The 115343-nt window shown below is 58.3% G+C and carries 104 protein-coding genes (1 of these 104 only partly in view); 51 read left to right on the top strand and 53 right to left on the bottom strand.

What is annotated here, in order from left to right; all coding sequences use genetic code 11:
* Window positions 1–21: 21 nt before the first annotated feature.
* Both J3362_RS16975 and J3362_RS16970 read right to left on the bottom strand, forming a co-directional pair.
* Window positions 22–549: a hypothetical protein gene (locus J3362_RS16975; protein WP_349521344.1), complete on the bottom strand. Its 528-nt coding sequence runs from the start codon at window positions 547–549 to the stop codon at window positions 22–24.
* Between the two features lie 8 nt (window positions 550–557).
* On the bottom strand, window positions 558–1187 hold the full coding sequence (locus J3362_RS16970; protein ID WP_349521342.1) for a hypothetical protein: 630 nt from the start codon (window positions 1185–1187) through the stop codon (window positions 558–560).
* Between the two features lie 253 nt (window positions 1188–1440).
* Here J3362_RS16970 and J3362_RS16965 point away from each other — a divergent pair, with 253 nt between their 5' ends.
* Together J3362_RS16965 and J3362_RS16960 are read left to right on the top strand one after the other, a co-directional pair.
* Window positions 1441–2631, top strand: coding sequence for an efflux RND transporter periplasmic adaptor subunit (locus J3362_RS16965; protein WP_349521340.1), 1191 nt, complete (start codon window positions 1441–1443; stop codon window positions 2629–2631).
* On the top strand, window positions 2628–5732 hold the full coding sequence (locus J3362_RS16960) for an efflux RND transporter permease subunit (RefSeq protein ID WP_349521339.1): 3105 nt from the start codon (window positions 2628–2630) through the stop codon (window positions 5730–5732). The genes J3362_RS16965 and J3362_RS16960 overlap by 4 nt, the downstream gene beginning before the upstream one ends.
* Window positions 5733–5744: 12 nt before the next feature.
* Here J3362_RS16960 and J3362_RS16955 read toward each other — a convergent pair whose 3' ends face one another.
* Window positions 5745–6518, bottom strand: a complete 774-nt coding sequence (locus J3362_RS16955; protein WP_349521337.1) for a DODA-type extradiol aromatic ring-opening family dioxygenase — start codon at window positions 6516–6518, stop codon at window positions 5745–5747.
* A gap of 26 nt (window positions 6519–6544) precedes the next feature.
* Window positions 6545–6985: a DoxX family protein gene (locus J3362_RS16950; protein ID WP_349521335.1), complete on the bottom strand. Its 441-nt coding sequence runs from the start codon at window positions 6983–6985 to the stop codon at window positions 6545–6547.
* Window positions 6986–7090: 105 nt separating this feature from the next.
* Here J3362_RS16950 and J3362_RS16945 point away from each other — a divergent pair, with 105 nt between their 5' ends.
* Window positions 7091–7981 (top strand): LysR family transcriptional regulator, encoded by an 891-nt coding sequence (locus J3362_RS16945; protein WP_349521334.1) that lies wholly within the window; start codon window positions 7091–7093, stop codon window positions 7979–7981.
* Between the two features lie 24 nt (window positions 7982–8005).
* On the opposite strand, the gene J3362_RS16940 is transcribed toward J3362_RS16945, so the two are convergent.
* The 5 genes from J3362_RS16940 to J3362_RS16920 form a co-directional block, all read right to left on the bottom strand.
* The gene (locus J3362_RS16940) at window positions 8006–8833 is read right to left on the bottom strand and encodes an ABC transporter permease subunit (RefSeq protein WP_062785375.1); all 828 of its coding nucleotides are present in this window, start codon (window positions 8831–8833) and stop codon (window positions 8006–8008) included.
* Entirely contained in the window at window positions 8826–9755 is a 930-nt protein-coding gene (locus J3362_RS16935) for an ABC transporter permease subunit (RefSeq protein ID WP_349521333.1), read from the bottom strand. Before J3362_RS16935 ends, J3362_RS16940 begins: the two co-directional genes overlap by 8 nt.
* Before the next feature lie 4 nt (window positions 9756–9759).
* A complete protein-coding gene (gene potA, locus J3362_RS16930) occupies window positions 9760–10878 on the bottom strand; it encodes a polyamine ABC transporter ATP-binding protein (protein ID WP_349521332.1) in 1119 nt (372 codons plus the stop codon).
* Between the two features lie 3 nt (window positions 10879–10881).
* A complete protein-coding gene (locus tag J3362_RS16925; RefSeq protein ID WP_349521331.1) occupies window positions 10882–11988 on the bottom strand; it encodes a polyamine ABC transporter substrate-binding protein in 1107 nt (368 codons plus the stop codon).
* 286 nt (window positions 11989–12274) lie between these two features.
* Window positions 12275–12601 (bottom strand): hypothetical protein, encoded by a 327-nt coding sequence (locus J3362_RS16920; protein WP_349521329.1) that lies wholly within the window; start codon window positions 12599–12601, stop codon window positions 12275–12277.
* A 242-nt stretch (window positions 12602–12843) separates the two neighbouring features.
* Here J3362_RS16920 and J3362_RS16915 point away from each other — a divergent pair, with 242 nt between their 5' ends.
* From J3362_RS16915 to J3362_RS16905, 3 genes are all read left to right on the top strand, one after another.
* Window positions 12844–14220, top strand: coding sequence for a glutamine synthetase family protein (locus J3362_RS16915; protein ID WP_502882445.1), 1377 nt, complete (start codon window positions 12844–12846; stop codon window positions 14218–14220).
* Window positions 14221–14440: 220 nt separating this feature from the next.
* Window positions 14441–15583 (top strand): HlyD family secretion protein, encoded by a 1143-nt coding sequence (locus tag J3362_RS16910; protein ID WP_349521326.1) that lies wholly within the window; start codon window positions 14441–14443, stop codon window positions 15581–15583.
* A gap of 56 nt (window positions 15584–15639) precedes the next feature.
* Window positions 15640–17064 carry a DHA2 family efflux MFS transporter permease subunit gene (locus tag J3362_RS16905; RefSeq protein WP_502882449.1) on the top strand — a complete coding sequence of 475 codons (1425 nt, stop codon included), beginning with the start codon at window positions 15640–15642 and terminating at the stop codon, window positions 17062–17064.
* A gap of 96 nt (window positions 17065–17160) precedes the next feature.
* On the opposite strand, the gene J3362_RS16900 is transcribed toward J3362_RS16905, so the two are convergent.
* Complete coding sequence (locus J3362_RS16900; RefSeq protein WP_349521324.1) at window positions 17161–18678, bottom strand: aldehyde dehydrogenase; 1518 nt, start codon at window positions 18676–18678, stop codon at window positions 17161–17163.
* 181 nt (window positions 18679–18859) lie between these two features.
* On the opposite strand from J3362_RS16900, the gene J3362_RS16895 reads away from it, so the two are divergent.
* The 4 genes from J3362_RS16895 (at window position 18860) to J3362_RS16880 (ending at window position 23501) form a co-directional block, all read left to right on the top strand.
* Entirely contained in the window at window positions 18860–20143 is a 1284-nt protein-coding gene (locus J3362_RS16895) for an NAD(P)/FAD-dependent oxidoreductase (protein ID WP_349521322.1), read from the top strand.
* A 345-nt stretch (window positions 20144–20488) separates the two neighbouring features.
* The gene (locus J3362_RS16890) at window positions 20489–21940 is read left to right on the top strand and encodes a hypothetical protein (RefSeq protein ID WP_349521321.1); all 1452 of its coding nucleotides are present in this window, start codon (window positions 20489–20491) and stop codon (window positions 21938–21940) included.
* Between the two features lie 89 nt (window positions 21941–22029).
* A complete protein-coding gene (locus tag J3362_RS16885; protein ID WP_349521320.1) occupies window positions 22030–22266 on the top strand; it encodes a hypothetical protein in 237 nt (78 codons plus the stop codon).
* Window positions 22263–23501, top strand: a complete 1239-nt coding sequence (locus tag J3362_RS16880; RefSeq protein WP_349521318.1) for a sensor domain-containing protein — start codon at window positions 22263–22265, stop codon at window positions 23499–23501. Before J3362_RS16885 ends, J3362_RS16880 begins: the two co-directional genes overlap by 4 nt.
* A gap of 52 nt (window positions 23502–23553) precedes the next feature.
* On the opposite strand, the gene J3362_RS16875 is transcribed toward J3362_RS16880, so the two are convergent.
* The 9 genes from J3362_RS16875 to J3362_RS16835 all read right to left on the bottom strand — a co-directional run bounded on the left by J3362_RS16875 (window position 23554) and on the right by J3362_RS16835 (window position 31222).
* The gene (locus J3362_RS16875) at window positions 23554–23982 is read right to left on the bottom strand and encodes a DUF7282 domain-containing protein (RefSeq protein ID WP_349521316.1); all 429 of its coding nucleotides are present in this window, start codon (window positions 23980–23982) and stop codon (window positions 23554–23556) included.
* 117 nt (window positions 23983–24099) lie between these two features.
* Entirely contained in the window at window positions 24100–24831 is a 732-nt protein-coding gene (locus J3362_RS16870; protein WP_349521314.1) for an anti-sigma factor, read from the bottom strand.
* Window positions 24828–25436 carry a sigma-70 family RNA polymerase sigma factor gene (locus tag J3362_RS16865; protein WP_349521313.1) on the bottom strand — a complete coding sequence of 203 codons (609 nt, stop codon included), beginning with the start codon at window positions 25434–25436 and terminating at the stop codon, window positions 24828–24830. Before J3362_RS16865 ends, J3362_RS16870 begins: the two co-directional genes overlap by 4 nt.
* 231 nt (window positions 25437–25667) lie before the next feature.
* Complete coding sequence (locus tag J3362_RS16860) at window positions 25668–26528, bottom strand: LysR family transcriptional regulator (protein WP_349521312.1); 861 nt, start codon at window positions 26526–26528, stop codon at window positions 25668–25670.
* On the bottom strand, window positions 26522–27532 hold the full coding sequence (locus J3362_RS16855) for a phosphonate dehydrogenase (RefSeq protein ID WP_349521310.1): 1011 nt from the start codon (window positions 27530–27532) through the stop codon (window positions 26522–26524). Before J3362_RS16855 ends, J3362_RS16860 begins: the two co-directional genes overlap by 7 nt.
* A 9-nt stretch (window positions 27533–27541) precedes the next feature.
* Window positions 27542–28372 carry a phosphonate ABC transporter, permease protein PhnE gene (phnE, locus tag J3362_RS16850; protein WP_349521308.1) on the bottom strand — a complete coding sequence of 277 codons (831 nt, stop codon included), beginning with the start codon at window positions 28370–28372 and terminating at the stop codon, window positions 27542–27544.
* An 8-nt stretch (window positions 28373–28380) separates the two neighbouring features.
* Window positions 28381–29244 carry a phosphate/phosphite/phosphonate ABC transporter substrate-binding protein gene (gene phnD, locus J3362_RS16845; RefSeq protein WP_064227272.1) on the bottom strand — a complete coding sequence of 288 codons (864 nt, stop codon included), beginning with the start codon at window positions 29242–29244 and terminating at the stop codon, window positions 28381–28383.
* Complete coding sequence (gene phnC, locus J3362_RS16840) at window positions 29241–30080, bottom strand: phosphonate ABC transporter ATP-binding protein (protein WP_349521306.1); 840 nt, start codon at window positions 30078–30080, stop codon at window positions 29241–29243. The genes phnD and phnC overlap by 4 nt, the downstream gene beginning before the upstream one ends.
* Window positions 30081–30208: 128 nt before the next feature.
* Window positions 30209–31222 (bottom strand): AraC family transcriptional regulator, encoded by a 1014-nt coding sequence (locus J3362_RS16835; protein ID WP_349521304.1) that lies wholly within the window; start codon window positions 31220–31222, stop codon window positions 30209–30211.
* Window positions 31223–31310: 88 nt separating this feature from the next.
* Here J3362_RS16835 and J3362_RS16830 point away from each other — a divergent pair, with 88 nt between their 5' ends.
* Both J3362_RS16830 and J3362_RS16825 read left to right on the top strand, forming a co-directional pair.
* The gene (locus tag J3362_RS16830; RefSeq protein ID WP_349521302.1) at window positions 31311–32924 is read left to right on the top strand and encodes an FAD-dependent oxidoreductase; all 1614 of its coding nucleotides are present in this window, start codon (window positions 31311–31313) and stop codon (window positions 32922–32924) included.
* 58 nt (window positions 32925–32982) lie between these two features.
* Window positions 32983–34641 (top strand): acetolactate synthase large subunit, encoded by a 1659-nt coding sequence (locus J3362_RS16825; RefSeq protein ID WP_349521301.1) that lies wholly within the window; start codon window positions 32983–32985, stop codon window positions 34639–34641.
* A gap of 112 nt (window positions 34642–34753) precedes the next feature.
* Here the strand turns inward: J3362_RS16825 and J3362_RS16820 are convergent, their stop codons facing one another.
* The 5 genes from J3362_RS16820 to J3362_RS16800 all read right to left on the bottom strand — a co-directional run bounded on the left by J3362_RS16820 (window position 34754) and on the right by J3362_RS16800 (window position 38374).
* Entirely contained in the window at window positions 34754–34999 is a 246-nt protein-coding gene (locus J3362_RS16820) for a hypothetical protein (protein WP_349521300.1), read from the bottom strand.
* Between the two features lie 161 nt (window positions 35000–35160).
* On the bottom strand, window positions 35161–35943 hold the full coding sequence (locus tag J3362_RS16815; protein WP_349521298.1) for a DUF5602 domain-containing protein: 783 nt from the start codon (window positions 35941–35943) through the stop codon (window positions 35161–35163).
* 207 nt (window positions 35944–36150) lie between these two features.
* On the bottom strand, window positions 36151–36894 hold the full coding sequence (locus J3362_RS16810; RefSeq protein WP_349521296.1) for an SGNH/GDSL hydrolase family protein: 744 nt from the start codon (window positions 36892–36894) through the stop codon (window positions 36151–36153).
* Window positions 36895–36918: 24 nt separating this feature from the next.
* Window positions 36919–37251 (bottom strand): SMR family transporter, encoded by a 333-nt coding sequence (locus J3362_RS16805; protein WP_014576437.1) that lies wholly within the window; start codon window positions 37249–37251, stop codon window positions 36919–36921.
* A 97-nt stretch (window positions 37252–37348) separates the two neighbouring features.
* Window positions 37349–38374, bottom strand: a complete 1026-nt coding sequence (locus J3362_RS16800) for a T6SS phospholipase effector Tle1-like catalytic domain-containing protein (RefSeq protein ID WP_349521295.1) — start codon at window positions 38372–38374, stop codon at window positions 37349–37351.
* Between the two features lie 490 nt (window positions 38375–38864).
* Here J3362_RS16800 and J3362_RS16795 point away from each other — a divergent pair, with 490 nt between their 5' ends.
* From J3362_RS16795 to J3362_RS16745, 11 genes are all read left to right on the top strand, one after another.
* Window positions 38865–39344, top strand: a complete 480-nt coding sequence (locus tag J3362_RS16795) for a cupin domain-containing protein (protein WP_349521293.1) — start codon at window positions 38865–38867, stop codon at window positions 39342–39344.
* Window positions 39345–39486: 142 nt separating this feature from the next.
* Window positions 39487–40155, top strand: coding sequence for a hypothetical protein (locus tag J3362_RS16790; protein ID WP_349521292.1), 669 nt, complete (start codon window positions 39487–39489; stop codon window positions 40153–40155).
* 473 nt (window positions 40156–40628) lie between these two features.
* Complete coding sequence (ltrA, locus tag J3362_RS16785; protein ID WP_349521291.1) at window positions 40629–41954, top strand: group II intron reverse transcriptase/maturase; 1326 nt, start codon at window positions 40629–40631, stop codon at window positions 41952–41954.
* Between the two features lie 106 nt (window positions 41955–42060).
* Window positions 42061–42363, top strand: a complete 303-nt coding sequence (locus J3362_RS16780; RefSeq protein WP_349521289.1) for a DUF2004 domain-containing protein — start codon at window positions 42061–42063, stop codon at window positions 42361–42363.
* A 30-nt stretch (window positions 42364–42393) separates the two neighbouring features.
* Window positions 42394–42738, top strand: coding sequence for a hypothetical protein (locus J3362_RS16775; protein ID WP_349521288.1), 345 nt, complete (start codon window positions 42394–42396; stop codon window positions 42736–42738).
* A 79-nt stretch (window positions 42739–42817) separates the two neighbouring features.
* Window positions 42818–43132 (top strand): hypothetical protein, encoded by a 315-nt coding sequence (locus J3362_RS16770; protein WP_349521285.1) that lies wholly within the window; start codon window positions 42818–42820, stop codon window positions 43130–43132.
* A 90-nt stretch (window positions 43133–43222) separates the two neighbouring features.
* The gene (locus tag J3362_RS16765) at window positions 43223–43789 is read left to right on the top strand and encodes a hypothetical protein (RefSeq protein WP_349521283.1); all 567 of its coding nucleotides are present in this window, start codon (window positions 43223–43225) and stop codon (window positions 43787–43789) included.
* 127 nt (window positions 43790–43916) lie between these two features.
* Window positions 43917–44606 carry a VIT1/CCC1 transporter family protein gene (locus tag J3362_RS16760; RefSeq protein ID WP_349521282.1) on the top strand — a complete coding sequence of 230 codons (690 nt, stop codon included), beginning with the start codon at window positions 43917–43919 and terminating at the stop codon, window positions 44604–44606.
* Between the two features lie 116 nt (window positions 44607–44722).
* Entirely contained in the window at window positions 44723–45028 is a 306-nt protein-coding gene (locus J3362_RS16755; RefSeq protein ID WP_349521280.1) for an NIPSNAP family protein, read from the top strand.
* Window positions 45029–45244: 216 nt separating this feature from the next.
* Window positions 45245–45616, top strand: coding sequence for a hypothetical protein (locus tag J3362_RS16750; protein ID WP_349521279.1), 372 nt, complete (start codon window positions 45245–45247; stop codon window positions 45614–45616).
* 76 nt (window positions 45617–45692) lie between these two features.
* A complete protein-coding gene (locus tag J3362_RS16745; RefSeq protein WP_349521277.1) occupies window positions 45693–45941 on the top strand; it encodes a DUF1272 domain-containing protein in 249 nt (82 codons plus the stop codon).
* 36 nt (window positions 45942–45977) lie between these two features.
* On the opposite strand, the gene J3362_RS16740 is transcribed toward J3362_RS16745, so the two are convergent.
* Together J3362_RS16740 and J3362_RS16735 are read right to left on the bottom strand one after the other, a co-directional pair.
* Window positions 45978–47174, bottom strand: coding sequence for an MFS transporter (locus J3362_RS16740; RefSeq protein WP_349521276.1), 1197 nt, complete (start codon window positions 47172–47174; stop codon window positions 45978–45980).
* A gap of 121 nt (window positions 47175–47295) precedes the next feature.
* Window positions 47296–48144, bottom strand: coding sequence for an MOSC domain-containing protein (locus J3362_RS16735; RefSeq protein ID WP_349521274.1), 849 nt, complete (start codon window positions 48142–48144; stop codon window positions 47296–47298).
* Window positions 48145–48409: 265 nt separating this feature from the next.
* Here J3362_RS16735 and J3362_RS16730 point away from each other — a divergent pair, with 265 nt between their 5' ends.
* The gene (locus tag J3362_RS16730; protein WP_349521272.1) at window positions 48410–48877 is read left to right on the top strand and encodes a hypothetical protein; all 468 of its coding nucleotides are present in this window, start codon (window positions 48410–48412) and stop codon (window positions 48875–48877) included.
* Between the two features lie 139 nt (window positions 48878–49016).
* Entirely contained in the window at window positions 49017–51992 is a 2976-nt protein-coding gene (locus tag J3362_RS16725; protein ID WP_349521270.1) for a DUF3857 domain-containing transglutaminase family protein, read from the top strand.
* A 191-nt stretch (window positions 51993–52183) separates the two neighbouring features.
* On the opposite strand, the gene J3362_RS16720 is transcribed toward J3362_RS16725, so the two are convergent.
* Window positions 52184–52687, bottom strand: a complete 504-nt coding sequence (locus J3362_RS16720; RefSeq protein ID WP_349521268.1) for a lactoylglutathione lyase family protein — start codon at window positions 52685–52687, stop codon at window positions 52184–52186.
* Window positions 52688–52781: 94 nt separating this feature from the next.
* Here J3362_RS16720 and J3362_RS16715 point away from each other — a divergent pair, with 94 nt between their 5' ends.
* The 4 genes from J3362_RS16715 (at window position 52782) to J3362_RS16700 (ending at window position 56249) form a co-directional block, all read left to right on the top strand.
* Window positions 52782–53651, top strand: coding sequence for a LysR family transcriptional regulator (locus J3362_RS16715; protein ID WP_349521266.1), 870 nt, complete (start codon window positions 52782–52784; stop codon window positions 53649–53651).
* 77 nt (window positions 53652–53728) lie between these two features.
* Window positions 53729–54115 carry a GFA family protein gene (locus J3362_RS16710; protein WP_041645078.1) on the top strand — a complete coding sequence of 129 codons (387 nt, stop codon included), beginning with the start codon at window positions 53729–53731 and terminating at the stop codon, window positions 54113–54115.
* Entirely contained in the window at window positions 54112–55326 is a 1215-nt protein-coding gene (locus J3362_RS16705) for a serine hydrolase domain-containing protein (protein WP_349521264.1), read from the top strand. The genes J3362_RS16710 and J3362_RS16705 overlap by 4 nt, the downstream gene beginning before the upstream one ends.
* Complete coding sequence (locus J3362_RS16700; protein WP_349521263.1) at window positions 55323–56249, top strand: M14 family metallopeptidase; 927 nt, start codon at window positions 55323–55325, stop codon at window positions 56247–56249. The genes J3362_RS16705 and J3362_RS16700 overlap by 4 nt, the downstream gene beginning before the upstream one ends.
* Before the next feature lie 25 nt (window positions 56250–56274).
* Here the strand turns inward: J3362_RS16700 and J3362_RS16695 are convergent, their stop codons facing one another.
* The gene (locus J3362_RS16695; RefSeq protein WP_349521262.1) at window positions 56275–57084 is read right to left on the bottom strand and encodes a substrate-binding periplasmic protein; all 810 of its coding nucleotides are present in this window, start codon (window positions 57082–57084) and stop codon (window positions 56275–56277) included.
* Between the two features lie 167 nt (window positions 57085–57251).
* Here J3362_RS16695 and J3362_RS16690 point away from each other — a divergent pair, with 167 nt between their 5' ends.
* Window positions 57252–57560, top strand: coding sequence for a hypothetical protein (locus J3362_RS16690; RefSeq protein WP_008170638.1), 309 nt, complete (start codon window positions 57252–57254; stop codon window positions 57558–57560).
* 27 nt (window positions 57561–57587) lie between these two features.
* Here the strand turns inward: J3362_RS16690 and J3362_RS16685 are convergent, their stop codons facing one another.
* Window positions 57588–58679 (bottom strand): TauD/TfdA dioxygenase family protein, encoded by a 1092-nt coding sequence (locus J3362_RS16685; RefSeq protein ID WP_349521261.1) that lies wholly within the window; start codon window positions 58677–58679, stop codon window positions 57588–57590.
* Between the two features lie 231 nt (window positions 58680–58910).
* On the opposite strand from J3362_RS16685, the gene osmF reads away from it, so the two are divergent.
* The 5 genes from osmF (at window position 58911) to J3362_RS16660 (ending at window position 64037) form a co-directional block, all read left to right on the top strand.
* Complete coding sequence (gene osmF / locus J3362_RS16680; RefSeq protein ID WP_502882448.1) at window positions 58911–59777, top strand: glycine betaine ABC transporter substrate-binding protein OsmF; 867 nt, start codon at window positions 58911–58913, stop codon at window positions 59775–59777.
* A gap of 36 nt (window positions 59778–59813) precedes the next feature.
* Window positions 59814–60968 carry an ABC transporter permease gene (locus J3362_RS16675; RefSeq protein ID WP_349521733.1) on the top strand — a complete coding sequence of 385 codons (1155 nt, stop codon included), beginning with the start codon at window positions 59814–59816 and terminating at the stop codon, window positions 60966–60968.
* Window positions 60969–60988: 20 nt separating this feature from the next.
* On the top strand, window positions 60989–61936 hold the full coding sequence (locus J3362_RS16670) for an ABC transporter ATP-binding protein (protein ID WP_349521258.1): 948 nt from the start codon (window positions 60989–60991) through the stop codon (window positions 61934–61936).
* Window positions 61936–62679, top strand: coding sequence for an ABC transporter permease (locus J3362_RS16665; RefSeq protein ID WP_349521256.1), 744 nt, complete (start codon window positions 61936–61938; stop codon window positions 62677–62679). The genes J3362_RS16670 and J3362_RS16665 overlap by 1 nt, the downstream gene beginning before the upstream one ends.
* A gap of 86 nt (window positions 62680–62765) precedes the next feature.
* Complete coding sequence (locus tag J3362_RS16660; RefSeq protein ID WP_349521254.1) at window positions 62766–64037, top strand: MFS transporter; 1272 nt, start codon at window positions 62766–62768, stop codon at window positions 64035–64037.
* A gap of 18 nt (window positions 64038–64055) precedes the next feature.
* Here J3362_RS16660 and J3362_RS16655 read toward each other — a convergent pair whose 3' ends face one another.
* The 10 genes from J3362_RS16655 to J3362_RS16610 all read right to left on the bottom strand — a co-directional run bounded on the left by J3362_RS16655 (window position 64056) and on the right by J3362_RS16610 (window position 76406).
* Window positions 64056–66041, bottom strand: a complete 1986-nt coding sequence (locus J3362_RS16655; RefSeq protein WP_349521252.1) for a hypothetical protein — start codon at window positions 66039–66041, stop codon at window positions 64056–64058.
* 21 nt (window positions 66042–66062) lie between these two features.
* Complete coding sequence (locus tag J3362_RS16650; protein ID WP_349521250.1) at window positions 66063–66749, bottom strand: DUF2959 domain-containing protein; 687 nt, start codon at window positions 66747–66749, stop codon at window positions 66063–66065.
* Window positions 66750–66901: 152 nt separating this feature from the next.
* Window positions 66902–68590 carry an AMP-binding protein gene (locus tag J3362_RS16645; RefSeq protein ID WP_349521248.1) on the bottom strand — a complete coding sequence of 563 codons (1689 nt, stop codon included), beginning with the start codon at window positions 68588–68590 and terminating at the stop codon, window positions 66902–66904.
* A gap of 52 nt (window positions 68591–68642) precedes the next feature.
* Complete coding sequence (locus J3362_RS16640; RefSeq protein WP_014576479.1) at window positions 68643–69218, bottom strand: peroxidase-related enzyme; 576 nt, start codon at window positions 69216–69218, stop codon at window positions 68643–68645.
* Between the two features lie 14 nt (window positions 69219–69232).
* Window positions 69233–70138, bottom strand: coding sequence for a hydroxymethylglutaryl-CoA lyase (locus tag J3362_RS16635; protein ID WP_349521245.1), 906 nt, complete (start codon window positions 70136–70138; stop codon window positions 69233–69235).
* Window positions 70138–72147 carry an acetyl/propionyl/methylcrotonyl-CoA carboxylase subunit alpha gene (locus tag J3362_RS16630; RefSeq protein ID WP_349521243.1) on the bottom strand — a complete coding sequence of 670 codons (2010 nt, stop codon included), beginning with the start codon at window positions 72145–72147 and terminating at the stop codon, window positions 70138–70140. The genes J3362_RS16635 and J3362_RS16630 overlap by 1 nt, the downstream gene beginning before the upstream one ends.
* 2 nt (window positions 72148–72149) lie before the next feature.
* Window positions 72150–72956 (bottom strand): enoyl-CoA hydratase-related protein, encoded by an 807-nt coding sequence (locus J3362_RS16625; RefSeq protein ID WP_349521241.1) that lies wholly within the window; start codon window positions 72954–72956, stop codon window positions 72150–72152.
* Between the two features lie 14 nt (window positions 72957–72970).
* A complete protein-coding gene (locus J3362_RS16620) occupies window positions 72971–74578 on the bottom strand; it encodes a carboxyl transferase domain-containing protein (RefSeq protein ID WP_008170608.1) in 1608 nt (535 codons plus the stop codon).
* A gap of 188 nt (window positions 74579–74766) precedes the next feature.
* Entirely contained in the window at window positions 74767–75936 is a 1170-nt protein-coding gene (locus tag J3362_RS16615) for an isovaleryl-CoA dehydrogenase (RefSeq protein ID WP_349521238.1), read from the bottom strand.
* Window positions 75937–75959: 23 nt separating this feature from the next.
* Window positions 75960–76406 carry a MerR family transcriptional regulator gene (locus J3362_RS16610; protein ID WP_349521236.1) on the bottom strand — a complete coding sequence of 149 codons (447 nt, stop codon included), beginning with the start codon at window positions 76404–76406 and terminating at the stop codon, window positions 75960–75962.
* 104 nt (window positions 76407–76510) lie between these two features.
* On the opposite strand from J3362_RS16610, the gene J3362_RS16605 reads away from it, so the two are divergent.
* The 4 genes from J3362_RS16605 (at window position 76511) to J3362_RS16590 (ending at window position 81241) form a co-directional block, all read left to right on the top strand.
* The gene (locus J3362_RS16605) at window positions 76511–77272 is read left to right on the top strand and encodes a 3-hydroxyacyl-CoA dehydrogenase (RefSeq protein WP_349521234.1); all 762 of its coding nucleotides are present in this window, start codon (window positions 76511–76513) and stop codon (window positions 77270–77272) included.
* A 24-nt stretch (window positions 77273–77296) separates the two neighbouring features.
* Window positions 77297–78448, top strand: a complete 1152-nt coding sequence (locus J3362_RS16600) for an acyl-CoA dehydrogenase family protein (RefSeq protein WP_349521232.1) — start codon at window positions 77297–77299, stop codon at window positions 78446–78448.
* 16 nt (window positions 78449–78464) lie between these two features.
* Window positions 78465–79646: a thiolase family protein gene (locus J3362_RS16595; RefSeq protein ID WP_349521230.1), complete on the top strand. Its 1182-nt coding sequence runs from the start codon at window positions 78465–78467 to the stop codon at window positions 79644–79646.
* Between the two features lie 257 nt (window positions 79647–79903).
* Window positions 79904–81241, top strand: coding sequence for a sodium-dependent transporter (locus tag J3362_RS16590; RefSeq protein ID WP_349521227.1), 1338 nt, complete (start codon window positions 79904–79906; stop codon window positions 81239–81241).
* Here the strand turns inward: J3362_RS16590 and J3362_RS16585 are convergent.
* A complete protein-coding gene (locus J3362_RS16585) occupies window positions 81228–83144 on the bottom strand; it encodes a sigma 54-interacting transcriptional regulator (RefSeq protein ID WP_349521225.1) in 1917 nt (638 codons plus the stop codon). The two genes, J3362_RS16590 and J3362_RS16585, sit on opposite strands and share 14 nt — an antisense overlap.
* A gap of 313 nt (window positions 83145–83457) precedes the next feature.
* Between J3362_RS16585 and J3362_RS16580 the strand changes: the two genes are divergently transcribed.
* From J3362_RS16580 to cynS, 4 genes are read left to right on the top strand one after another with little or no spacing between them, the layout of a single operon-like run.
* On the top strand, window positions 83458–84879 hold the full coding sequence (locus tag J3362_RS16580; protein ID WP_349521223.1) for an ABC transporter substrate-binding protein: 1422 nt from the start codon (window positions 83458–83460) through the stop codon (window positions 84877–84879).
* A 2-nt stretch (window positions 84880–84881) separates the two neighbouring features.
* A complete protein-coding gene (gene ntrB, locus J3362_RS16575) occupies window positions 84882–85709 on the top strand; it encodes a nitrate ABC transporter permease (RefSeq protein ID WP_349521221.1) in 828 nt (275 codons plus the stop codon).
* A 55-nt stretch (window positions 85710–85764) separates the two neighbouring features.
* The gene (locus tag J3362_RS16570; RefSeq protein WP_349521219.1) at window positions 85765–86661 is read left to right on the top strand and encodes an ABC transporter ATP-binding protein; all 897 of its coding nucleotides are present in this window, start codon (window positions 85765–85767) and stop codon (window positions 86659–86661) included.
* Window positions 86662–86688: 27 nt separating this feature from the next.
* Window positions 86689–87132 carry a cyanase gene (cynS, locus tag J3362_RS16565; protein ID WP_148607877.1) on the top strand — a complete coding sequence of 148 codons (444 nt, stop codon included), beginning with the start codon at window positions 86689–86691 and terminating at the stop codon, window positions 87130–87132.
* 458 nt (window positions 87133–87590) lie between these two features.
* Here the strand turns inward: cynS and J3362_RS16560 are convergent, their stop codons facing one another.
* Window positions 87591–87869, bottom strand: a complete 279-nt coding sequence (locus tag J3362_RS16560; protein ID WP_062785269.1) for an ACT domain-containing protein — start codon at window positions 87867–87869, stop codon at window positions 87591–87593.
* On the bottom strand, window positions 87866–89566 hold the full coding sequence (gene ilvG / locus J3362_RS16555; RefSeq protein WP_349521216.1) for an acetolactate synthase 2 catalytic subunit: 1701 nt from the start codon (window positions 89564–89566) through the stop codon (window positions 87866–87868). The genes J3362_RS16560 and ilvG overlap by 4 nt, the downstream gene beginning before the upstream one ends.
* Window positions 89567–89878: 312 nt before the next feature.
* On the opposite strand from ilvG, the gene J3362_RS16550 reads away from it, so the two are divergent.
* Together J3362_RS16550 and J3362_RS16545 are read left to right on the top strand one after the other, a co-directional pair.
* Window positions 89879–90961: an efflux RND transporter periplasmic adaptor subunit gene (locus tag J3362_RS16550; RefSeq protein WP_349521214.1), complete on the top strand. Its 1083-nt coding sequence runs from the start codon at window positions 89879–89881 to the stop codon at window positions 90959–90961.
* A 5-nt stretch (window positions 90962–90966) separates the two neighbouring features.
* Window positions 90967–94050: an efflux RND transporter permease subunit gene (locus J3362_RS16545; protein ID WP_349521212.1), complete on the top strand. Its 3084-nt coding sequence runs from the start codon at window positions 90967–90969 to the stop codon at window positions 94048–94050.
* Here J3362_RS16545 and J3362_RS16540 read toward each other — a convergent pair.
* Window positions 94047–95672, bottom strand: a complete 1626-nt coding sequence (locus J3362_RS16540; RefSeq protein ID WP_349521210.1) for a methyl-accepting chemotaxis protein — start codon at window positions 95670–95672, stop codon at window positions 94047–94049. The two genes, J3362_RS16545 and J3362_RS16540, sit on opposite strands and share 4 nt — an antisense overlap.
* A gap of 154 nt (window positions 95673–95826) precedes the next feature.
* On the opposite strand from J3362_RS16540, the gene J3362_RS16535 reads away from it, so the two are divergent.
* Entirely contained in the window at window positions 95827–96570 is a 744-nt protein-coding gene (locus J3362_RS16535) for a pseudouridine synthase (RefSeq protein ID WP_349521208.1), read from the top strand.
* On the opposite strand, the gene J3362_RS16530 is transcribed toward J3362_RS16535, so the two are convergent.
* Window positions 96555–98411 (bottom strand): putative bifunctional diguanylate cyclase/phosphodiesterase, encoded by a 1857-nt coding sequence (locus J3362_RS16530; protein ID WP_349521206.1) that lies wholly within the window; start codon window positions 98409–98411, stop codon window positions 96555–96557. The two genes, J3362_RS16535 and J3362_RS16530, sit on opposite strands and share 16 nt — an antisense overlap.
* A gap of 127 nt (window positions 98412–98538) precedes the next feature.
* Window positions 98539–100044, bottom strand: coding sequence for an amidase (locus J3362_RS16525; protein WP_349521204.1), 1506 nt, complete (start codon window positions 100042–100044; stop codon window positions 98539–98541).
* Window positions 100045–100207: 163 nt separating this feature from the next.
* Between J3362_RS16525 and J3362_RS16520 the strand changes: the two genes are divergently transcribed.
* The gene (locus J3362_RS16520) at window positions 100208–100816 is read left to right on the top strand and encodes a methyltransferase family protein (RefSeq protein WP_349521203.1); all 609 of its coding nucleotides are present in this window, start codon (window positions 100208–100210) and stop codon (window positions 100814–100816) included.
* Between the two features lie 20 nt (window positions 100817–100836).
* Here the strand turns inward: J3362_RS16520 and djlA are convergent, their stop codons facing one another.
* Together djlA and J3362_RS16510 are read right to left on the bottom strand one after the other, a co-directional pair.
* Window positions 100837–101616: a co-chaperone DjlA gene (djlA, locus tag J3362_RS16515; protein WP_349521201.1), complete on the bottom strand. Its 780-nt coding sequence runs from the start codon at window positions 101614–101616 to the stop codon at window positions 100837–100839.
* Window positions 101617–101665: 49 nt separating this feature from the next.
* Window positions 101666–104491, bottom strand: coding sequence for an HD domain-containing phosphohydrolase (locus J3362_RS16510; protein WP_349521199.1), 2826 nt, complete (start codon window positions 104489–104491; stop codon window positions 101666–101668).
* 112 nt (window positions 104492–104603) lie between these two features.
* On the opposite strand from J3362_RS16510, the gene alkB reads away from it, so the two are divergent.
* Window positions 104604–105254, top strand: a complete 651-nt coding sequence (gene alkB / locus J3362_RS16505) for a DNA oxidative demethylase AlkB (protein WP_349521197.1) — start codon at window positions 104604–104606, stop codon at window positions 105252–105254.
* Between the two features lie 4 nt (window positions 105255–105258).
* Here alkB and J3362_RS16500 read toward each other — a convergent pair whose 3' ends face one another.
* Window positions 105259–106539, bottom strand: coding sequence for an MgtC/SapB family protein (locus tag J3362_RS16500; protein ID WP_349521195.1), 1281 nt, complete (start codon window positions 106537–106539; stop codon window positions 105259–105261).
* A gap of 332 nt (window positions 106540–106871) precedes the next feature.
* Between J3362_RS16500 and J3362_RS16495 the strand changes: the two genes are divergently transcribed.
* Together J3362_RS16495 and J3362_RS16490 are read left to right on the top strand one after the other, a co-directional pair.
* The gene (locus tag J3362_RS16495) at window positions 106872–108359 is read left to right on the top strand and encodes a SulP family inorganic anion transporter (RefSeq protein ID WP_349521193.1); all 1488 of its coding nucleotides are present in this window, start codon (window positions 106872–106874) and stop codon (window positions 108357–108359) included.
* Between the two features lies 1 nt (window position 108360).
* Window positions 108361–109287 (top strand): universal stress protein, encoded by a 927-nt coding sequence (locus J3362_RS16490; protein ID WP_502882444.1) that lies wholly within the window; start codon window positions 108361–108363, stop codon window positions 109285–109287.
* Here J3362_RS16490 and J3362_RS16485 read toward each other — a convergent pair.
* From J3362_RS16485 to J3362_RS16475, 3 genes are all read right to left on the bottom strand, one after another.
* Window positions 109284–110465 carry a BaiN/RdsA family NAD(P)/FAD-dependent oxidoreductase gene (locus J3362_RS16485; protein ID WP_349521191.1) on the bottom strand — a complete coding sequence of 394 codons (1182 nt, stop codon included), beginning with the start codon at window positions 110463–110465 and terminating at the stop codon, window positions 109284–109286. The two genes, J3362_RS16490 and J3362_RS16485, sit on opposite strands and share 4 nt — an antisense overlap.
* Window positions 110466–110615: 150 nt before the next feature.
* Window positions 110616–111671, bottom strand: a complete 1056-nt coding sequence (locus J3362_RS16480) for an NAD(P)-dependent alcohol dehydrogenase (protein ID WP_349521189.1) — start codon at window positions 111669–111671, stop codon at window positions 110616–110618.
* A 105-nt stretch (window positions 111672–111776) separates the two neighbouring features.
* Window positions 111777–112580: a PhzF family phenazine biosynthesis protein gene (locus J3362_RS16475; protein ID WP_349521187.1), complete on the bottom strand. Its 804-nt coding sequence runs from the start codon at window positions 112578–112580 to the stop codon at window positions 111777–111779.
* Window positions 112581–112820: 240 nt separating this feature from the next.
* Here J3362_RS16475 and J3362_RS16470 point away from each other — a divergent pair, with 240 nt between their 5' ends.
* Window positions 112821–114236: an aminotransferase-like domain-containing protein gene (locus J3362_RS16470; RefSeq protein ID WP_349521185.1), complete on the top strand. Its 1416-nt coding sequence runs from the start codon at window positions 112821–112823 to the stop codon at window positions 114234–114236.
* Window positions 114237–114242: 6 nt separating this feature from the next.
* Here the strand turns inward: J3362_RS16470 and J3362_RS16465 are convergent, their stop codons facing one another.
* Window positions 114243–114899, bottom strand: coding sequence for a response regulator transcription factor (locus J3362_RS16465; RefSeq protein WP_349521183.1), 657 nt, complete (start codon window positions 114897–114899; stop codon window positions 114243–114245).
* Window positions 114892–115343, bottom strand: partial view of a PAS domain-containing sensor histidine kinase gene (locus J3362_RS16460; RefSeq protein ID WP_349521181.1) — the final stretch only. Its footprint extends 1063 nt past the window's final position; only the last 452 of its 1515 coding nucleotides appear in the window; its start codon lies off the right edge, out of view — the gene reads right to left on this strand; it ends in the stop codon at window positions 114892–114894. Before J3362_RS16460 ends, J3362_RS16465 begins: the two co-directional genes overlap by 8 nt.

Here is a 115343-nt window from a genome sequence, read left to right as displayed (position 1 = left end):
CAACTGGCAGGGTTTTTCTGGTTAGAACTCCGCTAAACGACTGGGTGTACCCACATACACATAAACCGCTGAATCGCCGCGGAAGGCCACCTTGTGAACTGATACATTCGGTTTTCCAGCCTCAGTCGAGCTAAACCGGGATACCATTCCTGCATTCATCCCATCCCGCGTTCTTTCCCCTTCCGTGCTTGACCAGCTATCACCCAGGCACTGTCCCATCCAGTTTACGGCCGTGTTGTACCTGGTGGTCGCCACCTCGTCGTTGGGAGTATTGCCGGAGCAGACGTAGGCGCTGTCGTTATTGGCCCAGCTCCAGACTTCGCAGTGTCCGCGGATTATCTGTTCTTTGGCATTGTAGACAGTCACCGATCTGAAACCGTTTGAGCTGCCCCGGTATTGCTCGAACCCGGAAGGATAGTCGGCAACGATTCCTTTCAGTGAGGCGCAGGGATCATCAACGCCCAGCGACAGCGTGTTCTGGAAAGAACACCCGGTCAGGGACAATCCCAACATTACGGCAGTAAGATTCGCGGTCTTGCGGATGGTCATGTGTTGGCTCATTCAGTAAAAGATTTTTGAAGCTCTCGCACGGCTACGCGGGCAAACTCCCGGGCCGCCTGTTCGAGTGATTTGGGATCAATGGTGCTGGAAAACATTTGCCAGATCGCCTTGCCAGAGTCCGTATCGAACAGTGTTGTTCTCAGGATGTATTCCGTCGATTCCTCGTAACGGTCCGGGATTGTCATGGTTTCCATGTAGGTCACCGAAGCAAGAGCGCCGATATTTGTTGTTACCGGGTTAAAGACAACCTGATTGGGCACATACTCAATCTGGCGGTTTTTCCTGACCAGAGAGACAGTTAAAACACCATCGGCAGTTTGTGTCTGCAAGCGCTCGTTTACTTTCTCCCTCAGGGCGTCTGAATCTTCCCAGGGCAAGGATGGCGCCGGGCCGTATGGTTCAGCCTGGAATCCTTCGGTGCGCAGCCTGGAAACAAGCGCGGATTCCATCTGCGTCCTGTTGTTTTCTTTCGCACTGATTGCCAGCACCAGCAGATTTCTGGGTGCATCCGAAACATCCGGAGCCTTGCTGATACTTTTTACCTCGGGCCCTGAGGCGCAACCGGCAAGAAACAGAACAGCGAAGACAGTCGTCAGCAAGGAGCGGAGGTAAATCGGCAGTGTCATCGGCGGGTCCATTGGTAGGGCGTCCATAGATGGAACGGTTTTATCCTGTTCCGGTGTTATCCAGACCAAATATAGCAAAGTTTTGAGGTCATCTAGTGGTTAGTGATCGACTGAAAGCGTATAAAAATACACCGGCTTTTACCCGATTTGAGAAAAACAGATCCTTCTATGGCCTGCCTTGGAAGCTTTGTCTAATCTTATTGCGGGCGTTTGCTATTCCAACCGGAGAGTATCCATTCAAGGAGATGAAATAATGCCGTTCTTTGCAATATGGAAAGCAGGTTTGAAAAAAGAGGCAGCTCTCCTGTTTATGGGATGGGGCGCAATCATCCTGACAGGCTGTTCTGAGCCTCAGGAGCCAAAGCAGACCAATCCCGTTGCCGTTTCTGTGGTGGCGCTTGAGGCCAGTGAAATCCGGCCTTCCCGGGAGTTTGTTGCCAGAACGGCCGCTTCCGCCAAAGCGGATATCACGCCGCGCATAGAAGCGGAAATCCGGGAAATTCTTTTTACCGAGGGCGCGAAAGTCAGCCAGGGCGAGCTCCTGATCCGGCTTGAGGACACTCGCGCAAGCGCTGATCTCCAGCAGGCCGATGCTGAACTTGCTGCAGCCCGCGCCGAAGTGGATTCTGCGAGCCGAAATCTCAAACGAGGAGAAGAGGTGTCGGAGAAAGGCTTCCTGTCGGCTGCGGACCTGGACAAACTCAAAGACCGCTTCAGTGCAGCTGAAAGCCGCCTGCAGGCTGCCCAGGCGGCCGTTCAGAAGGCAGGAAGTAACCTCGAATACGCTGAAATACGAGCACCCTTTGATGGCTGGATTGGCCGCCTGAACTATGACGTGGGAGCAGTGGTCAGTCCTTCTTCCGGGGCCATAACGTCTGTCCAGGTGACCGACCCTGTCTACGTCGAATTCCAGATCAACGAGGCTGACTTCATCAACTTCCGCCGCAGGGGAGCAGAATCCGCTCAAGAGCTATCCAGATCCCTGGGGCTCTATCTTACCCTGCCAGATGGCGAACGCTATGAGCAGGCTGGTGTGCTGGATTTCGCCGACGTGCAGACGGACGCCAGCACGGGCACCGTTGCGATGCGAGCGGTGTTTCCCAATCCCGACGCGGTGCTGGTGCCGGGCCTCTACGTAACGCTCCGGGTTGAGGGGCAGTCGGGAGAGCCGCAGGTGCTCGTTCCTCAAGTGGCGGTTCAGGAAACCATTGAAGGTAAGTTTGTGCTGGTGGTTGATGACCAGAACCAGGTGGCCCAGCATTTTATCCAGACCGGCTCCCGGGAAGGCGCACTGCTGGTCGTCAATTCAGGGCTCGAGGCCGGAGACCGGGTGATCGTCGAGGGCCTGCAGAAAGTGCGGCCCGGGGTCACGGTCAGTCCCGTTGAAAAACAGATTGATCCGCAAACCGGAGCGCTCATCCAGATGGGTGGGACTGGCCAATGATCAGTCGGGTTTTTATCCATCGACCGAAGTTTGCGTTTGTTATTTCCATTCTGATCACCCTGGCAGGTTTGCTGGCGTTACGCATTCTGCCGGTCAACATGTATCCGGACATGGCTCCGCCCCAGATCCAGGTGAACGCCTCGCTTCCCGGCGCCAGCTCCCAAGTGGTGGAAGAGGCGGTTATCCGGCCGGTCGAGCAGCAGCTGAACGGCGTGGAGGGCATGATCTATATTGAATCCACCGCGTCCAGCGATGGCACGGCCAAAATCACCCTTACCTTCGAGAGCGGCACCGATACAGACATTGCCCAGGTAAACGTCCAGAACCGCGTTGCCCTGGCGGAACCGTTTCTGCCCGATGAAGTCCGGCGACAGGGCGTGGTGGTCAGCAAGCAGGCCGGCAACATGCTGATGGGTATAAACCTGACCTCCGAGCGACCGGATCTCGACGGCGTCTTCCTCAGCAACTACGCCTCCAATAACCTTGTCGAAGCCCTTGGTCGGGTGCCAGGGGTAGGGTCGGCGGAAGTGATGGGCGCGAAAGACTACAGCATGCGAGTCTGGCTGGATCCCCGCCGGATGGCTTCGCTGGATGTGACCGTTGCGGAGGTTGCCGCTGCGCTCCGGGAGCAGAATCAGATTGTCGCGGCGGGCAAACTCGGCCAGCCGCCCGTGCCTGCGGGCCAGCAGTTTGTCTACAGTATCCAGACCCGGGAACGCCTGTCAGATCCCGACGAGTTCGCTCAGACCATTCTCCGCTCCAGGCCCGATGGCGGTTTTGTGCGCCTGAAAGACGTGGGGCGTATCGAGCTGGGTTCCCGTTCCTATACCTCCACCGCGAAACTGAACAATCAGGACACCGCATTCCTGGTGATATACCAACTGCCCGATGCCAATGCGCTGGAGGTTGCGGAGCGGGTAAAGGCCCTGGTTGAAAAGGCCTCAGGCAGTTTTCCGGCGGGCGTGAATTACACCGTTCTGTACGACACCACGGAATTCATCAGCCGCTCCATCAGTGAAGTCATCGTTACCCTGTTCCAGGCCGTCGGCCTGGTGATTCTGGTGGTGTTCCTGTTCCTGCAGAACTGGCGTGCCACATTGATTCCGAGTATTGCCATCCCGGTTTCCCTGATCGGCACCTTTGCGGTTATGTCAGTGCTTGGTTATTCCATCAACACCATTACGCTGTTCGGGCTGGTGCTGGCGATCGGCATTGTGGTGGACGACGCCATTGTGGTTATCGAGAACGTGGAACGCATCCTTGCCGAGGAGAAGCTGCCGATCCGCGAGGCGGTCACCAAGGCGATGGCGGAAGTAACGGGGCCGGTCATTGCCACCACGCTGGTATTGCTGGCCGTGTTCGTGCCTGTCGCGTTCATGCCCGGAATAACCGGCAAGCTGTACCAGCAGTTTTCGGTCACCATTTCGGTGGCCGTGATCATCTCCTCAATCAATGCGCTCACACTGAGCCCGGCCCTGTGTGTCGCGTTGCTTGGCAGGAGCGGGGACAAGGCCATTGGCTGGCTCCGGCCTTTCGAGATACTGATTACGCGGACAACCAGCGGCTATTCGAAGCTGGTTGTGCAGCTCCTGCGCAAAGGGACGCTTGTTGGCGTTACCCTGGTGGTGATCCTGGTTGCCGGTGCTGGCCTGTTCAAATCAGTGCCTTCGGCGTTTGTCCCGCCGGAAGATCAGGGTTTCCTGTTCGTGGATGTGCAGTTGCCCGATGCTGCTTCCCTGGAACGCACGGAAGCCGTGCTAACCAAAGTAACGGACATGGTTCTGGAAGACCCGGCAGTAACTGACTTCATTACGGTGTCCGGCTTCTCGCTGCTGGGTGGCGCATCCTCAAACAATGGCCTTGGCATTGTGATGCTGAAAGACTGGGAAGAAAGGGAAGATGCCAGTCTGGGTCTGGGAGCGGTCATTCCCAGGCTGTATTCCAGGCTCTGGACAATCCCCGAGGCACAGGTGATGGTCTTCAATCCGCCTCCGATCCCCGGGCTGGGAACCTCATCCGGCTTCGACTTCCGCCTGCAGGATAATCAGGGCAGGGACCCCTCGGAGCTGGCGCAGGTTATGAATGGCCTCATCTACGAAGCCAACCAGCGTGAAGCGCTTTCCCGGGTATACAGTACCTACCGCGCGAACATTCCGCAGTATCTGCTGGAAGTCGAGAGGAACAAGGCCAAGGCCCTGGGTATTGAGCTCTCCGATATCTTCTCTACCCTGCAGACCCAGCTTGGCTCGCTTTACGTGAACGACTTTACCCGTTTCGGCAAGAACTACCGGGTGCTTCTGCAGGCCGAAGGCGAGTTCCGACAGCGCCCCGAAGACCTGTCCCATTACTTTGTCCGCAACCGGGATGGCGACATGGTGCCGCTGACCACGCTGGCATCGCTCAAACCCGTGCTCGGGCCCTCAAGTATCCAGCATTTTAACCTGAAGCGCTCGGTAACCATCTCCGGGGAGGCGGCACCAGGCTTTGCCAGTGGCGACGCCATTGCGACCATGGAAGAGCTGTCACAGAGCCTGCCACAGGGGTATGAGTTCAGTTGGGCCGGCCAGAGCCTGCAAGAGATTCAGGCGGGTAACCTGGCAGGGGTGATCTTCCTGCTGGCCCTGGTGTTTGTGTACCTGTTCCTGGTGGCGCAATACGAAAGCTGGACCCTCCCGGTGGCGGTGCTTGGTGCGGTGCCACTGGCCCTTGCCGGCGCCATGGCGGGACTCTGGCTAGTGGGGCTGGCGAACAACATCTACGCCCAGGTGGGCCTGGTGCTGCTGATCGGACTCTCCACCAAAACCGCGATTCTCATTGTGGAATTCGCCATGCAGTTGCGCCAATCGGGCATGTCCACCGCGGAGGCGGCCCAGAAAGCCGCTGTCCTTCGCTTCCGGGCGGTATTGATGACAGCCCTGTCTTTCGTGCTTGGCGTGCTACCGCTGGTGTTTGCCAGCGGCGCTGGTGCGGCAAGCCGGGTAAGCCTGGGTATCACGGTCCTTAGCGGCATGGTTGCCGCTACCGTTCTGGGCACATTGCTGGTGCCGGTGTTCTACAAGTGGATCCAGTCTGTCTGGGACCGCCGTCAACCGGCGGCATAGTTCGCTGATAGTTCAGGCCGGATGCCGGAAAACAAAGGCATCCATGGCCAGAACACCGTGTTCGATCCCGCCATCAATCAGCACGCCGGGTTGCTGCCTCCCGGCCGCACCGGCGGCCACCAGCAAAGGTAGAAAATGCTCGGTGGTTGGGTGCGCCCGCCTGGCATGGGGGGCCTCCTCCAACGCTGCTATCAGTTGCTGATGGTCGCCGTCCTGCGCTTTGGCACGGACCCAATCCGTGAATTCCCTCGCATACCCGGATGCGTTCGGGTCACCCCAGCGAACTTCGTACAGATTGTGGGTAAGGCTGCCTGATCCAATGATGAGCACACCCTCATGCTCGAGCGGCTGCAGGGTCTGGCCCAACCGCCAGGCAGACGCAGGCTCAAGATCCGTTGGCATCGAAACCTGGAATACCGGAACCGAGTGATCGGGGAAAAGGTGCGTCATTGGCACCCAGGCCCCGTGATCCAGACCCCGGGTCTCGTCAGCCCGGGCGCTCCAGCCCCCTGCCTCCAGCAATGCCAGAGTGGTTCGCGCCAGTTCCGGGTGGCCGGCTGCCGGATAATTGAGGTTATAGAGTTCAGCCGGAAAACCGCGAAAATCGTGAATAGTCTCTGGTGTTCCGGAAACGCCTACCCGGATTTCCGGCGTCATCCAGTGGGGTGAAACCACCAGCACAGCTTCGGGCCTGGTAAGGCGTTTGCCCAGCTCCGTCAGGGCCGGGCCAGCCAGGCCCGGCTCCAGTGCGAAGGTGGGAGCGCCGTGGGAAACAAACAGACTCATGATTGCTCCTCCGGGTTGCGGTAGTGTTATCTGGCTGCAATCGCGCGATCAATGGACGCGCGGCCTGCGCCGCTGAATACCAGGGATACGGACACGGCCAGCAAGGCCAGGCCAAACTCGTACCCATTGTTGCTCATGAACAGGCCGTTGCCGATATGAACGCTGAAAATAGCGATCAGCATGGCGAATGCCAGTACCGCGCTGGCAGGGCGAACCAGCAGGCCGATGACCAGAGCCAGACCACCAAAGAATTCCGCACCACCAGCCAACAGCGCCATCAGGTAGCCGGGGCTGAGCCCGATGGAATCCATCCACTGACCGGTACCCTCCAGCCCGTAGCCACCAAACCAGCCGAACAGTTTCTGGGCACCATGGGCGGCGAAAATGATACCGACAGGGATCCGGAGGGCCAAAGCGCCCCAGCTTGCGTCAGTGCTGATCAGTTTGTTCAGGAATGCGTTGTTCATGATGAATCTCCTTGGGGTGTGTTTCGAACATGCGAATACTTTACAAATATCAATAAACGGGATAAACGTAGCTTTTATAAATTAACTGTTTCGGAATTTGAGACAATGGATCGATTGCTGGAGATGCGGACGTTCTGCAACGTGGTTGAGGCTGGAAGCTTCGTGGCTGCGTCGGAGAATCTGGGGATGTCCAAGGCCGCTGTCTCGCGTTATGTCAGCGAACTGGAAAGTCGTCTTGGCGTTCGGCTGCTGCAGCGGACCACCCGCCGCCTGTCGCTGACGGGGGAGGGCGAAGTGTTCTATGTCCGGTGCCGGGAGTTACTGGCTGGCGTTGAGGAGGCAGAGGCGGAAATTACCTCCCGCAATGATGTCGCACGGGGCACGCTCAGGGTGAACGCGCCGGTCAGCTTCGGGATCAGCCACCTGGCGCCTTTGTGGGGAGAATTCCACGCCCGCTATCCGGACGTGGAGCTGTCGATCGATCTATCAGACCGGCTGGTAGACATTGTTGAGGAAGGCTTTGATATGGCCATCCGCATTGCCACACTGCAAAGCTCCACGCTGGTCAGCCGACGGATCACCTCTACCCGGCTCATTGCCTGCGCGTCTCCGGATTACATCGCCACCCATGGCTCCCCAGCCAAACCGGAAGATCTCGCCAGCCACCGGATCATCGGTTACAGCAACTTCACTACCGGCAATGATTGGCCCTTTGAAGGCCCGGAAGGCGCCACCAGCGTGCGGGTGCGGCCGTGGATGTACGCCAACAACGGTGAAACCTGCTGCGGTGCTGCCCTGGCCGGCCAGGGCATTGTTCTCCAGCCCGGCTTTCTGGTGCATAAAGATCTCGACGCCGGGCGGCTGGCGGAGCTGATGCCGGCTTACCGTTCCACTGAGCTTGGCGTATACGCCGTCTATCCCACCCGTAAGTTCGTCACACCCAAAGTCCGTGCTCTGGTTGACTACCTGGTCTCTGCCTTTCCCGATTCCCTGTGAAGGCAAGGGCCAGCCACCCGGACGCTAGGCGTCCGGTGTCTGAAGCCGCTTACGTTCCGCCCGGCGCATCAGGTACCAGGCAATAAACGCGATCAGCGATACCGCCACGATGATCAGCGTGGCCAGCGCGTTGATCTTCGGCGAAACCCCCATCCGTACGGAGGAAAACACCACCATCGGCAGCGTGGTTGCACCCGGGCCGGAAACGAAGCTGGCAATCACCAGGTCATCCAGCGACAGGGTGAATGCCAGCAGCCAGCCAGATACCAGCGCCGGAGCAATCACCGGTAGCGTTATTACGAAGAAGGTTTTCAGGGGCGTGCAGCCCAGGTCCATGGCCGCCTCCTCGATGGAGCGATCCACCTCCTGCAACCGGGCTGATACCACTACCGCCACATAGGCACTGCAGAAGGTGGTGTGGGCAATCCAGATGGTAGCCATGCCACGATCCACTGGCCAGCCGATGGTCTGGGCCATCTGGACAAACAGCAGCAACAGTGACAAACCGGTGATCACCTCCGGCATAACCAGCGGTGCGGTAATCATGCTGGATAGCAGTGTGCGCCCTCGCATCTTCTTGAAGCGGGTTATCACGAACGCACACAGCGTACCCAGGCACACCGCCATGCTGGCGGAGTAGAAGGCAATCCGCAGGCTCATCCACACAGCAGAAAGAATCTGTTCATCGCGGAACAGCTCGCCGTACCAGTGGGTGGAAAATCCGGCCCAAACCGACACCAGCCGGGACGCGTTGAACGAATACACGATCAACACAAACATCGGCAGATACAGGAACAGCAGGCCGAGAACCAGCATCACTTTCGAGAAACTGAACGAACGCGATTTAACCATGCTTTTCCATCTCCCGGGCCTGGAACCGATGGAACAGCACGATCGGCACCAGCAGTAACAACAGCATCACGATCGCGAGGGCAGACGCCACCGGCCAGTCGCGGTTGTTGAAGAACTCCTCCCACAACACCTTGCCGATCATCAGCGTATCCGGCCCGCCCAGCAGTTCCGGGATCACGAACTCGCCCACCGCGGGAATAAATACCAGCATGGAACCGGCCAGAATGCCGGCCTTCGACAGGGGCAGGGTAATGGCCCAGAAGGTGGTCAGGCTGCGGCAGCCCAGGTCTGACGCTGCCTCCAGCAGGCGCACATCCAACTTCACCAGGTTGGTGTAGATGGGCAGCACCATGAATGGCAGATAGGCGTAGACAATGCCCAGCACCACCGCGAAGTTGGTGTTCAGCATCTTGAGCGGCTGATCGATAAAACCCAGCCACATCAGAAAACTGTTCAGAAGCCCCTGATTGCCGAGGATGCCCATCCACGCATAAACCCGGATCAGGAACGAGGTCCAGGAGGGCAGCATTACCATCAACAGCAACACCAGTTGCCAGTGTTTTGGAGCCCGGGCCATGGCGTAGGCCATGGGGTAGCCAATGAGCAGGCACACCACCGTTGCCAGGAATGCTGTTTTCACCGACCCCCAATAGGCGGCGAAATACAGGCTGTCTGAAAGCAGGAACAGGTAATTGCCAATGTTCACCACCACCGACAGGGTGTTGTCCACCCACCGGAATACGGGCTCGTAAGGCGGGATGGCCATGAGCGCCGAGGTCAGGCTGATTTTCAGCACCAGAGCAAAAGGCAGGAGGAAGAACAGCAGCAGCCACAGGAACGGGATACCGAACACCACCCGGCGATTAAACAGCACTGCACGCACCCGCTCGGTCAGAGGGGCGGGTAAAGGTTTCCGTCTCATTGGCTCAGTTCCAGAGCAGGATGGGGCTGGAGGCTTCCCAGGATACGAATACCCTGTCGCCCCAGGTTGGCCGCTCGCCACGGCGCTCCACGTTCGCCATGGTCGCCTGAACGCGTTTGCCGCTGGCCAGCTTCACGTAGTAGGACGTGATGTCGCCCAGATAGGCAATATTGTCTACCGTTCCGCAGCTCCAGTTGTGCTCGCCGTCCGGCTTGTCGGCGGTGAGGTAGATCTTCTCCGGACGCAGGGCGATCAGGGCTTCGGTGGATTCCGCCTGTGTAGTAACGCCGCGGTCGATGAACACCGGTGCATCCAGCAGGCTGCTGGTCAGCGTGATGCTGTCGGCCTCATCCTCCCGGATGTGGGCCTCGAAAATATTCACCGAGCCAATGAACTCTGCCGTCATGCGGCTGTTCGGGCTCTCATAGATGTCGATGGGCGAGCCGATCTGGGCAATCCGGCCCTGCGCCATGATGGCGATGCGGCTGGCCATGGTCATGGCCTCTTCCTGGTCGTGGGTCACCATCAGGCAGGTTGCGCCCACGTTTTCCAGAATTTCCACCAGTTCCAGCTGCATTTCGGTACGCAGCTTTTTGTCCAGGGCGCCCATGGGCTCGTCCAGCAACAGAAGCTTGGGCCGTTTGGCCAGTGAGCGGGCCAAGGCAACGCGTTGCTGCTGACCACCGGAAAGCTGCTGGGGTTTGCGCCGGGCATAGGGTTCCATCTTGACCAGCTTCAGCATGGCGGCCACCCGGTCGCGAATTTCGCTTTTCGGCAGCTTGTCCTGTTTCAGGCCCATGGCAATGTTCTGCTCCACCGTCATATGGGGGAACAGGGCATAGGACTGGAACATCATGTTGGTAGGGCGCAGAAACGGGGGCAGAGCTGTAACGTCCTGACCGTCGAGCATGATGGTGCCGGCGTTGGGCGTTTCAAAACCTGCGAGCATGCGCAGCAGGGTGGACTTGCCGGAACCGGAACCACCCAGAAGGGCAAAGATCTCGCCCTTGTGGATGTCCAGGCTCACATTGTCCACGGCCAGCGTGCCATCAAAGCTTTTGGAGATGCCCCGAATGCTGAGTAACACCTCCGCTTGCGCGGAGGTGTTGTTGCCGTTTTCCACCGCTTAACGACCAGACTTCACGTTGGTCCAGGTGCGGGTCATCAGACGCTGGGCGTCCTGAGGCCGGCCTTCCATGATGTACAGCTTCTTCATCACCTCATCGGTGGGGTAGATGCTGGTATCGCTCAGAATCTCCGGATCAACGAATTCGTTGGCCGGCTTGTTCGGGTTGGCGTACCACACATAGTTGGTCACGTCCGCGATAATCTCCGGGCGCATGAGGAAGTTCATCAGCTTGTGGGCGTTCTCCACGTTCGGTGCGCCGGCCGGGATGGTCATCATGTCGAACCACAGCACTGCACCTTCTTTGGGAATGGTGTAGCGGATCACGTTGCCGTTCTCGGCTTCCTCGGCGCGTGCGGCGGCCTGCAGGATGTCGCCGGAGTAACCGGCAGCCACACACAGGTCACCGTTGGCCAGGTCGCCAATGTAACGCGACGAATGGAAGTAGGTGACGTTCGGGCGAATGGCCTTGATCACCTCACCGCCTTTCCTGATGTCGTCGGCGTTGTTGCTGTTTGGATCCAGGCCAATGTAGGCCATGGCGGCACGAACCATCTCTTCGCCGGAATCCAGCATGGCAATACCGCAGCCACCGGCTGCGAGTTTGCCGGTGACTTCCGGATCAAATACCAAGGCCCAGGAATCCGTGGGGGCGCTATCACCCAGGATTTCCTGGATACGGCCTTCGTTATAGCCATAGCCGTTGGTGCCCCAGAGATAAGGCAGAGCAAACTGGCTACCCGGGTCAACCTTTTCCAGATCGTCCATCAGATCCGGGTTGAGGTTACTCATGTTCGGCAGCTTGCTGTGGTCCAGCGCTACGAAGGCGTTGGCAGAAATCTGCTTGGCTACGTAGTGGTTGGACGGCACAACAAGATCGTAGCCGGAACGACCGGAAAGCAGGGCGGCTTCGAGGATCTCGTTACTGTCGTAAACGTCGTAGATCACCTTGATGCCGGTTTCTTCCGTGAACTTCGCCAGGGTGTCCTCGGCGATGTAATCGGACCAGTTGTAGACACGCACTTCCTCGGCGGCAAACGCGGAAGAGGCACACAGAGACAACGCAACAGAGGCGGCCAGCGCCTGTGGCTTACACAACTTCAACATTGGATGATGTCCCTCACTCAAAAGGGATAAATACAAAACGTGCAGGACGCACGCGGTGTTGTGCAGGTCTGCTGAGGGTGGCCGCAGGTGGCAGGGGATGCCGCCTTTCGACTCCTTTAAGGCTTGTCCTGGAAACGGTGGCACAGCACCAACCGTTCTCGCGCGATATTTATCACGAGATCGCGGAATGCGCTACGGAAATTTTCGCTGACCGATTCGGAGTTATGCGTATGCGGTGCGCGCTTTGCTTCAGAACAAAGGCGCTTTCCGGATATTCCGTTTCAAATCAGTCATGGATGCAGACTTCCTGACTCCGTGCAGACAGGCTCCGCCATTTCTCTTTGTCGCTGTCGCGTACCTGCTCCAGGTAACGAATAACATCCAGGAAATGCTTCCGGGTCGCACCCATGGCCTGAGCTTCTTTACGGTGCATGCCGGAAAGATAACGTAATGCCTGGTATTCCTCAGAGCCTTTGTCCGCAGACTCGCTGATAACAGCCAGGTGGGAAGAGCAGAAAATATGGGCGTTGCGTTTATTGAAGTCGACCGGCTCAGCCCAACTGCCGGTGCTGAAAGTGGCTAGAATCAGGGTCAGGCCTGCGAGAGTTTTCATGGAACGTGGCTCCCTTGCGTGGCGGTAAGTGGCGGCGCTGCTCGGATGCAACCTCTGCATGCTATCACATCGGAAAAGCAGGGTTTCCCCGGGACGGGTTTTGGGCGGCTGTTGTCTTAATTGCCCGGATTCCGGGCAAAATACGGTATGTGCGTATCTTGCCAAATGCTCAGGAAACCGGGATAAAGGAGTGTTGAAACCCCTGCGCCGGCTCCTCGGCACCAGGCCTGTTTGCGTTGTGGATGGCTTCCCTTATGGCTTCTGGTTCTACGAGTGCCGACTCGTTCCTTCAGGCACACCCCGAACTGCAGTTTGTTGATCTGCTGATCCCGGATATGAATGGCATTGTTCGCGGCAAGCGGGTAGACCCGTCTGCGCTGGCGAAGGTCTTTGAGCGCGGTGTGGCCATGCCCGCTTCCATCTTTGCCCTGAACATTCAGGGCACCACGGTGGAAGAAACCGGCCTCGGCCTGGATATTGGCGAGGCAGACCGTGTCTGTCTGCCCATTGAAAATACCCTCACTATGGAGCCCTGGCAGAAGCGGCCCACTGCGCAACTTCTGTTGACCATGTATGAGCTGGACCGCGAGACACCGTTTTTCGCAGATCCGCGGGTGGTCTTGCAGAACATCGTCAAGCGATTTGAGGAACTGGGGCTGACCGCCGTGGCGGCCTTTGAGCTGGAGTTTTACCTTATCGACCAGGAAAATCTCGCCGGTCGACCTCAACCACCCAAGTCGCCCATTTCCGGTAAGCGTCCTGCGGGCACCCAGGCCTATTCCATTGATGATCTGGACGAATACGCGGAATTTCTGGCGGACGTGCTGGATGCAGCCCATGAGCAGGAATTGCCGGCGGATGCACTGGTGGCCGAATCGGCGCCCGGGCAGTTTGAGGTCAACCTGCACTACGTCGATGACGCGGTGCAGGCCTGCGACCACGCAACCCTGCTCAAGCGTTTGATCAAGAACATGGCCTACGACCATGAAATGGACACCACGTTCATGGCCAAGCCCTATCACAGCCAGGCTGGCAGCGGCATGCACCTGCACGTAAGCCTGGTGGACGGCGAGGGCCGCAACGTGTTCGCAGGCGATGCGGAAGCGCCCAACGACATGCTGCGCTGGGCCGTGGGCGGGCTGGTGGCTACCATGAACGATGCCATGGCGCTGTTCTGTCCGAACATCAATTCCTACCGGCGGTTCAGTCCTGAGTACTATGTACCCAGCGCTGCGACCTGGGGCGTGGATAACCGTACCGCATCACTCCGGCTGCCGGGTGGTGATCCCGAAGCCCTGCGTATTGAACACCGCGTCGCCGGTGCGGATGCCAACCCGTACCTCCTGATGGCAGCCGTGTTGGCGGGCATTCATTACGGCATCTCCAACAGGATCGAGCCACCACCGGTTACCGTGGGTAATGCCCATGAGCAGCACGAGGCAACACTGGTGAACAACCTGCGGGATGCTTTGCGGGAGCTGGGCCAGTCCAAAGTGATGGCGGATTATCTGGGGAGCCAGTTTCTGGATGTGTTCGTGGCCTGTAAGGAGCATGAACTGAATGAGTTCGAGATGACCATCTCGGATCTCGAATATCTCTGGTACCTGCACACGGTTTGATAGTTTGAGTGATCAGAAAAACGGCGCCTTGAGGGCGCCGTTTTGCGTTTTCCGATTTGTTCCCTTCAGTGCCGTCACCGTGTTGGTTAAAAGCCGGTCGAGCTAGATCGGAATTTACATTCGTTTTGGTTCACTCTAAATATGAGCATGCTTATAATGGTCTGGCTCAGTAACGTTGGGCTACGAGTTCATGCACTACGTTTTCAGGAACCGGCAGATCATGCGAGACATTAACAGACGAGAATTATGCACATGTTCCGGCAAGATGGCCGGGCGTGCGAACAAACGGTTTATCCTTCTGGTGCTTGTTCCTTTGGTCGTGCTGCTGATCGCTGGCGGGTTCTACCTCCTCGGAGGACGGTATGTGAAAACCGAGAATGCGTATGTGCATGCGGACATGGTCTCGGTCGTTCCCGAGGTGTCCGGTAAAGTCTCCCGGGTGGCTGTGCAAGAAAACCAGGTAGTGAAAGCCGGTGGTTTACTGTTTGCCATCGAACCCGAGCGATACCGCATTGCCGTGCAGAAAGCAGAAGCCGAGCTGGCAGATGTGCAAACCCGGATAGAGACCATGAAGGCCAGCTACCGGGAAAAGCAGCAGGAGCTCAGCGTGGCCCAGAGCAACCTGGTCTTCGCGCAAAGAGAATACAAACGGCAGGTAGAGCTGGCGGACAAGCACGCCGTATCCGATTCTGTTCTTGACAGGTACCGTCATGAAACGGAACTTGCTCGACAGCAGGTTGAACAGGTCCAAAAGGGGCTGCAACGTATCAGGGCGGGGCTGGGCGGTGACCCCGACATTGCCATTGGCGACCACCCCCTGTACCGGAAGGCGCAGTCTGCGCTGAACATCGCCCGACGGGATCTGCAAGACACTCACGTATTCGCTCGCTTTGACGGTATCGCCTCAAAAACGCCGGTGGCTGGCCAGTACGTCAATCCCAGTCGCCCCGCGATGAGCCTGGTTTCTTCCACCGGGGTGTGGGTTGATGCCAACCTGAAAGAAACCCAGCTAACCCATGTCGAGCCGGGGCAGGCGGTAGCGCTCGAGGTGGATGCCTACCCGGGTAACATCTGGAAAGGCCGGGTCAGCAGCATTGCCGGCGCGGCCGGTTCCGAATTCTCGATCCTGCCCGCCCAGAACGCGACTGGCAACTGGGTCAAAGTGGTGCAGCGTATTCCTGTGCGTATCGAGCTGGACGATCCCTCCGCCGGACCGCGACTGTTGTCCGGCATGAGTGTTTCCGTGGCCATCGACACAGGCTGGCATAATCGCGGGCCGGCTTTTCTTGCGCCCCTCACAACGTGGGCTCAAAGCCTGGTGGGCCCTGCGAAGGCTTCCGAGCGACCCGGGGCGGCGGAGTGAGCGAGCGGGCTGCGGACTCCGGAGTTGCCAATCGCGGCCTGATTACCGTGTCAATCATGCTTGCGACAATTATGCAGGCTGTCGACACCACCATTGCCAATGTTGCCTTGCCTAACATCCAGGGCAGCATGTCGGCGACGTCCGAACAGGTTGCGTGGGTTCTGACATCCTATATTGTGGCGGCGGCGATCATGACGCCGATGACCGGTTTCCTGGCGGCCAGAATGGGGCGCAAGAAACTGTTTGTTACCGCCGTTGTCGGTTTTACCCTGACATCTATGCTCTGCGGCCTCGCTTCCTCCCTGGACCAGATTGTGGCATTCCGATTGCTGCAAGGCGTCTTTGGCGCCGGGCTGGTGCCTTTGTCCCAGGCGGTTCTGCTGGATACCTACCCGAAAGAAAAGCACGGTTCTGCCATGGCGATCTGGGGTGTGGGGGTCATGGTGGGGCCTATCCTTGGGCCGACTCTGGGGGGCTACCTGACCGAGTATTACAACTGGCGCTGGGTATTTCTGATAAATCTACCCTTCGGTATTCTCGCGCTGGGCGGGATTCTGATGTTCGTCAGAGAAACCGAGAAGGTCAAGCGGCGCTTTGACCTGTTCGGCTTTGCGCTGCTCTCTCTGGCAATCGGGGCGCTTCAGCTCTTGCTGGACAGGGGGCAAAGCCTGGACTGGTTCTCTTCCCTGGAAATCATGATCGAATCGCTGGTCGTGGTGGTGTGCCTATATATGTTTATCGTGCACATGATGACCGCAAAAGAGCCGTTTCTGGAACCCGGCCTGTTCCGGGATCGTAATCTTGTTATCGGCCTGGTGTTTATCTTTATCGTGGGCGTGGTGCTCTTGGCCACGCTGGCCCTGTTGCCGCCTTTCCTGCAAAACCTGATGGGCTTCCCGGTTATCACGACCGGTGAAGTACTTGCGCCACGTGGCATGGGCAGCATGGTTGCCATGGTTGTCGTAGGGCGGTTGGTTGGCCGGGTGGATGTCCGCCTGTTGGTGGGCAGCGGCCTGATATTGACAGTTATTTCGCTGTTTCAGATGGCGCAGTTCAATCTCGATATCAGCCCCTGGGCGCTCGTCCAGACCGGATTGATCCAGGGCGCCGGCCTTGGCCTGGTTTTCGTGCCTCTCAGCACCATCACCTTCTCGACGCTGGCCCCTCATTACCGTAATGAGGCGACCGCCATGTTCAGTCTGATGCGGAACATCGGGAGCAGCATCGGTATTTCCGTTATGGTGGCCCTGGCGGCCCGGAGTACTCAGACCAACCATGCGGTGCTGGGCGAACAGCTCAACCGCTTCAGGGAGCCGGTACAATCAATGCTGGACGGGAGTACCGACCAGACCCTTGCCATTCTTAATGTCGAACTCAGCCGGCAGGCTGCCGCAATCGGCTATCTTAACGATTTTCAGATCATGGCCTGGATGACGCTGCTGGCGATACCGCTGCTGATGCTGTTCCGCCAGCCACGATAATGCTCCTGGCGCTTGGAGGTATGAGTGCTTCGCTGTTGGCCTGGGAACCGGCCATGTCCTCAAAATCTTTTACGGTGAGGTTTAGACTCTACCTGGTCATTCCAGAACCAGCCAGGTCGCTTTCAATTCGGTGTACTTGTCAAAGGCATGCACGGATTTGTCCCGGCCATTGCCAGACTGCTTGAAGCCACCAAAAGGCGCCGTCATGTCGCCACCATCATAGTGGTTGATCCACACGCTGCCAGCCCTGAGGGCTTTTGCAACTTTGTGAGCTGTATTGATGTTGGATGTCCATACGGCTGCGGCCAGGCCGTAGATGGAGTCGTTGGCAATGTGGATGGCCTCTTCTGCCGTATCGAACCCGATCACCGACAGCACCGGCCCGAAGATTTCCTCGGAAGCAATGCGCATCTGGTTATTCACCCCATCAAACACTGTGGGCTGAACGAACAGGCCGCCGGTGTCTTCCATGATGCGCTGTCCACCTTCCACCAGACTCGCGCCCTCGGACTGACCGATGCCAATGTAGTCGATAATGCGATCCAGCTGTCCCTGGTCAACAATGGCGCCACAGGTTGTTGCCGGGTCCAGAGGGTGACCGGGGCGCCAGGTTGTCAGGGCTTCCCGAATCAGCCCCACAAACTCTGCGCGAATGCTGTTCTCTACCAGAAGGCGACTGCCTGCAGTGCACACTTCGCCCTGATTGAAGGCGATTGCGCTGGCAGCCTCAGCCGCGGCTTTTTTCAGGTCCGGCGCATCGGCAAAGACAATGTTGGGGCTCTTGCCACCGGCCTCCAGCCACACCCGTTTCATATTGGATTGGCCAGCGTAGATCATCAGCTGCTTGGCCACATTCGTGGAGCCGGTAAACACCAGGCAGTCCACGTCCATGTGCAGGGCGAGGGCCTTGCCCACTGTGTGGCCAAAGCCAGGCAGCACGTTAAAAACGCCGGCGGGAATGCCGGCTTCTTCGGCCAGGGCAGCCAGGCGAATGGCGCTTAGGGGCGATTTCTCGGAAGGTTTGAGAATCACTGAATTGCCGGTGGCCAGAGCTGGCGCGATTTTCCAGGCCGCCATGATCATCGGAAAGTTCCAGGGCACGATGGCAGCCACAACCCCCATGGGCTCACGGGAGATCATGCCGATCTGGTTGTGAGGCGTGGGGGCAAGTTCACCGTACACCTTATCGATGGCTTCGGCAGTCCAGCGGATTGCCCGGGCGGTGGCCGGCACATCTACGGTTCTGGCGTGGCTAATGGGCTTGCCCATGTCCAGGGTTTCCAGCAAAGCAAGCTCGTCGCCGTTGGCTTCGATAAGGTCAGCGAATCGCAGCAGCACCGCCTTGCGTTTTGCGGGAGCCAGCTGGCTCCAGATGCCTGCCTCGAAGGCGGAGCGGGCAGCTATAACGGTCTGGTCGGCATCGCTCTGATCACAGCTGGCGATGGCGGCCAGCTCGCGCCCGTCAACGGGGCTGACTGAGGTAAACGTCTCACCACTGGCCGCCCATTGATAGGCGCCGTTCAGATAGGCGCGGCCTTCCAGCGTGAGGTTTGTGGCCAGGGCCTGCCATTCGGTCTGGCTGGTTGGGGTGGAAGTGCTGACGGGTTGATTCATGGACGCCTCGCAGGCTGAAGAATTGAGCAATCATAGCAGCACTTTCACGCCCAGGCGCCGCCTGCGGTATAGGTATAAGAACGTGTCTTTCCGAACGCCCGGCGCTGGCATAGACTTTCTGCGGCGCGCAACGTTGGTGCCGGTTCCTGAACGTCTCTATCACCCTGTCTGGCGTCACATAATGATCGAGTATCCCCCGGTTCCCTCGTATTACGCAGCTTCCGCCAACCCGGCCCCTTTGCGCACGGCGCTGCGAGGACCTTGCGAGGCGGATGTCTGTGTCGTCGGTGCCGGTTATACCGGCCTCTCGACGGCATTGTTTCTGGCGGAAGCCGGTTTCCGTGTGGTGGTTCTGGAGGCCGCAACCGTTGGTTGGGGTGCTTCGGGGCGCAATGGCGGACAGATCGTCAACAGCTTCAGCCGCGACCTGGACAGCATTGAACGACAGACCTCTCAAGACCACCTGAAGCTGCTGTCTGAGATGGCCTTCGAGGGCAGCCAGATCATTCGCCAGAGGGTGAAGAGTTACGGCATTCGCTGCGACCTGAAAGAGGGCGGTATTTTTGCCGCCCTCAACCCAAAGCAGCTTACGCACCTCGAATCCCAGCAGGCGCTGTGGCGCCGATTCGGGCATGACCAGGTGGAACTGCTGGATCGGAACGCTATTCGCTCCAGGGTTGGTACGGAACGGTATGTCGGCGGCGCCATTGATCACACCGGCGGCCACATCCACCCGCTTAATCTGGCTCTGGGCGAAGCGGCCGCCCTGGAATCCCGCGGCGGCGTGATTCACGAGCATTCATCGGTAACGAGCATCGTCCCCGGTAAAACCGTAATTGTTAAAACCGAGCAGGGGGAAGTCAGGGCACAGTATGTGGTTCTCGCGGGCAATGCCTACCTCGGTGGCCTGGTGCCGGAGCTCGGGGCCAAATCCATGCCATGCGGCTCGCAGATTATTGCTACCGAACCGTTGGAGGAGGCCGTTGCCAGAGAGTTGCTGCCGAACGATAACTGCGTAGAAGATTGCAACTACCTTCTGGACTACTTCCGGCTGTCTGGTGATAAACGCCTGATTTACGGCGGCGGTGTGGTCTACGGCGCCCGGGACCCGGCCAATATCGACCGGCTGATTCGCCCCAATATGTTGAAAACCTTCCCGCAACTGGCGAACGTGAAGACTGACTATGCCTGGACCGGCAATTTCCTGCTCACCCTCTCGCGCCTGCCCCAGCTCGGCCGTCTGCAGGAGAACGTGTTCTATTCCCAGGGTTGCTCCGGCCATGGGGTCACCTTTACTCATGTCGCTGGCAAGGCCCTTGCGCTGGCGATTCAGGGCGAGGCCGAACGTTTTGACGCGTTCGCCAGCCTGCCCCATTACCCGTTCCCGGGTGGCCGCGCATTCCGGGTGCCGTTGACGGCTATGGGTGCCTGGTACTATGCCCTGCGGGACAGGTTGGGCGTTTGAGTTCCCGGAAAACTGTGAAACGGTACCCGTTTCATCAACGTTTAAATTTGTAATCAGTCGGCCCGCTAATCGCTCCCGGCCCAGAGCCGGGATTTAAGTGAATTGTGAAAAGCTTTTTTAAAGCAATGCCTTATGTTCGGAAGTCCGGGCTCTGTGCTGTAACCTTCCATCACAACGTGTATCCCTCCGTAAACGCCAATTTTCTGACGTAATTCCGCCGCATAATCCGGAACTGCGCCGCATATAACCGAAAACTGCCGCTGTAAGATTCGCTCAAATTCGTCAAATAATTGGTGCGAGAAAATGTCATATTGCGGCAAAAAACTAACGAAGCAAGGACTGCTGATGTTACCTGCGGTTGTTATGCTTTCGGGCTGCGGTCTGGACATTTCAAGTGACGAAGACACCGCCACACAGTCTTCGGTCACTGCGGAGCCGACGGTTCAGATTGCCGGCGCAGCGGTCAAGGGCGTCATTCAGCAGGGCCTGGTTGTTGCCAACCGCCTGATTGCGGACAAAGACGGCTACTACGCGCCCCAGCGCCAGGCAGCAAAGCCCGTGTTGACGGCGGACGACGGCAGTTACGAGTGGCAGCTTCGCGGCAAGGCCGAAGGCTGGGCATTGGTTGAACTTACCGCCGATGGCGGAACCCGAATGATCTGCGATGTGGTGCCCCAGTGTGATCAGGCTGATGGCGCGCCGGTGTCGTTCGGCCAGACCATGCCTCTGGACAGCAGTTTCAGCCTTCGTGGTGCCGGCGATCTGCGCATGGAAACTGTTAATCTCACTCCGCTGACCCACCTGGCCGTAACTCTGGCCGAGCGCAGCGGTGACGGCCTTTCTCCGGTTGCCATTTCCAGTGCCTACACCACGGTGGAAAACTGGTTCGGCCTTCCGGCCGGCGCCCTGCGCCTGACCCCGCCGGACCTTACCAACCTGGATGAAATGACCGGCGTAACCGCTGACGCCATTCAGGTGGCGATTGCCAACGCGGCATTCCTGGCTCTGGTGAATGACAACGCCCAGTGGGATTCGATCTCTGATGTACTGGCTGATGTTACTTTACAGGTCAGTGCTACCGGCCAGATCAGCGTTATGGGCGACGGCACCAACGTAGCGTTGGCGGATCTGGTCAGCGCCGCAGCGCTGCAATCTTCCGAGCTCCAGAATGCAGTGGATTCAAGCGTCATTAGCCAGAGATTGGCAGTTGTTGAACACCGCAATGTACAGCGCTTCAAAACCATTGCCGATGTTAACGAAGAGAGTGATACCGATGTTGCCGACTCAGGTGACACCAATGACACCTCAACCGACACCAGCACCGATACCTCGACTGATACCTCGACCGATACCTCTACTGGCTCAACTGACGAGCAGGTTGCCGGTACGACTGAGCCCGATACGTCAGGTGACTCGACTTCAGGCGGTGATACAACCACCGATACAACCACCGACGAAACCGTAGCGGACACAGGAACAGACACGGACACCAGCGAGCCTGTCACCGAAACGACGCCTGAGGAAACCGCTCCTGCAAACACAGCACTGCTGAGCTGGACCGCGCCGCTGACCCGCGAAAATGGCGAAAGCCTGGCCATGGGCGAAATCGCAGGCTTCGAAGTGGTCTACGGCACCAGCGCTGAAAACCTCGACCAGAGCCTGGCCATTGGTGACGCCTCTGTCGACGAGCTGATGGTTGACGAGTTGGCTGAGGGCACCTGGTACTTCGCTATCCGCACCCTTGACACCGATGGTAATCGCAGCCGGTTGTCTGACGTGGTCTACAAACAGATCTGATTTGGCGTTAAAAGGCAGCGACGCCCTCTGGGGGCTTCGCTGCCAGCCTGCTACTATGTGCTGGTCCATTGCTCTATTCCAGGTACATCATGGCCGGTTCAGACTACGATCGCGCTCTTCTTGAGGTTCTCCCCGATGCCAGAGACGGCCTTACCCGCACCGAACGAATCGTTCTTTACGTACTGCATGAAACCCAGCGCGAGCTGAAAGGTCGTAATGTTCCGACTGCCATGCTGTATGGCAGGGTGCTCGAATATGTCGATATGAGCGAGGCAGAGCTGCACCTGTACCTCGACAGGCTGGGTGTGAAGGGGGATGGCCTTTGACGATCGATTTCAGTCCTCTCTACCCCAAACTGGTCAACCTCATACTCGACACTATTTTCGTGGTAAACGAATCCGGCGAGATTGTTTTTGTCAGTGAAGCCTGCCACCAGTTGCTTGGCTACTCACCCGAAGAAATGATCGGAACGTCACTGGTCAAATACATACACCCGGAGGATCTGGAGCGCACTCTGGCGGCAGCCCGTCGGGTAATGAGTGGCCATCACCACGTGGACTTCGAAAACCGCTACCTCCACAAAGACGGCCACGCAGTTAACATCCTCTGGTCTGCCCGATGGGCGGAAGAAGACCGCCTGAGGATTGCCGTAGCCCGCGATGTCACCGCGTTGCGGCGGGCCAATCAGACCCGCGATGCGCTTTACCGTATTTCCGAGGCGGCCCACGAGGCGCAGACGCTACAGGCGCTTTGCACCGGCATCCGGTCTGTTGTCGAGGAGCTTTTCCCGGAATCCTGCCTTCATCTCGGCTTCAACGATCCTCACACCGAAACGCTCACATTTCCTGATTGGGGGAATGAGGGCCGGTGTATGGATTCGGAAACTTTGCTGGCCAGAGCGGCCACTGGCAGCGAAAACTCATTGGCGTTGCCCATGGTTGTCGAGAAGGCGGTGCTCGGCCTGCTGATCATTGAGCGAGCCGCAACAGCCACAGTTTTCAACGCGGCCGACCAGTCGTTATTGGAATTTATCGCGGCTCAGGTAGCTACCGTTATTGAGCGCAAGCGCGCCGATGAAAACCTTCGCTTCCTTGCCCATCACGACGGCCTTACCGGCCTGACCAATCGATCACTGTTCTACGACCGTCTGGAAACGGCCCTGAGATCCGCAAGCCGTAACGAAGGCCGACTGGCGTTGCTGTATCTTGACGTGAATGAGTTCAAGAAGATCAATGACACCATGGGTCACGAAGCGGGGGATCAACTGCTTATCGAAATGGCTCAGAGGCTCAGGGACTGCACCCGTGAGGCCGATACTGTCGCAAGAATGGGTGGGGATGAGTTCACGGTACTGCTCACCGATGTCCATGGACGCGATTCCGTCGAAAATGCGATGGCCAAGATTCGGGAGATCCTGACGTTGCCCGTTGCGCTCGGAGGAGCGACCGTTCGCGTTTCCTGCAGCATGGGTGCCGCCATGTACCCGGAAGATGGCGAGACCGCGAGTCAGTTGGTCAGCAAAGCCGATTCGGCCATGTATGGGAGCAAGCGCCAGATGTAGCCGTGCTGGCTGCATGCGTCGAGTACGCAGCAGCCAGCGATCATGCCAGCAATTATTTTGCGGTAATGGTCGACATCACCAGCTTGCCATCCTTCTTGATCGGGCCGTCTTCCTTGGCGCCGAGGGTGTATTCGAAAATACCGGTTTTCATCCCGCCGTCTTCGCTGTGAACCATCAGCATCAGCATGTCGCCGGATTGCACTTCCTCGGTCAGGATGGCGGCGACGTCCATGTTCATGCCTTTGCGCAACGGCGCGTGGGCGACAACAGGGCCCGGCTTCATGGATTCGTCGGTGCGGTGAACCACCAGCCATCCATTCTGTTCGGCAACCACTTTTCTGGCGGATACAACGCCGTTGGCAACAGACTGATCGTTGGTCCAGACACCGGCCTTGTGTTCAGCGGCCAATGCCGAACCGGTTGCGAAAGCGCCAGAAACCAGGGCGGCCAGAAGTGCGGAGGTGTTTGCGTGCTTGATCATTGCGTTCTCCTGAGTGTCAGTGTTTCCCGCCCGTCGGGTTGTTATTGGGCGGGTTAACTGCAGCTACGGGAACGGATGCGCAAAGTTTCAGGCACGGAAAATCTTTTTGGCGCCTGCCTATGGAGTGTTTCCGTCGGTGGGGTAGAGGTAACCGTGAATCGCCGGTCCGGTGGGCTGTCCGGTGGGCGAGCCGCCCTCGGGCTCGACGCTGATACCGAACGTGGCCTCCTTGAGCAGGGCAGGGTCGTAATTGCGCAATGCCCCTTCATCCAGCGCAAAATCGTTGCCCAGAACGCCCACGGAGCGAGGGTTTGGGCCCAGCTCGTCGGCCTTGATCCACAACTGATAGGATTTTCCCGGCCTTGGCTCGGCGGTCACCGGCCGGATGTTGAGCCGTTGCTCCTTCAGGTCCACCGTCAGCAGGAAGGCCGGCTGTTCATCGTTGTTCTGGAAAACCGCTACAAACGACTGGGCTTGAGGCTCGGGCTGCGGCTGGAACGCCAGAATGGCCACGAGAACCAGGGCGGCCGCCGAGGCAATCGCCGTGCTCAAGCGCCAGCGGTTCAGCTGGCTGCGCAGAGCAACCACGTTAGACGTTTCGGCAGCTTCGCGAGGCGTCGATTCCACGCGGTCCAGAGCCTTCTCGATTTTTGCGAACAGCGCCGGTGAGGGCTGAACGGGCTCGGTTTCCTCGGCCAGCTTACCCAGGCGCTCTTCCCATTGCTGAATCAGCGCATCTACCTCCGGGTCCTCATTGCGCCGGCTTTCAACATGCGCCCTCTCCGAGGCTGGCAATGTGCCCAGAACGAACTCTGCAACCAGCATGTCCAGGTCGTCGCGTTCAGTCATGATTCGAGGCACCTTTTAAGCTGTTTCAGGGCGCGGTGAAGCCAGGTCTTTACCGTGTTGACCGGCTGTTCAAACTGGCTTGCCAGGTCCTCCCGGGACCATCCATTGAGGTAGGCCAGGCGCACCATGTCCTGCCGGTCTTTTTCCAGTTGGTCTATGCAGTGATTCAGTTGATTTGCCGCCCGCTGGTCTTCCAGCTGTTCCTGAACTGATGTCTGCCGGCCTGGCATCTCATCCAGCTCGTCGCTGTTCGTGGTGCGTCCGGTGGGGTGTTTGCGCAGCTCATCAATAGCACTGTTACGGGCAATCGACACCAGCCAGGTGATCGGCGAGGATTTACCATCCTGAAATTGCCCGGCTTTCTGCCAGATCTTGAGGTAACTGTCCTGGATAACATCGTTTGCCCATTCTCTGTCTCTGAGGATACGCAACACGGTGCCCAGAAGTTTCGGGGCAGTTGCGTCGTAGAGGAGAGCGAAAGCCTGGCGGTCTTTTTGAGCGACGCGGTGAATCAGCCGGGCAACACGCTCAGTGCCGTCGGATGGCGACTGCGGGCCGGTTCCTGCGCTGGCATTGTCTGGGAGCTGATGGGAGTCAGGCTTCATGGGGCCTCGGGCACTGGTGTCTGATCTGCAGGTTACGTGTTGGTTCGCGGTTGCTCAACATGAAATTGCAGTCTGGCTAACACCCGGTGTGACAGGTTGGGCTGTTGATACCATGTCTGATCATGTTTTTCTTCCGGCTATTGCACCGGGTGCATCAATCCGAACAGGTAAGAATCCTTTTCGATACGCATCGAGATTACCTTTGTTTGGTGGTGTGAGCTATTTGTTTGCTCAGTGGCATAGATGGCTGAGGAATGCAGAGAGTGGCGGGTGATTGGCCAAGGCATTCGGGTAGACCACCATGAGTTCCTTTGCCAGTCCGGGGTTACTAACGGGGATGGCTCGTAGCGAGCCCGCGCCGACTTCCTCCCTCACGGTCGCCTCCAGCACCAGCGAAATACCGAGACCAGCCTTTACCGCCTGTTTGACAGCCTCTGTGCTCCCTAGCTGCATGGACACCTTCGGAAACGGTCCCTTTTCACCAAAAAAGTTTGCCAGCAGCCGGCCTGTACCTGTGCCAGGCTCTCCGCCAAGCAGCGTCATTCCTGCGAGGATGTCCCGATCTATGCTTTGAAGATCTGCGCATGGGTGATCGGGTGGAACAATGAGTACCATCTGTTCTTGCCGCCAATCCTGCGCCAGAAATCCGGGTTTGGGCTTCCACCACTCCATTATGGCTATGTCGAGTTCACCGATCATCAGTTGCCGAGCGATTGAGGGGTTTTTGTCAATAACGAGGTCTAAGTCTGGCGAGGCTGTATCGTCCCTGAAGGCCCGAAGATAGGGCTGGAGCATGTATATGCCGATGTTTGAGCTCGCCCCTATCCGAACACCCGCCCCCTGAACCGCTTCACGGGCATGTTTGTCGAGGCGCAATATACTGTTTGCGAATGGTACCAGTGCCAAAGCTGCCCTGGTGGGCTCGCAGCCTGATCTTCCCCTTCGAATCAACAAAACTTCCAGGTCTTGTTCAAGTTTCTGGATATGCTGGGAGAGAGTGGGTTGGGCGATTCCAAGATTCTCCGCGGCGGCCTGAAAACTCTGATGCTGGACCACCGCGATAAAGCTCTTGAGCCAGACCAGATTCAGCATGGAGAGTCCTTACGTAGCGATGGAGAATTGATCGCATCCCGCGGCCGTTCACCCCTCAATGCCTGCAGAATGTTCTCGGCCGCCCGTTGCTCTATGGCGAGCCTTACACTTTGTACGGCCGAGCCAATATGAGCGGTAAATAATGTGTTCGGATGGGCAAGTAACTCCGCATTGATCTCGTGCGGACGATCCGATCGCGCCCAGTCCTCCATTTCGAACACATCGGCGGCGTAGCCACCCAACTGTCTGGAAGCCAGTGCCGCCAATACGGCTTTCTCATCCACCACGGAACCCCTGCATGGGTTGATCAGATAGGCACCCCGCTTCATCAGTGCCAGGCGTAAAGGGTTTATGGTGTGAAAGGTATGGTCGTTCAGTGCCAACGCCAGTATTACGATATCGGATTGGGCTAGAAGCTCTTCCAGCCCTGTGTGCGCCAGACCCAACTTCGTCTCCTCATCAATAGGCAAGCCTTCGGGTTGTGAGTAGAGCAGTTCCGCACCCCATCCTTGCAGACGGGCTGCGATGGCCTTGCCAATGGCACCCATTCCAACAATGCCAATGGTGGCGCCCTCGATTCCCAGCCCGTAGAACTTCGGTTGCCACCCTCTGAACTCTCCGGAACGTACAAATTCGTCCGCTGCCTTTACCTGCCGGGTGAGGCCAACGGCAAGTCCGATGGTCAGTTCTGCGGTGGGAACGGTTAAAAGATCCGGAACGAATGAAAGCCACACCCCACGGCGAGTGCAGGCGTCCACATCAAAGTTGTCGTACCCTTTCAATGCTGCGCCCACGATCTTCAGGTTCGGGCAATCAGCCAGAAAGTCATCGCCGATCCTGTCCGGCATGAAGGCCATCACGGCATCGGCTGTGGCTACCCTAGACTTCACCGAATCTGGCGGGAGCGTCCGGTTTGACTGATTGGTTACCAGCTCACAATGTGGTTTGAGGGCAGACAGGACTTCATCGTGTACCCGGTGAGTTATCACAACTCTTGGTTTCATTCGTTTTCCTTACTTGAATTTCTTACGGAGGAAGCCGCTCAGGCTGTCGACAATCGTGACCATCAGGAGGATAACAATCAGGATGGCACTGACTTCCTGGTACTGCATGATTCGCAGTGAGCCCATGAGCTCGAAACCGATGCCTCCTGCTCCCACCATGCCCATGACGGTCGAGGCGCGGAAGTTATACTCCCAGCGGTAGATGGATACATCGGCGAACTGCGGCAGAACCTGGGGCAGAACTGCGTGCCAGAGAACCTGTAGACGGGTCGCTCCGGCAGCATCAGCGGCTTCCACCGGGGCTTCGTCCACATGTTCAATGGCTTCCGCAAAGAATTTGCCGACCATCCCGATAGAGTGAAGGCCGAGGGCAAGAACGCCCGGTAGCGCACCAAAGCCGACTGCAGCGACAAAGATAATCCCCATGATCAGTTCGGGAACTGACCGCAGGCCATTGAGAATGGTGCGTGTTATATGGAAAACAACCGGGTGTGGCGACGTATTCCGGGCCGCAAGGAAAGCCAGCGGTACCGAAGCGGCAACCGCAATTGCAGTGCCGGCAATGCTCATGGCGAGAGTATCGACCAGTGGCAACACCCAGTTCATCACATTGGTAAAGTCGGGCGGCAGCGATTCACCCAGCAGGACGCCAATCGCTGGCACGCCGTTGGCCAAGGTTTTGAAATTAAGCAGGCCCACGTACCAGCTGGCAATGATAATCACCGCAAGAACCAGACCTGCCTGCAGGAGTTTTCTCCGCCAGCCCCGGGCATGCTCATTCAGCACCGGAGCTGACGGAGCCGACGACAGAGTCGCCGGTTCCGTCGGGGTATAACTCATGGAATTCCTCACATCTTGGCGAAGTCGAGGTTCAGGAGGCTACCCATGCGCCGGATTACGTCGTAATCCGAATCGGAGATAGCTGCAAAGCCTTCAGCCTTGAGGTTGCTCAGGATTTCCTTGTCGTCGATGCTGATGAAGGCATTTCGAACCTTTTCTTTCAGCTCAGGGGCGAGATTTGAGCGCATGGCCCAGGGATACTGGGGGAACTCGCCGCTATATCCTAGAACCTTCACATTGTTGCGGTCGATCAGGCCACGATCCATCACATGCTGGAAAATTACCTCGGAGAGGCCGCCGGCTTCTGCGTTGCCATTTGCCACATTCACTGCAACAGAGTCGTGGGATCCTACGAAATGTGCCTCATAGTCACGGCCGGCTTCCAGGCCTGCAGATTCCATCAGGACAGTTTTGGGAATCAGGTGGCTCGATGTAGAGGCCCGATCACCATAGGCCATTTTTTTGCCCTTGATGTCGGCATAGGATTCAACCCCTGAGTCTGCGTTGGCAATGATGATGGAGCGGTACGTTGGCTTGCCGTCCACAATCATGGCTGCAAAGGGTTCGATGTCGCTCTTGCTCTTGGCCATCACGTAGGACAGAGGGCCGAAGTAAGCCAGGTCGATACGTCCAAAGCGCATGGCCTCGATCATCGATGAATAATCGGTAGTAACGATCAGCTCAACTTCCTTGCCAAGCGTGCTTTCCAGATAGTCTTTCAGCGGTTGATTGCGTTTGATCAGTTCAGAGGCGTTCTCATCGGGCAGGAGAGCGACTTTCAGAAGATCAGGGTCTGGATCCGCTGCGAGTGCCTGCGGATTCAATCCTGTCACCAAGCAGAGTGCAATCAAGAGGTTCAGTAACGCTTTCATCGGGCTATCTCCAGTTTCGTCGGTTGGGGGTTAACGGTTGTATTGCCGGGAACCGGGACGGTGCGGGGTTTGGTTTCGTAGTTCCCGTGGTAGATCTCATGCAGGTGGTGTTGCTTCAATTGGGCGGGTGGTGCATCGAACACAATCCGGGCATTCGCCAGGCCAATGATTCGGTCTGCAAAGCGTTGGGCGTATTCCAGCTGATGCAGTGAAATAACAGCGGTAATACCGTCTTCCTGGCAGATATCCCGCAGTAACCCCAGTACCTTTTCCGACGTGGCCGGATCCAGACTGGCAACGGGTTCATCCGCGAGAATCATTGAGGGCTGTTGTGCAAGCGCACGGGCGATGCCAACTCGTTGTTGCTGGCCACCAGACAGCTGGTCAATCCTGGCCAGAGCTTTGTCGGCAAGTCCAACGCGTTCAAGGCAGTGAAGGGCAAGTTCAAGATCGTGCCTGGGCAGTGGTAATAGGCTGCGCCAGGTGCTGTGATAGGCAAGCCTGCCCGTCAGTACGTTCTGGAGTGCAGTGTGGCGCTCAATCAACTGATGGTGCTGGAACACCATGGCGGTGCGGCTTCGATGCAGCCGCACCGTTTTGCGGTTATCAAGGCCACCAAATTCGGCCGACACGACCTTGCCAGCCGTTGGCTGCACCAGGTGGTTGAGTGACCTCAGCAGCGTGGATTTGCCCGCACCGGAAAGGCCGAGCAGGACCGTAAATTCGCCCTTGTTGAAATCAACGGTGGTGGGCCGTAGAGCAAGGACATTGCCGGGGTAAGTCACCCCCATGTCCTCAATGCGAAGCATCATGTCGGGGTATGAAGCAGGCGTCATTGGATCACCTTTTGCAATGAATAAGCTCGCTTGATTGCGACTTACAATGCAACGCTAATCCTGAGAGGTGACAATGCAGTGTCAGTGACGTGACACCTTAATGACCATTTGCGCCAGCCTGAGGAGATTTACTCTGTCAGGTTTTCCTGCTTGCGCCACCGCACCGGTGGCATGCCCGTCCAACGCCGGAATGCCCTGTAAAACGTACTTACCTCGGCAAACCCCAGCGCTTCGGCGATTTCCGGGAGGGAAGCGTTGGAATCACCGACCGCGTGCAGGGCCTTTTCACGGCGCACGTCGTCTACCAGCCCATCGAAGGTCTGGCCCTGTTCCCGGAGCCGCCGGGCCAGGCTGCGTTCGCTGATGCCCAGGGCCCCGGCTGCGTCTGCCCGGCGGGGCAGAACCGGCCCGATGCGAGCGGTGAGCCATCTGCGTATTTCCGGCACTGAGGCACTGTTGATGGAGAGGGCGGCGAGGCGGGCATTGGTGTAGCGCTCGTGCACCTGGGCAAGCTGGGGGTCCGCCTGGGGCAGGGGCTGGTCCAGAACGGCATTGTCGATCTGTACACCGCTGAAGGCCTGCTCGAACTCCACCGGGCAATTGAATACAGTCTGGTAACCGGCCAACGGTCCCAACCGGGGTTGGCTGAATTGCACCCTGGCCGGTTGCATCCGGGTGCCCGTAACCCAGCTTCCAAAGCCGACCACCGAAGCCAGCACCGCCTCGATCTGGTGGGGACTGAATGCCAGCCGGCCCTGGCGGGGATGGTAAACCAGCCAGGTCGCGGCATTGCCGGCGACCACCTGGAAACGCCCGCCATCGGAGATCAGCCGCTGGAAACGCTGCACCATCACGATGGCCTCCCGCAGTGTTGCGGCAGATTGCAGCGCAAACCCCACGCCACTGATGCTCATCGGGGAGAACTCCGCTCCCACCTTCAAACCAAAGCCCGGGTCGCCGGTGCAGCGTTCGGCGGCGTGCCAGAGCCGGGTAATATCGTCGATCGGCCAGCGTTCCAGTTCGCAGGCGGCTTCCGGAATGCCGGCTTCTGCCAGCAGTTGGTTGGCGTTTAAAGACAGCCTCTCGGCAGCACCGATGACGGTGTTAACCCAGCCAATGGAAACCGTGGCCTCTAACGTCAATTTTGTTGGCCTCTGAAGTCAATTTTAAAGCCATGGTACCGGTATATCTTTAAACCTGACAACTCATTGCAATCGGGTCGGATGCGATATGGCTAAGGTGATTTCCTCAGACATTCTGGTGGTCGGCGGCGGGCTGGCCGGTATTGTCGCGGCTCTGGAAGGCCTGCGCGCCGGCAAGTCCGTAACCCTGGCAGACCGGGATACGGAAGAGCGGATGGGTGGCCTGGCACTGTGGGCCTTTGGCGGCATGATGCTGGTGGGTACGCCACTTCAGAAACGCATGAAAATTGCCGACACACCGGAGATTGCCCTGGAAGACTGGCTCAGCTTTGGCGAGCTGGCCCCCGACGATGAATTGCCCCTGCAATGGGCCCGTTACTACGTGGAGCATTCATGCTCCGAGGTCTACGACTGGCTCAGCAACGAAGGCATCAAGTTTTTGCCGGCTGTGAACTGGGTTGAGCGTGGGCGCTTTGGCGATGGTAATCGTTTGCCCCGCTACCATGTGGTGTGGGGCACTGCCCGGGAACTGGTCCGCTGCCTGATGACGGCGCTGCACCGGGAGAACACCAGCGGCAAGCTCACGCTCCTGCACCAGCATCGCATTACCGAACTGGACCACGAAGCGGGAAAAGTCAGCGGCGCCCTGGCCATCAACGAAGCCACCGGTGAGGAAGTCCGCTTCGCGGCGTCGGCCGTGGTTCTGGCCACTGGTGGCATCAACGGCAGCCACAAGGAATGCCGGGCCAACTGGCCGGTGGATCGCCCACAGCCCACCCGCATGTTGAATGGTGCCCACCCCTATGCCGATGGCCGCATGCATCACTGGGTGGCCGACACCCTCGGAGGCCGGATTACCCACGCTGGCGAAATGTGGAATTACGCGGCTGGCTTCCCGCATCCGTACCCCCACTTTCCCGGCCACGGCCTGTCCACCATTCCCTGCAAGTCGGCCTTGTGGCTGAACCACCGTGGCGAGCGGATTGGCCCGGAACCCCTGGTGACCGGCTTCGATACCCACTGGCTGTGCCAGCGCGTGGCGGAACAGGAAAAGCCCTGGACCTGGCATCTGCTCAACTGGCGCATCGCCGCCAAGGAATTTGCCATCTCCGGCGCCGAGCATAATGCCCGCATCCGGGATAAACAGTTCCCCCAGTTTGTGAAAGAGCTGTTGCTGGGCAACCACGCCCTGATTCGGCAGATGCAGCATGAAAGCCGGGATTTCCTGGTGGCAGACAGCCTGACGGATCTGGCCGGCAAGATGAACGCATTGACCTGCTCCAACGACATCAACCCGGCAACACTCAAGGCCACCGCCGATGCTTTCGATGCCAATTTCGCGGCAGGCACCAGTCTCCATGACGATCCCCAGATCCGGATGATCCAGCACGCCCGGGAATGGAAGCCAGACCGCCTGCGCACCTGCAAACCGGAACCGCTCCAGAAATCCGGCGCTGGCCCGTTTATCGCTATCCGCATGCAGCTGATTACCCGCAAGAGCCTGGGTGGCCTGCAAACCGATCTGCAGAGCCGCATCCTGAACGCCCATGGGCAGCCTGTCGAAGGCCTGTATTGTGTAGGCGAGGCCGCCGGCTTTGGTGGCGGCGGTGCGAACGGAAAACGTTCCCTGGAAGGCACCTTCCTGCCCGGCTGCATCATGACAGCCCGGGCGGCTGTGCGGGCCATCGTAGCCGGAGGCTGAATCCTGTGGGCAAAACACATAACCAAAACCCCGAACCCGGAAAGCTTGGAGAACAACAATGACAAACGGCGCTCAAGCCCTGATGAAAACCCTGGTGGATGCCGGTGTTGAGGTCTGCTTCAGCAACCCCGGCACCAGTGAAATGCACTTTGTGGCTGCCCTGGATGACGAGCCCAAAATGCGGGCTGTGCTTGCCCTGTTCGAAGGCGTCGCCACCGGCGCCGCCGACGGCTATGCCCGCATGGCCGACAAACCTGCCGCCACCCTGTTGCACTTGGGCTGCGGGCTGGGCAACGGCCTGGCCAACCTTCACAACGCCCGCAAGGGCAAGGTGCCCGTGCTGAACATTGTGGGCGACCACGCCACCTACCACGTGAAATACGATGCCCAGCTACAGTCTGATATCGAGACCGTTGCCCGCAACGTGTCCCCGGGGTTTGTGCGCACGGCCAAGAGCACCGAAATCCTGTGCCAGGACGCCGCCGAAGCCATTGCCGCCGCTCGCACCGCGCCCGGGCAGGTGGCCACACTGATACTGCCGGCCGATGTGTCCTGGGGGGAGGGCGGTGTGCCCAGCGCGCCCATGGCACCGCCGACACCGGAGCCGGCAGACGATGCCACGGTAGAGGCCATTGCCAAGGCCATCCGCTCCGGCAAGAAAACCGCCCTGTTGATGGGCGGCCATTCCCTGCGAGAGCCCAGCATGCTGGCGGCTGCCAAACTGGCCGCCCACAGCGGCGTTACCCTGCTGGCGGAAACCTTCCCCACCCGCATGGAGCGGGGTGCCGGCCTGCCTTACATCGAACGAATCGCCTACCTGGCAGAACTCGCTACGGTGCAGCTTACCGATATAGAGCAGCTGATCCTGGTGGATTCGAAGGCGCCGGTTTCCTTCTTCGCCTATCCCGGAAAGAAAAGCTACCTGGTGCCGGATACCTGCCGGGTACACACCCTGGCCGCCCCGGACCAGGATATTCTGGCCAGCCTCAACAAACTCAATGACGCCGTTGGCGCCAGCCAGGCGCAGCCGAAGCTCCAGCCAGAGAAGCGACCGGGCCGGCCCCGGGGCAAGCTGACTGCCGAGAAAGTCTGCAAAGCGGTAGGCGAGTTGATGCCCGAGAACGCCATCATCGTTGACGAGGGCATCACCTCCAGCCTCATGCTCTCGGTCATGACCGCCGGCGCGCCCCGCCACGACATGATCACCCTCACCGGCGGCGCCATCGGCCAGGGTCTGCCCAATGCCGTGGGTGCAGCCGTGGCCTGCCCGGACCGGCCGGTCATCGCCCTGATTGGCGACGGCACCGCCATGTACACCATCCAGGCCCTATGGACCATGGCGCGGGAGCAACTGAACGTCACCTCCATCATCTTCAACAACGCCTCCTATTCAGTGCTCAATATCGAACTGGAGCGGGTCGGCGCCGAAGAGGCCGGGGAGAAAGCCAAATCCCAGCTGGACTTGCGGGGCCCGGTGATCAACTTTGCGGAAATGGCTAACGGCATGGGCGTTCACGGCGTGCGGGTACACACCGCTGAGGAAATGGCAAAGGCCCTGGAATACGCCCAGAGAATGCCCGGGCCGCACGTGATAGAGGCCATGATTCCCGAGTCACTCAGTGGCGTGAAACGCCGTGTACTGCCCTGGATGCTGCGGGCACTACCCAGCCTTCCGGTATCAGTTTCCCGGGCGCTGAAGCGCAAGCTTGCGCCTTAACAGGATTGGCGAACGCCTACATTCAATTGGGTGAAGAAAGCGGGCCTGTCTACTGCGGAGGAGACAGGCCCTTGGCTTACTGGGGCTCAACGGTCCCGCTCAGCCGGGTGTATCAGAGCTTGGAGAGCTCCGCATCGAATGCTTTGGCACCCGCATCGGTAAACTCATAAGCTCCACGAATATACTTCAGCGTTGCCATTTCTGTATCTGTAACGCCTTGTCCATCCTTGGCGGATTTGAACAGGTCTTTTGCTTCGTCGACTGAGATTTTGCCCTCGCCCCGACCCGTGGTGTGTTTTACCGCCAGATCAATGAGCTCTTTCTCATATTTGTTGCCATCAATTGTCACATAAGCCATAAGAATATCCTTCCGTGAGGTACTGGATCGTTCTTTCCGGAACGTTAATGCTTATGCCGGAGAATGTGCCGAGGATCGGCACATTCCTTAATTTAGCCCCTTGGTCAAAAAATGCACAGGTTATTCGTAATGAGATCCTGAAGTGCATTCTTGCCGGATCCTCAGTCAGACCTCTCCAGATCTTGGAGCGCGATGGTGTATTCACTTTTCACAGCATCAAATCCAATCCGATAGGTCGCCGGGTACCACGCCGGGTAGCTATACCGCTGGGGTTGCTTTACCGGTGAGGTCATCTCCGGAAGCGACTCCAGAAAAGCCAGCGATACCATCGGCTCAACGAACATCAGCTCGCCTTTGTAATAGCCGTAGATGAAATTGTGGCTGAACGGTTGGTCATGGAATTCATGCCCGGCAGGGTCCAGGCCGTGCATTCCCATCTTGTCCACGGCCGTATCTGGAGGGATGACATAACCAGCCGGAATCAGCTGCGGGTCTGGTGCCGCCATGGCCAATTCACGGCCTTCGCCATGGAAGGTAATCGCTTCACGCTCACCATTGCTGATCAGGTAGAAATGCACGTCGAAGTGGGGAACGTTGTAAACCCCTTCCGGGATATGGCCAGCAGGGTTCCAGTCAAGGAGAACGTGATCGTAGCCGGTTTGCGGGCCGGCGTCCGGCATGGGTAATGAGAACTCCCAGACCATTCTCTCGCCCTGAACAGCAGGCAGTCCCTGAAGCGCCTCTTTGGTCATAATGATAGACACAGATTCAGGTTCGTTCATCCCGTTTGTCGTGACTTCCACGCGTACTGTGCCGTTACCGACGGCGACCGGGACTCCGGTGAAAACCTGCAGGTCGGCCGCGATGGCGACATTGGCATAACCAAAGCAGGACACCGTAGCGACGGAAAGGCTGGATCGGAACAGACAAAGAGCAGTTTTCATCTCATCACTCCTCAATGACAGAGACCCTGCGGCAGAACTAGTTAGGCTAGAAAGCGATTCACAAGGCCGTTAGGCCATAGCCCTTCGGGCTGACTCAGAGGAGATCGGATTTGGCAGGTTAGGCTGACAGCAGTAAAACGCGCTTCCTGTCTGCACGCTTCTCCCTACTACCACCAGAACGGGATTTGGCTGGATCTGATTACTATATCAGTTGGCCTGGCTATCGCTACTGAAAAGTTGCTCCGGGATAGCTTTGTCTGCCAGTGCCTCAGCAATGTACTGGTAGCCCCGCTTGCCAGGATGATAACCGTCACTGGCAAGCAGCGCCGGATCCGTGACCACCGGGTACTTCAGGTGCTTGAAGTCTTTGGGAAACTGCTGTGCAAGGCGGATATAGAGCTTATCCAGCTGCCGGGCCCGCCATCCCATCACATGCCGAAGCGGCGAAGGCAGTGCCGTGAACAGATGCATCGGCGGCACGCTCAAAAGCAGAATAGGCCCCGAATACCGTGGTGCCAGCATTTGGCGCAATGCCCGCAACTGCCGGCGGAAACGAAACCGGGGCGTGAAGCCCGTGGTGTCGTTCACCCCCATGCTTAACAGCACGACATCTGCCTCTGGCAACTCGGCGGTTTCCAGCTTGTGAATCAACGCCCCGAGCCGGATGCCGTTGACCCCGAAGGTATGCCAGGCAATGGTCTGGCCCGTGCGCTCGCGGATTTCCCTTGCCAACTGGCTGGCCAGGCCCTGATCGTGGGTTCCAACACCGACACCGGCCGCCGTGGATTCGCCAATTACCAGGACTCGCCTGGCGGGAGCACCTTCACCGTATTGACCGCACGGAGAGCCTCCGGCCTCCGGCAACCTGGGCGTTGTGCGGCGCGCCTGCTTGCCCTGGTAGAGCAGTACCGGAAAGAGCAGGGCAGTAGTCAGCCAGAAAGGGAGATGCATGGGGGCTCCGATTATACCGTCAGGTTAGTGAGCGACTGACTTGGAAAACAGATTGATCACTGCAACACCGGTGATGATCAGCGCCATACCAATCACAGTGGCGGCATCCAGAGCCTGCCCGTAAATCAGCCAGCCGATAAGTGCCACCAGCACAACGCCCATCCCCGCCCAGATGGCATAGGCCACGCCTACGGGAATTTCCTTCAGGGTCAGCGAGAGGAAGTAAAAGGCAATTGTATAGCCGGCAATCACCAGCAGGCTGGGCCACAGTCTGGTGAACCCTTCACTGGCTTTCAGGCCGGTGGTGGCAATCACTTCCGCTACGATGGCAACGCCCAGAAAAATCCAGCTCTTCACAACTTACAGCCCCCATTGTTGAACAACCGCCCGGCAAGATCGAACGGCACTCTGTGGCTGCGGAGTCTATCAAAAACCAGGCCGATAACGCGCGGGCTCATCCCGGCCAGAGCGGTGGCCATTGGCCGTGGAGCTTGTTGTACTGCTCAATCGGCTCGCTGCGGTAGCCGCCGGCATAGCGCTCTTTCACGCTGGGATGCACCCAAGTGCGGTTGGTCTCGGTCGGGGGTATCTCGCGCACCAGCTTGCCCAGCAGCTTGTACTTGCCCTTGTACTCATTGTGCTGCTCGGCGTTGGCGTGGGTTACGGCGGGCAGGGAATCGTTGAACACCAGGGCGTGTTTTTGCGCTTCTTCTTTCAACCACAGCAGGGGGATGTCCGCCAGGGTGCGACCCTGCTTGTCTGGCTCGTAACCTCCGCCGACGTCTGAGTGCACCCCGGCAAACCACACCTGAGCCAGATCGGTGCCGTCTCGCGGCTCCCAGAGCGTGGGCTCGAAATCCTCCCGCTGCTCGTCCAGCGAGAGCGCGTGGCGGGCGACGCGAATATTGCTGCCGATCTTACAATCGTAGAACAGGTCCCGATCCTTGATCAGTCCGAAAAAAGTAAACGGCAGGCCCAGGGCGCCCACGGTATCCCACACCCCAACAAACCGAATGGGCGTGCGCTGCTCCAGCGAATATTTCGCCTTCCAGGCCATGGAGTGGTCGCCGTTGGCTTTGTGCTTCTTGGTTTTGTAGAGCTTGAAGGCCTCCTCGATCCGGCTGCCGTGTTCTTTTCGCAGAATGCTGCAGTTATTGATCATCCCGCAGAGGCTGCGGGCCGTGTAGGCACCGCGGCTGAACCCGAACAGGAAAATCTCGTCGCCGGGCTCGTAGTTGTGCACCAGAAACCGGTAGCCGTCCATCACGTTCTTCTCCAGCCCGTACCCGGTGGCGCCGGCGCGGAGTGAATCGTGGTAGGAGCCAATGCCCCAGTCGTAGAACACCACCTGCTCCACCCCGTTACCGTCGGTAGGCCGGATGGCGCGGGCAAATTGCAGAACGTTGGTGGGAAAGTCCTCACCCAGGACTTCTTCCGGGCGGTTCCAGGTGCCATCAAAGCAGACAGCAATGCGTTTCATGGGAGTGACCTCCTGTCGTTTTGTTTCCCCGTGCCCCGCCAGTTGAATGGAGAGCAACCTTGCCCACCCTCCGGCGCATGGAAACGACCGGTACATCCTGTTTGGTGGGCATAGATGAGTATCTCAGGTATGTGAGTGGGAGGGTAGTGCCGAGGCGCCGGGCGCTGGAGTTATACGCACGCGTTCGCAGAACTCCAGATGTCACATGAGAAATGTCGGTAACTATCTGATAGGGTTGGAAAGATGGAAAAGGATGGGTGGAGTTATACGCCCTCGGTAGGAGCAGGAGTGTCTCAAAAGAGGGCGTATAACTCCGGCGGTAACCGTGGTAATTGGCGCTCAAGATGCTGTTTTACGAGAGAAATCCGCCTTTTCTTGAGCGCGTTTGAATGGAGTTTTACGAACGGGTGATATGCGAACGCATTCGTATAATTAGCTGTTAGGCGTTTAGTGCTACCTTGTACCCATCACCATTGCGGGAGCGTGGAAAATGACTAATGAGAAAGTTGTTACGAACTTGGATGCTGCGAATTTCAGCAGCAAAGGTGATGGTGGAAAATTCCAGTTCAAACATGCCCGAATCGGTGCGATGCTCGGCCTCAAGAAACTAGGCTGCGGCCTTTTCGTCGTCCCTCCAGGCAAATGTGCGTTCCCTTACCACGCCCATTCAACGATGGAAGAAATGTGCATCATTCTAGAGGGGGAAGGAACTCTGCGTCAGAACGACACTGAACAGCCAATCCGCGGTGGAGATGTAATCGGCTCGGGTCTCGGTGATGCCCATCAAATCATCAATACATCCGATTCAGACTTGCGGTATGTCGTTATCTCCAACAATGAAAACGTGGACGTCGTGAGCTATCCAGATTCAGACAAGATTCTCGCGGTCTCGGGTGCATTCGGCAAACCGCTTTGGCACATAACGAAGCGAGAGTCTGGTACTGATTACTATGACGGCGAGAGCGAGTAGCAAGCCTGTTCGGCGTCCTTTTCGACGCGCGCCTAACAAATCGCTGCAGCGGACATTTGACCCGCCACCCATTTTTGCTGCCGCAAAAACGGGCGTCGCCTCAAATGCCGCTGAGCTCAGGCGTTAAATTTCGGAAGCTACCATGAAGTGTTGGGCCAAAGGTGTATCGGAATGCAGCTCAACCCAGTCGAGGGAGCATTACATCTCCAAGGGGTTGTTCAGCGATAAAACGCTATTCGTGGAAAATGCTCCGTTTCTCGGTGGTGAAAGTAAGGAAATCGCAAAGGCTTCGCTAACAAAAAAGTGTTTGTGTAAGAAACACAACGAGCAACTGTCAGTGTATGACGACGAGGCAATCCGCTTTGGTGAGGCACTGAAATACTGTCTGGAGCTATCCGCCAAGCGCAGAAATTCGACTGCAAAGAAGTTCAGTCCACACAGAAAAGATGTCGATGTAGATCGCTTTTCTAGATGGTTGCTAAAAACCTATCTGGGCCTGTTCGAGTTTTTTAAGTATCCGTCCGCGATCGCACCAGAGACACTCGCAGCGTTGGTTTTTTCAAAGCCTGCGGTTACTGACTTTCTGAGGCTTGAAGTTTCTATGGCAGTGTCAGAAGAATTTCAGATAGTTGAGGTCGTATCGATTGCGCCATTAGAGAAGGATGGGAGAACAATCGGCATGCAGGTGCAGCTGTACGGTGTTCGATTGAACTGTTTTTTTAGCGACAAGCCGGAGTACAAACAAAAGCCGCTGAAGATCAGATTTAGCGAATACAACCAGGGTAAATCCTGTGAGATACGTTTCAGATGAATTTAACAAGGCGCGTAAGGCGGACGGCCGTCAGCCGCCGCTTCGCTTGGCGTGTGTGCCGGGCATGGCACAGAACTAGGGAGGTGAAAGTCCTCCTGCCAGGTGTTCGCAGAGCCGAAGGCTAGGAGAAGGGCAAGGGCGTCATCGCGAGGTGGGGTCTGGAGGAAGCCTAATCCAAAGCGGCGGGGCGACGAACAGGAACCCGATACGAGGTGTGGTACATCCGGGGCGAGCGGGCACGTGACCGCGAAGCCCTCCTTCTGCGACCGGGATGTACTTTATAAATCGGGCGCTCACGCCGTGAAAGCTCTGTGCCTTACCCCGGGAGGTCTGCCGCGTGTGGACGGACCCACTGAGAGACGAGCGATCGTCTCTGATCGCGTGGCAGAAATCAGCAGAGGGCATAGTAGGTTCGCCCGTGAACCGAAGGCCCGAACAGAGACAGGAGTCGAGAGTCCGTGCAGGGAAACGGGATGGCATCCGCAAAGCAGCTAGCGCTGCCCCTGGAGTCTCCAGGGGATGAACCCGTTGCCGGAAATCGGGAAGACTCGCACTCCGTTCAACCCTCACCGTGGATGGCGCGTGTATTGAGCAGGGACAACCTCAATCGCGCCCTGAAACAGGTTCGACGTAACAAAGGAGCGCCGGGCATCGACGGCATGACCGTGGATGAACTGCCGGATTATTTGCGCCAACACTGGCCGGAGATCCGGCAACAGTTACTCCAGCAGAGCTACCGACCAAAACCGGTCCGTCGGGTCACCATTCCCAAAGCCAACGGCGGTTCCCGCCCTCTGGGCATCCCGACGGTGCTGGACCGCTTTATCCAGCAAGCAATCGCTCAGATTATCCAGCAGGATTGGGAACCCCGCTTCCACCCACACAGCTACGGCTTCCGTCCGGGACGCTCTGCGCATCAAGCCGTCCGATACGGACAGCGCTGCGCCCGGGAAGGTCGCAGCTGGGTGGTAGATCTGGACCTGGAAGCTTTCTTCGATCGGGTAAATCACGACCGCTTGATGGCACGTCTGAAACGGCACACGCCGGACCAGCCGCTGCTCAGGTTAATCAACCGGTACCTGAAGGCAGGTGTACAGATCGACAGCCGCAAAGCCCCGACACCCGAGGGCGTGCCGCAAGGCGGGCCACTGTCTCCGGTACTGGCGAATGTGGTGCTGGATGAGCTGGATTGGGAGCTGGAACGGCGCAACTTGCACTTTACCCGCTACGCGGATGACTGCCAGATCTACGTGGGCAGTCACCGTGCAGGAGAGCGGGTGATGGTGAGTCTGACGCGCTTTATCGAGGACTCGCTGAGGCTCACAGTGAATGCACGAAAGAGCGCGGTAGACCGGCCCTGGAAGCGAAGCTTCCTGGGCTTCACCCTCAGCCGGAAAGGGCAGCGCTTGAAAGTGGCTGACAAAGCCATCACCAAGCTGAAAACCCAGATCCGGATACTGAGCCGCCGAACACGGGGCCACTCTCTGGCCCAGGTGATCGCAGATCTGAAAGAGACCCTGCTTGGTTGGAAAGCGTACTTCGACGAAGCCGAAGTGCTGAGCCCGCTGCGAGATCTGGACAAGTGGATACGGCGGAGAATGAGATGTTACGTGTGGAAGCAATGGGGCCGAAGAGGGTATCGTGAGCTGAGAAAGCGGGGCGTCTCGGTCAAGTTGGCCTGGAACACCGCGAAATCCGCTCACGGCCCGTGGCGTCTGAGCCGTTCACCGGCCTTGGCGCAGGCATTGCCGGCCCGAATCTTCCGGAGCTATGGGCTGCCGGAACTGGCGGCTCGGTAGAGGATTGAATCAAGTCACTGAATCGCCGCGGTACGTGATCCGTATGCCCGGTGATGTGGGAGGAGGGGCTTCGTGAGGAGCCTCCCTATCCCGATTAGGTGTATTTATGAGCAGTCAGAAGAAAGCTCTCGAAGCTATCAAACGATCAGCCGGCACCGAAGCGGGCGAGTACGGAATTGATGGGTTTGTTTCGCATCACTTGGAAGAGCTTCCCGAGAGTTATTGGCAGAAGCATCTTGGAATCTCTGCACCATCCAATGTGCAAATAATTGGGCTACTGGTCCTCAGACAAAAATGGGACGACGAAGAGGTATACGACTTTACTCTTCCTGATGAAGTGACGGATTACGTGGTTAGTGTGTCATTCGACGACGATGGGCAAGTCGAAGAAATCGTCATGGAGAGTTAGCCTCCACCTAAACAAATGTTAAATGTACGAATGAACTACGACGAATATATCGAGGAAGTTGAACGATTCTCAGATGATGAGGTGGTTGCTCGTCTAGCAAAGCATCTTTCAGAGTGGAAGCAGGACGATACTGATGCCACCAAGCTAGCAGATTCAATTGAGCGATTCTTTGGTAATTCCTGGATTGAGAGAAAGGAAACGCATAGTCACCTGTATCACCTCTGGTCAACGTTCAAAAAAGAGGCCATAGAAGGCATCGGCGGACTGACTATGAACGAGAGACTGTATTTTTTTGGCCTATTTGAGCGGTTTGACAATTCGCAGTCAGAAACAGCCCGTAAGGTGATTTATGCCAAGCTCTGCGCAAAGACTTAACAAATTGCTCAAGTTCACCGCTTGTCCGGCGCGGGGCTCGCAGACGTTCTGATGTTGCCAATCTCAAGGGAATGATATTTTGTATCTTAATGAATATGTGGCTGCTTTTGGGGAATATCCTCTCTTCTACACTGCTGCGACTGCTTTCTATGGTTTAGTGGTGCTTGGACTGATTCAAGCAAGTAAATGGGATTGGAAGGCAGGCATATTCGCGCTGGCTTTGTCGTCAGGTTTAATCTTGGCTTGTTTGACTACGTTGCCTAGTGAGGTATTAGGTGAGGGCGGGGGGATAGCTATGCCAATGCAGGCACTTGATTATTTTATCGCCAGCTTTGGGGGTTTTTTAGGTAGCATGATTGGGCTCGGAGTTTTTTTGGTGCAAAACTCGGGTTGAATCAATCCACCTGCTTCGTTTTTAACAAGCCGCGTAAGTCGGACGCCCCTGACGGGCCGCCGCTTCGCTCCGCGTTATGGATAAGTAGCTATGGATTGGAAGACGTTCGTTGCGCAAATTATCGATACTTTGGCATGGCCAGCGGTCGTGCTCATCGTTATATACCAACTGCGCGACAAGATCGCGGAGCTTCTCCCTCGGCTAAAGAAATTCAAGCACAAGGAAACGGAGATCGAGTTCGCTGACGGTGTGACCGAGTTGGTTCAGGAGCGTGAAGCAACCGGGGGTGCTGCAATTGAGTTGCCCAGGTCAGATGAGTTTAGAGATGAATTCGATTTTCTGGTGCGTTTGGCAAATATTTCTCCTAGGTCTGCGGTAATTGAGTCATTCCGAATTCTTGAAGCAGCAGCGGCGAAAAAGGCAGCAAGGCTCTATCCTCACGATGAAGGGCGGTCAGTCCGAAGTCCTCTTCAGCTTCAAAAGATGTTGAAGGGAGAGGTCTTTGATTCGCAGCAATACCATCAGTTCAATCAATTAAGAAAGCTGCGCAACGAGGCAGCTCATACAGAAGACTTTGACGTCCGGGGTATGCACGTCGAGGCTTACATTGATATTGCATTGTCCTTGGCGGCTCGCTTGGAGGGTGACAATCCATAACCAGTCATTCCAGTTCGTTCCGGCCCTAGCGGGCCTCCACCGGACGGCCTTTTCTGCGCTTCGCTACGCAAAGGCCGCTGAACAAAAGCGTTAGGCGCTGCTGCCCACCTTTATATTTGGACTTCGCATGAAGCATTCTGAACGGCACAGAACAAAACGGATCGGCTGGCTGCGTGCTGCAGTTCTTGGTGCAAACGACGGGATTGTATCTACTGCAAGCCTGGTCCTGGGTGTGGCGGCGGCAGGGGCGGACTCCAAGGCTGTGTTGGTTGCAGGCGTTGCTGGTCTAGTTGCTGGCGCTATGTCTATGGCAGCAGGTGAGTACGTGTCAGTCAGCTCTCAAGCCGACACCGAGGGGGCCGATCTTGCTAGAGAGAAGGCCGAGCTGGCTGATGCGCCTGAACAAGAGCATGCGGAGCTTGCCGAGATCTACGTCAGGCGCGGGTTAGACCGGGCGCTCGCAGACACAGTAGCAAGTCAACTGATGAAACAGGATGCACTGGGCGCGCATGCCCGCGATGAACTTGGCATTTCAGAAGTCTCTACTGCCCGTCCAATCCAGGCTGCGTTTGCATCGGCAGGCACATTCTCGTTAGGTGCGGCCCTTCCCCTATGCGTCGTCCTGTTGTTTCCAGCGTCGTTGCTTATGTGGGCCGTCCCCGGCAGTTCACTGCTTTTCCTTGCCTTGCTAGGCTCATTGTCAGCGAAAGTCGGCGGCGCTCCTGTTTTTAAGGCTGCCTCTCGGGTTACGTTTTGGGGGGCATTGGCAATGGCTTTGACGGCTGGGGTCGGTGCGCTTTTCGGGGTGGCCGTATGATGTGCTGGCGGTGCATTTTTCCGCCTAACAAGGCGCTGCTGTCGGACAAATTTGCTGCTGCGCTCCAAATTTGCCGCAGAGCGCGGCGTTACAAGGCCAACTGAAAAGGAGTTCAGGTGGTTTCCTGCTATCTGAAATACGTCATTGATCCATACAAAACCGCCGAGTTCGAGCGCTACTCGAAAATGTGGATACCCTTGGTTCAGAAGTTTGGCGGTCAGCATCATGGGTATTTTTTGCCTTCAGAGGGTGCCAACAATATCGCAATTGCATTATTCACGTTCGAGTCATTGGCAGCCTATGAGAAATACCGAGAGGCCTCGTTCAAAGACTCGGACTGCCAAGCCGCATTCAAATACGCCGAAGAGACTCGTTGTGTAATAAGCTGTGAGCGCAGTTTTATGAGGCCAGTTTTTGAGTGAGCTTGTGACAAGTACATTAAGTCTGGTCCGTCCCTATGGGCCGTCCACCGGACTTCCGAGTCGGGCGCCCTTTACGCAAGCATTAATTTCTAAAGACAGGGATCAGTCCATGTATCAAGAAGATCTGAAACGTGGGCGAGAAAACTGGTATTCGGCTTTTTTCGCAGCTCACATTGAGCACCTTGCTCGGCCTTATCATCAATAAAGGAGTCAATTTTGAGAAAGGGAATCTTCGTCGTATTTATTCCTCTGCTGGTTGGCTGTGCCACCTATCAAGAACCCATCCCTACAACACCAGACACTGGCGAAATCGTCGAGCCGTTTTTTGAACAAAAGGCCGTTGGTGAGGATTCTCTCATGACGAATCAGGCGCTGAAGTCATACCGCGAGGGATATGTCCATGCCACCGAGCACAAGGCTTTTGCTCAATCAGATGTGGGATCCTGGTCTTGGAAGTCAAATAGAACCTCAATCAAGTACGCGATAGAGAACTCGTTGATAGATTGTCAGAAAAATAACAAAAAACACGAAGCTGAATATCCGTGCAAGATTATTAATGTTGACGGGAAATGGGTCGGGGAGCGCTAGATCAGCTATATTTTCTCATCACTGCACGACAAAGCCGCGCATGCTGGCGGCGTTATGAATTAGCAGGGAGAACTCGATGCTCGAATTAAGGCCCAATTGCGAGTGCTGCGACAAGGATTTGCCACCGGACTCCAGTGAGGCAGTCATCTGCACATTCGAATGCACGTTCTGCCAATTGTGCGCATCAGGTATTTTGGGTAACCAATGCCCCAACTGTGGTGGTAATTTTTCACCCCGTCCGATTCGCCCTGCGTCACTGCTTGGTAAATATCCAGCGTCAACCAAACGTGTCCTTAAGGCCGGCGGCTGCAGCGCCAATTCATAACCAGTCGCAGTGGTACGCGGCCGTTTGCCGGCCTTATCACGCCTCTGCCCGTTCCCGCCGAATCAACAGTGCCAATGCCAGCGCCGCCAGTGATCCCATCACAGCGGCGAAACTGATTCCGGTTGTCGTCAGGCTGGTCACGGTTGCCATCACGCCCAGGCCGATCACCGGCACCGAGATAGCGATATAGGCCACAACAAAGAAGGCGGACGTTACGGCGGCCTTCTCCGCAGTGGGGCTGGCTGAGGCGATTGCGCCCATGCCGGCCCGGAATGAAATACCCTGGCCCATGCCGGCAATCACGGCCCCGGTTATGAACAGGGCGAGGGATTGGGTATAGACGCCCAGTGCTATCGGAATCACGCCGAGCATCAGAGACACGCAGCCCAGGGGAAGGCGCAGCCGCAGCGGCAGGGCGCCTTGCAGGAACTGGCCAATGGTTGAGGCGATGAAAATGCTGCCGGCAACAACACCGATCAGCAACCGGTTGTCATAGCCCAGGACCTTGCCCATCATCGCCGGGGCGATGGAGGTGAAGAAGCCGCACATGGCGAAGCCGGCAAAACCGGCAATGGCGGCGGGAATGAACACGCCGCGAACTTCCGGTGGCACGCTCAGGCGCTGGATGGTCAGTTTTGGTCGAGCGGGTTTCGAGACGGTCTCCGGCGCTGCCCAGATGCAGCATACGGCCAGCAGGGCCATGGCCGAGTGCACCAGAAAGGTCAGGTGCAGTGGCCAGGGCAGATACTCGGAGAGCGCACCGGCAAGCATGGGCCCGAGGCCAAGCCCGCCCATGTTCGCCGCCGTGGCAAAGAAGGTTGCCTTTTCCCGCCAGTGAGGCGGAGCCAGTTCCAGGACGGCCACCGTGGCCGTGCCCGTGAAAATCCCTGCAGACAGCCCGGACAGCACCCGGCCGGTGAGTATCATTCCCAGCCCATTGGCTTGCCAGAACACCAGGTCGCTGATGATGGAACAAGCCAGGCCCGCGAACAGCATTGGCCGGCGGCCGATCTGATCAGACCAGCGGCCTGTCATGACCAGTGCGGCGATCACACCAAAGGCATAGGCGGCAAAGATGATGGTGATCATCAGATCGGAAAAGCCGAACCTGTCCTGGTAGATGGGGTAGAGCGGTGTCGGCATGGTGGTGCCGATCATGGTCACACTGAAGGTAAAGGCCGCGCCCAGGAATATGAGTAGCGGAAGCCAGGGGTTCTGCTTGGAGGGGGCCATGCCAGAGTTCCAATGAACGGTGATTGAAGAGTCGGTTACACTATCAGATGCGTTGGGCGGAATCGAAGCATCCCGATATCAGAGACAATCGTTCAACCGCTCTTCTCAAGGTTCTCCAGTTTTACACGAGGTAGACTTGATCGCCTGCGTGGATGGCACCTTCGGCAAGGATATCACCGTACACTCCGAGGTTCTGGTCGGCATCACGCACAATACTGCGCAGTATGCTTCTATCCTCGGAAAAGCCCCGTTGTTTCCTCACCACGGCTCCACAACGTGGGGCGGCTTCACCGAGCTTTATGGTGACGTCACCAATTACCAGCGAGCGCCCGAGCCATTCCTGTTCGGCTAATCCAGATATCTCCGGCAACGTCTCAATGATCAGGTTGGGCCGAAACCGTTCTACGTTCCAGTCGGGGCCGGGGTGGATTGATCGCATATGATTGAGGCTGGCGGTGGTGATGATGTGAAACGGGGACACCAGGAAGAAAGTCCCGAGTAACGAGACATAGGTTTGCATCTCGTCAGGCAGATTATCCAGATCAGGCAGTGGCTCGCCGGGCTCCCTCGCGAAGGTCGCTTTCAATTCAGTCAGCCAGGAATGATCATCGCGCTTGAAGCGCTGATAGAACTCCGCGTCACTTTTGGGGCGTAACGATTGCAGCTTGCTCTTGTGGCCTACCAGTTGGGATATTTTGTCATTCACATCGCGATCAGAGCTTAGTTTGACCTCGCCATCCGGAAAGAGAATTTCGACGGTTTCCGCGTTACCAACGGCCTTGCAGCGGCACTGCAACAACTCCGGGCGGAACTTGCAGCTCTGAATCTCCTGGCGGGCGACGTCCTGAACAGCGAGAACCCGATCTCCGGAAACACCCATTGATCCGATATCTGCCCGTGTTAACGATTCGCCAGCCATTCCTTTTACAGGGTATCGCCAAATGGACGAGACGGTCCCAATCCTGATCATCGCTTCCTCCTTATCCGCAATCAAAGTAAATCAGGGAGAAGCCATGGCCCATACGTCATATGACCCATGCACCAAACTACTTCGAGGGGCGTGGCGTTGAGCTACCAGTCGCTAATGAGCTTAACGTTACGGGAAGAGAGCGTTGCAACCAGGAGGCAAATGTCTAAGCTGAAGCTAAGAATCAACGGTTACAAATAAGCCCTCAACGGGGCATCAACTGCGTGCCGCACTGCTGTGTTCAGCTTCAAGCACGAAAGGAGAGAGCGTGCATCAATCAGCCGCCGAGTGGATTGTGTCGCTACTGAGGGAAAGGAACATTCCCTTCCTCATTTGTGGCGGGCTCGCCGCAAGGGGATATGGCTCTCAGCGCGATCTGCATGACATTGATCTCTTTGTCCCTGGGGAGCACTTTTCGTCTGTCGTTCAGGCAGGGCAGCCGTTTATATCCAAAGCGGCTGCGCCCCGCCAAGAGGAGGGCTGGGACCTGACCTACGTTCAGTTCAAATATGAGGGTGTCAAAGTGGAGGTAGGTAATGCCGACGGTGCACAAATCTTTGATGCAGGCAACGAGACCTGGGTTCCGCTCAATATAGATTTTTCTCGCTATGCGACGGTGCAGTTGCTGGGTCTGAATCTCCCCCTTATGTTGAAGGACGACTTGGTCCAGTATAAGACCTTGCTCTCACGTCCAGTGGATATCGAGGATATCCATGCTATCCGAGCGAAGGCATAACTTGGCCATGCACGTGCCCCCAATGAGAAACAGATCCCGCTCAATCAGTACTTTGAAGTGCTAGACTCCAAACGGTCTGAATGACAGCGCGTGGCTGCCGCCGCGGGCCCTGCTAAAAAAACACTAAGAGTTTCAACATATGAAAGGCCTGTCGATTCCAAGACCCGGCTCACAGGGCGGCATCCTCTTGTTTCTGCTTTTATGGTTCCTGGTCTCCGGCAACGCTGTCTCCGAGTCGGCGACGATCAACAAACGGGCCCAGCCCGGTTGGGTCACCAATATGGAGATCCCACCGTCCGAACCTTCCGGAGGAGTGGGATTAGGCGGAGTGGAGTACCTGCTCTACGACCTTCAAACCGATCTGCGGGACGCAAAGACTCGTCAGTACTTTCGAATTGCCAGCCAGATCCGCAATGAAGAGGGCCTTCGGGAGCTGTCCTCGCTTTCCGTTGTGTTCGATCCCGACTATGAATCATTGTCCTTCCACAGCCTCAGGATTCACCGCGGTGACCTTGTCATCGATCGTCTGGATGAAGCCCAGTTTCAGATTCTCCAGCGTGAGTCCAACCTTGAGCGGCAAATATACGACGGCTCGCTAACGGCTCACCTGATACTGGAGGATCTCCGCGTCGGTGACGTCGTGGAATACAGTTATAGCCTGGAGGGTAACAACCCCGTTTTTGATGGTCGTTTTTCTGGCCATTACTCGTTGCAATGGCAGGTACCGGTGCTTCGGCACCGGCTACGTTTTCTGGCCGACGAGGGCAGCCCGCTGCACATTCAGCCCTCGTCTCCGAATTTCCGATTCACCCGCACTGCTGAAACTGGAACCGTGGAATATGTCCTGCGTCAGGAAGCGACGGAGGCCCGGCCAGTCGAAGGTGGTACGCCCAGCTGGTATCGCCCGGTCGCCCTTGTGAGTGTGAGTCAATTCCAGAGCTGGGAAGATGTGCAGCAATGGGCCGCTCCCTTGTATGCCGTGTCTACCCCGGTATCGGAGGAGGTCCGGGAAATCGCCGAGACCATCGCCCAACAGCATCAGGCACCAGAGCAACGCCTGCAGGCCGCTCTGGATTTTGTACAGCGGGAAATTCGTTACGTCGGCATAGAGATGGGCGCGCATTCCTATCAACCCCGCCCCCCTGAAAAAGTTCTGCAGCGCCGCTTTGGTGACTGCAAAGATAAAACGCTGCTGCTCAATACTCTCCTTGGCCAAATGGGCATTACGGCCCACCCCGTTCTGGTTAATACCGACCTTCGGCACAAAGTCGCCGAGTCCGCTCCCTCGCCTTTCGCGTTTGACCATGTTATTACCCAGGCTCACATCGGTGATTCACTCTATTGGGTGGATGGCACCAACACTCATCAGAGAGGCGCTCTGAATCGCCGGACCCTGGCCGACTTTGGCGCTGGCCTGGTTCTTGACGGGCAGAATAACGGCATCACGTCCCATTACCCCGATTCGTCGACGCAGACGACACCCCGACTCGATATTGAACAAAAACTGTTTCTGCAAAAGGATCGCGATCGGCCTCTCGCGTTGCACATCAAAACGCAGATGAGTGGAGACGAAGCAACGACCATGCGTGGCCGCGTGGCGCAGGGCGGTGATGAGTTTCAGCAGGAATACATCCGTTATTACGAGTCGCTCTTTCCTGAATTGGAAGTCATCCAGAAGCCTGCCTACGTCGATCGGACCGGAAAAAACCAGATTGTCATCGATGAGCGTTATCGAGTGGCAGATTTATGGAGCACTGATGAGGGGGGCTTCACACAAACCCTTTGGTTGGAAGCAGATCAGATAGACGATTTTGCCGTGCCACCGAAGGATCAGAATCGAAGCGATCCCTATCATCAATACCACCCCATCACCGTGCAACAGAAATGGGTCGTGCAGGGCCTCGATGAAAGCTGGTCTCTGCCCGCTGAACATGAGGTTGTGGACAACCCCTATTTCCGCTACGAGCGAGAGGTTTCCTTCAATAGCTATCGATTGGAAGTGACCCATCGATACCAGTCGAAGACTGACTTTGTGCCGGCGCAGGACATCAACCGCTACAACTCGGATATCGAAAAGCTGAAGACTCTGAGCTACTACGGACTGCAGGAACCGATGCCGCAGCTAGTAGCCGAGGAGGAAGATCATCGCATGATGATCATCAGCATTTTAGCCGGTGTGCTCTTTCTTCTGGTTTTGCTCATTATCATCGATTACATCATCGATCGGCGTCGTGAGAAAAAGCTCAATCTGGAAAGCCACTATTATCCAGTCTCATCCACCAAGTTCATTGCCCTCAGTGTAATTACGCTCGGCCTTTATCAGGTCTTCTGGGGGTACCGTAATTGGCGCTACATCAGCGAGCGTGATTCCCGAAGCCTGTGGAGCTGGGCACGTGGGCTGTTTATCCCGATTACCTGCTACGGTTTGTTCGCCCACGCGCGAAACAATGCTGTGGGCAGCTACCATTTGCCACTAGCCGCGCTATCGTGCGCATTATTAGCGATAGCGTTTTTCGTGCTTTCACTGATTCAGAGTGCAGACCAGACCCCGGCGCTCTTGATGCTGGTCACATTGATACTGGGGCCGCTCTGTCTGTTGCCTTTGCAGAACTATGTAAATCGACTTCCGGAGAACCGTGAGGCATTTGCATTCAACTCCCGTTGGCGCCTGCGGCATGCAGCCGCTGCACTCATTTTCTCGCTCATCATGGGCCTTATGGTGGCTGAAGAACTACGCATCATTCCATCTGACCAAGTCGTTTCAGGCGAGGAACTCCCAGCTGATCTCAAACTGTTTTTATCCCGGCAATCGGTTATTGGTCCGCAAGAAGAAATCCTGAAGTTTTATTCCGACGCGCTTTGGGACTTCAGGCAGGATGGCAATGCGCTCACCAATGAGGGTGTTTTTTCGTATTGGCAGGACAACACTGGTGGATTCCAGTTCGTCAAGGCAAGGTATGAGGATATTGCTGATTTGGAGGTTAAAAAAGGCGGTGCTCTGGAATCGACAATGCTCAAGGTCTTCCTGAAGGACGGCTCCTTTTTCTGGCTTGTACTTTCGGTCGACGGCGACGAATCTTTTGTTCAGAGTCTTGAGTCACGGCTGGCAACTTGATGGAGGAAGCCGTGGAGAGATTCAAAGTATTCTCGTATCGTTGAAGATTGCGAAATAGTTATCCTGCTTGGCGGTACGGCTGTCTTACAACCACGGTCTTGCTTTGGTTAGCCTCTGCGCCCAGTTTCACGATTGTTGAATCAGGAGGACTTTCCGCAGCGGAAAGCCCCCAAACTAAAACGCCTTGGCACTTATTGGTAGGCCCCCGCACTGTATATCAACTCGTAGCTGTGGCTGTAAATTTCCAGGATGTTGCCAAACGGGTCTTCCATGTAAATCATGCGGTAGGGCTTTTCGCCGGGGTAATAGTAGCGCGGTTTCTCCATGCGCTTTTTACCGCCCGCAGCCACAATCCGCTCTGCCAGTTCCTCTACGTTCGGGTCTTGCACGCAGAAGTGAAAAACCCCGGTTTTCCAGTACTCGAAATTGTCCTCCGGGTTGGTCTGGTTCTTGAACTGAAAAAGCTCCACTCCGATTCGATCGCCTGTTGACAGGTGAGCGATACGGAAGCTGCCCCAGCCTGCGCCGAATACATCGGTGCACATCTCTCCGATGGCGCTGTCGTCCTCTTCGATCTCGGTTGGTTCCATAATCAGGTACCAACCCATCACCTCTGTGTAGAACTTTACGGCTTGCTCAAGGTCGGGCACGGATATGCCGATGTGTGAGAAATTTCTTGGGTAAACGTTGTTCATGTCCTGTCCTCCTCTGTTGAGACTGAGAGCAGGTTACATTCGCTGATCGATCATTTAAAATTATCATTTATTCTCGTAAAAATTATGGAATGTAATGATAAATACGACCTGGCTGCGCACCTTTTGCACACTGGTGGAAGTTGGTCATTTCACCCGTACGGCTGAGCGCCTTCACATGACACAGTCGGGCGTTAGTCAGCATGTGCGTAAACTCGAGGAGCAACTGGGCGCCGAGTTGCTGGTGAGGCAGGGCAAGCAGTTTTCTCTATCCGGTGCAGGAGAGAGGCTGTACACCGAGGCGCAGAGCATCCTCTTCGCATTGTCGAATCTTGAACAGACAGTTGGAGAAGACCCGCCCTTTGAAGGTAGTGTGCGAATCATGTCCCCGGGCAGTGTCGGGCTGAAGCTCTATCCACATTTGTTGGCGCTTCAGAGCAAACACCCGAAGCTGATAATCGATTACCGGTTTGCGCCAAATCCCGATGTGGAAACTGCCATTGCCGGGTCCGCTGTTGATCTCGGATTCATGACGTCAAGATCGACGCTGGCCGACGTAAGCTGCTCGCCCGTCGCCCAGGAATCGCTGCTGTTGGTAACACCGGCCACCGTCCAGGAACCGGATTGGGACACGCTGATGAACCTCGGCTTTATCGACCACCCAGATGGCAGTCATCACGCCAGTTTGCTTCTTGGTGCCAATTACCCCGAGTTTCAGCACAGTAACCTGTTTCCGAAGAAAGGCTTTTCAAACCAGATTGGTTTGATTCTGGAGCCGGTCAGTATGGGGTTGGGATTTACCGTTCTGCCTGCCCATGCCGTTGAAGCCTTCGAGAAGCGTGAGCACATCAGAGCTCATCGTCTAGCTACCCCGGTGAGTGAAACGCTGTATCTGTGCGTTCCACGGCACCGGGCACTTGCGGCGAGAATGCGGACTATAATTGCGGAAGCCAAAAAATGGCTTTGAACCGACCTGGAATTCGGCACGTTGCACCACTCGCGTGAGCTGTGATGTTGCCATTAACTGCTTAGTAAGGGATTGAGATGACAGCGCATTCTGGCTCTTGCCTGTGTGGCACCGTGACATTTGAGATTGAAGGCGATTTCGAGAACTTTTACCTGTGCCATTGCCAGCACTGCCAAAAAGATACGGGTTCTGCGCATGCAGCCAATCTGTTTTCGCAATCCGCCAAATTGACGTGGCTGGCCGGTGAGGATGCCGTGACGTCCTACACGCTTCCGGGTACTCGCCACAGCAAGAGTTTTTGTAAGCTGTGTGGTTCCGCACTGCCAGGCACTCAGCTTGAAGGGTTGCTCGTGGTTCCAGCAGGGTGTCTGGACACCGAAGTCTCCATCAAGCCAACGGCGCATATTTTCACGGCGAGCAGGGCAGCCTGGGATGAGGCGCTCGAAGAGGTACCCGTGCAATGACGGAACTCACACAGGTGGCAGGCCTGTCTACGGAACAGCTTCCAAACATCGAACGCCATCTTGACCGCTGCTATCTCCAGCCCGGGAAGTTACCTGGCGCGCTGACACTGGTCGCCCGGCGAGGGGAGATTGCCTATGTGAAAGCCCAGGGGCTGATGGACGTGGAGCGCAACAAGCCGGTCCGCCGGGATACGGTGTTCCGCATCTATTCCATGACCAAGCCGATCACGTCTATCGCCATGATGCAGCTTTATGAGCAGGGGCGGTTTTTACTGGATGATCCCGTACACAAGTATATTCCTGCCTGGAGACACCAGCGGATTTATAAAAGCGGGGTTTATCCCAACTTCCTGACCACGCCTGCATCCAGCACCATGACGATTCGCGACCTGTTCACGCATATGTCAGGCCTGACTTACGGATTCATGCAGCGCACCAACGTTGACGCTGCCTACCGCGAACTCAGGCTGGATGGCAGCCGGAGTATGTCGCTGGAAGCCCTGGCCGATCACCTGGCAGAGCTGCCGCTGGAGTTTTCCCCGGGCACAGCCTGGAACTATTCGGTCAGTACGGATGTGCTGGGGTATCTGGTGCAGTTGCTGTCGGGCAAGCCGTTTGATGAGTATCTGCGGGAGCATATCTTTGAGCCTCTGGATATGACTGACACCGGCTTCCATGTTCGGGATGATCAGCTTGACCGCTTCGCTGCCTGCTATCAGTACCAGGCCGGAGGTCAGTTCACGCTGCAGGATGACCCCGAGACCTCTCCCTTCCGGCGCAAGCCCCAGTTCATGTCCGGCGGTGGCGGGCTGGTTTCCACCATCGACGATTATTTCCACTTCGCCCAGGCCCTGTGTCAGGGTGGCGAGTTCCGGGGGCGGCGGATTATTGGTCGAAAAACTCTGGAATTCATGTGCCGTAACCATCTGCCCGGCAATCAGGACCTGCCGGGCCTGTCTGTCGGTGCATTCAGCGAGACACCGTTTGCCGGGACTGGCTTTGGTCTGGGTTTTTCGGTAAAAACGGACGTCGCCAAATCCCAGACCAACGGATCGGTTGGTGAATACGGTTGGGGTGGCCTTGCGAGTACCAACTTTTTTGTCGATCCCGTTGAGGAACTGGTGATGATTTTCATGACGCAACTGATTCCGTCGTCCACCTACCCGATCCGTCAGGAGCTGCGGGCGATCGTTAACGGAGCGCTGCTATGAACACAGATTCAACACCGTATCCAATCGGCACCCCCGGCACGCCCTGGGGCGATGCAGAGCGCGCCGAGTGGTTGTCACGGCAAACCCGTCAGCGCAGTTACGAGGCGGAGGTGTTGAGTGTGATCGAGCGCCTTGGCGCGCGGTTTGATGTGGAAGAATACGGCGGGCTGGATTACGGCCCGGATTATTATCCGCTGATGGCGATTCGCAGCCGCGACTGGAACAACGACCTGCCCGTGGTGCTGATCACCGGCGGCGTTCACGGTTATGAGGCCAGCGGTGTTCATGGCGCGCTTGAGTTCCTTGATAAGCACGCGGAGGATTATGCCGGGCGCGTGAACCTTCTGGTTGCGCCCTGTGTCAGCCCCTGGGCGTACGAGCGCATTCATCGCTGGAACCGGAATGCGATTGATCCGAACCGCTCGTTCCATGACGGCAGTCCCGCGGAAGAGTCGGCCGCCCTCATGCGGTTGGTTGCGCCGGTTCGCGAGCGTACGTTGATTCATGTGGATCTTCACGAGACCACCGACACTGACGAGTCGGAGTTCCGCCCGGCGCTGGCCGCCCGCGATGGCAAGCCTTTCGAGCCGGCCGGCATTCCTGATGGCTTCTATGTGGTGGACGATAGCGAAAACCCGCAGCCGGATTTCCAGCAGGCACTGATCAAGGCGGTGGAGCAGGTGACGCACATTGCACCGGCCGACGAGAAAGGCGAGATTTTCGGCTCACCAGTCGTTGCCCGGGGCGTGATCCAGTATCCGCTCTCGCAGTGGGGCCTGTGCGCTGGCATGACCCGCGCTCCCTACCGGACCACCACCGAGGTGTATCCCGACAGCCCCCGTGTAACCCCCGAGCAATGCAATGCCGCGCAGGCCGCGGCGGTGTGTGCTGCCATCGACTATGGGCTTACTCACTCTCAATAGGCCAAGCAATAAGTGGGAAAGCTGACTAGCCGGACTCGGATAGATAGGGCTGCGCCAGGGCCTCAAGCTTTTCTTCTCTGAGTTCGCCGATGGCATTCCATATGTGCTCTGCAAGTTCTGGGTGTCCCGCTTTGAATTCCCGCGAGAGCATCAGGTAGTAGGGCTTGGTTTTGAGAGGCGGATCAATCCGGACAATGCCCGGGAGCTGCCTGGCGTTCTGGCGTAACAGAAAATCGGCGGTGACCGATTGAAGCGCAACGGCATGAACGCGTCTGGCAGTCAGTAACTGCAGGCTTTGCCTGGAACTCCGAACCTTGATTACGGAAACGCCCAGGTTTTCCAGATCGTTCACGATTGAATAGCCCAATGGGGCGCCAACTGACAGGTCCGTGTCTTCGAAAGCCTTGCCGTTCCAGCCTAGCTCAGTATCTGGCAGGGCATAGAGATTGTAGCTGATGGTGGTTAGTCGGCGGGAAGGGTCAACCTGACCGTCCCGCCAGGGGTATTCGCCAATTCGGGTGCGGGCAGCATTGTAAGAAGCATTGAAGATACCATCCACCTGGCCGGTTTCGAGCATGGCCAGGCATCGTTTCCAGGGGTATCGGCTGAACTTGATCCGCAAATCCGGTATCCGCTCTTCCAGCAACTTGACCAGCTCCACCGCTGCGCCGGGTCTCTCCAGAACCTCCTGGGTGTCGCCCATGTAATAGGGGAATTGCGTTTTATCTTCGTAGGCAACATGCAGGACGGTTTCTGCATGGCCAATTCGGGCTGGACTCCAGAGAAGCAGAATGGATAGCGCGAGAGCGAGAACTGCATGAAGACACGCTTTCATGGGCATGCTCAAAAGAGTGAAGAGACAGGAATAGCTTAGTTTGTGGCGAGGAATTTTCAATACATCTTTCCATTGAGACCAGCAGCTCTGGCATCGGGCTGGAATGTATAAGACCATGCTATCCATACTTTCGAAAAGAGGCCATTACGGCCCGGGAGACCTGATCAATGAAGTACAAGAGTCTTGGGTTTTTGTTGGCGGTTGGCGCTTTGACGGGCTGTCAGACGTCCTCTCATGTTTCTTCCGCAGCTATGGATGGAGACGGCATTACCTGTAATGAAATCTACCAGGCATTTTCAGCCTATGAGAGCGACCGGCAATCCGCTGCGGCCTGGGCCCAGCTGGGCACCCTGATCAGCCCCAGTGCCGGGAACTACGCGGATATGGGCGTGAAAACGGCTGCCAAATACTATGATCAGATCAAGGCGGCAACGAATATTTCTCTCGCTGTTCGCGGTTGTCAGCCGGTGCAGTGACGCACGGCCGAATGCAAAACGGGTGAATCAGTTCTGCATGCGAATATCGTCTTTCCACCGAAAGCCCACGCCACCGGCCTGCCATACGCCGTCTTTGTTGAACGGGTGGGGGCCGGCCATGTTGATGTATTGGGGCAGCCCGAAATGGGGCGAAAGGTTTCGTGGCGCCTTGATGGTGACCCGGTCCATGATGCGCAGTCCCTGTTGCTCTGCCGGAAGATGCGCTTCTGGCGCGGCGCGGTGGGCGACGGCCCAGTTATCGATAAATAACAGATCGCCGGTTTCGTATTCGTAGCGAATTCCGTAGCCACCCTCGAAGGAATCGTTCAGCAGATCGTTGTAATCGTTGAACAGTTCCTTCATGGCGGCCTCGTCCAGCAGGTGGAAGCTGTCCGCGGGTGCGGGCAGGGTCTTCAGCTGGTCGAGGGTCAGACCTTCTTCCGGCAGGCGCTCCAACACGGCGCCGGTCATGCCCAGATGCAGCCAGATACTCTTGCGACCGGACATCGGGTGGGTGTGAACCACGGGGTGGGTCACACTGGATGCGGAGTTTACCGACACCAGTCGTTCCCAGAAATCCTGTTTCTCCGGAGGGAGTGCGTCAAAGGCCGCACCCTGGTGCGCGAAGTGGGTACCGCCGCCATTCTCGGGCGCACGGGCCATGTAATAGGCGCTGTGCGAGAAGGTGGCGGCTTCGAAACTGCCGTCGTTGTGCCATTGCGGGCCAACGCCGAGAATGCCCTGGCGGCCATCGTTGGAGCAGCGGAAAATGTGCCGGTTGCGGCCGGGTGTCGCGGGGTGCACGCCGTGGGTGGAATGGATCTCGCGCCCGCCCCACCATTTGCAGGCTTCAATCAGTTCATCGGGGGAAAGGCCGGCCTGATGCTTGAATACGATGAACCCGCGATTCGCCATTTCCTCTTCCAGGGCCTTGATAGCCGGCTCTGGCAGCTGGTTGCGCACGTCGGCTCCGTAGATCTCAACGCCGATAGGGTCCAGTGGCTTGAGTGTTAAACCTTCCTGTTCGAGCAGTGCCACGTTATCAGGGTTCAGGGGCGCTACGGTGGAGGTGGGTTCGCGGGTCTTTTCCAGGGTCTGTGCCATAGCCTTCACTACCATGCTGCTCGCTTTTTAGACAGCCTAACCCGTTGGGTTTCCGGATTTCAAATACGATGTCCGTTCCGCCCGATTTCGGAACTGGCTTCCTGCGGGTCGGCGCAGGCAAGACCAAATCCCGTTTGCCTTCGTAGATGCGGCCTCTAGACTGATAGTGGTAACCAAAAACCGAGAGGAATGGCCGTGACTCCCAAATCCCTTTTGCGCCGCACAGCGGCATTGATAGCGTTCGTGATGTCCGGATCGGTAATGGCTGCTGATCCCGTGGTCGTGTCTTCCAAAATCGACACCGAAGGCTCGGTACTGGGGCAGATGGTGTTGCAGTCTCTGGAGGGGGCCGGTATTCCGGTTGAAAACAGACTCCAGTTGGGTGGCACCAGCATCGTCCGCAATGCGATCAAGGCCGGCGAAATCGATATCTACCCCGAGTACACCGGCAATGCTGCGTTCTTTCACGATCAGGCGGATCGGGATATCTGGAAAGATGCGGATAAGGCCTACCAGGAGGCTGCTCGCCTGGATAAAGAGGCACATAACATTGTCTGGCTGGAACCCGCCGAAGCAAACAACACATGGGCTATGAGCGTGCGGGGCGATCTGGCGCGGGAAAATAACCTGGCCACACTCGAAGATCTTGCGGAGTACATCAATGAGGGCGGTGCCTTCAAGTTTGCGGCCAGCGCCGAGTTTGTGGAATCCGCCAGTGCCTTGCCGGCGTTCCAGGAGGCCTATGGCTTCAAGCTGGAATCCGACCAGCTGTTGATTCTTTCCGGTGGCAACACGGCGGCCACATTGCGCGCGGCGGCCCTGAACAACAACGATGTAAACGGTGCGATGACCTACGGCACCGATGGCGGGCTGGATGCGCTGGATCTGAAGGTAATGGAAGATACCGCAGGCGTTCAGCCGGTGTATCAGCCAGCGCCGATCGTGCGTGGCGAGGTGCTGGAAGCCTACCCGCAGATCCGGGAAGTGCTGACGCCGATCTTCGAGTCGCTGGACCTTGAAACGCTGCAGCGCCTGAATGGCCAGGTGGCGGTGAACGGGGTGCCGGCGGATACCGTCGCCCGGGATTACCTGGATTCGCTGGCCCGGGACTGACACTTGTCGATTTTCAGTTCCCGTTCCACCGGTTTCATGCCCAATCGAGTCCTGCCTGTGCTGGGTCTGCTTGCCCTGGCTCTGGTCTGGCTCCTGGACCTGGGAGTCATTCAACCCAACCGCATCGTTCCGGGTACCGGCCACGGTCTCCTGTCGGCAGTTGGCGGGCTCCGGGCTGGTCTGGTGTCACTGGTTCTGGCTGGCTGCGTTCTGCTGTCTCTTCTGCCGTTGCGCCGCCGGTACCTGCCGCTGCTGGGCCTGGTAGGCCTCTCCCTGGCGCTGTTGCCCCTGTTGCTCGAGGTCTTCGCGGGCCGGCACCTGCCGGAGGACGCACCTTATGCGCGATCATCCATCGGAGCCGGTTTCTGGTGTTTGCTATTTTTGCTGTCGCTGATGCTGATCGAAATCCTCGGGCGCCTCGGGAGCGGACGAGGGCTTCAGCTGATGATACTGGCCGTCATTGTTGGCAGCTGGCTGTGGATCCTTCGAGGCGGTGGGCTGGAGAGTCTGTCGCTGGTTCGGGAATTCAACGCCCGCCCGGACAAGTTCGAGCAGGCCCTTTGGACTCATCTGGCTCTGGCCTTTGGCGCGGTCGGTATCAGCGCCGGTCTGGCTTTGCTACTGGCCATGAAGATGATTCGTAGTATGGCCTGGCGCCGTCCTATCCTTGGCGCGGTCAGCTTTCTTCAGACTATTCCCAGCCTGGCGGTATTCGGGTTGTTGATCGCACCGCTCAGCGCGCTGGCGGCTGCCTTTCCGGCACTGCAGGCCATGGGTATTCGTGGCATTGGCTGGGCTCCGGCCTTGTTGGCGCTGGTGGCTTACAGCCTGCTGCCCATGGTGCGCAACACCTTCGTCGCGCTTACCGAGGTGCCCGAAAGCCTTGCCGATGCCGGGCGGGGCATGGGAATGAACGAGCGACAGCTGTTCTTCAAACTCAAGTTGCCACTGGCGCTTCCCGTGATTGTGGAAGGCGTACGCATTACCACCATCCAGGCCATTGGCCTGACCGCGGTTGCCGCGCTGATTGGCGCCGGCGGTTTTGGCAGCTTTATCTTTCAGGGCCTGGGGCAGGCGGCGATGGATCTGGTATTGCTTGGTGCGCTGCCCACCATTGCACTCGCGCTGCTGGCGGATGCTCTGCTCACCATGCTGGCGGCCAGTCTCAAGCCGACACCGGCGACGGCCTGACAGGAGAGGGATAAGCCCGGATGATCGAACTGAAAAACGTTTCCCGCCGCTTTGGCGATGCTGTGGCGGTGGACCGGATAAACCTGACGGTCGAAACCGGCGAAGTGTGCGTGCTGGTGGGCAGCTCAGGCTGCGGCAAGTCGACCACCCTGCGGATGATCAACCAGCTGCTGCCCCACAGTGAGGGACAGATCCTGGTGGACGGTAACGATGTTACCGCCATGAACCCCGAGCAGCTGCGGTTGAACATGGGCTATGTGATTCAGGGCACGGGGCTGTTTCCACACTGGACGGTGGCCCGCAATATCGCCATGGTACCCCAGCTTCTGAAATGGCCACGGGAGCGGATCGACGAGCGCGTGCATGAGCTGCTGACGCTGCTGGATCTGGACCCAGCCACCCACGCCAACAAATATCCCCAGCAATTGTCCGGCGGGCAGGCTCAAAGGGTGGGCGTTGCCAGGGCGTTGGCCGCCAACCCCAATATTCTGCTGATGGACGAACCCTTCGGTGCGCTGGATGCCATCACCCGGGAGAACCTGCAGCTGGAGATGCTGCGTATCCAGAGTCAGCTGCGGAAAACCACCGTCTTTGTAACCCACGATATCGACGAAGCCCTGCGGCTGGCGACCCGCATTGCCGTGATGGATCAGGGCCGGATTATCCAGCACGACACGCCGGAGAACATTCTCCGGCGACCCGCCTCCGTTTTTGTAGAAAACCTCGTGGGCAAGCAGGACCGCGGCCTGAAACTGATGAGCCTGCACACCGTGCGGGATCTGATGGAGGCTTACCCTCAGCCCAGAGAGCCGGAACCCGGCGCCGACGGCCTCAAGGAAGACGACAGCCTGCGAGTGGCTCTCTCAATCATGCTCTGGCAGAACTGGAGCCAGGTGCCGGTGTTCAATGCCGATGGCCAGGAAACCGGAACCATCACCCGTGAACGCATTATCCAGGAAGGTGCCTGATGCGGGTTTGGCTGCCGCCTGTATTGCTGGCTGCGCTCCTGTGTGCCCTGAGCGTGGGCATGCCGGCTCTCGAACCGCTTTTCGAGTGGGTGCAGCCCGATAAACAGAATGTGATCTACGAGCGGGAGAGCTTTCTCTTTCTGCTCCAGAACCATCTGTTGCTAGTGGTGATTTCCGCCCTGGTTGGAACCGTCGCTGCGGTTGCCGGGGGTATCTTCGCCACACGCCCGGCTGGACGGGACTTTCTGCCGCTGGTTAGCCAGATTGCCTCGATCGGCCAGACCTTCCCGCCGGTGGCAGTGCTCGCCCTGGCGGTGCCGGTTCTCGGGTTTGGTGAAGCGCCGATTCTGGTGGCGCTGATTCTGTATGGCTTGCTGCCCATTTTGCGCAACACCCTGGCCGGTTTGGAGGGTGTCGATGCCACGGTAAGGCAGGCGGCGCTGGGTATGGGCATGTCGCCTTTTCAGGTGCTGTTGCAGGTGGAGTTGCCGCTGGCGGGCAGGGTGATCCTGGCCGGTATCCGGACCTCGGTAACCATCAATATTGCCACGGCCGCCATCGGCTCGACCATTGGTGCCCGAACCCTGGGGGATCCGGTGATCGCCGGTCTTGTCAACGGCAACACGGCCTATGTGTTACAGGGCGCGATTCTGATTGGCCTGCTCGCGCTGACGGTGGATAGCCTGTTCGAGGCCGCTGAGCAGGTATGGGACCGCCGGTTTCTGCCCCAGACTGCAGGCTGATCGCTGGAGCTGGCCATCCGCTGCTTTAAAAATCCTGCTTTGATGTTTAGTCTGACGGAGATGGACAGCGCAAGGAGCACAGCGGAATGAAGTTTCCTTCGAGCACGTCATTTGCACTCCTCGGCGCAGCATTGATCGCGATCAGCTATGGTCTCGCGCGCTTTGCGTTCGGTCTGTTCGTTCCCCCGATCCGGGAAGACCTGGGGTTGGCGCCGGATGTGATCGGTGTGATCGGTGCGCTGCCGCTGATCAGTTTCGTATTTGCGACCCTGGTTGCGCCGCTCTCGGCTGATCGTCTCGGCGCCCGCAATACCGCCATGGCCTCCGGTATTTTTGGGGTTCTCGGGCTGGCGTTGATCAGCCAGGCCGTGGGGGCCGTCTCCCTGGGGGTTGGTGTTGTCCTCTGTGGTATCTGCACGGGCCTGATGATGCCAGCTCTCACAGCCGCCATGCAGGCGCTGGTGAGACGTTCGATGCATGGCCGGGTAAGCTCGGTGATGAATGCAGGCACCAGTATCGGTGTCGTCGTTGCTGTGCCGACGATCCTGTTCCTCGCCGGGGCCTGGCGCTATGCCTACGCCTCCTTTGCCGTGTTGGCAGTAATTGGCGTTATTGCTACCTGGTTTTTCATTCCCTCCGTATCCCGCGTCGTGCCAGCCAACGCTGCGCCGGCGCAGCCAGTCAGTGCGGATCAGTGGTGGCGGCTGTTAAGACTTTCGCTGTTCGCGTTCATGATGGGTTTCGTATCTGCCGCCTACTGGATTTTCGCACCCGATCTTGTGGTTAATCTGGGGGCTATGCCATCCGATGCCACGGCCTGGCTGTGGTTGGGGGTCGGTATTGCTGGCCTTGGCGGCGCGGTGGTGGCCGATCTGGCCGACCGGAACAACCCGCCGGTTACCCAGGCCCTGATGCTGATGACACTGGCCGCTAGCCTGGCGTTGCTGGCGGCCAGCCCGGACAACCTGTTAATTTCGGCGTTTTCCGCGCTGGTGTTTGGTCTGGCCTATATGAGTCTGACCGGGCTGTATTTGATGACTGGCATTCGCCTGTTACCGGGGCGGTTGTCCATGGGGCCCGTGCTGCCATTCATAGCAGTATCCCTGGGCCAGGCGGCTGGCTCGCCGGTGGTTGGTCTGTTGGTTGGCGGTGTGGGTTACGCGGATGCCTTTGCCATGTTCTGCGCGATCGGGATCGTCGTGGCCATGCTGTCGCCGTTTTATCCGCGGTATCTGGAATACGAGCCAGAGGAAGCGACGGAAGAAGATACCGGTCTGCAGGCCGCCTACGACTATCAGCTTCAGGACGAGGAGGGCGAGCCGCTGTCGCCGGTCACCGGCAAGACCGAGAGTTATTAGGGCGGATAACCGAGAACGTTACTCCTCGGATGTATCCCTCGGCGCCGCCCAGCTTGTGTAGCCCAGGTCCATAACCCGGGCGACTTCCCCATCGGGTATCGCCGAGAGGTCGCCCAGCTCTAACGTGTCGTAGTGGAAGGCGTAAAGTCTGGAAGTGAATTCGGCCACGGGCAGGGAGGCTTCACCGCGAAACTCGCCATTGCCGTGGGTGGAGCAGGTAATGCCCTGGCCCCAGTTCTGGCCGCTGTCGTTGTTGGGGTTGAAAAAGTACACCCGCATCTCGTTCTTCGGGCTCAGGGCAACGCGCAGGATATTGATGGCGTGCCTGCCCACAAAGCGGGCGGCGCTGTCTGTTACAGCAATCCCTGCCGGCTGGGCGTGAATGACCGGGATGTTGCCGTTGTAGAAGGGGTGGTAGCTCGCGTAGAAATGCCTGATAAAGCCCTCGTAGTCCTTCACCTCGCCGGTTTTTACATCGGTTACCGCTCGGAAGCCGTGGCTGACCCACCAACCGTAGAATTCGGGGTTGATCCAGCGGTGTGCGTCGTCGTCCCGGTTTTCACAGCGGCGCCACATCTCACCGTAGATGCGATCGAGGTGGGGAATAAGCACTAGCGATACCGGGTCCACATCCACCGGTGTGCCCTCCACCAGACCGGGCTCCAGGTCCCTGGAAGACACCTCCTGGCCCTCGAACCGGCTGAGTACTTCGTTATCCCTCGCCGCCCAGGTCAGCACCTGGAGCAGATAATCGGCCTCGTTCGACGCCCACATGGATAGGCCAATGGCAGACTGGCAGGTGGGGTTGTTGCCCTGACCAACGCCCAGCGGCTGGCCCAGCAGGTTGATAACCCCGGCCAGCAGGAATACCCGGGGTGGCCGGGCATCGCCAAACGCTTCTCTCAGAGCCTGATCGGTTTCCGCAGAGGGCTTGAGTTTGATTTGCCGCCACAGGGCCTGGGCCACAGAGGGTGTAAACAGCGATCCGCGCTCCAGCATCATGGTCAGGCCATAGACGGCCTGGCAGGTTTCCGGGTAGATGGCCTCGTCAATCAGGGCATGGACCAGGTCGGTGTAACAGTAGAGATCGTCCAGCCCGGTCATGGTCAGTCCCAGTGTGTTGGGGATGAGATCGTCCTGGCCGCTGGCGCGCAGAAACCGCAGCATCACCGCGTGGTAGGGAGAGGCCAGGCCGGTGTCGAACATGCTGCGGGCAAAGTAGGTGGCTTCGGAGGAGAGTGCCACGTCGTCCATGTCTCTCAGGCGCTGTTCGTATACGGCAAGGCCCGGGTCCTCGGCACTGGCAGGTGTGGGCGCGTACAGGGCTTTCACCAGGCGGGTAGCATCAGTGTTACGACGGGTTTTGATACTCGGGTCGTAGAGGCACTTGGCGATCTGCCCGATCATTTCGCAGATGCTGTCCACTTGAACCGGGCCCTGGTCCAGCAATCGCCAAACCTCGGCCACCAGGCTGTCCAGCAGGCTTTCATAGCCAAGATGGGAGATCAGATAACGATAGAGGTCCTGAACGATAGTGCCGAGCTGCTTGGGGCGTTCCCGGTCGGCTTCTGTGAGCGGGCCAGACAGAAGATCCAGGTTCAACGCCATTACCTGGGTGAGAAAATGGCGCGCCTGCTCAGCGGAAATCCCGGGATGGAAATATTTGCCACGAGTGACGGCCAGCATGCGCAATTCGCTGATCGCCTCCACAATAGTGGTAACGGCACCCGCTTCCCTCAGCGAGTGTTTGGCGAGCGCTGGTTGCAGCAGGGCTGGTCGGGCCCAGTCGCTGGTGCCGAAAATGCCGGCGGATTCGAGCGACCGCACGCGCCGGTAGATGGCGTCGAAGCCCCCCGGCAACGTCATCAGCATCCGTGTGCGCTCAAGTAGACTGAGGCTGGGGGCTTTGGGGTCTGCTTTGCGGGCGCGGGCAAAGTCTGCCAGCGCCATATCGAACTGCATCAATGCCGGCTTGAGCGCAGGATCTGCGTCTTGGCGCTCCATAGCGTTGGCTCCCTTGAGATATTACCCGCCCTGGCGAAAGCGTTGAATAAAGGCTTCAGACTCCGCGATTGATTGTTCCATATTGCGAATCAGGGAATCCACATCCTGACGGATGCTCACCAGTTCGTTTTCCAGCGAACCGATCGCCTGGGCATTCAGATTATGCTTAAGGTACAGCACCTGATCCTCAAATGCCTGCAACACCGGCTCCATCCTGTCCTCGGCATCGTGCATCCTGCTAATCAGTTGGCCGTACTGAACGCGGGTCTCTTTCAACTGTTGTTCACTGTTGCGGCGCAGTGACGCGCTCTCATACAGGCTGAGCTCGTCTTCCCATTCATCGAACAGGTCCTCGGCGACTTCTTCTACCTTGTCGATCCGGTCTCTAACCTCTTCGGCACTCGACAGGCTGTCTTCGTAGGCATCACTGATTTCGGCATATTGTTCCTTGAGCTCGGTGTCAGGTGTGTCCACCACACTCTGGAAACGCTCAAGTGACGAACGGAAGGTTTCCTGGGCGTCGTTCTGGCTGTCCCGGGCATCTTCGACCCGATCCACCAGGATGTCCCGCTTTTCATACCCGAATTTTTCCATGGTTTTGTAGTACACCGTGGAGCACCCGCCGAGGAGCGCCGTGCTGAGCAATAGCACCCAGAAACGTTGAAGGCTGGTTTTTGTTATCGAGTGGTCTGTTGCGGGGCTGGGCATAGGGACGTCTCCGGTTGCATGCTAATCAGAGAAGTGAAGCATGGCGGTAGAGCGCTGACAAGCACGGATTCGGCCCAGTTTGACCCGAGCGGAAAACGACAAACCCCGGCAAGAGCCGGGGTTTGTCAGAACAACCAAAGCAGGGGCCGTGGTTATTTCTTAAGTCCCATCTCCTCGATTGAAATCTCCCGCATCTTGAACTTCTGGATCTTCCCGGTGACTGTCATCGGGAACTCATCCACGAATTTGTAGTTCTTCGGGATTTTGAAGTGGGCGATCTTGCCTTTGCAGAACGCCTGGAGGTCCTCTGCAGTGACGGGCGCCGCTTCGGGTGCCAGTTTCACCCAGGCGATCAGCTCTTCGCCGTACTTGTCATCGGGAATGCCGGTTACCTGCACTTCTTCGATGGCCGGGTGGGTGTAGAGGAACTCTTCGATTTCTTTCGGGTAGATGTTCTCACCACCGCGGATGACCATATCCTTGATGCGGCCAACGATCTGGACGTAGCCTTCTTCGTCCATTGTGGCCAGATCGCCGGTGTGCATCCATCCGGCGCTGTCGATGGCCTCGCGGGTTTTCTCTTCGTTGTTCCAGTACTTCAGCATCACGCTGTAGCCACGGGTGCACAGCTCGCCGATCTCGCCACGCGGAACCACGTTGCCTGTGCCGGGATCAACGATCTTGGTTTCCAGGTGCGGCTGGGTGCGGCCCACGGTGGTAACCTGCTTCTCGAACGGATCCAGGGAGCTGGTCTGGGTGGAAACCGGGCTGGTTTCGGTCATGCCGTAGGCAATCTGAACCTCTTTCATGTTCATCTTGCCGTTGACCTTCTTCATCACCTCTGCCGGGCAGATGGAGCCCGCCATGATGCCGGTTCGCAGGCTGGAAAGGTCGTAGGTCTCGAATTCCGGCTCGGCCAGTTCAGCAATGAACATGGTGGGCACGCCGTACAGGGCGGTGGCCTTTTCCTGGTGCACGGCCTGCAGAACAGACTTGGGCTCGAAGCCTTCGCCCGGATAAATCATGGTAGAGCCGTGGGTGATACAGCCCAGGTTGCCCATGACCATGCCGAAGCAGTGGTACAGGGGCACCGGAATTACCAGGCGGTCTTTCTCAGTCAGGAGCTGGCTCTCGCCCACAAAGTACCCGTTGTTGAGGATGTTGTGGTGGGTGAGGGTAGCGCCTTTCGGGTTGCCAGTGGTGCCGGAGGTGAACTGGATGTTGATGGGGTCATCGAACTGCAGTCCGCCCTGGCGTTTAACCAGATCGTCCTGGGATACGTCGCTTGAGAAGCCCAGGAATTCCTTCCAGGTCCACATACCGTCGTGCTTGTCCTCGTGCACGTTTATCACGGCACGCAATTCCGGAACGTGGTCGGCCTTGAGCTTGCCAGGGGCGCTGCGCTTCAGCTCCGGTGCCAGCTCGTAGATCATCTCGCGATAGTTGGAGGCTTTGAAGCTGTCAGCCGTCACCAGTGTGGTGATGCCGGCCAGGTTCAGGGCGTATTGCAGTTCGTGGACACCGTAAGCCGGGTTGATGTTTACCAGGATGGCGCCGACTTTGGCGGTGGCGAACTGGGTAACGGTCCACTCGTAGCGATTGGGAGACCAGATGCCCACGCGGTCACCGCGTTTTACGCCTATGGCCATGAAGGCCCGGGCGGCTTCGTCGACTTTTTCAACAAACTCTTTGTAGGTCCAGCGAATGTCCTGGTGCAGGCACACCAGGGCTTCGTTGTCCGGGTATTTCTCGGCGGTGCGGTCGAGCATCTCACCGATGGTCATGCCCAACAGGGGCACTTCCGCGGTTCCACTGGTATAGCTTGGTAGAGTCTTGCTCATATCTCTGCCTCCATTGTTTTTGTATTCGAGGGCGAGCAGGGCGGTTTGCCTGCTAGCGACTCTGACTGTGATATTCGGGGTTCGGTTGCATATCGCTGGCAATCGCCACCCGGTTGGACATGTTGTAGAAACCGATCAGGTTGCTGAGATCCCAGATGCCGCGGTCGCTCAGACCGGCATCCCGCAGGGCCTGGATGTCGTCTTCGGTGACGGTGGCCGGCGAGCGGGTAAGGTGGGATGCAAAATCCAGCATCGCCCGCTGGCGCTTGTCGAGTTTGGCGCTGCGGTAGTTCATCACCATGTGCTCTCCCAGCTGGGGATCGCCGCTCAGCACCCGCACGGCAGCGCCGTGGGCGACCAGGCAGTAGAAGCATTTGTTCTCGGAGGAAACCACCACGGCCACCATTTCCCGCTCCAGCTTGGAGAGTTCACCTTCGCCGAGCATGAGCTCGTTGTACAGGCGGGTGAAGCCGTCCAGCTGTTTGAGGTTCTGGCTGTAGGCGGTGAGTACGTTCGGGATCATGCCCAGCTTTTCCTGGCAGATCTGGAAGTACTTCTGGGTGTCTTCCGGCATGTCGCTGATCTCGGGAATCGGCAGATCCAGCGCGACCACATTCTTGTTGCTCATAACTACTCCTGGTTTTAACAGTTACCGCCCATTGCCTGGCCGACTTTTGAACCGTTGTGACGGTTCAGCTGGCTACAGATCCAGTCGCCTGTGGCGACCAGCTTTTCAAGATCGACGCCGGTCTTGATGCCAAGGCCGTTAAGCAGGTATAGCACGTCCTCGGTTGCGACGTTGCCCGAAGCACCCTTGGCGTAGGGACAGCCGCCGAGGCCGGCGACGGAGGCATCGATAACGCTGACGCCTTCTTCCAGCACTGCATACAGATTGGCCAGCGCCTGGCCGTAGGTGTCGTGGAAGTGCGCGGCCAGTTTATCCATAGGCACATGCGCAGCGACGGCTTCGAGCATGCGCTTGGCTTTAATGGGCGTGCCCACACCAATGGTGTCGCCCAGGGAAATCTCGTGGCAGCCCATGTCGTACAGGGCCTTGGCCACGGTGGCCACCTGCTCCGGGGCAATGTCACCTTCGTAGGGGCAACCCATCACGGTTGAGACATAGCCGCGCACGGGGATTCCGTGTTTGCGTGCTTCCTCGACGACCGGCGCAAAGCGCTCGAGGCTCTCGGCGATGGTGCAGTTGATGTTCTTTTTGGTGAAGGATTCAGACGCGGCGCCGAATACGGCCACTTCGTCGGCCTTCGCCGCCAGCGCACCCTCGAACCCTCGCAGGTTCGGGGTGAGGGCGGAGTACCGAACGCCGGCCTTGCGGGCTATGCCGGACATGACTTCGGCGGCGTCGCCCATCTGGGGCACCCATTTGGGCGAGACAAAGCTGGCGGCCTCGATGTGGCTCAGGCCGCTGTCTGCCAGGCGGTCGATCAGCCCGGTTTTGATGGCCGTGGCGATCACCGGGCCGGGCTCGTTCTGGAGTCCGTCACGGGGGCTCATCTCAACCAGGCGAACCTGTTTGGGAAAGACCATCAGCCTGCCTCCTCTTGTTTCGCTTCAGGGTCATTCACCTCAATGGCAATCAGTTCGGCACCTTCGGAAACCTGGTCGCCTTCGGCGAAGAAGATTTCAGTGACCACGCCGTCGGCCGGGGCCTTGATGGCGTGTTCCATTTTCATGGCTTCCATGATCACCAGGCTCTGGCCCGCGGTGACCTTGTCGCCAACCTTGGCCTGCACGGCCACGATGGCGCCGTTCATGGGCGCGGCCAGGCTGCCTTCGCCGGCCATTTCCTCGAAGCCGTAGCTTTCCTTGTAGACGATGCAGTTGAAGGTGTCGCCTTCATAGAACAGCACCAGCTGGTCGTTGTGCAGGTTGCCGTGGATGCTGATGCGGTGGCCGTTGATGACCGCCTGCAGGTAATCGTCGTCCAGGCGGGCGGTGAGGTTATAGACGCTGTCACCCACGAAGACCTGATAGCGGTCGTCTCGCTCAAGCACTTTCAGATCGTGAATCTCTTCACCCACTTGGAGTTGCAGCGGTTGGGCAAACTCCGAGTTCATGCGCCAGCTGTTCTGGCGGCCGAACGGCGACCAGGGGTCGGTGCTGACCACTTCCCGGGATTTGCGCTGCTCCAGAACAAAACCGGCGGCCAGTACCAGGGCTTTGTGGGTATCCAGCCTGGATTTCGGGAACAGCAGTTCACGGTGATCGTCGATAAAGCCGGTGGTCAGGTCCGCTTCCCGGAACGGCTGGGCGTCTGCCAGGGCATGCAGGAATCGGATGTTGGTTTTCACGCCGGCGATGCGGTAGTGCTCCAGGGCCTGGACCATGCGGTTGATGGCCTGGTCGCGGGTTTCGTCCCACACGATCAGCTTGGCGATCATCGGGTCGTAGTGAATGCTGATGTCGTCGCCTTCGGTAACGCCAGTGTCTACCCGCACGTGGGCGCTTTCATCCGGGGTGCTCAGGTAGCGCAGGTTGCCGGTGGCCGGCAGGAAGTCCTGGTCCGGGTCTTCGGCGTAGATCCGCGCTTCCAGCGCGTGACCCCGGGTTTTCACCTGAGACTGCTCCAGCGGCAGGGCATCCCCCCAGGCCACTTTCAACTGCCATTCCACCAGATCCTGGCCGGTGACCATTTCGGTAACCGGGTGCTCTACCTGAAGGCGGGTGTTCATCTCCATGAAGAAGAATGAACCGTCTACGTCGTACAGGAATTCAACGGTGCCGGCACCCACGTAGTTGATGGCCTGGGCGGCTTTTACCGCCGCCTCGCCCATGGCTTTGCGGGTGTCTTCGCTCAGGCCCGGGGCTGGTGCTTCTTCCAGGACTTTCTGGTGACGGCGCTGCACGGAGCAGTCCCGCTCGGCCAGGTACACGCCCTTGCCATCCTTGTCGCAGAAGACCTGAATCTCAACGTGCCGTGGCTGGGTCAGATAGCGTTCGATCAGCATGTCCGGGTTGCCGAAGGCGTTCTTCGATTCCCGTTTGGCTGCGGCGAGCGCGTCGTCAAAGTCTTCCATACGCTCAACAACGCGCATGCCCTTGCCACCGCCCCCGGCGACGGCCTTGAGCAGCAGCGGGAAGCCGCATTTTTCGGCCTCGGCGCGGAGGGTTTCTGCGGACTGGTCGTCGCCGTGGTAGCCCGGCACCAGCGGCACGCCGGCCTTTTCCATGATGGCCTTGGCCGCGGACTTGGAGCCCATGGCAGCAATGGCCGAGGAGGGCGGGCCAATAAAGACAATGTTGTTGGCTTCACAGGCTTCGGCAAACCCGGTGTTTTCCGAGAGGAAACCGTAGCCCGGGTGAATGGCCTGGGCGCCGCTCTTTTTGGCAATCTCGATGATCTTTTCGGCCCGCAGGTAGCTCTCGGAGCTGGGTGCAGGGCCGATGTGGAAGGCTTCGTCAGCCATGGCCACGTGCCGTGCATTGGCGTCGGCCTCGGAATAGACGGCGACGACGCGAATGCCCATGCGGTGGGCGGTTTGTATGATCCGGCAGGCGATTTCGCCCCGGTTGGCGATCAGTATCTTGCTGAACATTGTTATTCTTCCTCCGGAACCCAGTTGGCCTTACGCTTGTTCAGGAAGGCGCTGAGCCCTTCCTGCCCTTCTTCACCCACCCGGATATCCGCGATGCGGTGTGCGGTGTCGTCAATCACGTCGTCGTTGATGGGCTTGTGGCTGACGGCGAATACCAGGTCCTTGGCGGCTTTCATGGCCTCGGGCCCGTTCATGGCCAGTTGCTGGAGCATCTCGTTGCAGCGGGCTTCCATGGCATCGACATCATCGCAGACGATGTGCACGAGGCCGTATTCCTGAGCCTGCTTGGCGGTGAATACTTCGGCGGAGATGAAGTACCGCCGGGCCTGGCGCTCGCCGATGGAGCGCACCACGTAGGGGCTGATCACGGCCGGAATCAGGCCGAGCTTCACTTCGCTGAGGCAGAAGCTGGATTTCTCGGTCGCGATGACGATGTCGCAGCAGGCGGCAAGGCCCACCGCGCCGCCGAAAGCGGCGCCCTGGACCAGGCCGATCACGGGCTTGGACAGGTGGTTGAGTACGTTCATCAGCCGCGCCAGTTCCCGGGAATCGTCCAGGTTCTCCTGGCGGCTGTTCTCGGCCATGCGGCGCATCCAGCCAAGGTCGGCCCCGGCGGAGAAGTGCTTGCCTTCGGAGCGCAGGATAACAACCTTCACGCTGTTGTCGGCATTCACCTCGGTGAGGGTGCTGATCAGCTGCTGGATGATCACGTCGTCGAAGGCGTTGCGTTTGTCTGGGCGGTTGAGAACCACCTCGGCAATGCCTTCGTCGCGACGTTTGAGCAGAACTGCGGATTCGTTGTCTGTCATGTCAGTCTCCCCGATTACATCCGGAACACGCCAAAGCGTGTCGGCTTGGCGGGTCGGTTAAGGGTGGCAGACAGGCTCAGGGCAACCACCTCCCGGGTCTGGGCCGGGTCGATGACGCCGTCGTCCCAGAGGCGGGCACTGGCGTAGTAGGGGTGGCCCTGGTGTTCGTAGGTGTCGATGATCGGCTTCTTGAATTCAGCTTCTTCCTCGGCGCTCCATTCCTGGCCCTTGCGCTCCATGCCTTCACGGCGAACGGTGGCCATAACGCCGGCGGCCTGTTCGCCGCCCATCACCGAGATGCGGGCATTCGGCCACATCCACAGGAAGTCGGGGCTGTAGGCGCGTCCGCACATGCCGTAGTTGCCCGCACCAAATGAACCACCGATCAGCACGGTAATCTTGGGCACGTTGGCACAGGCTACGGCCATGACCATTTTGGCACCGTGCTTGGCAATGCCTTCGGATTCGTATTTCTGGCCAACCATGAACCCGGTGATATTCTGCAGGAACAGCAACGGGATGTTGCGCTGGCAGCACAATTCAACAAAGTGGGCGCCTTTCTGGGCGGCTTCGCTGAACAGGATGCCGTTGTTGGCGATGATGCCCACCGGGTAACCGTGGATATGGGCGAAGCCGGTGACCAGGGTCTGGCCGTAGTAGCGTTTGAATTCGTCAAACTCAGAGCCGTCGACGGTGCGGGCGATGACGTCACGCACGTCGAACTGTTTGCGCAGGTCGGTGCCGACGATGCCGTAGATTTCCTCGGCGTCGTACAGCGGCGCCTTGGGCTTGCGGATTTCCACATCCGTTGGCTTGCGACGGTTCAGGTTGGAAACGCTGCGCCGGGCGATTTCCAGGGCGTGGGCGTCGTTCTCGGCGTAATGGTCGGCAACACCGGAGATTTTACAGTGCACGTCGGCGCCACCGAGGTCTTCGGCGGTCACTACTTCACCGGTGGCGGCTTTCACCAGCGGCGGGCCGGCCAGGAAGATGGTGCCCTGGTTGCGGACGATGATGGATTCATCGGCCATGGCGGGCACGTAGGCGCCACCGGCGGTGCACAGGCCCATAACGACGGCGATCTGCGGGATGTCGTCGGCAGACATGCGGGCCTGGTTGTAGAAGATGCGGCCGAAGTGGTCACGATCCGGGAAGACTTCGTCCTGGCGGGGCAGGTTGGCGCCGCCGGAGTCGACCAGGTAGATGCACGGCAGGCGGTTCTGCAGGGCGATTTCCTGGGCGCGCAGGTGTTTCTTCACGGTCAACGGGTAGTAGCTGCCGCCTTTTACGGTGGCGTCGTTGGCGATGATCATGCATTCGGTGCCGGAGACGCGGCCCACGCCGGCGATCACACCAGCAGCCGGGACTTCTTCATCGTAAACGTTGTATGCGGCGAACTGGCCGATTTCCAGAAACGGGGAGCCGTCGTCCAGAAGGCGGTTGATGCGCTCTCTGGGGAGGAGCTTGCCACGGGCGATGTGGCGCTCCTGGTAGGAGGGGCCGCCGCCTTGCTGGATGGTGGAAACTTTGTCGCGCAGGTCGGCTACGGCCTGGGCCATGGATTCCTGGTTGGCCTGGAACTCTTCGGACCGCGGATTGATTTTGCTTTGGAGTATGGTCATTTTCCCTGCCTTCTTATTCGGGGGCATCCGGGCGTGACGGGTGTTCCTCCCGGGAACCGCTACGAGCACATCCATGTGCGCTTGACTGCGGCCATCCATGGCCGCAGACATTCCCGGGAGGAACACCCGCCACGCCCTCGGCGTACCGAGGGAGTTATCTTCCGTAAATCGATGTGATCAGCGGCTGTTTACTTGTTCAGGTACAGCTCACGGCCGATCAGCATCCGACGAATCTCGGACGTTCCGGCACCGATCTCATACAGCTTGGCGTCCCGCAGCAGGCGGCCTGTCGGGTATTCGTTGATGTAACCGTTACCGCCGAGCAGCTGGATGGCGTCCAGGGCGATTTTGGTGGCCATTTCGGCGGAGTAGAGGATCGCGCCGGCGGCGTCTTTACGGGTGGTTTCCGCGCCTCGGTCGGCGGACATGGCAACCATGTAGACATAGGATTTGGCGGTGTTCATCCAGGTGTACATGTCGGCGACTTTGCCCTGGACCAGTTCGAATTCACCGATGGCCTGGCCGAACTGCTTGCGCTCGCGGATGTAAGGTACGACCACGTCCATAGCGGCTTGCATAATGCCCAACGGGCCGCCAGAGAGAACCAGGCGTTCGTAGTCGAGGCCGCTCATCAGGACCTTGGCGCCGTTGCCAACACCACCCAGGACGTTTTCCTTGGGTACTTTGCAGTCCTGGAAGACCAGTTCACAGGTGTTGGAGCCGCGCATGCCGAGTTTGTCGAGTTTCTGGTGGCGGCTGAAGCCCGGGGCGTCGCGTTCTACGATGAAGGCGGTCACGCCCCTGGAGCCGGCGGAGGTGTCGGTCTTGGCGTAGATAACGTAGGTGTTGGCATCCGGGCCGTTGGTGATCCACATCTTGTTGCCATTAAGGACGTAGTGGTCACCAGCGTCTTTGGCGGTCAGTTTCATGGAGATGACGTCGGAGCCGGCGTTGGGCTCGGACATGGCCAGGGCGCCAATGTGCTCGCCGCTGACGAGCTTCGGCAGGTATTTCTGTTTCTGTTCTTCGGTGCCGTTGCGGTGAATCTGGTTCACACACAGGTTGGAGTGGGCACCGTAGGAGAGGCCAACGGAGGCGGAAGCACGGCTGATTTCTTCCATGGCGATGACGTGCGCCAGGTAGCCCATGTCGGAGCCGCCGTATTCTTCGCTCACGGTGATACCCAGCAGGCCCATGTCGCCCATTTTCCGCCACAGGTCCATGGGGAACTCGTTGTTGCGGTCAATTTCCTCGGCGCGCGGTGCGATTTCGGATGCCGCGAAGCCGTTGATCTGCTCGCGGAGCATGTCGAGGGTTTCGCCGAGGCCGAAGTTGAGCTCTGAGTATTGTGATTTCATCGTTGGCTACCTTTGATTTTCTGTCATTTGTGTTCAGCGGTCTGCCTGGCTTCGTCGTTTGCCGGGGCCTGCTGTTTCTTTTTCTTCTGCAGCTCGGCCAGGGCTTCTCGGCACCGGGCTTCGGCTGTATCCATTTCCATTTCGGCCTGGGCAATGTCGTTTTTCTGCTGTTCCAGCTGAGCCCGTTTGTTTTCCAGGATGGTCAGCATCTTCAGCAGTTGTTTTTCATTGCCGCTGAGGGTTTCGTCCCACAGGTCGAACAATTCTTTGGTTTCCGCCAGGGAAAATCCCATTCGCTTACCGCGGAGAATAAGCTTCAGACGCACGCGATCCTTTGAACTGAAGATCCGTGTCTGCCCGCGCCGCGTGGGCCTGAGCAGTTCCTGATCCTCGTAGAAACGAATGCTCCGGGTTGTCACGTCGAACTCTTTGGCGAGCTCGCTGATGCTGTATGTCTGTTTAATGTCCATTGGGATTTCCTTTTTAGACTTAGGTTAGATAAAGTTTACGTAAACGTAAAGTAGTTTTAGGGTCCGATTTTTAACAAACAGAATCCTGAAAAGGGGAGTGAACGATGGAATTCAAAAATGTGGCAGCCATTGTAACAGGCGGGGCTTCCGGACTGGGCGAGGGTGCGGCTCGCGCACTGGCCGCTTCCGGCTGCAAGGTCGCTATCCTTGATCTTCAGCAAGAGCAGGGTGAGAAGGTGGCTGCGGATATCGGCGGCATCTTCCTGAAATGCGATGTGAGTTCCCCGGACAGCGCCGAAGCGGCCATTAATGCCGCCCGGGAGGCCCACGGCCCCTGCGGTATCGCCGTGAATTGCGCCGGTATTGCAACGGCTTCGAAGATTCTGGGCCGCGAGGGCGTGATGCCCCTGGAGAACTTCAGCAAGGTAATTCAGGTGAACCTGATTGGTACCTTTAACATTCTGCGCCTGGCCGCAGCGGACATGGCCCAGCGTGAACCCAATGCCGATGGTGAGCGCGGTGTGATTATCAACACCGCTTCGGTCGCTGCCTATGAGGGACAGATTGGCCAGGCTGCCTACAGTGCCTCCAAGGGCGGTGTGGTATCGCTTACCCTGCAGTCGGCCCGTGAGCTGGCTCGCGAGGGCATCCGTGTAAATACGATTGCACCGGGCCTGTTCATGACACCCATGATGGCAGGAATGCCCGACGAAGTTCAGGAAAGCCTGGCAGCCACGCTGCCGTTCCCGAAGCGTCTCGGTAAGCCGGAAGAGTTTGGCATGATGGTGGACCAGATGGTGCGCAACCCGATTCTCAATGGCGAAGTGATTCGTCTGGACTGCGCGCTCCGCATGGCGCCCAAGTGAAGCATTCAATTGCAGGAGACAGTCATGACCGTGTCTGTTGATAAAGAAGAACTGGCGATGTTCCGGGATTCCGTGATCAAAGTCCTGGATAAAGAAGTGACGCCACACTACGAAGCCTGGGAAAAATCCGGGCTGGTTCCTCGCGAGCTCTGGAACACCCTGGGCAACGCCGGGATGCTGTGCGTGGATGTGCCCGAGGAGTGGGGCGGTATCGGTGCGCCTTTCCAGTTTTCCGTGGTGGTGGGTGAAGAGCTTGCCCGCATGGGGTTCGGCGCGCTGTCCACCAACGTGATGGTGCATTCGGATATTGTTGCTCCCTATCTGAGCCACATGGGTAATGAAGAGCAACGGCAGCAGTGGCTGCCCAAGCTGGTTTCCGGCGAAGCCGTTGGCGCCATCGCCATGACCGAGCCCGGTGCCGGCAGTGACCTGCAGGCGATCCGCACCAGTGCGGTGAAGGATGGCGATGACTACATCCTGAACGGCTCCAAGACCTTCATCACCAACGGTCAGCACGCCGACATGGTCATCGTCGCCGCGAAAACCGACCCGAAGGCCGGCGCCCGCGGCATCAGCCTGTTCCTGGTGGATACGTCATTGCCGGGCTATAGCAAAGGCCGCAACCTGGACAAGATCGGCCAGCATTCCGGGGATACCTCCGAGCTGTTCTTCTCCGACATGCGCATCCCGGCTTCCGCGCTTCTTGGCGAAGAGGGGCAGGGGTTTGTTTACCTGATGAAGGAACTGCCCCGGGAGCGGCTGGTAATTGGCGCCCTTGGCGTGGCTGCCGCCCGTGGCTCCCTGGATCTGACCATCGCCTACGCTCAGGAACGGGAACTGTTTGGGCAGAAGCTGGCCCAACTGCAGAACACCCGATTTGAAATCGCGCGCATGGAAACCGATTACCGGGTGAATAAGGCGTTCGTGGACCAGTGCATTGACCAGTACGACCTGGGTGAACTGGATGCGCCCACTGCCTCCATGGCCAAGTACAGCGCCACTGAAATGCAGTGCCGCGTGGCCGATGGCTGCCTGCAGCTGTTTGGCGGTTACGGCTACACCACGGAGTACCCAATTTCCAGAGCCTTTATCGACGCGCGGGTGCAGCGAATTTACGGCGGCACCTCGGAAGTCATGAAAGAAATCATTGCCCGCTCTGTGCTGGGCAAAGCCTGATTAAGTGAGGAAAACCATGAGCAACAACGACGTAGTGATTGCAGGATCAGCGCGTACCCCCATGGGTGGCATGATGGGCTCCCTCAGCTCCGTGCGCTCCCCGGAACTGGGCGCCATCTCCATCAAGGCCGCCATTGAACGCTCCGGCCTTCAGCCGGCGGATGTGCAGGAAGTGATCATGGGCTGCGTACTGCCCGCCGGCCTGGGCCAGGCCCCGGCCCGCCAGGCTTCCCGTGCTTCCGGCATCCCCGACAGCTCCGGCTGCACCACCATCAACAAGATGTGCGGCTCCGGTATGCAGGCGGTGATTATGGCCCACGATCAGATCAAGGCCGGTACCAACAACATCATGATCGCCGGCGGCATGGAAAACATGAGCCAGGCGCCGTACCTGCTGCCCAAAGCCCGTAGCGGCATGCGCATGGGCCACGGCCAGGTGATGGACAGCATGTTCCTCGACGGTCTGGAGGACGCCTACGAAGGCGGCCTGATGGGTGTCTTCGCACAGCGCACCGCTGATAAATACGACATCAGCCGTCAGGCCATGGATGAATTTGCCATCGGCTCCCTGCAGAAATCCCTGGCAGCCATCGAAAACGGTTGGTTCCGCGACGAGATTGTTCCGGTCACCGTTTCCGGTCGTGGCGGCGACACCGAAGTCGACACCGACGAGCAGCCGGGCAACGCAAAGCCGGAGAAAATCCCGCACCTGAAGCCGGCTTTCGCCAAAGACGGTTCCGTGACTGCGGCCAACTCCAGCTCCATCAGCGACGGTGCCTCCGCCCTTGTGCTGGCCTCCGCCGCCGAAGCCGACGCCCGTGGCCTGACACCCCAGGCCCGTATCGTGGCCCACGCCACCCACGCCCGCTTGCCGGCCGAGTTCACCCTGGCGCCTATTGGCTCCATCGAGAAGGTGCTCAAGAAAGCCGGCTGGACCGTGGACGACGTGGATCTCTTCGAGATCAACGAAGCCTTCGCGGTGGTGACCCTGGCGGCCATCAACGAACTGAAACTCCCGGCCGATAAGGTCAACGTCCACGGTGGCGCCTGTGCCCTGGGGCACCCGATCGGTTCTTCCGGTTCGCGGATTATCGTTACCCTGATCAATGCCCTGAAGCAGCGTGGCCTGAAGCGCGGTGTGGCTTCGCTGTGTATTGGTGGTGGCGAGGGGACTGCGGTTGCCATTGAGTTGATCTGATTTGTCAGACTGGTCCTCATTGTAGCCTGCTTGTTTAGGGGCGGGCCTGCGGGGTGGCCGGTGGATTTTTCTTGGAAAAAGCAACTCGCTTTGCTCAGACATCTTTTTCCGGCGAAAAATCCACCGGTCACCCCGCGCCGAGATGCCCCGGAGATATCGCCAAGTTAATGACCCTTTGATATCAGTCATGCGCCCCAACGGCTGATTTGCTAGCCTTCAATGCATTGAAAGTCCCCGGCATTGGAGAAAGAACCCCCGTGCGAAAACGCCACGAGTTTATTGAGGAATCCCGCAAACAGTGGAGTTCCGAGCCTGCGTTTGTGGCTTCGATGGCTGCAGCGGCTGTGGGGCTCGGGAACCTGTGGCGGTTTCCGTACATGGTGGGGGAGAACGGTGGTGGCGCTTTTGTGGTGGCTTATCTGCTGGCGCTGATTGTGGTGGTTTTGCCCATCATGATTCTGGAAGTGTCGGCCGGGCGTCTTTCCAAGGGCAGTACGGTTCAGACCTACCGGCAGGTGAACCGCTTCGGGGTGGTGTACGGCTGGTTCGTGGTGCTGATCACCGTTGCCATCACCAGCTATTACCTCGTGATCACCGGCTGGACCCTGGGTTATGCAGTGGATGCGGCAACAAACAACCTCCAGGTTTTTGATGACTTTACCGCGGGGTACAACTCGCTTTGGTATTTTTTCGCGGTCACTGTGGTGGGGGCGATCATCCTGGCCAAGGACGTAACAGCGATCGAGCTGTTGTCGAAGATCCTGATGCCGGTATTGATCGTTGTGATGATCGGGCTGGTGATTCTGGCCAGCCGCACATCCGGCTGGGAGCAGACCAAGGATTTCTTTTTTCAGGTGGACTGGAGTCGCCTCACGGACGGCAAGCTTTGGGCGTTTGCCTTCGGCCAGGCGTTCTATTCTCTGGCGATTGGCCAGGGTTACCTGGTGACCTATGGCAGCTTTATTCCCCGGCAGACCCACGTGCCCCGGGCCTGTCTGATTGTTGCAGGTACCGAGACCAGTGTGGCGCTGCTGGCGGGCTGGATGATCTTTCCGTTTGTGTTCAGCCTGGGTATGGAGCCGACGGAGGGCAGTCAGTTGGCGTTTGTGACCATGCCGCGGGTGTTTGAGGATATGGCTGGTGGCTATTGGGTCGGTACGCTGTTTTTCAGCCTGTTTTTTATGGCGGCATTCAGCTCCAGCCTGGCCGGGCTGAAGGTGATGATTGCCGCAGTGGCAGAGGAGTTCCGCCTCAGCAATGGCAAGGCCGTCAGTCTTGTCACCCTGATCATGCTGGTGCTGGGCACGGCGTCGGCGCTGAGTTTCACACCGCTGGAATGGAACATCGCCGGTGAGCCGGTGCTGGATGTGATCGACCGGGTGGCCGGGGGTAATGTGATCATCTTCTCCGGGGTGTTGGGCGCCGCTTTGTTCTGCTGGTTTATTCCGCCCGAGAAGATCCGGACAGTGCTGGGTACCCAGAGCCGTTGGTGGGAGTGGCGGATCTACCTGATTGGCCGCTATCTGCCGCTGGTGATGCTGTTCTGGATTGTGGTGACCTACGCCCTGAACCAGGTGGGCATTACTCCGGCCTGACCTGGAAATCTCTCGGTTCGATCTTCAGCTTTTTCAGGCGCGAGGTCAGCGTGGTTGGTTTGACGCCAAGCATGGCGGCCGCGCCGTCGTCACCAAAGACCCGGCCACTGCTCATGGTAAGGGCCCGGGTGAGGTTCTGTTTCTCCAGCTCCCGCAGCTCCTGTTCCGTCATCAAGTCACCGCTGTAATGTCTCGCCGGGGCCACTTCTGCCGGGGTGGTTCGGGCTGCGGATTCCGGACCTGGCAGGTCCAGATCCAGCCGACCGTCTGAGGTGATTACCTGGCGCTCGATCACGTTCTCCAGCTCCCGCACGTTGCCGGGCCAGTGGTAGGCTTTCAGGGTTTCAACGTCACGCTCTTTCAGGGCCAACTGCGGGCGGTTGAACTTCTGGCAGGCCCGGTTCAGAAATTCCTGGGCGAGGATGGGAATATCCTCCAGGCGCCGGCGCAATGGCACCGACTCGATGGGGAACACGTTCAGGCGGAAATAGAGATCTTCCCGGAAAGTTTTCTCCTGGACTTCCGATTTCAGGTCCCGGTTGGTGGCGGCAATCACACGAACATCCACCGCCCGGGTGTTGTTTTCGCCCACACGCTCGAATTGCTGATCCTGGAGTACCCGGAGCAGCTTGCCCTGAAGTTCCAGCGGGATTTCACCGACTTCGTCCAGGAAGAGCGTGCCGCCATCGGCGAGTTCGAATCGGCCCACCCGGTCGCTGACGGCACCGGTGAACGCGCCTTTGATATGGCCGAAGAACTCACTCTCGAACAGATCCTTGGGGATGGCCGCACAGTTCACCCGAATCAGGGGGCGGTCTCTGCGGCTGCTGGACTGATGGATGGCACGGGCGATCAGCTCCTTGCCTGTGCCGGATTCACCGGTGATCAGCACGTTGGCATCCGTGGGCGCCACCATACCGATGCGCCGCACGATCGCTTTGATTGCCTCGCTCTGGCCAAAGATTTCGTGGAAATGATACTCGGCACTGAGCTCCTCCTGTAGATAGGCATTCTCCATTTCCAGCCGGTGTTTGAGGGTTTCCACCTCTTCTAGCGCTTTCTGCAGCTCTTTCTGGGCTTCCTGGCGCGCAGAGATATCCCGGAACACCACCACCGCGCCCACCGGATGACCGTTGTCCAGAATCGGTGTGCTGGTGTATTCCACCGGGAAGCCGCTGCCGTCCTTGCGCCAGAACCAGTCTTCGCCCACGCGTTTCACGCTGGCATCCCGGAACGCGGAGTAGATTGGGCAGTCCTTGAGGGGATACAGGCTGCCATCGGCATGGGAGTGGTGCACCACGCGGTGCAGAACCCGCCCCATAAGCTCGTCAATTCGCCATCCCAGCATCCGCTCGGCTGCAGGGTTTGCGAAGGTGCCTCGCCCCTCGGCATCCACCCCGTAGATGCCTTCGCCGACGGCATGGAGGATCAGCTGGTTTTCCCGCTCCATGTCCTTGAACAGCTCTTCCACCCGCCGCCATTCAAGCAGGCCGCCCCGATGGTAGTGGTTGGCGTCGTGGCGTTCCCGCAGGGTGCGGAGCTGGCGACGATCCCTCAGTAACAGCAGCACATTCTGTGTTTCCGCCTCGCCGACCCGGGATGAGGAGATTTCCAGTTCCACGGTGTGGCCGTCCCGATGCTGGAGAAAGAAGTCGCGGCTCCAACCGTGACTGCGAAACAGGGTTTCCTCGGTGAAGGCAATCAGTTGGGGACGCTGGTCGGTGAACAGGTGGGTGCATGGCGTTCCGACGAGAGATTGCCGATCGGTGCCGATCATCCGGCCCATGGCACTGTTGGCAGACAGAATCAGATCCCTGCCTGCATCTACCAGCAGCGCAGCCTCTGGCAGGTGGTCGATCCAGTTTCCGGTAACGTCCTGGGCATTGATGGCTTCGGTATTCATGGCGATGTCCTGGGGTCAGTCCGGGAAGACAAAACAAACCCTGTGCCAACTACGAAAAATCGCAGTAAAGACTACGAGAAATCGTGAATCACGAAAGTTCGTAGTCGTTCTGTTTGCAGGCATTTGGATATTATTTAAATAAAAACAGTCAGTTAAAAAAATAACCGGACTTGGCACAAACCCTGCGATACCTATCTCAGAACGCGGAGCCGACCCGACCATTTTCAGCCTCGGGCCCGAGCCGCACCTTTGTTGCACCGTGAGAGTGCAGAAATAACCCAAAACTTAGGTCCCAAACCCAGGAGAGTGCGCCATGACCACGAAAAGCCTTGGAAACCCGTTTGACGGTGACAAGTCCCTGATTCATGCCAAGACCTGCGGCTGCCCCGAGTGCAAACCCGGCGACAGCACCCCGTCGATTTCCCTCGATCTCAAGTCCTCTGCCGGCCAGCAGGCAGTTGCTGACGAGCATCTGGATTCAGAAGCGATGATGGATCGCGCCATCGAAGGCGCGGTGGTCCGCTCGGTGTTTGGTCACAACGAACACAGCCGGCGCGCCTTCATGAAAATGATGGGCGCGGGCACTGCAGCGGCGGTTCTGGGTAGCGTGTTCCCGATGGAGAAGGCCAAGGCCGCGGTAAAGGAATCCCTGGGCAAGCTTGAGAAGACCAAGCTGAACGTTGGTTTTGTGCCGATCACCTGCGCCACGCCCATCATCATGGCCCACCCGATGGGCTTTTATGAGCGTTATGGCCTGGATGTGACCGTTACCAAGACCGCAGGTTGGGCGGTGGCCCGGGACAAGTCCCTGGCTGGCGAATACGACGCCTCGCATATGCTTACTCCCATGCCCCTGGCGATGACCATGGGCGCGGGCTCCACACCGGAGCCGTTCATCATGCCGGCCGTTGAAAACATCAATGGCCAGGCCATCGTGCTGCACGTCGACCACAAGGACAAGCGCGACCCGAAACAGTGGAAAGGCTTCAAGTTTGGCGTGCCGTTCGAGTACTCCATGCACAACTTCCTGTTGCGTTACTACCTGGCCGAGAACGGTATCGACCCGGACAAAGATGTGCAGATCCGTGTGGTCCCGCCACCCGAGATGGTTGCCAACCTCCGCGCCGGTAACCTGGATGGCTACCTGTCACCGGATCCGTTCAACCAGCGTGCCGTTTGGGAGAAGGTGGGCTTCATCCACATGCTGACCAAGGACATCTGGGAAGGCCACCCGTGCTGCGCCTTTGCCTGCAGCAAGCAGTTCGCGACCCAGAACCCGAACACCTACGGCGCCCTGTTGCGCGCCATCATCGACGCGACGCAGTACTCCAACAATCCGGATAACCGTAAGGAAATCTCCGAAGCCATCGCACCCAAGAACTACCTGAACCAGCCGGTACCGGTGATTCAGCAGGTGCTGACCGGCTACTACGCCGATGGCCTTGGCGAGGTAAAAGACGTGCCGGACCGCATCGACTTCGACCCGTTCCCGTGGCACTCCATGGGCGTGTGGATCCTCACCCAGATGAAGCGCTGGGGTTATATCGAGGGTGATGTGGACTACAAAGGCATTGCCGAGCAGGTCTACCTGGCGAGCGAGACCGGCAAGATCATGGAAGAACTGGGTTACACCGCTCCGGACAAGACTTACAAGACCCACACCATCATGGGCAAGACGTTCGATTCTGATCGTGCCGAAGAATACGCACGCAGCTTCGACATCGGGAGGGTGTAACCATGGCTTCCCTGAACGTCCGGGCAGCACTGCTGTCGGTGTCGTTCCTGATTCTGGCCCTGGGGCTCTGGGAAATGGCAACCCAGCCCCCGGAGGCCCAGACAGGACTGACCGAATACGAAATGCTGATGGGTGGGGTAGAGCAGGAATCCCGGGTGCCGCCGCCCTCGGCGGTGATCAAGCTGGCCTGGGCGGAGTTGTCCGATCCGTTCTATGACGCCGGCGCCAACGACAAGGGTATCGGCATCCAGCTGGCCTATTCAGTGTACCGGGTACTGACCGGCTACCTGGCGGCCATGGCCATTGCACTGCCCGTCGGGTTCCTGATCGGCATGTCGCCGCTGATGTACAAGGCCCTGAACCCGTACATCCAGGTGTTGCGGCCGATCTCGCCGCTGGCCTGGATGCCACTGGCCCTGTTCATCATCCAGGACTCTGATGCCTCGGCGATCTTCGTGATCTTTATCTGCTCGATCTGGCCCATGCTGCTGAACACCGCCTTTGGCGTGGCAAACGTTAGGCAGGACTGGGTCAACGTGGCCCGCACCCACGAACTCGGGCCCCTGCGAACCGCTGTTACCGTGATCCTGCCGGCCGCCGCACCCACGATCCTGACCGGTATGCGGATCTCGATCGGCATCGCCTGGCTGGTCATCGTGGCCGCGGAAATGCTCGTGGGCGGCACTGGCATTGGCTATTACGTGTGGAACGAATGGAACAACCTGGATCTGGCCAGTGTGATCTTCTCCATCCTGATGATCGGGGTGGTGGGCATGCTGCTCGACCTGGCCCTGGGCAAGGCCCAGAAACTGGTGGAATACAAAGAATGAGCGGTCCGGCACCGGTTTCCGGTGCCGGCCTCAACCCTCCGAACGGAGACCTGTTATGAGTAAATCATTCCTGGAAGTAGATGGTCTGTCCAAGGTTTACCCGGACGGCCAGGGCGGTGAGCTGACCGTCTTCGAGGATATCCGCTTTGCCCTGGAGAAAGGTGAGTTCGTTTGCATCATCGGCCACTCCGGTTGCGGCAAATCCACCATCCTGAACGTGCTGGCAGGCCTGGATGAAGCCAGTGCCGGCAACGTGCTGATGAACGGCAAGGAAATCAAAGGTCCCGGCCTTGAGCGGGGTGTGGTGTTCCAGAACTACAGCCTGCTGCCCTGGAAAACCACCCTGAACAACATCGTCTTCGCCGTACGTGCCCGCTGGCCCGAGTGGTCCAAGGAAAAGGTGAAAGAGCACAGCGAACGCTACCTGAAAATGGTTGGTCTGGACCACGCGCTCAACCGCAAACCGTCCCAGCTGTCCGGCGGCATGCGTCAGCGGGTAAGTATCGCCCGGGCCTTCGCCACCCAGCCGGAACTCCTGCTGCTGGATGAGCCGTTCGGTGCGCTCGATGCGCTCACCCGGGGCGTGATTCAGGACGAACTGGTGAAAATCTGGGAAGAAACCCGCCAGACCGTGTTCATGATCACTCACGATGTGGATGAGGCGATCCTGTTGTCCGACCGCATTTTCCTGATGTCCAACGGCCCCAATGCCCGCATCGCCGAAAGTGTGAAAGTGGACATTCCGCACCCGCGGGCCCGGGCCACCATCTTCCAGAACCCGGCCTATCACAAGACCCGGGACTACCTTGTGGACTTCCTGGTGAACCGCAGCGGCTCGGCCCTGCCGGAAAAAGACGGTACCCCGAAGATCGTGGAACCCGCCAAAGGGGTTGCCCAGGCAACGCCAGAGTCTGACGAATCTGAAACTGCCGCTCGCGCGGTGAATGCCTGAAATCTAAAGCCAAGAGAGGAAACAGCCATGATGAACAAAGAACTGATGACCGCAAAAATCCTGGAAGCCAAAGTTTCCAAGGGCATAACCTGGGAATCCATCGCCGAAACCATCGGCATGTCCCCGGTATTCACCACCTCAGCGGCCCTGGGTATGAACAGCCTGACCGAAGACAAGGCTTTTGCCCTGTGTGAAATCCTCGGTCTCGACAAGCCGGTGGCAGAAGCGCTGCAGGTCTGCCCCAAGAAAGCCTGGGACGGCGCCGTTCCGCAGGATCCGCTGATCTATCGTTTGTATGAGGTGGTGGGTGTGTACGGCGATACCATGAAAGAACTGATCCATGAAAAATTCGGCGACGGTATCATGAGTGCCATCGATTTCACCATGGACATCGAGAAGGAAGAGAATCCCAAGGGCGACCGTGTTGTCGTGACTATGAACGGGAAGTTCCTGCCTTACAAAGCATGGTAATCCCAGATACTGTAACCTCGGAGGTCCGGTCCTTTTAGCCTGTTGGTTGAGGGGCGGGCTTGCGGGGTGGCAGGTGGAGTTTTTCTTGGAAAAAGAACTCGCTTCGCTCAGACACCTTTTTCCGGCTAAAAATCCACCTCCCACCCCGCGCCGACGTGCAGCACGGGTTCACCAGCTTAAAGACTTTTATGCTTTTGTAGGTTGGATTAGCCGCAGGCGTAATCCAACGGGTTTTGTCGGATTACGCTCCGCTAATCCGACCTACGAACTCCCCTCCGCGTTAAATCTTTCGTCTTTCATTCGGCATATCGTTTCTGCCCGTCGGTAGGGGGTGGGGGTATCTTTTCTGATAGGGAAAAGATGTCTGAGCGCAGCGAGTTGTTTTCCCCGAAGAAAAGATACCCCCACCCCCGTACCTGCCCGCAAAACCTCAGGCTACCGAAGACAATCTCCCAGGTTCAGGCCGAACGAGACCGGGCCACAGATCCAGCCGCGAGGGCAACCTCGGCAACCGTGTGAAGCTTCTCCAGTTGCGATTGCAACATGGCAATCGGCCGGGTGCCCTCCAGGGTGAGGGCGATATTCAGATGCTCGCCGGCGGTTTCCACCGCCATGGTGGCGATCCGGAACCCGCGGATGCGGACCACCTGGCAGAGCCGCTCCAGTGCGGCCGCTTCGTGGGTCATTCGGCAGTTGATGGTGTAGCTGGGCGTTGAAGGCTGGCTTTGCGGGTTCATGCAACTTGCTCCTTGCTGGCTTTGGCGGTGCGGGCGGTTTCGTCGATCATGTCCGTGTTGCTGGCGCCGGGTTTGACGATGGGCCATACGTTTTCATCACGGCTGATGGCCACGTGCAGCAGCATCGGGCCGTTGAAGGCCAGGATGGTTTCGATGCCGCGACGGATCTGGTCGGTGCGCTCGATGTACAAGGCCGGGATGTCGAAGGCCCGGGCCATGGCAACGAAGTCCGGATTGTCGTCCAGGTTTATCTGGCTTTCCCGGTTGTTGTAGAACAGTTCCTGTTGCTGGCGGACCATGCCCAGGCACTGGTTGTCCATGACGATCAGTTTTACCGGCAGGTTGTAGCGGCGGATGGTGGCCAGTTCCTGGGCGTTCATCATGAACGAGCCATCGCCGGTTACGTTGATGACGGTGCTTTCGCGATCCGCAAACTGGGCCCCAATGGCGGCAGGCAGGCCGAAGCCCATGGTGCCGAGGCCGCCGCTGGTCAGGTGGTGGCGTGGGTGATCGAACTCATAGTGCTGCGCTACCCACATCTGGTGCTGGCCAACGTCGCAGGCGATCACGGTGTCGTCCGGGGCAATCCGGGAGAGTTGGCGGATAAACGCTGGGCCAGTTATTGGGGCCAGGGGCTCTTCGTTGTCAGCGGCGTGGAAGCCGCCGGTGGTGTACCAGGTGCGGCACTGTTTCTGCCACTCGCTGATGGCCAGTGGGTCCGTCTGCAATGCGCCCGCCAGTGATTCCAGAATGGCGTTCAGATCGCCGCGGATGGCCAGATTGGCGTCGCGCAGTTTGTTGATTTCGGCTGCGTCCGCATCGATGTGGATCATCCTGGCGTTGGGCGCAAAGCCGTCCAGTTTGCCGGTGGCCCGATCGTCCAGGCGGGCGCCGATGACCAGCAGCAGGTCGCACTCGTCGACGGCTTTGTTGGCGGCGCGTGAGCCGTGCATGCCCAGCATGCCCAGGTTGTAGGGGTTGTGTTTGCCGGGGTTGCCGATGCCTTTCAACGTTACAACTGCGGGCAGGGCGGAGGATTCGGCAAAGGCCCGGAAACTGTCCTCGGCGTGGGCCAGGCTGATGCCGCCGCCGCTGTAGAGCAGGGGCTTGCGGGCGGCGCGCAGCATCGCCAGGGCTTCTGTCAGGTCTGTCGAACCCGTTTCACAGGGCTCAGGTTCAGGGGAGGGCGCATCGGCCGCTTCGGTCAGCAACAGGTCTTTGGGGATATCAATCCAGACCGGCCCCGGCCGTCCACTCTGGGCCAATTCGATGGCCTCTTCCATGATGGCGGGCAGGCTGTTTGCATCGTCAATCAGGTAGCTGTGTTTAACGATACCCAGGGTCATGCCCAGAACATCGGTTTCCTGGAAAGCATCGGTGCCGATCAGGCCCGAAGGAACCTGGCCGGTAATGACCAGCATGGGAATGGAATCCCGATGGGCGTTTGCAACCCCGGTGATCAGGTTGGTGGCACCGGGGCCGGAGGTGGCAATGCACACGCCCAGCTTGCCACTGGCCCGGGCATAGCCGTCTGCGGCCAGAGCGCAGCCTTGTTCGTGGCGGCACAGCACGTGCTCCACGCCCACATCGTCCACCAGCGCGTCGTATAGCGGCATGATGCAGCCGCCCGGATACCCGAAAACCGTGCTGATGTTGTGGCGGTGGAACGCTTCAAGAATGTGCTGTGCGCCGTTCATGGTCGTTTTTCCCTTTTCTTTTGCCGTAAAAAAAGAAACCCCCGGGACCTTTCGGTGCCGGGGGTTTCTGGTGTCTTGTCAGGTTTGTCGCTATCTCACCCGCTTGTCCACGCAGAAGCCCCCGGACGGTACCACGACCACCAGGACGAGCTTCACAAGGACAATCACTGCGTTGAGATTCATAAAATCGACAGTCTGCTCTGAATTCGTAAAAAGATTCTGTGTAGAATCTACCCCACGTTTTTAGCCGGATGCAACCGTTAATTACCGGTTTTTTCTGCCACCCTTCGATTCAGGAACAGTGAGCATTCAATGACGAAAGCAAAATGGGGTTCTCTGGGACTGTCACTTCTGATTGTGATCGCACTGGTGATATGGATGGCGACCGGCGAGGTGAAGGTGGCCAGTGACGAGGCTCCAGAGCGTCAGGAAAGCGGCGATGGTCAGCTCACAACGGTGCAGGTGGAAACCCTGGCGGCGCGGCTTCATGAGCCTGGCTTGATGCTGCAGGGTCAGCTGGAACCCTGGAGTTCGGTGATGCTGAGTGCCCAGGTGCCGGGCCGTGTGGAATCCCTGGCGGTGGGTCTTGGAGAACAGGTTCGGGAAGGGCAGACGCTGCTGAAAATTGCCGATGAAGGTCGGAGCGCTGAGGTTTTGCGCTGGCAGTCACGGGTTCGGAAACTGGAAGCGGATCTTTCAGCCGCTCGCCGGCTGCGGGCTAACAATCTCGCTGCGGAATCCGAGGTGCTGGCTCTGGAAAGCGAACTCGCTGCGGCCAGTGCCGAGCTGACAAGCGCCCGCCAGGCCATCAGCCACCTCACTCCGGAAGCGCCTTTCGACGGCACCATTAATCGCAAGTCGGTGGACACCGGCGATCTGGTGCAGGTGGGTTCACCTTTGTTTCAGCTGGTGAGGGTGGATCGCCTGAAAGCCACGGGTCAGATTCCCCAGCAGTCGGTGGGTGATGTGGCACCGGGCCAGGCGGTTCGTGTGGACTTGCTGGATGGCAGCCGTCTTTCTGGCGTGGTGACCTTTGTAGCCAGTGCCGCCTCTCCTGAAACCCGAAGTTTTGCCGTGGAAATCGCGGTGGAGAATCCGGATCGCAAACGAGTGGCGGGCGGCAGCGCCAGCCTGCGGGTGGCATTGCCTGAGGTGAAGGCAATGTTTATTTCGCCCGCCTACCTGTCGCTCGGGGATGACGGTCGTCCCGGAGTGAAGTACGTGAACGGTGAGAACCGCGTCGAGTTCGGTTCAGTGAAGCTACTGAGCGTCTCCACCGAGGGCGCCTGGGTTACCGGCTTGCCGGACGAAATTCGCCTGATTACCCGGGGCGGTGGTTTTGTGAGCACCGGTGAACAGGTCGTACCGGTCGACGCCGCTGAAGACAGGGGCTAGGCCAGATGCGCGCACTGATCTTTGCAGCCATTGATCGCAGCCGTACCACGTTACTGACGCTGTTGTTCCTGATTCTCGGCGGTATTGCCGCATTTCAGACCATCCCGAAGGAAGCCAATCCCGACGTCACCATTCCGATGATCTATGTCTCCATGACTCTGGACGGCATCAGCCCGGAGGACGCCGAGCGTCTGTTGGTGCGGCCCATGGAGCAGGAACTGCGCTCACTTGAGGGGATCAAGGAAATGCGGGGCACGGCCTCCGAAGGCCATGCCTCAGTGATACTGGAGTTCGATGCCGGATTTGATCCGGACAAAGCGCTGCAGGATGTTCGAGAGAAAGTGGATACGGCTCGCACCAAGCTGCCCCAGGAAGCAGATGAGCCCAGGGTGAACGAAATCAACGTGTCCCTGTTCCCGGTGTTGTCCGTCGGTCTGTCGGGGCCATTGTCTGAGCGCGAGCTGATCACCATCGCCCGCCGGTTCCAGGATGCCATCGAGTCCATTCCGGAAGTCCTGGAGGTGGAGATTGGTGGCGACCGTGAAGATCTGCTGGAAGTCGTGGTGGACCCCCAGGTCCTGGAAAGCTACGGCATCGACTTTGACCAACTGGCTTCCCTTGTAACCCGCAATAACCAGCTGGTGGCGGCTGGCTCCCTGGATACCGGCAACGGCCGTATGGCGCTAAAGGTGCCCGGTGTTATCGAGACCATCGAGGATGTGATGTCCATGCCGGTGAAGGTGGACGGCGACACGGTCGTTACGTTTGGCGACGTGGCCATGCTCCAGCGCACCTTCAAGGATCCGACCGGTTTTGCCCGCATTAATGGCGAGCCGGCGCTTGTGCTGGAAGTGTCCAAGCGCTCGGGCGCCAACATTATCGAGACCATTGCCCAGGTTCGTGAATTGATCGACCAGGCCAGGCCTCAACTGCCGGACTCGCTGGAAATCCGCTACATCATGGACCAGTCCGAGGAAGTGCGGGACATCCTCAGTGATCTGCTGAACAACGTGCTCACTGCTATCGTTCTGGTTCTGATTGTAGTGATCGCCGCCATGGGGCCGCGTTCTGCGGTGATGGTGGGGCTGACGATTCCAGGTGCTTTCCTGACCGGCATTCTCGTGATCTGGAGCATGGGGCTCACGCTCAATATCGTGGTGCTGTTCAGCCTGATTCTGGTAGCGGGCATGCTGGTGGATGGCGCCATCGTGGTCTCGGAGCTGGCGGACCGGAATCTGTCGGAAGGGCAGACCGTTAAAAATGCCTGGGCCGAGGCAGCCAGTCGCATGGCCTGGCCCATCATTGCTTCTACGGCGACGACCCTCGCAGTCTTTGTACCCCTGCTGTTCTGGCCTGGTGTGGTAGGGGAGTTTATGAAGTTTCTGCCGCTGACAGTCATCATCTGCCTGATCGCTTCCCTGGCCATGGCGCTGGTGTTCCTGCCCGTGTTGGGCAGCACCAGTGGGGGTCGGCGGGCGCGGCAGGGTCACTCGTCGGGACGCCTGATGGAGGGCTATCGGCAGGTACTGGCATTGTTGCTCAGGTCACCGGGGCTAACGTTGATTGGTGTGCTCTGTGTGATTGCAGTGATCTATGCCGCGTATGCGCGTTTTAATCATGGGGTGGAGTTCTTTCCCAGTGTGGAGCCGGATTCGGCCCAGGTGCAGGTGAGGGCAAGAGGCGATCTTTCGGTGTGGGAAAGAGACGCGATAGTCCGTGAAGTGGAGCAGCGTCTTCGGGGCATGCCGGAGGTGAAGGCGCTGTATGCCCGTTCGATGGTCAGTGCCGGTTCGCAGTTGGCACCGGATGTGATCGGCGTTCTTCAGTTCCAGTTTACTGACTGGTTCACCCGGCGCCCCGCCAGTGCCATTCTCGAAGATTTCCGCGAAATGACCTCGGATATTCCTGGTATTGAGCTGGAGTTCCGCAAGCAGGAAGGTGGACCCGCTGAGGGCAAGCCAATAGAGCTGCAAGTGAGCAGCCGGGAGGCGAACAGTCTCAACGGCTACGTGGACGAAATCAAAGACCGTATGCGGGAGCTGGGTGGCTTCGTGGATATCGAAGACGACCGTAGTCTACCGGGCATCGAGTGGCGGCTGCAGGTTGACCGGGAAGCCGCAGCCCGCTTTGGTACCGATGTGCTGGGAATTGGCAGTGCTGTGCGCCTGGTCACCAACGGTCTCGTTCTCGCCACTTATCGCCCCGAGGATGTGCGGGATGAAGTCGACATTGTGGTGCGTGTACCCAACAACTGGCGGGAACTGGACCACCTGCAACGGCAAACCATTCACACCCCTCGCGGCCAGGTACCGCTGTCGGAATTTGTGGACCTTCGACCCGGTGACAAGACCAACAGTATTGTCCGGGTGGATGGCCAGCGTACGGTGACGATTAAGTCCGATCTGGGCCAGGGGCGCAGGGTGGATGAGTTGCTGCGCTCGTTGCAGGCAGAAATGCCGGAGCCACCGGAAGGCATTTCGGTGAAGTTTGCCGGCGAGAACGAGGATCAGCAGCAGGCTTCCAACTTCCTTGCCACGGCGTTTCTGGTGGCCATCGGGCTGATGCTTCTGATATTGGTGACCCAGTTCAATTCCCTGTACCAGACCTTCCTGATTCTTTCCGCCATTGTCCTGTCCACGGCCGGAGTATTGCTCGGGTTGCTGGCGACCGGTCAGTCGTTTGGCATCGTGATGGTGGGTATGGGGACGATTGCCCTGGCGGGCATTGTGGTGAATAACAACATCATTCTGATCGACACCTACAACCAGATGCGCAAGGATGGAGTTGAGTCCTACGAGGCGGCCCTGGAAACCGGTTGTCTGCGTTTGCGGCCGGTGTTGCTTACGGCAATCACCACGGTGTTGGGCCTGACGCCCATGGTCCTGGGGGTCAATGTGGACCTGCTGACGCCCTCGCTGGGCCTTGGTGCGCCATCAACCCAGTGGTGGACCCAGCTGTCCAGCGCCATCGCCGGAGGGCTGACCTTCGCGACCGTGCTGACGCTGTTGCTCACGCCAGCATTGCTGGTTCTGGGGAGTCGGGCCAGTCAGGCCTTCGGGAGGCTGACTGGCCGGTTCCGCAGCGCTTAGAGCTTGATGCGGTTTGCCAGTTCCTGGGCCCTGTTTGCCATGGCCTCGAGCTCTGGCACGGTGCGCAGGTTGTTCTCAGCTGCCTTGTGCATGGCCTCTGAGGTTTCGGCCACATCCGTGACATTGCGGTTGATGTCTTCACAGACACTGGTCTGTTCTTCGGCCGCTGTAGCAACCTGGGTTGTTGCGTCGTTGATGCTGCCCATGCGCCGGTTGATTTCGGCCAGGGTGGCGCGTACAGCTTCAACGGCCTCACTACTTTCCTGGGCTACAACGCCTGAGGCCTGCATGAACTCGGTGGCATCCCGCGAAGCCCCACTGATGGCGCCGATGATCTGGTCGATTTCCACGGTGGCTTCCTGGGTCTTTGCCGCGAGGTTCCGGACTTCATCGGCAACCACCGCGAATCCCCGACCTGCGTCGCCGGCCCGGGCCGCCTCAATGGCGGCGTTCAGTGCCAGCAGGTTGGTCTGATCTGCAATTTCCCGGATAACCTGCATGACGTCACCCACTTTTTTGCCGTCGCTGGCGAGCTGGTTGACGGTATCGGCCGAGCTTCGGATCTGGTCGGTCAGGCGGCGCATGCTGTCTACCGCCTTGTTGATCTGAGAATCCGCCGTAGCAGTCTCATCCGATGTCTGACTGACTTCGGTGGCCACGGAGGCAGCGTGGCTGGCCACGTCCTCGGCGGTGGCGGACATTTCGTTCATGGCAGTGGCGATCTGTTCAATGCGCTGGTGGGCAAGGTCGGACTGGCTGACGACACTGTCGGCGTTCTGGCGGATCAGGTCGCCGGTTTCGTTCAGTTGCCTGGCATTCTCGCTCAGCTGGGTTCCGGTATCGCTGAGGAAACGGTGTAGGCTTCGGGCGGCGTCGGCAAGTTGCCCCAGCTCGTCGGCACGCTGCATCGTGACCGGATCGGACAGGTCGCCGTCCCCAAGACGGGAGATCTGTAGCGTGAGTTTCTGGGCGGGACGAACCACACCGGACAGTAGAATCATGATCAGGGCGATGGTGCCCAGAACAATAGCGGCAATCAGAAGACCCGCCACCATCCAGCTACGCTCAGTGACAACGGTGTTTAGGGTTTCGGCCCTGGCGAGGCTGTCTTCTCGAACCGCCGTTGCCGCATCTACGATCAGTCTGGCGGGTTCACGGTCTATTCCCTGGACCGCTGCATCGCCCGCGTTCGGATCGAATCCTGACCGGGTGAAGGCCTCGAATCCTTCACGATAGGCTCGTCCCATAGCTCGATGTGCCTGTTTGAAATCAGACATCAGCGTTTTTGCCTCGGGCTCCTGAATTCGGGGAATGAGTTCATCAAGCTGGCTCTGGATCGACGCTTCACGCTCCTGGAACCGGGTCCAGTATTTTTCGAGCTGGTCTGCGTCCGATCCGCGGATCAGGACGTTTTTCCACTCCTGGACCTGGGTCTTGAATTCAGAAAGCACATCCTGGGCTTCGAGGGCGCTCACCATTTGGGTGCTGACGAGATCGTTGAAGTTATCTTTGACTTTCAGAGAGAAATTCAGGTAAACCACTGCCACCGCAGCGACGATAAGGTTCGCCGTCAAAACGACCAGAAGAACCCGGTTGAGTATGCTTTTCGAGTACCAGTTCATTGGTAAGTCCTGAATTCGATCGGGGTTAGAGGTGTGTCGTTAGTGTATACGTGCAGTTAGTTGATTAGGTTATCAAGTATGGTATCGGCCGTTCGGTAGTGCTCTTGACTGAATTTGGCTCTTTTGAATATGAAACTTTTATGACACCTTCCCTATGAGTAATCCACTGACTGTTCTGTTTCGGGACGACTACCTGCTGGTCGTCCACAAGCCCGCGGGGCTGCTGGTTCACCGGAGCCCCATCGACAAGCATGAAACCGAGTTTGCCTTGCAATATGCCCGAGCGCTGAATGGTGGGCAGCATGTTTACCCGGTGCACCGCCTGGACCGTCCAACCTCCGGCATTCTGGTGTTTGCCAGGGACAGCGATACGGCCCGTTCGCTCGGCCTGGCGATGATGGCCGGTGAGGTAGGGAAAACCTATCTGGCGATGGTGCGTGGCTGGCCGCCGGAACACGGGGAGATTGATTATCCCCTGAGAGAGGAACCGGAGGACCGACGGCTGAAAGGGGAGGAACAGCCGGTGCGGGACGCTCTCACTCACTACCGCACGCTGGCGACGACCGAGATACCGGTCGAGATCGAGAAATACCCGAGCAGTCGCTATGCCGTTGTTGAACTGAACCCGAAAACCGGCCGAAAGCACCAGTTGCGCAGGCACATGAAACACATCAACCACCCGATCATTGGCGATGCCAATCACGGCCGGGGCCGCCACAATCGCTATTTTGCAGAGCGATTCGGCCAGGGGCGGTTGATGCTGGCAGCAACCCGGATGGCATTCCGACACCCTGTTTCGGGTAAACCAATGACCATTAGCGCCGCGCCGGAGGCGAGTTTTCTGGAGGTGTTATCGCTATTCCCGGGATTTGACGGGCAGGATCACTCGGGAAAATAGCGCTTGATAAACTCTGGGTAGGGAAGCGGTTTGCTGTAACGGTAGCCCTGAAGGTAGTCGCAGCCTTTCTCGAACAGCCAGCTTTCATGGGCTTCGCTCTCCACACCTTCGGCAACGACAGAAAGGCCAAGCCCCCTGGCCAGACCAATGATCGACAGGGTAATTGCGCAATCGTTCTCGTCATCCGGGAGGTTATTGATAAACGAACGGTCGATCTTGATCCGGGAGAAGGGCAGGCTCTTGAGCCGGGAGAGCGATGAGTAACCGGTGCCAAAATCGTCGATGGCGAGCTCGGCGCCAGCCTCTACCAGTTGCTCCAGAACACGACCAATCACACTGAAATCGCCCTGGATGGAGTCTTCCGTCACTTCAAACTGCAGTGCACTGACCGGCATCCCCTGGTTTCGGCAGATCTCCTTTACCAGCTCAGGTAGCTCTGGGACCAATACCTGCTCGGCTGACAGGTTGACCGAGACCGTAGGCATCGGGATGTTCCGGTCTTTCGCGTCGCGCCAGTGCGCGCAGACGTTTCTCAGCACACACGCTCCCAGCTCATACATCAGCCCGGCGCTTCGCGCCACATCCAGGAATTCAATCGGAGACAGCCAGCCACGTTGTGGATGCTGCCAGCGAACCAGGGCCTCTGCGCTTTCCAGCTGAGTTCCCGTGCGGTCCATGATTGGCTGGTAGAAGACATCCAGGCCATCGGTTTTGAGTGTTTCCCGAAGTTCGCTTTCCAGCGCAAACCGGGAGCGGGCTGTCATCTGGATTTCCGAATCGAACAGAGTGGATCGGTCCCCGCCCTGCCGTTTCGCATGGTACATGGCAGCTTCTGCACCTCTAAGCAGTTCTTCTGGCTCATGGCAATCGCCCGGGAAGTGGCAGATGCCCATGCTGGCACTGACATTCAGATCCTGGTCGGATACCCGGATCGACTGGCGGATACGGCCCTGAATTTCACGGATCACGTCATCCAGAAAGCTCGGCATGGTGTAGTTGCGAATGACCAGGGCAAACTCATCCCCGCCAATGCGAGCCAGGAAGTCTTTACCCGCCAACTGGATTTCTTGCAGGCGCTGGCCAATATCGGCAATAACCTGATCCCCTGCCTGCGGGCCCAAACCATCGTTGATGGTTTTAAGGCGGTCAACGTCGATCCAGAGCAGGGCCAGACTGCCGGTCCCCCGACGTTTGATCTTACGCACCAGATGGTTCAGCCGGTCGCGCAACGAATCAATGTTAGCGAGGCCGGTGAGGGAATCGTACCGGCTGACGTATTCCAGGGCCCGTTTGGACCTCAGCCATGCCTCGTGTGTGTTCATGAGGCTGATGGTGTCAGCGATGGCGGCGGCCAGGGAGATATCCGGGACTGACCAGTCGCGGCGCACTCCCGATTCGAGGCAGACAACCCCGCTGAGCTGTTCGCCATCGAAGATAGGCGCGTCCAGCATGGAGTGGATGTTCTGCAAGGAAAGATAGTCGCGGTCGAAAGAACGGGTACGGACATCAGTGTGGGCATCGTCCACTGCAATGACCCGCTCTTCGGTGATGGCGCGGAAGTATTCGGGGTGGTCTGATCGGAACAGGTTGAACTCTGCGCCATTCTGCGCGACGCAGCTGTTGCGACCGGGCAGCTCCTTGTCGTGCAGCCACTCGCAGGTGATCCGGTCCCGTTCCGGAGGGAAAAGCCAGACACTCGCCCGTTTCACGCCCAATAGCCGGGTGCACAGCTCCATGAGGGCTGCCAGCTTCCGGGGGCGGGGCATCTCGATAAAGCTGATATTGTGGCTCAGCTCCATCAAGGCCTTGTGATGAGTCACAAGGACTTCACTGTCACGCATGGCCGTGCTCAATGTGTTGTCCCTTTACTTGAAATACGAACGGCCCCAAGTCTCGGTTCGGTGGAGAGTTAAGTTGATCCCTGAGCTTCCTAAAGAATATGGCAGCTGTTTTTATAAGTGTCCAACTTCAAACGGTATTTGCCAGTGAATCCCTGGCGTTTCGGTCTTCACTGCTGAGACTGTTTCGACTGAAATCGCAAAGCAGCGGCCACGGATGGTCGGCTTCCAGCGTGAAGGCGATATCCAGCAGCGTGCGTTCACCTCCGTGACGCCCCATGAACTGGACGGATACCGGCAGTTGATCAGGCGTGTGGCCCATGGGCAGCGAGATTGCCGGTGCGCCCGTGGCGTTCGCCAGAGGGGTGAAGCTGACATACTTGCGCAGTCGCTCGAACAGGGTATCAAAAGGCACATCGGGGCTCAGGTGGCCAAGGGCGGGTGTGGTGTGGCCAAGTACAGGCGTGAGCACGGCATCAAAACCGGCCATGGCATGTGCATAGTCGTGCCAGGAACGCTTGAGCCGCCAGAGCGCGGTTGGCAGGCGCCAGAACTGTCGCCGGAACATCCTGTCGAGGCCGTTGGTCAGGCCGTCTGTTTGGTGTTTGTCGAAGGCCGGGGAAAGCAGTTTTCTGCCGTTGGCCCTGACGCCGAAGGCCAGCAGTGACCAGTAGAGGGCGAAGTCGTCAGGGAAGGCGCTGTGCGCCGGTACGGGAACAGGTTCAATCTGGTGTCCCAGTTTTTCCAGCCTGAGCGCGGTTTCTTCGACGGTCTGTCGGGTGATGTCGTCGGTTTTGTGGCCATTGATGGAGTCCAGCACCAGACCAATTCTCAGGGGTCGGCCTGACGGGCCCTCAATGCGGCCAACCGCCGGTAGCTTTGGATTGCGGTAGTAAGTCTCGGCCTGCTCGAAAAAATTGGCGGTATCCCGCACCGAGCGCGTCACCACACCCTCGCTGATAATGTTGATCGGCAGGGAGGCCGCCGCCTCGTTGTCTATCAATCGTCCTCGTGTGGGCTTAAGGCCGACCAAGCCGCAGCAGGCGGCCGGAATTCGTATGGAGCCGCCGCCGTCATTGGCGTGGGCAATGGGAACCACGCCGGCCGCCACCAGTGCTGCCGAACCACCTGAGGAGGCTCCGGAGGAATAGGCCAGGTTCCATGGGTTACGCGTTGCCGGGGCATGAGCAGGCTCGGTTGTGGCGTTAAAGCCGAATTCCGGTAGTGTGCTTTTGCCCAGGCACAGAAAACCCTGGGCAAGCAGCTGTCGGGCAAATGGACTGGTGTCGGACGCAGGAACGTTGGGCACTGCCAGGGAGCCGTGTCGTGTAGTCATGCCCGACACGTTGGTGTTGTCTTTGATCAGCGTGGGAACGCCGCGGAACCGGGGAAAGGAATCGGTTTGTTCGGTTGCATCCAGCTTTGATGCAGTCTGGAGGGCCTGATCGTAATCCGCCGACGCCACGCCATGGATCAGCGGCTGGGAAGCCTTTGCGCGGGCGATGGCGGCGCGGGTGAGTTCCGTGATCGAAATCTCCCGGCGGCGGACCCTTTCCGCAAGGGTGGTGGCATCATCGCGCCCCATCGCGTCGTTGCAAAAACCATGGCAAGAGTGCGGGGTTCCTGGGGCGCTCATAACAAAAACTCTCCATGAAAATGATCCACTTACTCTACTGCATTTAAAAACGTGATGACATGTCATTTTAGGTAGGCTGAACGGTCTGGCGCCTGCGCAGGGCCTTTTCACAGACCTTTTCAGAGCATAAGCTGTCGGTCTCAGCCAGTTTTAAGCGATCCCGATGGAATTTACTGAACCCCTCGTCCGCCACTTTCTCGGCATTTTCTTCCTGATGATCGGTCTGCAGTTCGCTGGCCGCAGCATCGGGCTGTCTCAGCGTATGCACTTTTCGCACATCAACTATGGTGAGCGCGGAAGTGCGCCCTGGTGGCATCGACATACCTTCAATGTGTTTCGTGCGCTCATTCTGGGCATCTGCGTGGCGCGGATTTTTGCCGACATCGACGGCTGGCTGGGGGTTTTCGGGCATCTCTATTATTGGCCAGTGTTGCTGGCCGGCATGCTGCTGCTGATGGTCTCGTTCACCGTCGTGAATTACCTGCAGGCCTATATGCACGAGGACTGGCGCTCTGGCATAGACCCGCGCAAGGATCAGCGCAAACTGGTGACAAGCGGGCCATTTGGCCGCACCCGGAATCCCTTGTTCCTGGCCGTAATGGCTGGGCAGCTCGGTTTTTTCCTGGCGTTACCCAGCGTGTTTTCCCTCGTATGCCTGGTGGCGGGTGTGCTGGTTATTACCCGCCAGGCCCGGGAGGAGGAGAAGGCGCTGGCGGATAAATTCGGGGAGGACTACGAGCGTTATCGGGTGCGGGTACCCCGCTGGTTCTGACGCGATAGCGGAAGCAGGCATTACGCCGATTTTTTTCGCGCTTCCTTGATCACATCGTAGGCATGACTGATTTCGCGGGTGCGTTCCTCCGCCATCTCCCGCATGCTCTCTGGTAATCCCCGGCCCGCGAGTTTATCCGGGTGGTTCTCGCTCATCAGCTTGCGGTAGGCCTTCTTGAGCTCAGAGTCGCTGGCAGAAGGCGATACCCCAAGCACCTTGTAGGCGTCGCTGATCTGATCGGCCGAGGAAGGTTGGCCAGCGCCTGCCCGGTTGGTGTGGGCGCCACGGAGCATGGCTTCCAGCTGGTCCACCTGGCTCTCGGGCAGCCCCAGCCCGCGGGCGATTTTTACCAGCATTTCGTGTTCGGCAGGGTGCACCTTGCCGTCCGCAGCCACGGCCGAGACCTGGACCTGCAGGAACATCTGCAGAAACGCGGGTTGGCGTCCGCTGGCCTGGAGGAACCGGTTCAGCTCGGCATCCAGATCGAAGTCTGGCTCCTTGCCCCGGTTGAAGGCGGCTTTGGCCTTCGCCTTCTGGTCTTCATTCAGGCGGAAGCGCACAAACATGGCTTCGGCCATCTGGATTTCATCCCTGGATATCACGCCGTCTGCCTTGCACAGGGCGCCCATCACCGCAAAGACCGAGTCAATAAAGCCCGACTGGATGCTCTGCAGCTTGCCAATCAGGCGGCGCTTGAGAAGGTTCAAGAGAAAAGCGCCAATTGCCGCACCTATCAGAAAGCCCGGGAATTTGCCAAAAGCGTAGCCAATCAGACCGCCAATTATGATTGCAAACAGCATTACTAAGTCCTTAACAGGAATGAATCAGCCCATAGAATATACGTGTTTTTCAGCCCGGCTTCATGAACAGGCTTTCATCGACGTGATCAATCTGCCCGGGCTGCAGGTGCTGGCGGGCATAGCGCTTGTATGTGCCTGAGCGGACAAAGAGCTCGAAAACCTCGCGGTCGATGTGCCCGTCTTCAACCATGCGGGCCATGATGGTAAGGGATTCGGTGAGGGGTTTGCCCTCTTTATAAGGGCGGTCTACGGCAGTCAGTGCCTCGAACACATCCGCCACCGCCATGATCCTCTCGGGAATGCCCATCTCGGCTGCTGTCAGGCCGTAGGGATAGCCCTGGCCGTCCATGCGCTCGTGGTGTGTGCCCGCCAGCTTCGGGACATTCGCCAGCCGGTCGGGCAGTGGCAGCGCGTCCAGCATGCAGATGGTCTGCACAATGTGTTCATTGATCTTGAAGCGCTCCTCATCCGTCAGCGTGCCCTTTGCCACTGTAAGGTTGTGCAGCTCGCCTTTGTTGTATGCGTGTTCCGGCAATTCCATGTCGAAGCCCCAGCGGTTCCTCGGGTCGTCTTTTCGAACCGGGGGAATGTGTTCGCCCCACGGCCGGAGATGTTCCGGTTTGTCGGCAAGCAACTGTTCGATGCAGGGCAGCGGTGGCTCTGGATGATTCCCGAGAGCATCTTTCTCGTCTGGCGAGAGGCCGAGTCGGTCACTGAAATGGCGCACCCAGGTTTGCTCGCCAATGCTGCGGATCTTCGCAATATTTTCTTCGGCCATGAACTCACCGCCCTGGTTAGCCGTTGCTATCAAACGGAATTCTTCCTGCAATCGGGCCTGGGTAGCCTGGCGTTCCTGGTCGGCGGCTGCTTCCTCGTCGCCTGAAAGCACGCGGTTCAGGTACCGGATCTCGGCATCCCGGTGCAGTACTTCGAAACGGGTGCGGATCTCGTGGATGCGGTTGTGAATGGTTTCCAGTTTGACCGCCTTGTCGACCACATACTCCGGACTGGTGATCTTTCCACAGTCGTGGAGCCAGGCGGCCAGATGGAATTCCTGCAGTTGCTCTTCGGTCATGGTGAACGAGTCAAAGGCCCGTTCGTTGCTGGCGATGGCTTCATCCACCAGCATCTGGGCCAGCTTCGGTACCCGCTCACAGTGGCCGCCGGTGTAGGGTGATTTTGCGTCAATGGCATTGGCCACCAGTCGGATGATGCCCTCGAGCAGTGCCTGCTGGCTTTCGATCAGTTCCCGGGTTTCGATGGCAACGGCGGCAGAGCCGGCAATTTCATCCACGAAGACGATCAGATCGTCACTCAACTGGGTGTGGTCGCCCACCTCCATCTCGATCGCCAGGACGCCGATCAGCTGTTTCCGACGGTTGCGAAGAACGGCGAACACCGGGTGCCCCGGGATGTGCTGCCGAAGCAAACGGATGATGTCGTTGTCATCGTGATTCGCTTGCACATTCGAGATGGTGTCCGGCAGTTGCAGATCCTGTTTGACAGCAAGAGAGAGCTGGTTCTTCTGGCTCGTGAACAGGTAAATACCGCCCCGCTCCTGTCCGACTATGTGGATAATCTGTTCGAGGATGTCCCGAAGCAGATGGTTCAGATCCTGGCCCCGGTTCAGCACGGTGGCGATGCTCTGGAAACTGCGGATGGTTTTCGCCATGTCGTCCAGCGCCACACTCAGTTGGCGTGCTTCGCGGATGTGCGAATCGGATCTGACCGGGGTGTCAAAGCGGAACCGCGACAACCGGCTCACCTGATCGGTCAGGTGCTCCAGTGGGCGACCTACCTGCCGCCCGAGGAACCATCCGATCACCAGCAACACAATAGCAATGAGTCCGGCGATAACCGTTTGTCTGGCCAATGCCGCCCAGACCTCGGCCAGCAGTTCGTCCGAGGGTATTGCCACGGCGATGGTCAGCCCCTCCTGTTCCAGTGCACCGAGGGGCTCGGTCATTGCATACCAGTCTTTTCCGTCAACGCTGAAGCTTGTGACAGAGCTGCCCTCCTTGCGATCCCCGACCCGATCCAGAGCTTTCGAAATCGCCGGTCCGGGCTCTTTTGCATCGCCCGAATCGGCCAGCACTTCCCGATCCCGGTTAACAATGGCTATACGCGTGTTCGGTGTCTGGCGGAGTTCTGCCAACTGGGTACTCAGATCTGTCACGGTCACATCGATGCCGAAAATCGTACCCTGCTCCCCGGTTTCTTCCGATGCCCGACGGGAAAGCGTGATGCCGGTTTCCCGGGTGGTAAAGAACGCGTAGGGCGCGGAAAGCTCTGTGGCATCCGATGCCTGGGCAGCATTGAACCAGGGCCGGGTACGCGGATCGTAGTTGTATTCTGGTACCGGGCGTTCTTCAATCACTTGCATGTCGGCATTGAAGAAATACCATTGACCCGGTGTTTGATTGCCCCCGTGGGTAATCGTCTGCAGCAGAAAACGGGTTTCGTCGGGGGCATCAGGAAACTGCAGTATTCCGGAACTGCGAACCTTGCGCAGGAGAACAAAGTCTCCGTTCTGGTAACCGGCATAAACGGCGCTGACAATGTCGCTGCTGGTGAGTATGTCGGCCAGAACCGGCAGCCGGTCAAGGCGCTGGGGCAGCGTATTGGCGCCTGCGAGGCTGTCGTGGCTAAGCACCGCAAGGGCGGTAGATGGTGGCGCGGTGATGGCCTGTATCCGGTCGTCAACACTGATCGCCAGTTGGCGGGCGGTGGCGCCAGCTGCGGACACCTTGGCTGCCTCCATGCCCCGGAAACTCTGACCGATCAGCACAATGGTGAGAACCAGCATGCCAAGGGTAATGGCCGATGCAATCAGAAGGGCCAGCGAAACCTGGGCCGACTGGCGTTTTCGATGCATGGATGATCCTTACGGGTGTAGATTGGCGTAAGACGGCAGGGTAAGACCTGCCTAGTGAAAGACTAGACGCTGCCCGGCACTTTTTCAGTTTTTTCAGGGGGAATCGGTAGTTATGACTCAGGACCTGTTTGGCGAACAGCCACCGGAACAGACAGTCGAGCCTCTGGCGGATGGCGCGGTGGTACTGCGGCAGTTCGCGCTCCCGAACGCCGAATCACTCATGGCCGGCATTGAAACGGTTACCTCAGAAGCGCCGTTCAGACACATGAAGACCCCCGGTGGCCATGCCATGTCTGCGGCCATGACCTGCTGCGGGGATCTTGGCTGGGTTACCGATAGACGGGGTTACCGGTATCAGGCGGAGGATCCGGAATCCGGCCGGCCTTGGCCCGCCATGCCTGCGGCTTTCCGGGAGCTGGCCAGAAGCGCCGCCGAAACCGCTGGTTTTGAGGGATTTGAACCGGACGCCTGTCTGATCAACCGATACCAACCCGGGGCAAAAATGGGGCTGCATCAGGACAAGGACGAGCAGGACTTCACGCAGCCCATCGTGTCGGTTTCTCTGGGCCTGCCGATGGTGTTCCAGTTTGGTGGTCTCAAACGCAGTGAACGCCCCATCCGCGTGCCACTTGCCCATGGTGACGTTGTGGTCTGGGGCGGCCCGGCCCGGATGCGTTATCACGGCGTGCTGACCCTCAAAGCTGGGGATCACCCGCTAACAGGCGGGTACCGTTACAATCTGACGTTCCGTCGGGCCAGGTAAGGGATTACTGCAGCCAGGCGACCAGAAGCCCGGCTGCCAGAGAGAGCACCATCGGCCCCCCTACCAGCAGTCCGATCTGGCGATTGCCGACAAACCCGGCCAGCGCCGATTTCACGAGGTTGTTGGTGGCAGCGGCGATCACAATGCCGATGACTGCTGTTCCCATGGCCAGGCTGTTGTTGGACATGCGGGTGAGGGAGAGGGTGATGGCATCCACGTCCGCGATACCGGAAGTGGCCGCGAGAAAATAGATGCCGGCATCACCCAGCCAGTTGCCCAGAAACTCGCCCAGCAGGAGGATGCCCGTTAACAATGCGCCAAAAACCAGGGCCGAGGTCAGATCCAGCGGGTTCTGGTTGAGCGATGGCTGGCTGACCTGGAGGTGTCGGTCGTTTTTTCGCCAGATAAAGAGCGCAGGGATATAGAGCAGGGCGGTCATCACGACCACAGGCCAGATCAGGCTTGGCAACAGAGCCGGATTGATCACAAGGCAATAGACCAAAATACGCGGGAACATGGTGCCGCAGGCAATCAGGATACCGGTGGCGAACTGGGCGTTGAGCTGCGGAGTTTTCGAGGCCTGGCGAGCGAAATGCAGTGTAAGAGCAGTGGAAGAGCTCAGCCCAGCGAACAAGCTGGTAAAAAGGATTCCCGTGCGGGTGCCGGCCACCCGTATGGCGAAATAGCCGACAAAGGAAATGGAGGCGATCATTACAACCATCCACCAGATTTCCCTGGGATTCAGAACGCCGCCGGGGCCCATCTTCTCGTTGGGGAGCAACGGCAGCATGACCACGGAAATCAGCAGGAGCTTGAGTCCGGCATCCAGTTCATGTTCCTTGAGCTTGTTGACCCAGCCGTGGATCTCTTCCTTGTTGTCGAGGATGATCGCGGTGACAACAGCCGCTGCGGTTGCAATGACCGGGTCCACTGCCACCGCCACCGCGCCGAAACAGAAGGTCAGAACCATGCCGACCATGCCGGTGATACTGAAGTTGCGGATATGCTCCAGCCGCTCGCTGTAAGCCACGATGGCCATGGCCACGACACTGACCAGAAGCACCGGAAACGCCCACTCCGTGATTTCCCGGGCCAGTAACGCGGAAATACCGCCAAGCAGGCCCACCAGAGCAAAGGTGCGGATACCGGCAATCCGCTCGCCGGATTTCTGATCCCGCGCGTCCCAGCCCCGCTCGAGGCCGATGATGGCGCCAAGCAGAAGAGCAACGGCGAGATTCAGGGTGGTCTGGTTTCCAGCGAGAAACTGGGCGGCAACGTCGTCCATGGGGCGATGCAAGCTCCTGTAAATCAATGATGTTCTGATAATAGCAGTAGAGGGCGCCGGTCGTTAGAGGTCTAAGAAGTTATCCCTAATCGCCTTACTTTCCGGGCAGGGGTCTGGTAAGCTTCGCGGCCCTGATTTTCGCAGTGAACTGATTTTCATCAACCGAGCAGCAAAAACGAAACCGTGACGATCCTTCCGCCCTAGCGCTCAGCTTCCTCTTCCTCTGGTTAATCCCCTGAGAAATATGTCTGTAGCCAACACCTGTCACGTTGGGTGCAATCGACGGTTTTGTCTCAGTTTTTATTGTCTCCCGCAATCTGGAACCCGACATTATGGTGAATTCCCTAAAGGCCAACTGGCTTTCGAACATTCGTGGCGATGTCCTCGCCGGTATTGTCGTGGCGCTGGCACTGATTCCGGAGGCCATCGCCTTCTCGATCATTGCCGGTGTCGATCCCAAAGTGGGTCTTTATGCCTCTTTCTGCATTGCAGTGATCATTGCCTTTGTGGGCGGCCGCCCCGGTATGATCTCGGCCGCCACGGCGGCCATGGCGGTGCTGATGGTAACGCTGGTTAAAGAACATGGTCTGCAGTATTTGCTAGCGGCGACCCTGCTTACCGGCGTGCTTCAGCTGATTGCCGGCTACCTGAAGCTCGGCAGTCTGATGCGCTTCGTGTCTCGCTCGGTGGTGACCGGTTTCGTTAACGCCCTCGCCATCCTCATCTTCATGGCCCAGTTGCCCGAACTGACCAACGTCACCTGGCACGTTTACGCAATGACAGCCGCGGGTCTGGGAATTATCTATCTGTTTCCCCTGCTACCCGTTGTGGGCAAGGTTCTGCCTTCGCCCCTGGTGTGCATCGTCGTTCTGACGGCCGTTGCCGTGGTTACCGGAATGGACATCCGGACGGTTGGGGACATGGGAGATCTGCCGGATACCCTGCCCGTATTCCTGTGGCCGGACGTGCCTCTGAACCTGGAAACCCTGATGATCATCCTGCCGTACTCGATTCCGCTGGCCATTGTGGGGCTGTTGGAATCCATGATGACGGCCACCATCGTGGACGACCTGACGGATACCACCAGTGACCGTAACCGGGAATGCAAGGGTCAGGGTATTGCCAACATCGGCTCCGGCCTGATCGGCGGTATGGCCGGCTGTGCCATGATCGGCCAGTCCATTATCAACGTGAAGTCCGGCGGCCGGACCCGGCTTTCCACTCTCACGGCTGGTCTTTTCCTGCTGGTCATGGTGCTGCTATTGGACAGCGTGTTGGTCCAGATCCCCATGGCAGCCCTCGTAGCGGTGATGATTATGGTGTCGATTGGTACCTTCTCCTGGGATTCGATTCGCAATCTGCGTGAGCATCCGCTTTCCACCAACATCGTGATGCTGGTAACCGTTATTGTTGTGGTCGCCACCCATAACCTGGCCTTCGGTGTTCTGGCCGGCGTGCTGCTGGCGGCGTTGTTCTTTGCCAACAAGGTGGGCCACTACATGCTGGTGACCTCCGAGCTGGATGAAACCACCGACACCCGCACCTACCGCGTTGTGGGTCAGGTGTTCTTCAGCTCCTCGGAAAAATTCATGGAATCCTTTGATTTCAAGGAAGCAGTCGATAATGTGGTGATCGACCTGAGTCGCGCGCATTTCTGGGATATCACCGCAGTGGGTGCCCTGGACAAGGCCGTGATCAAGTTCCGCCGTGAAGGCTCGGAGGTTGAGGTGATCGGGCTGAATGAAGCCAGTGCCACGATCGTTGACCGCTTTGGCGTGCACGACAAGCCGGACGCCGTTGACCAGCTGATGGGGCACTGACATGACACAGACCAGGGAATCCAACGGCGATCGCAGTCAGAATAAAAATCACAAGGATCATGAAGGCGAGGTTGAGATGTTACGAGTAGTTGCCTGTATTGATGGCTCCCAGGCCGCTCCCGCAGTTTGCGATTACGCCAGCTGGGCCAGCAAGCACATGGAAACGCCCATGATGCTGTTGCACGTGCTTGATGAAGAGCGTTACCCGGCAGAGCCGGATCTGGCCGGAAGCATCGGCCTTGGCAGTCGTGAACAGCTTCTGGAGGACCTCGCAGAGCTGGATCGAAAACGCGCCAAACTGGCTCTCGAACACGGGCATCACATGCTGGATGAAGCCCAAAAGCGGGTTGGCGAAGCTGGCATCTCAGACGTGGTGCAGAGACAGCGACATGGGGACCTGACCGAGTCCCTGCTGGCGCTGGAGAATCAGACCCGGCTGCTGGTCATGGGGCTGCACGGTGAGAGCAGCTCGGAGCGTGACACCCACATTGGCAGCCAGCTGGAGACGGTGATTCGCAGCATGCATCGCCCGATTCTCCTGGTGCCGGATGAGTACACCCAGCCTCGCAGTGCCATGCTGGCATTCGACGGCAGTGCCACGGCCTTCAAGGGTGTGGAATTGCTGGCCGGCAGCCCGGTTCTCAAAGGCATGCCACTGCATCTGGTGATGGTTGGAGCGGATACCAATGACCGTTGGGAGCAGCTCAAAAAAGCCGAGAAAGTGCTGGCGGGGCTGGAATCCGAGATCACTCTTGCGATCCGCGCCGGTGATGTGGAACCCACATTGCACGCCTACCAGGAAGAACATGATATCGACATTCTGGTGATGGGCGCCTACGGGCACTCCCGCATCCGTCAGTTCCTGGTGGGCAGTACAACGACCACCATGCTTAAAACCGCCAGGAAGCCCCTGGTGGTTCTTCGCTAAGCGTCGTTACCCGCCGCTACGCCGGACGCCCAGGCCCACTGGAAATTGTGGCCGCCCAGGTGTCCGGTGACATCCACCACCTCGCCGATAAAATATAGGTTTGGCCGTTCCAATACCGCCATGGTTTTGGAGGAGAGCTGGTGGGTGTCTACGCCACCGAGAGTGACCTCGGCTGTTCGATAGCCTTCGGTGCCAGACGGTTTAATTGACCACTGTCCCAGAGTGTCTGCCACCTGTTCAATATCGCTGTTCTTGTAGCCCTGCAACGGGCCGGTCCAGCCGTGGAGTTCGTTAAAGGCCTGGGCAAACCGTTTTGGCAGGTGCTGGGCCAGGTAGTGCCCAACGGTGGATTGTGGCCGGGTTTTCCGCAGATTCAAAAGGTCGTCCTTGATCTGACAGGCCGGCAGCAGGTTGATGGCCAGGCTGTCGCCCGGCTCCCAGAAACTGGAAATCTGGAGCATGGCCGGGCCGCTGAGCCCGCGATGGGTGACCAGCATGGGTTCCCGGAAATGCTGGTCGTGGCATTGCACATCGACAGGGCAGCTGACACCGGACAATGGCGCGAGCTGTTCCTTCAACTCCGGCTGCAGGGTAAAGGGCACCAGGCCAGCGCGGGTAGGAAGTATTTCAAGGCCGAACTGCTCGGCTACCCGGTAGCCAAACGCCGTGGCGCCCATGGTAGGAATCGACAGGCCTCCGGTAGCGATCACCAGGGATTCACAGGAGAGGTCACCGGAGCCGACGCGCAAGCGGTAGCCGCTGTCGGTTTCGGTGATGCGGTCGACCGCTGTCTTCATTCTCACGTCCGCGCCTGCCCACTCACATTCGGTCAGCAGCATGTTGAGGATGTCCTTGGCGCTGTCCTTGCAGAACAACTGGCCAGGGGCTTTTTCCTCATGCTCAATGCCGTGGCGGTCTACAAGTTCCAGAAAATCCTGGGGCGTGTAGCGCTTTAGCGCGGAAATGCAGTAGTGCGGGTTATCCGAGAGGAAGTTGGCCGGCGTACTGTTCAGGTTTGTGAAATTGCAGCGTCCGCCGCCGGACATCAGGATTTTCTTGCCGGGTTTATTGGCGTGGTCCAACACCAGCACGCTGCGGCCGCGATAGCCCGCAGTGGCCGCGCACATCAGGCCTGCTGCGCCAGCGCCGATAATAATGACATCGTAGTGTGAAGGCATGGGGTAACCACAAACCGGGTACGAACATTGAGTGGGCGAATTATACGGATATGGGGGGCTGGCGTCTGTGGTGCCGGGGTAACCACGTATGAAGTGGCGGGATGAGAAGGAGTCGGAGACCGGGCCCGTGGGGCCCGGTCTCCTGTGCAGTTACCCGTTTTTCAGGGTTTGCATGTCGATCACGAAGCGATACTTCACGTCGCCTTTTTTCATGCGCTCGTAGGCCTCGTTGAGGTTATGTATGTCGAGCATCTCGACGTCGCAGCTGATGTCGTGCTCTGCGCAGAAATCCAGAACTTCCTGGGTTTCCGGCATGCCACCGATCAGCGACCCGGCCAGAACGCGGCGCTTGAATACCAGGGCGCCAGCCTCTACCGGTGGCTCTACCGGCTCCAGCAGGCCAACCAGTATGTGAGTGCCATCGTGCTTCAGGCAGTTGAGGTAAGGGTTCAGATCGTGCTGGACCGGAACGGTGTCGAGCATGAAATCGAAGGTTTCAGCGGCTGCGTCCATCTGATCTTCATCGGTGGAAATCACTACATGATCGGCGCCCTGATTTTTTGCTTCGGGAACCTTGCTCTCAGAGCGGGTGAAAATGGTCACTTCCGCGCCAAGTGCCCTGGCGAATTTAACCCCCATGTGACCAAGGCCGCCCATGCCGATGACACCGACCTTGTGGCCGGCTTTGACGCCGTAATGGCGCAGCGGCGAGTAGGTGGTGATGCCGGCGCAAAGCAGAGGTGCAGCGGCCTTGATATCCAGCTTTTCCGGAATGCGAACGACAAACCGTTCGCTGACGGTAACACGCTCGGAATAGCCACCAAAGGTGATGGAGTGATCGTGGCGGTCCTGCCCGTTGTAGGTGGAGGTCATGCCTTCGCTGCAGTACTGCTCCAGACCTGCTTCACAAGCTGAGCAGGTACGGCAGGAATCCACCATGCATCCGACGCCGACGACATCGCCTACGTTAAAGCTTTTGACCTCGGCGCCAACGGCCGTGACCCGGCCCACAATTTCATGGCCGGGGACAACCGGGTACTCGGTGATCCCCCAGTCGTTCTGTGCAAAATGAATGTCGGTATGGCAGACCCCGCAGTAGTCGATCTCGATCGCAACATCATCGGGACGTGGCTCCCGGCGGTCTATGGTATGAGGTGCCATGCCGGACGTTGGTGACTGTGCTGCAAATGCTTTGGTCGCTGTCATCACTTCGCCTCTGTTTAAGAATTGAGGGTGAGTTTACGAAACTGACCGTCAGAGCTATCACCGGCGACCATGTCGGTTTTTTCATTTGCACTCTGCAAGTGTGCCTCACAAATGAATGGCGCCTTCCATAAAGAAGGCTGCCTGGCCGGCAATGTCGACGCGATCCCCCTTTAACTCGCAGCGAAGTACACCGCCCCGGGCAGAAATCTGCCGTGCCTCAAGCTCGGTTTTGCCCAGTTGTTCTGACCAGTAAGGCACCAGCACGCTGTGAATGGAACCGGTAACCGGGTCCTCATCAATGCCGGCGCCAGGCGCGAAATAGCGGCTGACAAAATCGCAGTTGTTGCCAGGTGCGGTGATGATCAGCCCCTGGTTGCCCAGTTGCTTTAATTTGCGCAGGTCCGGTTGCGCAGACCGCACAGCGTCTTCGTCCTTCAGGACCACCATGTAATTGGTGTCGTTAGGAACAAAAAACGCTGTATCAGGCGCGCTTTCCAGAGCTTCCCGAATCAGGGCCGGCGTGGGCTGTTCCTCGTAGGCCAGATTCGGGAAATCGAGTACCAGCCAGCCGTCGTCGGATTGCCGAACGGAGAGCAGGCCGGTTTTGGAGCGGAAACGGATTTGCTCTTTGTCCCAGCCGAGTTTGTTGAAGATGACCCAGGCGCTGGCCAGGGTGGCATGGCCGCACAGTGGCACCTCTGTGCCCGGAGTAAACCAGCGGATATGGAAATCCGCGTCTTCGCCGGCCTGAAGAGGCACGAAAAAGGCTGTTTCGGAGAGGTTGTTCTCCGCGGCAAGCGAGAGCATGAGGTTATCTGGCAGCCACTGGTCCAGCGGCATGACCGCGGCCGGGTTGCCACCGAACGCTTCGCTGGTGAACGCATCAACCTGATAGATGGGTAAAGTCACGGTCTCTTCTCCTATTAAAAGCGCTGGCCTGTTTGGAAATATCATCTGATTTCGAGCCTATTGTAGGAAAAGATCTGACTGCCGTAACAGATTCAGATAATCTGGTTTTGAACCGGTACAGAATGCACTTGGTGAGATCTGTACTGGTCATATCGGAAGCAATCTGTACTGCACCGAACAGCTCGGGTTCTGGTGCAATAGATCATTATCACGATGAAGCTTCGCAGGCGAGGGCGGGCAATGGGCATTCTCTACAACCAGGTCGCGGATCAGCTTCAGGGGCTGATTCATGAAGGTGTGTACCGGGACGGCGAACGGCTACCGGGCGTGCGACAGTTGAGCCGGCAGTTCGGCGTTAGCATCTCGACCATCCTCCAGGCACACCAGACGCTGGAGGCGCGGGGTTTTCTGCAGGCCCGTGAACGTAGCGGCTACTTCGTACGGCTGCCCACTGTGGACGCCCCCGAGCCTGTTATGCGCCGACACCGAAGCCGTCCGGTTCCAGTCAGTGCCAGGGAGATGACCCTGGACCTGTGCGCCGACGAACAGAAGCGCATGGTGCCGCTGGCCACGGCGATCCCTCATCCGGATTACCTGCCGCTCCGCCAGATCCAGCACAGCACGCTTTGGGCGGCACGCCGGGGCCTGGAAACCCTGGACTATGCCTTTCCCGGCAAGGAATCGTTCCGGCGGCAGATCGCCCAGCGGATGGCGACCCTGGGGGTGCCGATAACGCCGGATGACGTGCTGGCCACCAACGGTGCCCAGGAGGCGATCATACTGGCGCTGAGGGCGGTAACCCAGCCCGGAGATATTGTGGCCGTGGAATCGCCGTCTTTCCCCGGCATTCTTCAGGCTCTGGAAGTGGTCGGGCTGAAGGTCATTGAAATTCCAACGCATCCTTCCGAGGGTCTGAGCCTTGAAGGCCTGCAACTGGCCCTGGAACAGTGGCCCCTCAAAGCCTGTGTGGTCGTGACCAATCACAGCAACCCCCTGGGTGCGCAAATGTCCGACGAGCGCAAGAAGCAGCTGGTCTCCATGCTGGCGGCAGCGGCTGTTCCGCTGATCGAGGACGACATCTACGGCGACCTTCATCACACCGGGGACCGGCCGAAACCGGCCAAGGCCTTTGATCGGGCGGACAATGTGATTTATTGCAGTTCGTTTTCGAAGACTATTTCACCGGGCCTCCGGCTGGGCTGGATGGTGCCGGGGCGTTACATGGCCAGCGCCAGGCAGCACAAGTACTTCGTGAACCTGGCCACGTCTTCGATTCCCCAGATGGCGGTCGCGCATTTTCTGGAACAGGGTGGTTATGATCGCTATCTGCGGTCAGCGCGCCAGCATTATCGTGAGTCCACGGAGCGGATGCGAACTGCCGTGGCCCGGGGTTTCCCTGAGGGTACCGCCGTGAGCCGTCCCCAGGGCGGCTTTGTGCTTTGGGTTCAGTTACCCGACGGTGTTTCCGGCACCGAGGTTTACCACAAGGCGAGGGCGGAGGATATCAACGTGGCGCCGGGGCTGATGTTCTCAACCGCCGACAAATACGACAATTGCCTGAGGCTGAACAGCGCCAACCCCTGGAGTGAGCGCATCGAGCATGCCGTGGCCAGGCTGGGAGTGCTGGCGCACGACGTCCAGTCTGCGGCGCGTTAGTGCCGCTCAGTCCTTCTCGCCACGCAGGTCCAGCGGGTCGAGGAGGCCGGCGGCAATGGCGGTGCCGGTCACATCCGGCAGGCGATCGGCGCCCAGGCGTTTCATGACTCGTGCCCGGTAGAGATCAATCGTCTTGACACTGACATCCAGCTGTTCTGCGATCTCCCGGCTCGTGTAGCCCTGGGCCAGTGGCAGGAACACATCCCGTTCACGGCGGGTGAGAGTGGCCAGCAGGGCTTCGGTCGCCTCATCGCCCTGCATCTGTGGAGCGGACTGCTGATGTTCCTGCAGCGCCTGTTGGACGCTGTCGAGGAGCAGTTGTTCATTGAAAGGCTTCTCGATGAAATCGAAGGCCCCGGACTTGAACGCCCTTACCACAATGGGAACGTCGGCGTGCCCGGAGACAAAGATAATCGGCAGGTCCAGCCCCCGTTTCTGAAGCTCCTCCTGAACGTTCAGGCCGCCCAGCCCGGGCATCCGCACATCGAGAACCACGCAGCCCGCTTTCTTGTTGCCAACCGCATCCAGGAATTTCCGGCCGTCGCTGTAGGCTTCCACGTTCAAGCCGACCGATTCCAGCAACCACTGGGTGGATTCCAGCATGCCGGCGTCGTCGTCAACCACATAGACGGTGGTGGCTTCCGGTGTCGCTTGATCACTCATCTGGCTGCATCTCCGTGTTCGGGTTTCTGTTCTTATAGCCCGGGCTGGCCGGGAAACGGCAGATCAGGGAGAGTCCGCCCGTTGCTGCCGGCCTGGCGTCCAGGAAGCCTCCAAAGCCTTCGATAATCGAACGGCTCATCGAGAGCCCCAGGCCAAGCCCCTGGGGCTTGCTGGTATAGAACGGCTGGAACATCTGGCGAATGCCTTGCGCGTCGAGCCCCGGGCCCTCGTCGATGACCTCAATCAGGGTTTCGTTCTGATCGTTAATGCAGGTCGTTATGGCAATCTGCGAGTGTGGGCCCGGGTTATCCTCACCGCGAGCCTCGACAGTGGCTTCGATACCGTTACGGATCAGATTGATCAGCACCTGTTCCAGCAGCACCGGGTCGGCGGTGATGACGGGCGCGCAACAGGCCAGATTCTCGCGGATCTGCACCTTGTTTT

The organism is Marinobacter sp. NFXS11, assembly GCF_040148675.1.
Taxonomy (GTDB): Bacteria; Pseudomonadota; Gammaproteobacteria; order Pseudomonadales; family Oleiphilaceae; genus Marinobacter.
This window is presented reverse-complemented; position numbering and strand designations above follow the sequence as displayed.

Excerpts from the sequence above, each read along its gene's own strand:
- J3362_RS16975 (WP_349521344.1), bottom strand. The coding sequence starts at position 549 with ATGACCATCCGCAAGACCGCGAATCTTACTGCCGTAATGTTGGGATTG.
- J3362_RS16970 (WP_349521342.1), bottom strand. The coding sequence starts at position 1,187 with ATGACACTGCCGATTTACCTCCGCTCCTTGCTGACGACTGTCTTCGCT.
- J3362_RS16965 (WP_349521340.1), top strand. The coding sequence starts at position 1,441 with ATGCCGTTCTTTGCAATATGGAAAGCAGGTTTGAAAAAAGAGGCAGCT.
- J3362_RS16960 (WP_349521339.1), top strand. The coding sequence starts at position 2,628 with ATGATCAGTCGGGTTTTTATCCATCGACCGAAGTTTGCGTTTGTTATT.
- J3362_RS16955 (WP_349521337.1), bottom strand. The coding sequence starts at position 6,518 with ATGAGTCTGTTTGTTTCCCACGGCGCTCCCACCTTCGCACTGGAGCCG.
- J3362_RS16950 (WP_349521335.1), bottom strand. The coding sequence starts at position 6,985 with ATGAACAACGCATTCCTGAACAAACTGATCAGCACTGACGCAAGCTGG.
- J3362_RS16945 (WP_349521334.1), top strand. The coding sequence starts at position 7,091 with ATGGATCGATTGCTGGAGATGCGGACGTTCTGCAACGTGGTTGAGGCT.
- J3362_RS16940 (WP_062785375.1), bottom strand. The coding sequence starts at position 8,833 with ATGGTTAAATCGCGTTCGTTCAGTTTCTCGAAAGTGATGCTGGTTCTC.
- J3362_RS16935 (WP_349521333.1), bottom strand. The coding sequence starts at position 9,755 with ATGAGACGGAAACCTTTACCCGCCCCTCTGACCGAGCGGGTGCGTGCA.
- J3362_RS16925 (WP_349521331.1), bottom strand. The coding sequence starts at position 11,988 with ATGTTGAAGTTGTGTAAGCCACAGGCGCTGGCCGCCTCTGTTGCGTTG.
- J3362_RS16920 (WP_349521329.1), bottom strand. The coding sequence starts at position 12,601 with ATGAAAACTCTCGCAGGCCTGACCCTGATTCTAGCCACTTTCAGCACC.
- J3362_RS16915 (WP_502882445.1), top strand. The coding sequence starts at position 12,844 with ATGGCTTCCCTTATGGCTTCTGGTTCTACGAGTGCCGACTCGTTCCTT.
- J3362_RS16910 (WP_349521326.1), top strand. The coding sequence starts at position 14,441 with ATGCGAGACATTAACAGACGAGAATTATGCACATGTTCCGGCAAGATG.
- J3362_RS16905 (WP_502882449.1), top strand. The coding sequence starts at position 15,640 with ATGCTTGCGACAATTATGCAGGCTGTCGACACCACCATTGCCAATGTT.
- J3362_RS16900 (WP_349521324.1), bottom strand. The coding sequence starts at position 18,678 with ATGAATCAACCCGTCAGCACTTCCACCCCAACCAGCCAGACCGAATGG.
- J3362_RS16895 (WP_349521322.1), top strand. The coding sequence starts at position 18,860 with ATGATCGAGTATCCCCCGGTTCCCTCGTATTACGCAGCTTCCGCCAAC.
- J3362_RS16890 (WP_349521321.1), top strand. The coding sequence starts at position 20,489 with ATGTTACCTGCGGTTGTTATGCTTTCGGGCTGCGGTCTGGACATTTCA.
- J3362_RS16885 (WP_349521320.1), top strand. The coding sequence starts at position 22,030 with ATGGCCGGTTCAGACTACGATCGCGCTCTTCTTGAGGTTCTCCCCGAT.
- J3362_RS16875 (WP_349521316.1), bottom strand. The coding sequence starts at position 23,982 with ATGATCAAGCACGCAAACACCTCCGCACTTCTGGCCGCCCTGGTTTCT.
- J3362_RS16870 (WP_349521314.1), bottom strand. The coding sequence starts at position 24,831 with ATGACTGAACGCGACGACCTGGACATGCTGGTTGCAGAGTTCGTTCTG.
- J3362_RS16865 (WP_349521313.1), bottom strand. The coding sequence starts at position 25,436 with ATGAAGCCTGACTCCCATCAGCTCCCAGACAATGCCAGCGCAGGAACC.
- J3362_RS16860 (WP_349521312.1), bottom strand. The coding sequence starts at position 26,528 with ATGCTGAATCTGGTCTGGCTCAAGAGCTTTATCGCGGTGGTCCAGCAT.
- J3362_RS16855 (WP_349521310.1), bottom strand. The coding sequence starts at position 27,532 with ATGAAACCAAGAGTTGTGATAACTCACCGGGTACACGATGAAGTCCTG.
- phnE (WP_349521308.1), bottom strand. The coding sequence starts at position 28,372 with ATGAGTTATACCCCGACGGAACCGGCGACTCTGTCGTCGGCTCCGTCA.
- phnD (WP_064227272.1), bottom strand. The coding sequence starts at position 29,244 with ATGAAAGCGTTACTGAACCTCTTGATTGCACTCTGCTTGGTGACAGGA.
- phnC (WP_349521306.1), bottom strand. The coding sequence starts at position 30,080 with ATGACGCCTGCTTCATACCCCGACATGATGCTTCGCATTGAGGACATG.
- J3362_RS16830 (WP_349521302.1), top strand. The coding sequence starts at position 31,311 with ATGGCTAAGGTGATTTCCTCAGACATTCTGGTGGTCGGCGGCGGGCTG.
- J3362_RS16825 (WP_349521301.1), top strand. The coding sequence starts at position 32,983 with ATGACAAACGGCGCTCAAGCCCTGATGAAAACCCTGGTGGATGCCGGT.
- J3362_RS16820 (WP_349521300.1), bottom strand. The coding sequence starts at position 34,999 with ATGGCTTATGTGACAATTGATGGCAACAAATATGAGAAAGAGCTCATT.
- J3362_RS16815 (WP_349521298.1), bottom strand. The coding sequence starts at position 35,943 with ATGAAAACTGCTCTTTGTCTGTTCCGATCCAGCCTTTCCGTCGCTACG.
- J3362_RS16810 (WP_349521296.1), bottom strand. The coding sequence starts at position 36,894 with ATGCATCTCCCTTTCTGGCTGACTACTGCCCTGCTCTTTCCGGTACTG.
- J3362_RS16800 (WP_349521295.1), bottom strand. The coding sequence starts at position 38,374 with ATGAAACGCATTGCTGTCTGCTTTGATGGCACCTGGAACCGCCCGGAA.
- J3362_RS16795 (WP_349521293.1), top strand. The coding sequence starts at position 38,865 with ATGACTAATGAGAAAGTTGTTACGAACTTGGATGCTGCGAATTTCAGC.
- J3362_RS16790 (WP_349521292.1), top strand. The coding sequence starts at position 39,487 with ATGAAGTGTTGGGCCAAAGGTGTATCGGAATGCAGCTCAACCCAGTCG.
- ltrA (WP_349521291.1), top strand. The coding sequence starts at position 40,629 with ATGGCATCCGCAAAGCAGCTAGCGCTGCCCCTGGAGTCTCCAGGGGAT.
- J3362_RS16780 (WP_349521289.1), top strand. The coding sequence starts at position 42,061 with ATGAGCAGTCAGAAGAAAGCTCTCGAAGCTATCAAACGATCAGCCGGC.
- J3362_RS16775 (WP_349521288.1), top strand. The coding sequence starts at position 42,394 with ATGAACTACGACGAATATATCGAGGAAGTTGAACGATTCTCAGATGAT.
- J3362_RS16765 (WP_349521283.1), top strand. The coding sequence starts at position 43,223 with ATGGATTGGAAGACGTTCGTTGCGCAAATTATCGATACTTTGGCATGG.
- J3362_RS16760 (WP_349521282.1), top strand. The coding sequence starts at position 43,917 with ATGAAGCATTCTGAACGGCACAGAACAAAACGGATCGGCTGGCTGCGT.
- J3362_RS16745 (WP_349521277.1), top strand. The coding sequence starts at position 45,693 with ATGCTCGAATTAAGGCCCAATTGCGAGTGCTGCGACAAGGATTTGCCA.
- J3362_RS16740 (WP_349521276.1), bottom strand. The coding sequence starts at position 47,174 with ATGGCCCCCTCCAAGCAGAACCCCTGGCTTCCGCTACTCATATTCCTG.
- J3362_RS16735 (WP_349521274.1), bottom strand. The coding sequence starts at position 48,144 with ATGATCAGGATTGGGACCGTCTCGTCCATTTGGCGATACCCTGTAAAA.
- J3362_RS16725 (WP_349521270.1), top strand. The coding sequence starts at position 49,017 with ATGAAAGGCCTGTCGATTCCAAGACCCGGCTCACAGGGCGGCATCCTC.
- J3362_RS16720 (WP_349521268.1), bottom strand. The coding sequence starts at position 52,687 with ATGAACAACGTTTACCCAAGAAATTTCTCACACATCGGCATATCCGTG.
- J3362_RS16715 (WP_349521266.1), top strand. The coding sequence starts at position 52,782 with ATGATAAATACGACCTGGCTGCGCACCTTTTGCACACTGGTGGAAGTT.
- J3362_RS16710 (WP_041645078.1), top strand. The coding sequence starts at position 53,729 with ATGACAGCGCATTCTGGCTCTTGCCTGTGTGGCACCGTGACATTTGAG.
- J3362_RS16705 (WP_349521264.1), top strand. The coding sequence starts at position 54,112 with ATGACGGAACTCACACAGGTGGCAGGCCTGTCTACGGAACAGCTTCCA.
- J3362_RS16700 (WP_349521263.1), top strand. The coding sequence starts at position 55,323 with ATGAACACAGATTCAACACCGTATCCAATCGGCACCCCCGGCACGCCC.
- J3362_RS16695 (WP_349521262.1), bottom strand. The coding sequence starts at position 57,084 with ATGAAAGCGTGTCTTCATGCAGTTCTCGCTCTCGCGCTATCCATTCTG.
- J3362_RS16690 (WP_008170638.1), top strand. The coding sequence starts at position 57,252 with ATGAAGTACAAGAGTCTTGGGTTTTTGTTGGCGGTTGGCGCTTTGACG.
- J3362_RS16685 (WP_349521261.1), bottom strand. The coding sequence starts at position 58,679 with ATGGTAGTGAAGGCTATGGCACAGACCCTGGAAAAGACCCGCGAACCC.
- osmF (WP_502882448.1), top strand. The coding sequence starts at position 58,911 with ATGTCCGGATCGGTAATGGCTGCTGATCCCGTGGTCGTGTCTTCCAAA.
- J3362_RS16675 (WP_349521733.1), top strand. The coding sequence starts at position 59,814 with ATGCCCAATCGAGTCCTGCCTGTGCTGGGTCTGCTTGCCCTGGCTCTG.
- J3362_RS16670 (WP_349521258.1), top strand. The coding sequence starts at position 60,989 with ATGATCGAACTGAAAAACGTTTCCCGCCGCTTTGGCGATGCTGTGGCG.
- J3362_RS16665 (WP_349521256.1), top strand. The coding sequence starts at position 61,936 with ATGCGGGTTTGGCTGCCGCCTGTATTGCTGGCTGCGCTCCTGTGTGCC.
- J3362_RS16660 (WP_349521254.1), top strand. The coding sequence starts at position 62,766 with ATGAAGTTTCCTTCGAGCACGTCATTTGCACTCCTCGGCGCAGCATTG.
- J3362_RS16655 (WP_349521252.1), bottom strand. The coding sequence starts at position 66,041 with ATGGAGCGCCAAGACGCAGATCCTGCGCTCAAGCCGGCATTGATGCAG.
- J3362_RS16650 (WP_349521250.1), bottom strand. The coding sequence starts at position 66,749 with ATGCCCAGCCCCGCAACAGACCACTCGATAACAAAAACCAGCCTTCAA.
- J3362_RS16645 (WP_349521248.1), bottom strand. The coding sequence starts at position 68,590 with ATGAGCAAGACTCTACCAAGCTATACCAGTGGAACCGCGGAAGTGCCC.
- J3362_RS16640 (WP_014576479.1), bottom strand. The coding sequence starts at position 69,218 with ATGAGCAACAAGAATGTGGTCGCGCTGGATCTGCCGATTCCCGAGATC.
- J3362_RS16635 (WP_349521245.1), bottom strand. The coding sequence starts at position 70,138 with ATGGTCTTTCCCAAACAGGTTCGCCTGGTTGAGATGAGCCCCCGTGAC.
- J3362_RS16630 (WP_349521243.1), bottom strand. The coding sequence starts at position 72,147 with ATGTTCAGCAAGATACTGATCGCCAACCGGGGCGAAATCGCCTGCCGG.
- J3362_RS16625 (WP_349521241.1), bottom strand. The coding sequence starts at position 72,956 with ATGACAGACAACGAATCCGCAGTTCTGCTCAAACGTCGCGACGAAGGC.
- J3362_RS16620 (WP_008170608.1), bottom strand. The coding sequence starts at position 74,578 with ATGACCATACTCCAAAGCAAAATCAATCCGCGGTCCGAAGAGTTCCAG.
- J3362_RS16615 (WP_349521238.1), bottom strand. The coding sequence starts at position 75,936 with ATGAAATCACAATACTCAGAGCTCAACTTCGGCCTCGGCGAAACCCTC.
- J3362_RS16610 (WP_349521236.1), bottom strand. The coding sequence starts at position 76,406 with ATGGACATTAAACAGACATACAGCATCAGCGAGCTCGCCAAAGAGTTC.
- J3362_RS16605 (WP_349521234.1), top strand. The coding sequence starts at position 76,511 with ATGGAATTCAAAAATGTGGCAGCCATTGTAACAGGCGGGGCTTCCGGA.
- J3362_RS16600 (WP_349521232.1), top strand. The coding sequence starts at position 77,297 with ATGACCGTGTCTGTTGATAAAGAAGAACTGGCGATGTTCCGGGATTCC.
- J3362_RS16595 (WP_349521230.1), top strand. The coding sequence starts at position 78,465 with ATGAGCAACAACGACGTAGTGATTGCAGGATCAGCGCGTACCCCCATG.
- J3362_RS16585 (WP_349521225.1), bottom strand. The coding sequence starts at position 83,144 with ATGAATACCGAAGCCATCAATGCCCAGGACGTTACCGGAAACTGGATC.
- J3362_RS16580 (WP_349521223.1), top strand. The coding sequence starts at position 83,458 with ATGACCACGAAAAGCCTTGGAAACCCGTTTGACGGTGACAAGTCCCTG.
- ntrB (WP_349521221.1), top strand. The coding sequence starts at position 84,882 with ATGGCTTCCCTGAACGTCCGGGCAGCACTGCTGTCGGTGTCGTTCCTG.
- J3362_RS16570 (WP_349521219.1), top strand. The coding sequence starts at position 85,765 with ATGAGTAAATCATTCCTGGAAGTAGATGGTCTGTCCAAGGTTTACCCG.
- cynS (WP_148607877.1), top strand. The coding sequence starts at position 86,689 with ATGATGAACAAAGAACTGATGACCGCAAAAATCCTGGAAGCCAAAGTT.
- J3362_RS16560 (WP_062785269.1), bottom strand. The coding sequence starts at position 87,869 with ATGAACCCGCAAAGCCAGCCTTCAACGCCCAGCTACACCATCAACTGC.
- ilvG (WP_349521216.1), bottom strand. The coding sequence starts at position 89,566 with ATGAACGGCGCACAGCACATTCTTGAAGCGTTCCACCGCCACAACATC.
- J3362_RS16550 (WP_349521214.1), top strand. The coding sequence starts at position 89,879 with ATGACGAAAGCAAAATGGGGTTCTCTGGGACTGTCACTTCTGATTGTG.
- J3362_RS16545 (WP_349521212.1), top strand. The coding sequence starts at position 90,967 with ATGCGCGCACTGATCTTTGCAGCCATTGATCGCAGCCGTACCACGTTA.
- J3362_RS16540 (WP_349521210.1), bottom strand. The coding sequence starts at position 95,672 with ATGAACTGGTACTCGAAAAGCATACTCAACCGGGTTCTTCTGGTCGTT.
- J3362_RS16535 (WP_349521208.1), top strand. The coding sequence starts at position 95,827 with ATGAGTAATCCACTGACTGTTCTGTTTCGGGACGACTACCTGCTGGTC.
- J3362_RS16530 (WP_349521206.1), bottom strand. The coding sequence starts at position 98,411 with ATGCGTGACAGTGAAGTCCTTGTGACTCATCACAAGGCCTTGATGGAG.
- J3362_RS16525 (WP_349521204.1), bottom strand. The coding sequence starts at position 100,044 with ATGAGCGCCCCAGGAACCCCGCACTCTTGCCATGGTTTTTGCAACGAC.
- J3362_RS16520 (WP_349521203.1), top strand. The coding sequence starts at position 100,208 with ATGGAATTTACTGAACCCCTCGTCCGCCACTTTCTCGGCATTTTCTTC.
- djlA (WP_349521201.1), bottom strand. The coding sequence starts at position 101,616 with ATGCTGTTTGCAATCATAATTGGCGGTCTGATTGGCTACGCTTTTGGC.
- J3362_RS16510 (WP_349521199.1), bottom strand. The coding sequence starts at position 104,491 with ATGCATCGAAAACGCCAGTCGGCCCAGGTTTCGCTGGCCCTTCTGATT.
- alkB (WP_349521197.1), top strand. The coding sequence starts at position 104,604 with ATGACTCAGGACCTGTTTGGCGAACAGCCACCGGAACAGACAGTCGAG.
- J3362_RS16500 (WP_349521195.1), bottom strand. The coding sequence starts at position 106,539 with ATGGACGACGTTGCCGCCCAGTTTCTCGCTGGAAACCAGACCACCCTG.
- J3362_RS16495 (WP_349521193.1), top strand. The coding sequence starts at position 106,872 with ATGGTGAATTCCCTAAAGGCCAACTGGCTTTCGAACATTCGTGGCGAT.
- J3362_RS16490 (WP_502882444.1), top strand. The coding sequence starts at position 108,361 with ATGACACAGACCAGGGAATCCAACGGCGATCGCAGTCAGAATAAAAAT.
- J3362_RS16485 (WP_349521191.1), bottom strand. The coding sequence starts at position 110,465 with ATGCCTTCACACTACGATGTCATTATTATCGGCGCTGGCGCAGCAGGC.
- J3362_RS16480 (WP_349521189.1), bottom strand. The coding sequence starts at position 111,671 with ATGACAGCGACCAAAGCATTTGCAGCACAGTCACCAACGTCCGGCATG.
- J3362_RS16470 (WP_349521185.1), top strand. The coding sequence starts at position 112,821 with ATGGGCATTCTCTACAACCAGGTCGCGGATCAGCTTCAGGGGCTGATT.
- J3362_RS16465 (WP_349521183.1), bottom strand. The coding sequence starts at position 114,899 with ATGAGTGATCAAGCGACACCGGAAGCCACCACCGTCTATGTGGTTGAC.